74 protein-coding genes and 1 tRNA gene are annotated in these 86,762 nt (G+C 68.3%); 43 read left to right on the top strand and 32 right to left on the bottom strand.

The genetic code is table 11. From position 1 onward, the window contains the following. Positions 1–41: 41 nt before the first annotated feature. From OK17_RS12615 to OK17_RS12600, 4 genes are all read right to left on the bottom strand, one after another. A complete protein-coding gene (locus tag OK17_RS12615; protein WP_461417638.1) occupies positions 42–287 on the bottom strand; it encodes an acyl-CoA carboxylase subunit epsilon in 246 nt (81 codons plus the stop codon). Then, positions 284–1,912: an acyl-CoA carboxylase subunit beta gene (locus OK17_RS12610; RefSeq protein ID WP_006359257.1), complete on the bottom strand. Its 1,629-nt coding sequence runs from the start codon at positions 1,910–1,912 to the stop codon at positions 284–286. Before OK17_RS12610 ends, OK17_RS12615 begins: the two co-directional genes overlap by 4 nt. Before the next feature lie 201 nt (positions 1,913–2,113). Next, complete coding sequence (locus OK17_RS12605; RefSeq protein ID WP_461417637.1) at positions 2,114–3,211, bottom strand: LLM class flavin-dependent oxidoreductase; 1,098 nt, start codon at positions 3,209–3,211, stop codon at positions 2,114–2,116. 129 nt (positions 3,212–3,340) lie between these two features. Then, positions 3,341–4,054 (bottom strand): GntR family transcriptional regulator, encoded by a 714-nt coding sequence (locus OK17_RS12600; RefSeq protein WP_461417642.1) that lies wholly within the window; start codon positions 4,052–4,054, stop codon positions 3,341–3,343. 514 nt (positions 4,055–4,568) lie between these two features. Here OK17_RS12600 and OK17_RS12595 point away from each other — a divergent pair. The 7 genes from OK17_RS12595 to OK17_RS12565 all read left to right on the top strand — a co-directional run bounded on the left by OK17_RS12595 (position 4,569) and on the right by OK17_RS12565 (position 12,726). Continuing rightward, positions 4,569–5,711 (top strand): sugar ABC transporter substrate-binding protein, encoded by a 1,143-nt coding sequence (locus tag OK17_RS12595; protein WP_461417636.1) that lies wholly within the window; start codon positions 4,569–4,571, stop codon positions 5,709–5,711. Then, a complete protein-coding gene (locus tag OK17_RS12590; RefSeq protein ID WP_461417635.1) occupies positions 5,711–6,763 on the top strand; it encodes an ABC transporter permease in 1,053 nt (350 codons plus the stop codon). The genes OK17_RS12595 and OK17_RS12590 overlap by 1 nt, the downstream gene beginning before the upstream one ends. Beyond that, positions 6,760–8,286, top strand: coding sequence for a sugar ABC transporter ATP-binding protein (locus OK17_RS12585; protein ID WP_461417634.1), 1,527 nt, complete (start codon positions 6,760–6,762; stop codon positions 8,284–8,286). Before OK17_RS12590 ends, OK17_RS12585 begins: the two co-directional genes overlap by 4 nt. 63 nt (positions 8,287–8,349) lie before the next feature. Then, the gene (locus tag OK17_RS12580; RefSeq protein ID WP_461417633.1) at positions 8,350–9,663 is read left to right on the top strand and encodes an NtaA/DmoA family FMN-dependent monooxygenase; all 1,314 of its coding nucleotides are present in this window, start codon (positions 8,350–8,352) and stop codon (positions 9,661–9,663) included. Positions 9,664–9,699: 36 nt separating this feature from the next. Beyond that, positions 9,700–10,608 carry an LLM class flavin-dependent oxidoreductase gene (locus tag OK17_RS12575; RefSeq protein ID WP_461417632.1) on the top strand — a complete coding sequence of 303 codons (909 nt, stop codon included), beginning with the start codon at positions 9,700–9,702 and terminating at the stop codon, positions 10,606–10,608. An 8-nt stretch (positions 10,609–10,616) separates the two neighbouring features. Further along, entirely contained in the window at positions 10,617–11,867 is a 1,251-nt protein-coding gene (locus OK17_RS12570; protein ID WP_461417631.1) for an LLM class flavin-dependent oxidoreductase, read from the top strand. Positions 11,868–11,934: 67 nt separating this feature from the next. Continuing rightward, positions 11,935–12,726, top strand: a complete 792-nt coding sequence (locus OK17_RS12565; RefSeq protein ID WP_461417630.1) for a biotin--[acetyl-CoA-carboxylase] ligase — start codon at positions 11,935–11,937, stop codon at positions 12,724–12,726. Positions 12,727–12,784: 58 nt separating this feature from the next. Here OK17_RS12565 and OK17_RS12560 read toward each other — a convergent pair whose 3' ends face one another. Then, complete coding sequence (locus tag OK17_RS12560; protein WP_006865874.1) at positions 12,785–13,438, bottom strand: hypothetical protein; 654 nt, start codon at positions 13,436–13,438, stop codon at positions 12,785–12,787. A 101-nt stretch (positions 13,439–13,539) separates the two neighbouring features. On the opposite strand from OK17_RS12560, the gene OK17_RS12555 reads away from it, so the two are divergent. Genes OK17_RS12555 through OK17_RS12545 form a run of 3 tightly spaced genes read left to right on the top strand, consistent with a single transcriptional unit; the run spans position 13,540 to position 16,224 of the window. Then, positions 13,540–14,133 carry a PH domain-containing protein gene (locus OK17_RS12555; protein WP_461417629.1) on the top strand — a complete coding sequence of 198 codons (594 nt, stop codon included), beginning with the start codon at positions 13,540–13,542 and terminating at the stop codon, positions 14,131–14,133. Continuing rightward, positions 14,130–14,810 (top strand): response regulator transcription factor, encoded by a 681-nt coding sequence (locus tag OK17_RS12550; protein ID WP_232715705.1) that lies wholly within the window; start codon positions 14,130–14,132, stop codon positions 14,808–14,810. Before OK17_RS12555 ends, OK17_RS12550 begins: the two co-directional genes overlap by 4 nt. A 43-nt stretch (positions 14,811–14,853) precedes the next feature. Continuing rightward, the gene (locus OK17_RS12545) at positions 14,854–16,224 is read left to right on the top strand and encodes a sensor histidine kinase (protein ID WP_461417641.1); all 1,371 of its coding nucleotides are present in this window, start codon (positions 14,854–14,856) and stop codon (positions 16,222–16,224) included. Here OK17_RS12545 and OK17_RS12540 read toward each other — a convergent pair. Next, positions 16,196–16,756 (bottom strand): GtrA family protein, encoded by a 561-nt coding sequence (locus tag OK17_RS12540; RefSeq protein WP_040535547.1) that lies wholly within the window; start codon positions 16,754–16,756, stop codon positions 16,196–16,198. The two genes, OK17_RS12545 and OK17_RS12540, sit on opposite strands and share 29 nt — an antisense overlap. 78 nt (positions 16,757–16,834) lie before the next feature. On the opposite strand from OK17_RS12540, the gene OK17_RS12535 reads away from it, so the two are divergent. Both OK17_RS12535 and purE read left to right on the top strand, forming a co-directional pair. Further along, positions 16,835–18,148: a 5-(carboxyamino)imidazole ribonucleotide synthase gene (locus OK17_RS12535; RefSeq protein WP_461417628.1), complete on the top strand. Its 1,314-nt coding sequence runs from the start codon at positions 16,835–16,837 to the stop codon at positions 18,146–18,148. After that, positions 18,145–18,666 carry a 5-(carboxyamino)imidazole ribonucleotide mutase gene (purE, locus tag OK17_RS12530; protein WP_006360458.1) on the top strand — a complete coding sequence of 174 codons (522 nt, stop codon included), beginning with the start codon at positions 18,145–18,147 and terminating at the stop codon, positions 18,664–18,666. Before OK17_RS12535 ends, purE begins: the two co-directional genes overlap by 4 nt. On the opposite strand, the gene OK17_RS12525 is transcribed toward purE, so the two are convergent. From OK17_RS12525 to OK17_RS12510, 4 genes are all read right to left on the bottom strand, one after another. Next, positions 18,663–19,517 (bottom strand): dienelactone hydrolase family protein, encoded by an 855-nt coding sequence (locus OK17_RS12525; RefSeq protein ID WP_461417627.1) that lies wholly within the window; start codon positions 19,515–19,517, stop codon positions 18,663–18,665. The genes purE and OK17_RS12525 overlap by 4 nt on opposite strands. Positions 19,518–19,523: 6 nt before the next feature. Next, positions 19,524–19,898 (bottom strand): nitroreductase family deazaflavin-dependent oxidoreductase, encoded by a 375-nt coding sequence (locus OK17_RS12520; RefSeq protein WP_006865867.1) that lies wholly within the window; start codon positions 19,896–19,898, stop codon positions 19,524–19,526. 88 nt (positions 19,899–19,986) lie between these two features. After that, the gene (locus OK17_RS12515; RefSeq protein ID WP_461417626.1) at positions 19,987–20,727 is read right to left on the bottom strand and encodes a TIGR03089 family protein; all 741 of its coding nucleotides are present in this window, start codon (positions 20,725–20,727) and stop codon (positions 19,987–19,989) included. Further along, positions 20,715–22,709 (bottom strand): LCP family protein, encoded by a 1,995-nt coding sequence (locus OK17_RS12510; protein ID WP_461417640.1) that lies wholly within the window; start codon positions 22,707–22,709, stop codon positions 20,715–20,717. Before OK17_RS12510 ends, OK17_RS12515 begins: the two co-directional genes overlap by 13 nt. Before the next feature lie 516 nt (positions 22,710–23,225). Here OK17_RS12510 and rfbD point away from each other — a divergent pair. The 3 genes from rfbD to manB are packed head-to-tail and all read left to right on the top strand — an operon-like array spanning position 23,226 to position 26,240. Continuing rightward, entirely contained in the window at positions 23,226–24,161 is a 936-nt protein-coding gene (gene rfbD / locus OK17_RS12505; RefSeq protein WP_461417639.1) for a dTDP-4-dehydrorhamnose reductase, read from the top strand. Between the two features lie 4 nt (positions 24,162–24,165). Then, positions 24,166–25,062, top strand: a complete 897-nt coding sequence (locus OK17_RS12500; RefSeq protein WP_461417625.1) for a glycosyltransferase family 2 protein — start codon at positions 24,166–24,168, stop codon at positions 25,060–25,062. A gap of 44 nt (positions 25,063–25,106) precedes the next feature. After that, positions 25,107–26,240: a mannose-1-phosphate guanylyltransferase gene (gene manB / locus OK17_RS12495; RefSeq protein WP_154882873.1), complete on the top strand. Its 1,134-nt coding sequence runs from the start codon at positions 25,107–25,109 to the stop codon at positions 26,238–26,240. 114 nt (positions 26,241–26,354) lie between these two features. Here manB and OK17_RS12490 read toward each other — a convergent pair whose 3' ends face one another. Next, complete coding sequence (locus OK17_RS12490; RefSeq protein WP_232715710.1) at positions 26,355–27,002, bottom strand: O-methyltransferase; 648 nt, start codon at positions 27,000–27,002, stop codon at positions 26,355–26,357. A 277-nt stretch (positions 27,003–27,279) separates the two neighbouring features. Here OK17_RS12490 and sigE point away from each other — a divergent pair, with 277 nt between their 5' ends. From sigE to tatB, 4 genes are all read left to right on the top strand, one after another. Next, positions 27,280–27,900 carry an RNA polymerase sigma factor SigE gene (sigE, locus tag OK17_RS12485; RefSeq protein ID WP_232715711.1) on the top strand — a complete coding sequence of 207 codons (621 nt, stop codon included), beginning with the start codon at positions 27,280–27,282 and terminating at the stop codon, positions 27,898–27,900. A 231-nt stretch (positions 27,901–28,131) separates the two neighbouring features. Next, complete coding sequence (locus tag OK17_RS12480; RefSeq protein WP_232715712.1) at positions 28,132–28,653, top strand: hypothetical protein; 522 nt, start codon at positions 28,132–28,134, stop codon at positions 28,651–28,653. Beyond that, positions 28,650–30,188, top strand: coding sequence for a S1C family serine protease (locus tag OK17_RS12475; RefSeq protein WP_232715713.1), 1,539 nt, complete (start codon positions 28,650–28,652; stop codon positions 30,186–30,188). The genes OK17_RS12480 and OK17_RS12475 overlap by 4 nt, the downstream gene beginning before the upstream one ends. Before the next feature lie 16 nt (positions 30,189–30,204). Beyond that, entirely contained in the window at positions 30,205–30,672 is a 468-nt protein-coding gene (gene tatB, locus OK17_RS12470) for a Sec-independent protein translocase protein TatB (RefSeq protein WP_461417624.1), read from the top strand. An 11-nt stretch (positions 30,673–30,683) separates the two neighbouring features. Here the strand turns inward: tatB and OK17_RS12465 are convergent, their stop codons facing one another. The 4 genes from OK17_RS12465 to OK17_RS12450 all read right to left on the bottom strand — a co-directional run bounded on the left by OK17_RS12465 (position 30,684) and on the right by OK17_RS12450 (position 35,313). Further along, the gene (locus OK17_RS12465) at positions 30,684–31,829 is read right to left on the bottom strand and encodes an Mrp/NBP35 family ATP-binding protein (RefSeq protein WP_232715715.1); all 1,146 of its coding nucleotides are present in this window, start codon (positions 31,827–31,829) and stop codon (positions 30,684–30,686) included. 69 nt (positions 31,830–31,898) lie between these two features. Continuing rightward, the gene (locus OK17_RS12460) at positions 31,899–33,026 is read right to left on the bottom strand and encodes a lytic transglycosylase domain-containing protein (protein ID WP_232715716.1); all 1,128 of its coding nucleotides are present in this window, start codon (positions 33,024–33,026) and stop codon (positions 31,899–31,901) included. A gap of 452 nt (positions 33,027–33,478) precedes the next feature. Then, a complete protein-coding gene (locus tag OK17_RS12455) occupies positions 33,479–34,003 on the bottom strand; it encodes a DUF1003 domain-containing protein (protein ID WP_461417623.1) in 525 nt (174 codons plus the stop codon). Continuing rightward, positions 34,000–35,313, bottom strand: a complete 1,314-nt coding sequence (locus OK17_RS12450; RefSeq protein ID WP_232715718.1) for a magnesium transporter MgtE N-terminal domain-containing protein — start codon at positions 35,311–35,313, stop codon at positions 34,000–34,002. The genes OK17_RS12455 and OK17_RS12450 overlap by 4 nt, the downstream gene beginning before the upstream one ends. A gap of 98 nt (positions 35,314–35,411) precedes the next feature. Here OK17_RS12450 and OK17_RS12445 point away from each other — a divergent pair, with 98 nt between their 5' ends. From OK17_RS12445 to OK17_RS12425, 5 genes are all read left to right on the top strand, one after another. Then, entirely contained in the window at positions 35,412–35,900 is a 489-nt protein-coding gene (locus tag OK17_RS12445) for a YflT domain-containing protein (RefSeq protein ID WP_006865852.1), read from the top strand. Between the two features lie 320 nt (positions 35,901–36,220). After that, positions 36,221–37,582 (top strand): extracellular solute-binding protein, encoded by a 1,362-nt coding sequence (locus OK17_RS12440; protein WP_232715719.1) that lies wholly within the window; start codon positions 36,221–36,223, stop codon positions 37,580–37,582. Beyond that, positions 37,579–38,799, top strand: a complete 1,221-nt coding sequence (locus OK17_RS12435) for a carbohydrate ABC transporter permease (protein WP_461417622.1) — start codon at positions 37,579–37,581, stop codon at positions 38,797–38,799. The genes OK17_RS12440 and OK17_RS12435 overlap by 4 nt, the downstream gene beginning before the upstream one ends. Positions 38,800–38,803: 4 nt before the next feature. Next, the gene (locus OK17_RS12430; protein WP_232715720.1) at positions 38,804–39,634 is read left to right on the top strand and encodes a carbohydrate ABC transporter permease; all 831 of its coding nucleotides are present in this window, start codon (positions 38,804–38,806) and stop codon (positions 39,632–39,634) included. 3 nt (positions 39,635–39,637) lie between these two features. After that, entirely contained in the window at positions 39,638–40,819 is a 1,182-nt protein-coding gene (locus OK17_RS12425; protein ID WP_005196259.1) for an ABC transporter ATP-binding protein, read from the top strand. Positions 40,820–40,850: 31 nt separating this feature from the next. On the opposite strand, the gene OK17_RS12420 is transcribed toward OK17_RS12425, so the two are convergent. Beyond that, on the bottom strand, positions 40,851–41,708 hold the full coding sequence (locus tag OK17_RS12420; RefSeq protein WP_232715721.1) for a chromosome partitioning protein ParB: 858 nt from the start codon (positions 41,706–41,708) through the stop codon (positions 40,851–40,853). After that, positions 41,698–42,402, bottom strand: coding sequence for a metallophosphoesterase family protein (locus tag OK17_RS12415; protein WP_232715722.1), 705 nt, complete (start codon positions 42,400–42,402; stop codon positions 41,698–41,700). Before OK17_RS12415 ends, OK17_RS12420 begins: the two co-directional genes overlap by 11 nt. Positions 42,403–42,460: 58 nt before the next feature. Between OK17_RS12415 and OK17_RS12410 the strand changes: the two genes are divergently transcribed. From OK17_RS12410 to OK17_RS12400, 3 genes are read left to right on the top strand one after another with little or no spacing between them, the layout of a single operon-like run. Continuing rightward, positions 42,461–43,051: a suppressor of fused domain protein gene (locus OK17_RS12410; RefSeq protein ID WP_232715723.1), complete on the top strand. Its 591-nt coding sequence runs from the start codon at positions 42,461–42,463 to the stop codon at positions 43,049–43,051. Between the two features lie 36 nt (positions 43,052–43,087). Next, positions 43,088–43,852, top strand: a complete 765-nt coding sequence (locus OK17_RS12405; protein WP_461417621.1) for a HemK2/MTQ2 family protein methyltransferase — start codon at positions 43,088–43,090, stop codon at positions 43,850–43,852. Further along, positions 43,849–44,091, top strand: a complete 243-nt coding sequence (locus tag OK17_RS12400; RefSeq protein ID WP_232715725.1) for a CDGSH iron-sulfur domain-containing protein — start codon at positions 43,849–43,851, stop codon at positions 44,089–44,091. Before OK17_RS12405 ends, OK17_RS12400 begins: the two co-directional genes overlap by 4 nt. Before the next feature lie 9 nt (positions 44,092–44,100). Here OK17_RS12400 and OK17_RS12395 read toward each other — a convergent pair whose 3' ends face one another. From OK17_RS12395 to OK17_RS12380, 4 genes are all read right to left on the bottom strand, one after another. Next, positions 44,101–45,147: an iron-containing redox enzyme family protein gene (locus OK17_RS12395; RefSeq protein WP_461417620.1), complete on the bottom strand. Its 1,047-nt coding sequence runs from the start codon at positions 45,145–45,147 to the stop codon at positions 44,101–44,103. 107 nt (positions 45,148–45,254) lie between these two features. Beyond that, complete coding sequence (locus tag OK17_RS12390; protein WP_232715727.1) at positions 45,255–45,899, bottom strand: HhH-GDP family DNA glycosylase; 645 nt, start codon at positions 45,897–45,899, stop codon at positions 45,255–45,257. 87 nt (positions 45,900–45,986) lie between these two features. Further along, positions 45,987–46,784 (bottom strand): SDR family NAD(P)-dependent oxidoreductase, encoded by a 798-nt coding sequence (locus OK17_RS12385; protein WP_232715728.1) that lies wholly within the window; start codon positions 46,782–46,784, stop codon positions 45,987–45,989. Next, entirely contained in the window at positions 46,781–47,695 is a 915-nt protein-coding gene (locus tag OK17_RS12380; protein WP_232715729.1) for an alpha/beta hydrolase, read from the bottom strand. Before OK17_RS12380 ends, OK17_RS12385 begins: the two co-directional genes overlap by 4 nt. Before the next feature lie 94 nt (positions 47,696–47,789). On the opposite strand from OK17_RS12380, the gene OK17_RS12375 reads away from it, so the two are divergent. After that, a complete protein-coding gene (locus tag OK17_RS12375; protein ID WP_232715756.1) occupies positions 47,790–48,341 on the top strand; it encodes a TetR/AcrR family transcriptional regulator in 552 nt (183 codons plus the stop codon). A 40-nt stretch (positions 48,342–48,381) separates the two neighbouring features. On the opposite strand, the gene OK17_RS12370 is transcribed toward OK17_RS12375, so the two are convergent. Further along, complete coding sequence (locus tag OK17_RS12370) at positions 48,382–49,473, bottom strand: magnesium and cobalt transport protein CorA (RefSeq protein WP_232715730.1); 1,092 nt, start codon at positions 49,471–49,473, stop codon at positions 48,382–48,384. 54 nt (positions 49,474–49,527) lie between these two features. Here OK17_RS12370 and OK17_RS12365 point away from each other — a divergent pair, with 54 nt between their 5' ends. Next, positions 49,528–50,148, top strand: coding sequence for a MarC family protein (locus OK17_RS12365; protein WP_006865837.1), 621 nt, complete (start codon positions 49,528–49,530; stop codon positions 50,146–50,148). Positions 50,149–50,197: 49 nt separating this feature from the next. Further along, the gene (locus OK17_RS12360) at positions 50,198–51,166 is read left to right on the top strand and encodes a glycine betaine ABC transporter substrate-binding protein (protein ID WP_232715731.1); all 969 of its coding nucleotides are present in this window, start codon (positions 50,198–50,200) and stop codon (positions 51,164–51,166) included. A 3-nt stretch (positions 51,167–51,169) separates the two neighbouring features. On the opposite strand, the gene OK17_RS12355 is transcribed toward OK17_RS12360, so the two are convergent. Continuing rightward, a complete protein-coding gene (locus OK17_RS12355; RefSeq protein WP_006865835.1) occupies positions 51,170–52,000 on the bottom strand; it encodes an SDR family NAD(P)-dependent oxidoreductase in 831 nt (276 codons plus the stop codon). 49 nt (positions 52,001–52,049) lie between these two features. Next, a complete protein-coding gene (locus OK17_RS12350) occupies positions 52,050–53,606 on the bottom strand; it encodes a flavin-containing monooxygenase (protein ID WP_461417619.1) in 1,557 nt (518 codons plus the stop codon). Positions 53,607–53,681: 75 nt separating this feature from the next. Here OK17_RS12350 and OK17_RS12345 point away from each other — a divergent pair, with 75 nt between their 5' ends. Continuing rightward, on the top strand, positions 53,682–54,329 hold the full coding sequence (locus OK17_RS12345; protein WP_232715733.1) for a TetR/AcrR family transcriptional regulator: 648 nt from the start codon (positions 53,682–53,684) through the stop codon (positions 54,327–54,329). Between the two features lie 9 nt (positions 54,330–54,338). Here the strand turns inward: OK17_RS12345 and OK17_RS12340 are convergent, their stop codons facing one another. The 5 genes from OK17_RS12340 to OK17_RS12320 form a co-directional block, all read right to left on the bottom strand. Further along, positions 54,339–54,818, bottom strand: coding sequence for a DUF4383 domain-containing protein (locus OK17_RS12340; protein WP_232715734.1), 480 nt, complete (start codon positions 54,816–54,818; stop codon positions 54,339–54,341). 338 nt (positions 54,819–55,156) lie between these two features. After that, a complete protein-coding gene (locus OK17_RS12335) occupies positions 55,157–58,969 on the bottom strand; it encodes a multifunctional oxoglutarate decarboxylase/oxoglutarate dehydrogenase thiamine pyrophosphate-binding subunit/dihydrolipoyllysine-residue succinyltransferase subunit (RefSeq protein ID WP_461417618.1) in 3,813 nt (1,270 codons plus the stop codon). A gap of 138 nt (positions 58,970–59,107) precedes the next feature. Further along, positions 59,108–63,067 carry an ABC transporter ATP-binding protein gene (locus OK17_RS12330; protein ID WP_232715735.1) on the bottom strand — a complete coding sequence of 1,320 codons (3,960 nt, stop codon included), beginning with the start codon at positions 63,065–63,067 and terminating at the stop codon, positions 59,108–59,110. Next, positions 63,064–63,789 carry a hypothetical protein gene (locus tag OK17_RS12325; protein ID WP_232715736.1) on the bottom strand — a complete coding sequence of 242 codons (726 nt, stop codon included), beginning with the start codon at positions 63,787–63,789 and terminating at the stop codon, positions 63,064–63,066. Before OK17_RS12325 ends, OK17_RS12330 begins: the two co-directional genes overlap by 4 nt. Continuing rightward, a complete protein-coding gene (locus OK17_RS12320) occupies positions 63,786–64,862 on the bottom strand; it encodes a glutathione S-transferase family protein (protein WP_006865827.1) in 1,077 nt (358 codons plus the stop codon). The genes OK17_RS12325 and OK17_RS12320 overlap by 4 nt, the downstream gene beginning before the upstream one ends. A gap of 120 nt (positions 64,863–64,982) precedes the next feature. On the opposite strand from OK17_RS12320, the gene OK17_RS12315 reads away from it, so the two are divergent. The 6 genes from OK17_RS12315 to OK17_RS12290 all read left to right on the top strand — a co-directional run bounded on the left by OK17_RS12315 (position 64,983) and on the right by OK17_RS12290 (position 72,425). Then, on the top strand, positions 64,983–65,648 hold the full coding sequence (locus OK17_RS12315) for a helix-turn-helix transcriptional regulator (protein WP_461417617.1): 666 nt from the start codon (positions 64,983–64,985) through the stop codon (positions 65,646–65,648). A 2-nt stretch (positions 65,649–65,650) separates the two neighbouring features. After that, the gene (locus tag OK17_RS12310; RefSeq protein WP_461417616.1) at positions 65,651–67,204 is read left to right on the top strand and encodes a DHA2 family efflux MFS transporter permease subunit; all 1,554 of its coding nucleotides are present in this window, start codon (positions 65,651–65,653) and stop codon (positions 67,202–67,204) included. A gap of 47 nt (positions 67,205–67,251) precedes the next feature. Further along, positions 67,252–68,451: an exonuclease SbcCD subunit D gene (locus tag OK17_RS12305; protein WP_461417615.1), complete on the top strand. Its 1,200-nt coding sequence runs from the start codon at positions 67,252–67,254 to the stop codon at positions 68,449–68,451. A gap of 13 nt (positions 68,452–68,464) precedes the next feature. Continuing rightward, positions 68,465–71,440, top strand: a complete 2,976-nt coding sequence (locus OK17_RS12300) for an AAA family ATPase (RefSeq protein ID WP_461417614.1) — start codon at positions 68,465–68,467, stop codon at positions 71,438–71,440. A 55-nt stretch (positions 71,441–71,495) separates the two neighbouring features. After that, positions 71,496–71,571, top strand: a tRNA-Arg gene (locus OK17_RS12295). A 167-nt stretch (positions 71,572–71,738) separates the two neighbouring features. After that, entirely contained in the window at positions 71,739–72,425 is a 687-nt protein-coding gene (locus OK17_RS12290) for a hemerythrin domain-containing protein (RefSeq protein WP_461417613.1), read from the top strand. Here the strand turns inward: OK17_RS12290 and OK17_RS12285 are convergent. The 3 genes from OK17_RS12285 to OK17_RS12275 form a co-directional block, all read right to left on the bottom strand. Beyond that, on the bottom strand, positions 72,403–75,717 hold the full coding sequence (locus tag OK17_RS12285; RefSeq protein ID WP_461417612.1) for a BTAD domain-containing putative transcriptional regulator: 3,315 nt from the start codon (positions 75,715–75,717) through the stop codon (positions 72,403–72,405). The two genes, OK17_RS12290 and OK17_RS12285, sit on opposite strands and share 23 nt — an antisense overlap. A 121-nt stretch (positions 75,718–75,838) precedes the next feature. Next, positions 75,839–76,639, bottom strand: a complete 801-nt coding sequence (locus OK17_RS12280) for a DUF305 domain-containing protein (RefSeq protein WP_461417611.1) — start codon at positions 76,637–76,639, stop codon at positions 75,839–75,841. Between the two features lie 16 nt (positions 76,640–76,655). Further along, on the bottom strand, positions 76,656–77,480 hold the full coding sequence (locus OK17_RS12275; RefSeq protein ID WP_232715745.1) for a DUF3105 domain-containing protein: 825 nt from the start codon (positions 77,478–77,480) through the stop codon (positions 76,656–76,658). Positions 77,481–77,635: 155 nt separating this feature from the next. Here OK17_RS12275 and argS point away from each other — a divergent pair, with 155 nt between their 5' ends. The 6 genes from argS to rho all read left to right on the top strand — a co-directional run bounded on the left by argS (position 77,636) and on the right by rho (position 86,631). After that, a complete protein-coding gene (argS, locus tag OK17_RS12270; protein WP_232715746.1) occupies positions 77,636–79,288 on the top strand; it encodes an arginine--tRNA ligase in 1,653 nt (550 codons plus the stop codon). Next, entirely contained in the window at positions 79,285–80,706 is a 1,422-nt protein-coding gene (lysA, locus tag OK17_RS12265; protein WP_461417610.1) for a diaminopimelate decarboxylase, read from the top strand. Before argS ends, lysA begins: the two co-directional genes overlap by 4 nt. Further along, on the top strand, positions 80,703–82,046 hold the full coding sequence (locus OK17_RS12260) for a homoserine dehydrogenase (RefSeq protein WP_232715748.1): 1,344 nt from the start codon (positions 80,703–80,705) through the stop codon (positions 82,044–82,046). Before lysA ends, OK17_RS12260 begins: the two co-directional genes overlap by 4 nt. Further along, positions 82,039–83,124, top strand: a complete 1,086-nt coding sequence (gene thrC / locus OK17_RS12255) for a threonine synthase (RefSeq protein WP_006360510.1) — start codon at positions 82,039–82,041, stop codon at positions 83,122–83,124. The genes OK17_RS12260 and thrC overlap by 8 nt, the downstream gene beginning before the upstream one ends. Continuing rightward, positions 83,105–84,109: a homoserine kinase gene (gene thrB / locus OK17_RS12250; protein WP_461417609.1), complete on the top strand. Its 1,005-nt coding sequence runs from the start codon at positions 83,105–83,107 to the stop codon at positions 84,107–84,109. Before thrC ends, thrB begins: the two co-directional genes overlap by 20 nt. A gap of 443 nt (positions 84,110–84,552) precedes the next feature. Then, positions 84,553–86,631 (top strand): transcription termination factor Rho, encoded by a 2,079-nt coding sequence (gene rho, locus OK17_RS12245; protein ID WP_461417608.1) that lies wholly within the window; start codon positions 84,553–84,555, stop codon positions 86,629–86,631. Positions 86,632–86,762 lie beyond the last annotated feature (131 nt).

Genomic DNA, 86,762 nt, shown 5'->3' with positions numbered 1-86,762 from the left:
GTCTCGTGTGTGTTCGACCCGATCTGGGAGTCAGGCACGTGTCAGTAGCGCAGGTTGGTGAAGCTCGACGGTGCGCCCCACTGCGGACGCAGACGGTCGACGGGACGACCCCAGTCGTTGCGGATCTCCGGTTCCGGCTCGCCACCACCGGCACCCGCGCCGGCCAGGACACTCACCAGAACGGCGAGGTCCTCGTCGGTCGGGTTGCCGTTGACGACGGTCAGGAACGGCTTCTCGGCTGCCTTCTCGGCAGCGGCGTCATTCTCGTTCACGGCGCTCTCACTCACAGCGGGATGTTCCCGTGCTTCTTCGGCGGCAGATTGACCATCTTGCGCTCGAGCAGCTTGAGCGCGGTCGCGATCTGGCCGCGGGTGTGGCTCGGCGGGATGACCGCGTCGACGTATCCGCGGGCCGCGGCCACGTACGGATTGACGAGGGTGTCCTCGTACTCCTGCTGCAGCTCGAGGCGCAGTGCGTCGACGTCCTCGCCCTTCGCGGCAGCTTCCTTGAGCTGGTTGCGGTAGACGAAGCCGACGGCGCCGGAGGCACCCATGACGGCGATCTGTGCTGTCGGCCATGCGAGGTTGACGTCGGCGCCCATGTGCTTGGAGCCCATGACGTCGTACGCGCCACCGTAGGCCTTACGGGTGATGACGGTGATCTTGCCGACCGTCGCCTCGCCGTAGGCGTAGAGGAGCTTGGCGCCGCGGCGGATGATGCCGCGGTACTCCTGGTCGGTACCGGGCAGGAAGCCGGGGACGTCGACCAGGGTGACGATCGGGATGTTGAAGGCGTCGCAGGTGCGCACGAAGCGGGCGGCCTTCTCCGAGGCGTCGATGTCGAGGCAGCCGGCGAACTGCGTCGGCTGGTTGGCGACGATGCCGACGCTGCGTCCGTCGACGCGGCCGTAACCGACGATGATGTTCTTCGCGTAATCGGCCTGGATCTCGAGGAACTCGTCGTCGTCGAGGATGCGACGGATGACCTCGTGCATGTCGTACGGCTGGTTCGGCGAGTCCGGGATGAGCGTGTCGAGCTCGAGGTCCTCGTCGTTCAGGGTGTCCTCGATGGACCCGGCGGCCGGCTGCGCGACCGGCAGGCGCGGCGCGTCGGCGCGGTTGTTGCTCGGCAGGTAGCTCAGGAGCTCCTTGACGTATTCGAGCGCGTCCTCCTCGTCGGAGGCGACGTAATGTGCGGTTCCCGACTTCGCCATGTGGGTGGTCGCGCCGCCGAGTTCTTCCTGCGTGACCTCTTCACCGGTGACGGTCTTGATGACGTCGGGGCCGGTGATGAACATCTGGCTGGTCTTGTCGACCATGACCACGAAGTCGGTCAGTGCGGGCGAGTACACGTGGCCGCCGGCGGCGGCACCCATGATCAGCGAGATCTGGGGGATGACACCCGAGGCGCGAACGTTGCGGTGGAAGATCTCGCCGTACAGGCCGAGGGAGACCACGCCCTCCTGGATACGGGCGCCGGCGCCGTCGTTGATGCCGATCAGCGGGCGGCCGGTCTTGATGGCCAGATCCATGACCTTGACGATCTTTTCGCCGTAGACCTCACCGAGGCTGCCGCCGAAGACGGTGGCGTCCTGCGAGAAGATGCAGACCTCGCGGCCGTCGATCGTGCCGTAGCCGGTGACCACACCGTCTCCGACAGGTCGACGCTCGGCGAGACCGAAGTTGGTGCTGCGGTGCTTGGCGAGCGCGTCGAGTTCGACGAACGATCCCTCGTCGAGCAGATGGGTAATCCGCTCGCGGGCGGTCAGCTTGCCCTTCGCATGGGTCTTCTCGACGGCGGCCTCGCCCACGGGGTGCTTCGCCTCTTCGAGACGATTGCGCAGATCGGCGAGCTTCCCCGCTGTCGTGTGGATGTCGGGAGCGGCGGAATCGTCGCGTGAAGCTGTGGTCATGACTGTCGATGCTAACTACCCGAGTGTGAGCCACGTCAACCGGATCAACGTGAGATATCCCTCAGGTTTCCGAGCGATCGGTCGGTGGCGGTCCGTTTGTCCGTTTTCGGGTGCGTTCTGCTGCCTCTGAGCTGCACGAACGCGATCCCGCGCGGGGTCGGCGGGCGACGCCGACGACCCCGCGCGGAGCCGCGATCCGACTCACACCGCGGCGAGGGAACTGACGCGCGGCGCCACGTTCTGCATGAAGGCGGAGACGTCGGTCGTGTAGTCGGGGAACGACAACACACTGCGGTCCACGCCGATCTGGTCGAGATCGTTGAGGAATGCGGCGATGCGGTCGTATGAGCCGACGAGGTGCGGGTGGAACAAGCAGGAACCGGTGACGACCGCGGCGCGGGTCGGGTGGTCGAAGTCCACGTCGAGCACCTGGCGGCGCTCTTGGGTCTGGATCTTCGCCGACATGCCGGTCGGGTCACCGGCGGCTGCGGCACGGAGCCCGTCCGCGGCCTCGACGTCGGTGTCGGCGGCGAACGACTGCACCATCTCCACCGCCTCGGCGTCGGTGGGGGCAGTGATGATGCCGTACAGCGCAGCGGTCCCGACGTCGCGCCCCGCCCGCGAGGCGACGGAGACCAGATCGGCGCGTGCCTTGGCGATCTGATCGAAGTCACCCAGCACGAAGTTCACGTCGGCGCGATTGGCGGCGGCCTCGATCGACCGCGGGGACTGACCCGGGATGATCACCGTGACCCCATGACGCGGTGTCGGCTGCACGAGGCAGTCGTCGAGCCGGAAATGTTCGCTCTCGTATGTCATCCGTCCGGTCTCCCACAGGGTCCGCAAGATGTGGACGTACTCGTCGACGTAGCCGTAGCGCTTGCTCGGATAGTCCTCGCCGGGCCACAGCCCCATCTGCGCGTACTCGCTGCGGTTCCAGCCGGCGACGATGTTGATGCCGAACCGGCCGCTGCTGGCGTCGTCGTAGGTCGCGGCGATCCGGGCGGCCATCGCCGGGTGGACCGACGGTGCGCCGACCGAGCCCCAGATCTTGATGGTCGACGTCGCGCCGATGAGTGGTCCGACGACCGCGAGCGGATCCTGGGCGTAGTCCCAGAAGCCGCTGCCCTCGGCGCCGTAACCGCGGAACTTGGACATGGTCAACACGAATTCGTAACCGGCGGCCTCGGCGTCGACCGAGATCTGCTTGTTCAGTGCATAACTCGGCATGTACTGCGGGGAGGCCTTGGACAGGATGTAACCGTTGTTGACCGTCGGTAGAAAAACACCGTATTTCATCAGCACTCCTGGGTTCGTGGACGGAGGCGGCGCCTCCGATGCGGCGATCAGGAGATGACGTTAAGGACAATGTGTTTCAGGCCATGTCCTGCTCCGGTAACCGTAGTTTGCGCGGGTGGAGGCCCTCTTTCAGCTGGCCCGATGGACGATCCCGCCGGGCGGCAACGCAGCTGCCGGTTCCCGGACGACGCTCAACGGCTCGGTCACGAACGATGCACGGTCGGAGCGATAGTGGTCGAAGGACACCTGGACGGGTGCGCCGTCGGCGTCGGTGAAAACCTGTGTGCGACAAAGTACCGGTGAGTTCTCCGGTACTCCGAGCAGCGAGCTTGTGCGGCTGTCGGCTGCGGCGGCGGTGACTTCCGTGACCACTGCGGTGATCGGGGTGCCGAACGACGACGTGGCCATCGAGGCCATCCCGACCGGACCGGTGTAACTGCCGAAGTCGAAGGTGATCTGCTCGGAAAAGTACGCCGTCCGTACGCCGATCGGTTCGTCGCGGCGACGGAAGAGGACCTCGACGAGTCGGACCGTCTCGGCGTCGGTGCCGAGATGCGACCTCAGGAACTCCGTGGTGTTCACGGTCCGCTGGTCGACGATTTGCAGGGAGAGGTCCGAATCCGGTTCTGATCTGTCGATGGTGTCGGAGATCTCGAGCCGGGCGTGGCGCATTTGCACGATTGTCCCGACCCTCGGCCGGCGAACGAGCAGACCGTCGTCGGCAAGCGACCGCAGCGCCTCACGTACGGTTCCGCGACTCGCCCCGAGTTCCCGGACCAGTGCGTCCTCGGCGAGTTGGGCCGACTCGGGAAGGTGGCCGGCCCGAATGGATGCGGCGATCATGTCACGCACCCATCGAACGGTCGAGTGTCGGCCGTGGGCCGAACCGCCTTGACTGCGTGGATGATTCCGAAGGCCAACGCTGAGGTCCATGTCCGTACCCTAAGGCCGTTTTGCTACATGGACATTTCGGGCAATCGCATTCCTGTTGCGGCGTGGTCGACATCACTCCAGTGGCGGAGGACCCTGTGACGTAGGGACTCTCGTCCGGCGCGTCCGGGTCCCTCTCGGGCTCGCCGTGCCCGGGCGAAATCCAGCGTGTTGGTGGCGTAATCCCCACGGAGGGGCTCACGGAGTGGCACATTGCGTTCGCGCCCAGCTGGTGAGCTGCGGAGACCCGAAGTGACCGGAAGCGCATTTCGATCGTTACCTGGCGCAAACGATGCGCAATGCCGCGGTGAATGCGGTGTAATCGCCGCCCCGTTGCATTCAACCCATCAGACGGCATCCCGTGGAGCCCTGATTCACATCGGTTGGGTGGTGTGCGCCATCCACGCACGAAAGCACCGGAGAATCCATGAAATCGATCAATCGCAGGGCAGTCGGGGCGCTTCTTCTCGGTGTCGCGCTCAGCCTGTCCGCCTGCACGACGGCTACCTCGTCGGACAACTCCGCCTCGACGGACCGAACACTGTCCGCGGAGGCGGCGAAGTGCGTCGAGGGAGTCAGCACAAGCCTCGGAACAGCAATGGAGCCCACCGAACTCATCTCTCCGGCCGGGCCGTTGGACTTCTCGAGCCTTGAAGGTGACAGCATCTGGTTCATCTCGTCGTCGATGAATCAGTTCTCGACCGACATGTCCGCGGGCGCCGAGGAAGCTGCCAAGGCGGCGGGTATGAAGCTGGTTCGCTTCGACGGTCAGGGATCGTCCAACCGGTACAACGAGGGCATCGAACAGGCGGTCGCCCAGCAAGCCGCCGGAATTCTCCTCGTCGGTATCGACCCATCGCTCGTCTCCTCGGCGCTCGCCGTGGCTGGCGCGGCCGGCATTCCCGTGTTGAACGCCATCAACAGTGACCGGTCCGTGCCCGCTCCGGCCAACATGTACGGGAACCTCACCTCCGACTTCACGATGGACGGCGGCGCGGCCGCGGACTGGATGCTCACCGACAGCGGCTGCGATGTAAACGTCGCGATCATCTACGCCTCACAGCTGCCGATTTGGGACAACGCCGCTCAGGGTGCCAAGAAGCGAATCGAAGAGCAGTGCTCCGAATGCGACGTGACACTCCTCGACATCGACTTCGCCAACGTGGCCACCTCCATCGGCAGCGAACTGCAGTCCGCTCTGCAGCGCAACCCAGACATCAATTACGTGTTCCCGGTCTGGGACAGCGCCGTCACTTTCGTCGATCCCATTCTCGCCACGGCCAATTCGAAGGCCAAGGTGGTCAGCCGGGACGGACTGCAGCCCAACCTTGATTCGATCCGCGACGGCGGCCAGGCGATGACCGTTGCGATGCCGCCCACCGGCTGGATCGGGTGGATCGCGGTGGATGACCTCGCCCGCGCGATGCTTGGGAAACCGGCTCCGGGTTACTACATCCCGACTCGCGTCGTGGACTCCAGCAACATCGGCAAGGCGACGCCCGAGGACGTGTTCCCGAACTACGTAGACTACGCCGCCGAGTTCAAAGAGGCCTGGGGGCAGGCGAACTGATGACGACGACTCAGGACGGGGCCGGAGTGACCGCCCCCAAGGCAGAGGTGACGGTCGGCACGGCTGACATCGTCATTGCGCCCGAACCAAAGAAGACCTCGGCGAAGGGAGCGACCGGCCCGTTCGAGCGGTGGGCTCTCGTCGGTGCGCTGGGACTGCTGGTGGCGGTGTGTGTGATCGCACTGCCGCAGTTCCGCACCGGCTCGCTGTTCACCACGATGCTCAACGCGCAATCGTTAGTGCTCCTGCTCGCGCTCGCCGCCACGATCGTGCTGCGGATGGGTGACTTCGACCTGTCGATCTCTCAGACGATGGTGGCCACCGCGGCAGTAGTCGTGGTGATGACCAAGAACGGATATCCGACGATCCTGGCCATCGGTACCGCGTTGGTACTAGGCGCTGCGGTCGGATTGTTCAACGCGCTGATCGTGGTGCGGATCGGTGTCGACTCATTCGTGGCGACACTCGGTACCTACACCGCGCTGGCCGGCTTCGCCTACCTCATCACCGGCAGCCGGATCGTTGCCGGGGTGTCGGACGGCTTCGTCAACTTCTCGAGGTCGCAGTTGCTCGGTCTGCCGCTGATCACCTGGTACGCATGGGCCCTGGTGGTGATCCTCTGGTACATCTACCAACGGACCCCTCTCGGCCGGTACACCGTGTTCATCGGAGGCAACCGTGCTGCGGCCCGGCTGGCCGGCATCCGGGTTGACCGCATCCGTACCGGCGCATACGTCGTGTCCGGAATCCTGGCGGCCTTCGTCGGTATCTGCTTCGTCGGCTACTTCGGCTCGGTCGATCCAAGCGTGGGATCGCAATACATGTTGCAACCGTTCGCCGCGGCATTCCTCGGCGCGACGGCCATCACCGTCGGTCGATTCAACGCCTGGGGCACCGTCGCCGCGCTTTATCTGCTCACCGTCGGGATCACCGCGCTGCAGTTGCTGGGCGCACAGACCTGGGTGACGAACGTCTTCTACGGTCTGGCACTCATCATTTCGGTCTCGGCGGCGAGACTCGCCGGTCGTCGGCGGGCCGGAGCACGGACATGACAGCCCTGAACGTGTTGGGGCTGAGCAAGTCCTACGGTGGCGCGGTCGCGCTGGACGGGATGGACCTCCTTGTGCGCCCGGGGGAAGTGCACGCGCTTCTCGGTCAGAACGGCTGCGGAAAGAGCACCCTGGTCAAGTCCCTCACCGGAGTGGTGACCCCGGACGCCGGGACGATCGAGGTGTTCGGTCGGAATGTCAATGTCCCGGTGGACGATCCGCATGCACACGGGATCGCGGTCATCCACCAGGACATCGGCCTCGTCGACGACATGACGGTGCTCGAGAACCTCGGCGTCAACGCCCGCTACGGGACGAGGCTCCTTGCGCCGGTGCGGGTCGGTCGCGAGAAGGCGATCTATCGGGAGCTGATGAACCGGCTCGGCTTCGACTTCCCGCTCGACGCGATGGTTTCGACACTTAGTCCTGCGGAACGCGCACTGCTCGCGGTGGTCCGCGCACTTCGATTGATGGACATCGACAGTGACGAACAGTTGTTCATCCTCGACGAGCCGACGGCCGCGCTTCCTCGCCCGGAGGCGGCGCGTCTGCTCGAGCTGATGCGGCGGGTGGCCGACACCGGTGCCGGCGTGCTGTTCATCAGCCACCGGCTCGCCGAGGTCATGCAGGTCTGTGACCGTGCGACCGTCATGCGCGCCGGCAGGAACGTCCTGGAGGTGCCGATCGCAGACACATCCCGTACTGAGCTGGTGTCGCACATGCTCGGTCGACGCATGGACGATTTCTATCCGGCTCCGCCGTCGACGGAGATCGGTGCTCCACTGTTAAGGGTCCGGAACTTGACGGGGGAGCGGGTCGAGGACCTCGACCTCACTGTGCACGCCGGTGAGGTCGTCGGTGTGACGGGTCTGGCGGGCATGGGGCAGGACGAGCTGCCGATGCTGCTAGCCGGTGACGTGACCCCGGTGGCCGGCACCGTCGATGTCGACGGCGAGACGATGCGGCCGGGCGAACCGAATGACGCCATCCGATCGGGCATGGTGTTGGTGCCGGGAAACCGTCTCCGCGACGGCTGCTGGGCAGAAGGCACGGCCGAGGAGAACGTGATACTGCCCGTGGTCCGGCGGTACCGGGGATGGAAGGGTCTGGATCTCGGGCGGCTTCGAGACCGTGCTCAAGAGCTCATGACCTCCGTGCACGTCCATCCCAACCGTCCCGCCCTGCCGATGACCGCTTTCAGCGGTGGCAACCAGCAGAAGATCGTCTTCGCGAAGTGGCTCCAGCTGAAGCCGAAGGTTCTGTTGCTCGACGAGCCGACCCAAGGCGTCGACCCCGGTTCGGCAAAGGAGCTACTCGCCGACGCGCTGGAGGCGGCGGACGCCGGCTCGGCGGTCGTGCTGTTCTCCGGCGAGCACGAACTGCTCGCCGCGGTGTGTCACCGCGTCCTGGTTCTCCATCACGGACAGCTGATCGACGAGCTGAGCGGAGATCGACTGACTGAGCAGCTCCTCCTCGAGGCGTGCGAGTCGTCGCGCGTCGAGAACCTGCTCGACGCCTCCGCCTGAGTCCGCTGCCCCCACAGGGGCCATCCACCCAACAAGCCATTCACCACGAAGGACACCGACCAGATGACCGCAGATCCGTTTCGCCTCGGGTGGTTCGGCAACCTCGCCGCACCCGAATGGAAGAGTCCCTACGGCGGCAAAGACGCGACGACCGACTTCTTCAACGGCCGTTTCTATGTGGACATGGTGCGCAACCTCGAACGGGCGTGTTTCGACTTCCTGATGATCGAGGACTCGCTCATGGTTACCGACATCTACCAGGGCACCGCCGAGATCGAACTCAAGCACGCGCGATATGCGCCGAAGATGGATCCCGTGGCCGCGGCATCGATGCTGGCCGCCGCGACCGAACACATCGGCATTATCGCGACCGCGTCTACGACGTTCTATCACCCGTACCAATTGGCCCGGCAGTTCGCGACTCTGAACAACCTGACCAACGGTCGGATCGGCTGGAACATCGTGACCTCCAGCGAGGATCGTGCCGCGCAGAACTACGGGCTCGACGAGCTGCCCGAACACGACCTCCGCTATGAGATGGCCGAGGAATTCGTGGATGTCGCCATGAAGCTCTGGGGTTCGTGGGAGGACGGGGCGATCTTGGCCGACCCCGAGTCCGGGTACTACGCGGACCACACCAAGGTGCACCCGATCCATCACCAGGGCAAGTACTACCGATCCCGCGGACCGCTCAATGTTCCGCCCGGACCCGGTGGGCGTCCGGTGATTTGTCAGGCCGGCGGATCACCGCGTGGCCGGGACTTCGCGGCGAAACACGCAGACGTAATCCTCACCATCCCGCACGGGGTGGAGGGTGCGAAGGACTATCGTGCCGACATTCGCCGTCGTGCAGCGACATTCGGTCGCGATCCAGACGAGATCAAGGTCTTCCCGGTCATCTATCCGATCATCGGCGAGACAGAACAGGAGGCCAAGGAGAAGAACGCCGCCTGGTACGCACGCAAGCAGCACAACTTCGAGGTCCAGATGGCGCACTTTGCCGCCACCATGGAGATCGACTTCTCCCAGTTCGATCCGGATCGGCCGATCCCCGAGGATGTTTCGACGAACGGTCATCAGAGCACCCTGGAGATCTGGCGAAAGCAGCTCGCCGGCAAGACGATCCGCGAAGGGTTCTCGGGGATGCGTGTCCAGACGACCGAGATGGTCGGGACCCCCGATTCCGTTGCCGCGCAGATGGGCGAGTTCATGCAGGAGGTCGGCGGCGACGGCTTCCTCATCTACGGTCAGCCGATCAGCAGACAGTCGATCGCGGAGGTCACCGACGGCCTGTCTCCCGCGCTGCAGCGACGCGGGTTGTTGCGGACCGACTACGCGCACCCAACTCTCCGCGAGAACCTGACCTCCTTCATCTGACCGGCAGTTCAGCCTGCCCCAAACCCTGGGAGAACCATGACAGTCGCACCACCGGTGGTGTGGTTCCTGGAACACGCAAATGCGGCCGCGTTGTCGCGTGCCGTGGTCGAACTCGACCTGGCCGGTGTCGATGCCGTCGTCCTGCCGACCGAGGACACGGCGACCGGCGCCGCGGATCCCTTGCTGGTCGCCGCCTCCGTTGCGCGGAGGGCTCAGCACATCGGTCTGGTGTTGACGTTGTCGCCGTGGAGCCAACCACCGTTCCTGACCGCTCGCGCTCTCAACACGTTGGACGCGATGTCACACGGGCGTGCGGGGTGGTTCGTCTCGCCAAAGCGTCCGGAAACCCTGAGCACCGACGACTCAGGTCGTTGGACGGTGCACGGTTCCGAGAGCGGGGAGATCGAGTCCGCGCTGAGCGACTATCTCGGAGCGACTGCGGCCCTGTGGAATTCGTGGGAGCCGAATTCGGTGATTGCCGATGTTGAATCGGGCCGGTACGTCGACGCGGATCTTGTTCACGTGGTCGACTACCGCGGGCCGTACTACTCGACCCGTGGTCCGCTCAACGCCCCGCGGCCACCGCAGGGACGTCCGGTGACCTTCTCCGACATGAACAGCGGCACAGTGGATCCGGTCGAGACAGATGTCTTGGTGGTCGACAACGAGCACGACGTCGACGCCGGACGCCGTTCCGGCAAGCGAGTGCTGCTGCGGGTACGGGCAGAAGACGTATTGTCGATGCCGCCCAGCGAGGCCGACGGTTACGCGATCTCCGACGTCGGACTCGGCGGCTTGTTCGGCCAGGTTCTCCACGAAGTGTTTCCTGCACCGAGCACTCCGCCACACGGGCAACTGCTGAGAGATCGCCTTGGTCTCGATCCGGGCGACTTCGAGTTCCGTGCAGGTGGCGTCCGCGCTCGCGCCGAGGCGGTTGCGCGATGAGATCGCCGATGACGCTCGCCTGGTTCGTCAACTACACCCCGACCGGTTGGAACCGGCCGTGGTCGGGGACCAACCCGCAGGCTTGGCTCGACGGCTCCTTCCACATCGACATGGCGAAGGCCCTCGAACGGAGTTGCATCGACTTCATCATGCTCGAGGACTCGAGCGTGGTCCCGGAGAACTTCGGCGGCGACATGGTTGCCGAGTTCAAGGCGACCGTGAAGGCACCAAAACACGATCCGATCCCCCTGGCGGCCGCGATCGCACAGGAAACCGAGCACCTCGGGATCGTGACCACGATGAGCACGAGTCTCTACCCGCCGGACCGGTTGGCCCGGATCCAGTCGACCCTCGACGAACTCAGTGGCGGCCGCTGCGGTTGGAACATCGTCACCTCCTTCGAGGATCTGGCGGCGCAGAACGTCGGTCTGGAAAAACTGTGGGAGCACGACGACCGCTACAAACGATCCGACGAGTACCTCCGGGCCGTCAGCGCGATGTGGGAAAGCGGCGACCGCGTCGAACATCGAGGCGAACACTACGTGATCGACGGGCCGGCGGCGCGGCTTAGCCACCAGGACCGCCCCTTGCTGTGCCAGGCCGGCGGTTCATCTGCCGGGATGGACTTCGCCGCGACGTGGGCCGATGTCATCGTGTCGGTACCGGTCGGCCTCGAGGCGATGAAGGCGTACCGCGATGGAATCCGAGAGCGCATCGAACGCTCCGGCGGGGACCCCGACCGTTGCCGGGTCCTGTTCATGGTCGTCCCGATCCTCGGCGAGACCGACGCCGAGGCGCGGGCGAAACGCGATCGGTTCTACTCGCCGGACAGCGATCACTTTCTCCGTCGGATGGTCCAGCTGTCGAACATCTCCGAGATCGACTTCTCGCAGTATGACTTCGACAGCCCCGTCCCGGAAGACGCCACGACGAACGGAGCGCAGAGCATCCTCGACTCGATCAAGCGCCAGACGAGGGGATCGTCGTTGCGCAAGGTGCTGGGAAGCACTGGCGACTCCACCTCACTCGCCCTTGTGGGTACGCCGGCAATTGTCGCCGACCAGATGGAGGAGGCTATGGAGGTCGTCGGCGGCGACGGATTCCTCTTCCACCGGGGCGGCGCGGGGTTGATCACCAGGCACTATCTGGCCGAGGTCCTCGACGGCTTGCTCCCGGAACTGCAGCGTCGCGGTCTGGCTCGGTCCGCGTACGCGCCCGGCACACTCCGGGAGCGCACCGTCCCGGCGACAGTCGGCTGAGCGACGTGCCTCGCGGGTGGGGAGCATGCGGGTAGTCGGGTTCGGGCGAGCAGTAGGTTCTTCAGACATGACCCTCGACGCCGACCTGCTCCGCACCCGACTCGCCGACACGCGCTGGCACCGGATCGAGGTGGTCGACGCGACGGGGTCGACCAACGCCGATCTCGTGACACGCGCGGCCACCGAATCGATCGACGGGACGGTGCGCCTGACCACCGATCAGACCGCGGGCCGCGGGCGTCACGCGCGGACGTGGACGGCGCCGCGTGGGACCCAGCTGGCGATGTCGGCGGCGGTCGAGGTCGGCGAGCACACCGAGCATCTCGGTTGGCTGTCGCTGCTGGCCGGCCTCGCCGCGGTCCAGGGCATCGGTGAGGCCGCAGGCGTACGGCCGACTCTCAAGTGGCCCAACGACGTTCTCATCGAGGGGCGCAAGACCGCCGGAATCCTGTCGGAGTACACGCGCTCGCCCCACACCCGCGGCGGGGACGGGGGAGTGGCGGTCATCGGCACCGGGCTCAACACGACGATGACGCAGGAGCAGTTGCCGGTTCCCACCGCGACCTCGCTGCAGCTGGCGACCGGCAGAGACGTCCCGCTCACCGAGCTCGCGGCGTCGTACCTGCGGGCGTTGTCGGAGCTGCTCGACCTCTGGCCGCACGACGTCGACGGACTCGCGGCCCGCTACCGGGAGGACAGCGACACCATCGGGCGCCGCGTACGGCTGGTGCTGCCCGGCGACGAGGAGGTGGTCGGCACCGCGACCGGCGTCGACGCATCCGGGCGGATCGTCGTCGACGCCGACGGTCGGCAGGTGATCGCGGCCGCAGGCGACGTCACGCACCTCCGGCCGGTCTGACTTCGACGGGGCTCAGCCGGCGGAGAAAACGGGGCTCAGCCGGCGGAGAAAACGGGGTTCAGCCGGCAGGACGCTGCAGGCTCTTGATGCCCATCGCGGGGATGATCGTCAACGGCGGCAGGCCGATGACGAAGTGCAGGATCGCGGTCTCGATGCCGACCGAGGTCTGCTGGTAGGTGAGGATCGGAATCAGGACCGCGGCGACCAGCAGCAGGCCGACGATCCAGCGGTAGAACTGGTTGGGCGCCGGCGTGATCAGCTGGAGGACGTACCAGAGGGCGCCCGCGGCGAGCGCGCACAGGAAGCCCACGACGCCGAACCAGATCTCGCTGGCCGCCACCGGATTCCACACCCCGAGCTTGCCGGACTCGTTCACCTTCTCGACGAAGGCCGAGATGATCCACGCGACCAGCCAGGCCGCCAGGCCGGTGACCACACCGGTCATCACCACTCCACCGGCGAAGGTGACCGGGTTGACGTCCGGGCCGCGTCGCGGCGCCCGCGCCGGCCGCGGCTGCTCCGCATATCCGCCCGCGGCGCGGTAGGCGTCGCCGCCGCCGTAGGGCTCGGCGGGGTACTGGTCGCGGTACGGCTCCTCGTAGGGCGCGCCCTGCTGGCTGTAGGCACGCGAATCGGGGTTGTAGCCGGACTCGTAGCGGGCGGTCCGGGGATCGGGATCGCGGTGCGGGCCCCGCGGGTCCTGGTAGGTCATCACATCTCTCCTCGCCGACCGCCCCAACGTGCCCGGCAGTCGATCGGTACTGGTGCCTCGCAGTCTACTCAGCGTGCCCCCCGGGCACGCCCGTCCCGATTATGCTGAGAGGCATGGCTTACCCGCGGGAGAACCTGGCGCCCGGTGAACGTGTGGTTCTCCACCGGCACCCTCATTGGAAGTGTCTGCTCGGGCCGTTCCTGCTGTTCGGGATCATCACCGCGGCCGCAGGTGTCCTCGCCGGCGTGATCGCCGGGTCGTCGCTGAGCTCGACCCCGCGGACGGTCCTGCTGATCGTCGTCGGCGTGGTGTGGGCGCTCGGCCTCATCTGGTACTTCATCCGCCCGCTGCTGTCCTGGAAGACAACGCACTTCGTGCTGACCGACCGCCGGGTGATGTTCCGCAACGGAATCCTCACGCGGTCCGGGATCGACATCCCGATCCGGCGGATCAACACCGTCGAATTCCGCCACGGCGTGATCGACCGGATGCTGCGGACCGGCACGCTGGTCATCGAGTCGGCCTCCGACGAGCCGTTGTCCTTCGACGACATCCCGCAGGTGGAGAAGGTCCACTCCCTGCTCTATCACGAGGTGCTCGACATGTACGGCGACGACGACCACCCCGACTCCGGCTACGGCGACCCGGACGAACCCGCCGATCGTCCCGACAACAGCGGGGCGCGGGAACGTTGACCAACGTGCTGCTCGCCGAGGACGACGCCGCGATCGCCGAACCGCTCGCACGTGCGCTGACACGTGAGGGTTACGGGTGCGAGGTCGTGAGCACCGGCGCCGACGCGCTCGAGAAGGCGCTCGACAGCCATTACGAGCTGCTCATCCTCGACCTCGGGCTCCCGGTTCTCGACGGACTCGAGGTCTGTCGACGCGTGCGTGCCCAACGGCCCGCGCTTGCGGTCCTCATGCTCACCGCGCGCACCGACGAGGTGGACTTCGTCGTCGGGCTCGACGCCGGGGCGGACGACTACGTGGGCAAACCCTTCCGGCTCGCGGAACTGCTCGCCCGCGTGCGCGCCCTGCTGCGGCGCCGTCAGCCCGGCGACGGGGACGAGGTCCTCGAGGGCGGCGAGATCCGGCTCGACGCCCGGGCGCGTCGCGTCCTGGCCGACGGCCAGGACCTCACCCTGGCGAACCGTGAGTTCGATCTCCTGCGGTTCCTCATGGAGCGCGCCGGCGAGGTCGTGACGCGCGAGGAGATCCTGACCGAGGTCTGGGGGTCGGCGGATCTGCGGTCGTCGAAGACCCTGGACATGCACATCTCGTGGCTGCGCCGGAAGATCGGCGACGACCGGCACAGCCGCCCGCGGCACATCGTGACCGTGCGCGGCGTCGGCTTCCGGTTCGACCCCTGAGCCGATGCCCATGCGACCGGCCTCGATGCGCCGCCCGGCGTCCATGCGGCGACGCCTGCTCACGACCATGATCGGTGTCCTGATCGCGGTCGGCTGTCTGCTGGGCATCCCGCTGAGCGTGGTCGCCTGGTGGTGGGTCGCCGACAACGCCCACCAGGACCTCGACAACCGGCTCAAGATCATCGCCGATCAGCTCATCCGTCAGGAGGGCGCCGACGGGCGAATCCCGCGGGACTCGGTCAACCGGGAGTCCTTCGAACTGCTCCTGCCGCCGAACGGACGTCTGACGATCACCTATCCGGATCTCGAGGGGACGGCCCAGCGGTTGGTCGTGGGCGCCGACATCGGGGGTCCCCGGCTGTCGGAATCCATCGGCCTCGGCTCCGCGGGAATGCTGACCCTGTCCATCCCGCGCGACGAAGTCCGCGACGACCAGATGACCGCGACCGGGATCGTCCTGCTCGTCGTGCTCTCCTCGGTGATCGGCGGATCGGTGGTGGCCGCCGTGACCGCCGGCCGGATCGTCGACCCCCTGACCGATCTCGCCGACCGGGCGGCGACGCTCGGGCGCGCCGACTTCCGCACCGAATGGAAGATGTACGGCATCGCCGAGCTCGACCGGGTGTCCAGGGCGCTCGCCGACGCCAACACCGCGCAGGCGCTGCGGATCGAGCGGGAGCGTGAGATCGCCGGCGATGCATCGCATCAGCTGCGCAGCCGGCTGACCGCCATCCAGCTGCGACTCGAGGAGCTGACACTGCACGAGGATCCGGCCGTGGTCACCGAGGCCGAGGCCGCACTCGATCAGGTCGAACGACTGGCCACCGAACTCGACGAATTGGTGGAGGCCTCGCGCGCCGACGAACCCGCACCGCATTTCATCGACGTCGGGGAGATGCTCACCACGCTGGTCGAGGACTTCCGCCACGCCTTCGACGCCCAGGGCCGCGAGCTGACCGTGGAGGTCGACGGGGCGCCCCAGGCACTCACCTCGCAGTCCGGGCGCCTACGCGAGGCGGTCAGCGTGCTCGTCGACAACGCGCTACAGCACGGCCGCGGGATGTGCCGGATCGACGTGAGCACGCTGCAAGCCGGTGACCTGGTCCGCATCACGGTCGCCGACGAGGGCGAGGGAGTGGCTGACGAGATCTCCGCGCACATCTTCCGGCGCGGCTTCTCGGCCGGGAAACGGCCGGGTGCCGGTCGCAGCGGCGTCGGACTGTCCCTGGCACGGGCGCTCATCGAGGCCGACGGCGGACGACTGGAACTCACCGTGCGGCGTCCCCCGGTCTTCGCGATCGTCGTCCCGGCCCAGTATGCGAGCGGCTACGGCGAGGACCCGGACGAGCAGGAGGATCCGGGTCAGGACGACTCGGACACCGGCATCACGCGTGACCGAGTTCCTCATCGTTGAGTTCGGCGAGCGTCGGGTGCAGGTCGGTGGACCCGGCATCGCCGCCGCGCAGCAGCTCCTCGGGGAACGCGAACTTGCGCAACGCCCAGAACCGGAAGGCCATCTGCATCAGGTTGCCGATGATGTAGCCGAGGACGAAGTCGACGACGACGACCTCGGACACACTGAGGTTGGACCGCATGTCGAAGACGTTGTTGCCGATGAACAGCGGTGCGGCCTGCAGGATGACACCGATCCCGCTGATGATGAAGAACAGCAGCGCCTCGTGGTGCCGCTCCCGGCCCCCGCGGTTCTTGAAGGCCCACTCGCGGTTGAGGATGTAACTGAGGATCGTCGCCAGCACACCGGCGATGACCTTGGCGATCACCGGCTTGGTCTCGAGGATCGTGAGACTGAGGCTGTAGAAGATGGCGAGGTCGAAGACGAACGTCGTGCCGCCGACCATCGCGAACTTGATGAGTTCGTGGTGCCGCATGACGAGCCGTCGGACCGGCGCTGGGAGGCGAGCGATCAGCTCGTCGATCAATGGCACAAGATCCGAGTGTACGAAACAAATCGGTCGGGACAGTTCTCCGGGCGGTTGTGCGGATGACGGACCGGACATGGAACGATGGTTCGCGTGAATCCTCGCGTGCCGGATGAAGGGCCCGAAAACGGGCCGGTGACCTCGAATTCCACGGTGCCTCCCACTCCCGAAGCGGCACGGAGTGCCGGTGCAGCGTCGGGTATGCCGAAGGTCACGATGATCGGCGGCGGACAACTCGCCCGGATGACCCATCAGGCCGCGATCGCCCTCGGCCAGTGTCTGCGCGTCCTGGCCGCGTCCGAGTCCGATCCCGCCGCGCAGGTGAGCGCCGACATAGTCCTCGGTTCGCACGACGAACTCGACGATCTCCGCCGCGCCGCCGCAGGTGCCGCCGCACTGACCTTCGACCACGAGGGTGTGCCGCTGGCGCACCTGGAGGCGCTCGAAGCCGAAGGGGTGGCAGTCCTCCCGCCGTCGAAGGCGCTGCACTTCGCCCAGGACAAGCTGGCCATGCGCGTGCGGCTGGCCGAGCTGGGTCTGCCGGTACCGGCGTTCGCCGATCTCGCCGGCGACCGTGAGGCCGCCCGTGCGCGTCTCGGCGAGTTCGGCGAGGCCAACGAGTGGGAGATCGTCATCAAGGCGGTCCGCGGCGGATACGACGGCCGCGGGGTCTGGCTGGTCGACGGCGCCGACGAGGCGCTCGCGGTCTTCGACGAGTACCCGTCCGACGCACCGGCCCTGCTCGCCGAGCAGAAGGTTCCCATGCGCCGCGAACTGTCGGCGATGATCGCTCGGTCCCCGTTCGGGCAGGGCGCCGCGTGGCCGGTCGTGGAGACGATCCAGCGTCACGGCCAGTGCGCCGTCGTGCTCGCGCCCGCACCGGATCTCTCCGACGAGGTCGCCGAGCGGGCCCAGCAGATGGCGTTGCGTCTGGCCGATGAACTCGGCGTGGTCGGCGTCATGGCGATGGAACTCTTCGAGACCGTCGACGGGGAGCTCGTCGTCAACGAACTCGCGATGCGTCCGCACAACAGCGGTCACTGGACGATGGACGGCGCGGTCACCTCGCAGTTCGAGCAGCATCTGCGTGCCGTCCTCGACTACCCGCTGGGCAACACCGCGCCGACCTCGCCGCTGACCGTGATGGCCAACATCCTGGGCGCACCGGAAGCCCCGGAGATGTCCATGGACGAGCGTCTGCACCACCTGATGGCGCGCATGCCCGAGGCGAAGGTGCATCTGTACGGCAAGGGCGAGCGGCGCGACCGCAAGATCGGCCACGTGAATGTCGTCGGCCGCCAGGGTGAATCGATGGAATCGGTGCGTGAGCGCGCCGAGCGTGCCGCGCAGTGGATGTCGCACGCGACGTGGACCGACGGATGGGATGTGCATTCATGAGTGAGACCGCAGAGTTCCGGGGTCCCCGGGTGGGCCTGATCATGGGCAGCGACTCCGACTGGCCGACGATGAAGGCCGCCGCGGAGGCGCTCGCCGAGTTCGACGTACCGTTCCAGGTGGGCGTCGTCTCCGCACACCGCACCCCGCAGCGGATGCTCGACTATGCCGCCGGCGCCGCCGCCAACGGCATCGAGGTCATCATCGCGGGAGCCGGTGGGGCAGCGCATCTTCCGGGAATGGTCGCCTCGGCGACGCCGCTCCCGGTCATCGGTGTGCCGGTGCCGCTGCGTCACCTCGACGGCCTCGACTCGCTGCTGTCGATCGTCCAGATGCCCGCGGGTGTGCCCGTCGCGACCGTCTCGGTCGGCGGAGCGCGCAACGCCGGGCTGCTCGCCGTACGCATCCTCGCCTCGTCCGACCCCGCCCTGCAGGAACGGATGGTGTCGTTCCAGAAGGGCCTCGAGCAGATGGTCCTCGACAAGGATGCCGCGCTGCAGCAGGAGCTGCTCGGCGACTAGCCCTGTGCGGCAGGGGATTCCGGGGCGGTGGGCGGCAAGCCGAGTTTGTCGGTGAAGAAGTCCATCACCCGGTCGAAGGCCTCCCTGGTGGGTTGTCCGGGTTCGTCGTAGAGATCCTCGGTCAGCACCGAATGCGGCCGGGGGAACATCGAATCCGGGTTCGCCGCCTCGTCGGGGAGCTCGATCCCGATGAACGAATCGCCGAGAAGCTCTTGGAGATGGGTGAAGCGCGACCGCGGCGAGAGTTGGTCGCCGGCGAAGCGCAGACCCATCACCTCGAGACCGCGTGCGCACCGCGCCTGGACCTTGGCGAGGTCTGCGGCGTCGACGTCGATCGCGCGGGCGCGCCCGGGGAGCACCGCGAACGGCAACGACGGCTGGGAGAGCACCGGCGCCACCATTCGTTCGTCGGTGGCCATCGCCAGCGCGAACCCGCCGGTGAAACACATCCCGACTGCGCCGACGCCGGGACCGCCGCAGCGATCGTGCTCGAGGGCGGCGAGTTCGCGCAGCCACGCTGCGACCGGTGAGGTCTTTCCCGTTGCGAGAATGGTGAATTCCCGGGTGATGCAGGTCTTGGTGATGGTGCCCAGCATGTTGCGCACCGCTCCCATGCGACCGAGATTGTCCGGTCGCGGGTCCTGGCCGTCGACCCCGAACAGCGACGGCATGACGGCCGTCGCGCCCAGATCGGCGATGCGCCGGGCCACATTGGCGACCTTCGGGCTGATGCCCGGCATCTCGGCGATCACGATGACCGCGGGGCCAGTGCCCTTGCGGTAGACGCGACGGGTGTCGCCGCGCAGGGTCACGTCCTCCGCGGCGAAGTCGTCGAGCGGATCGTCGGCCATCGTCGGTCAGTCCTTGTGGAGGGTGCCGAGGAGCGCCGACTCGAACGGCATCGCAAAGATCTTCGCGCCGCCGGCGAGGTCGGGGGAGTCCGACGGTACGACGCGGGGTCCGGTCACCCGATAGCGCTTGTCCTTGCGGACGATGGTGAACGAACCCGCCGCCTGTACGTTGCGCACCCAGTCGGTGTGCCTGCCGTAGGTGAGGACGATCGTGAGCTTGTCACGGTCCACCCAGGCCAGTACCGGGTTCGAATAGGTCTTCCCGGACTTGCGGCCGACGTGCTCGACCATGGCGAACGGGGGCAGATGAGGCGCCCACATCCGCTGGATCGGATTGGTGACGATCTTGTTGAACCGGGCCAGTGCGTCAGGTAGTCGCATGTGCCCACTGTGCCTCAAAACCCGCGATCCCGCGGGGCCTTGGTGTCTGCTCCCGCGGGGTCGCGCGGCATTTGCGGCTATCGAGAACTCACTCGGCGAGGATGACGCCGGCCTTCTCGACCTCGGCGATCGCAGTCACCCGCTCCGCGTCCGCGTTGGCGACGTGCACGAGACTTCCGCCGGCGATCATCGGCGCGAGCAGGTGCGCGAGAACGTCGGATGCGCCGTGCCAGGGGCGCGTCGACACCACCCGGGTGCCGGCGCCGATGCCGTCCCGCTCGGCGACCGTGCGGGCCTCGGTGATCACCTCGGCCGTCGGGGCGCCGTCGAGCGCTTCGACCGCGGGGGACCGGGAGACGAACTGGTCGCCGTGCACCCGTACGACGCTGCCGTAGTCGCCGACCCCGGGCGGAAGGTCACGCAGCGGTAGGGCGAACGGATCGAGCGACGCCACCACGACCTCGTCGGCGTCGGGATGGTCGTCGAGCCGGTCGCGAGAGGTGAAGACCACCAGCGCTTCCGACGCGGCCTCCGTGGCGTCCGGTCCCGGGAGATGGACATCGGCGCCGGACCACAGTGCGCCGAGCACGATTCCGGCTGTCTGCCAGTGCTCGGGCAGGTCCACGACCACCACATCCCCGGCACCCACGCCGATCTCGTCGGTCAGATAGTTGGCGGTCTTCGCCGCCCAGTTGCCGAGGGTGGCCGCCGACAACTCGGTACGCTCGCCCGTCGCCTCGTCGTAGTAGGTCAGCAGCGGACGCGAATGATCGGTCACCGCACCGAAGATCGCGTCGGCGACGGTGTTCGGAGTGGTCAGTTCACGCACATCGGCCCCTTGGTCCCGGCGGTGATCGGCGGCCGCTTGTTGCCGACGCGCTCACTGGCCGGGGTGTTGTCGGTCTGGTCGCCGGTGTCGCCGAGCCCGCCCGGTCCGGCGTAGGTGTTGGTGAGGATCACCTTGAGCTGGTCGTCGGCGAGATTCGGGTCCTCGACGACCTTCACGCCGCCGAGGTCCTTCGCGAGCAGTCGGGCGGCGTCGCCGTTCTCCTTGGCGTAGACCACCGAGTCCTTGGTGTCGGCCTTGCCGCTCGAGGTGTCACCGGACTGATAACCCTTGTTGGTCAGGATGTTCGCGACATTCGAGCCGAGCCCATCGATCGTGCCGGCGTTGACGACGTCGACCTTGAAGTCGCCGCGCTGGGTGTCGCCCGCCGCCTGCTGCGGAGTGAGGAGATTGCTGGTGTAGGTCTTCACCGCCTGCGGATCGACCTCGACGACGGACTGCAGCCCGTCCTCGCTCCAGCCTTGCTCGGTCACGATCGGGATGGTCGCGAACTTCACGCGGCCACCGCTGAGATCCTTGAGCTGCTCGGCGAAGTTGATGATGTTCCAGCCGTCGTCGATCACGATGGAGCGCGCCACCGCGTTCTGCATCTCGGAGAGCTTGCCCGGATCGGTGAGAGTGCCTGCGGAGAGCACCTTCTGGGTCAGCGACGCCATGAAGGCCTGCTGGCGCGTGATGCGGTCGAGGTCGCCACGGGGGAGGCCGTGACGTTGACGCACGAAGCTCAGGGCGCGGGGACCGTCAAGCGTCTGGACACCCTTGCGGAACCGGGCGCCGCTGAACGGATCCCGGACCGGCGCGTTGAGGCAGACGTCGATGCCGCCGACCGCATTGGTCAGCAGGACGAAGCCGAGCAGACCGACCTCCGCGTAGTGGTCGACCTGGACGCCGGTGAGGTTGGCGACGGTGTCCACCAATGCCTTCCGGCCCGCGAGCGTGCCTTCCTTCTCCGCTTCCTCGGGTGACTGCCCGGCTTCGACGGCGCGGGCGCGCACGCCCTCGCGGGTGGTGCCGTAGGCGGCGTTGATCTTGCTCATGCCGATTCCCGGCACGTCGACGTAGGAGTCACGCGGGATCGAGATCGCGGTGGCCGACGAACCGTCTTCGGGGATACGCACCAGCAGGATGGTGTCGGTGTTGGTGGCGACCTCCTCGCCCGAACGGAGGAGCTTGATCTCCTCCGGCGAGAGCGGGTTGCCCTTCGCGTCGGTGCGGGAGTCGGTGCCCACCAACAGGATGTCGACGGCGCCGTCCTTCGCGCCGCCCAGGCCGAGGCCACCGAGCTGCGTGATGCGGGTCTCGAGATCGGACATCGTGTTCCAGGCGTAACCGGTACACAGCAGCACGGCGACCGATGCGATCGCGATCAGCGCACGACCCCACCCGGCTCCCGACGCCCAATGGGCGCGCGGGCGCGACGAGGTGCCGGGCGGCGCGGTCGGCGGCGTCGCGGATGCGGTGGATTCTGCACTCACCGCGAGTTTCTCGGTCACCGCGGCGGCGCCGGCGGTGGCTGCCGATCCGCGCTTCCTACGTCGAGGAGCGCCGGAGGCGGTCTTCGAGGGTGTCCCAGTCTTCGGTGCGCCCTTGCTGGGGACGGCGTTCTGGACCGAACCCTGGTCGGCAGTCGCCTTGGGAGCGGCCGACTTCGGGGCACCGGCCTTCGGGGCGGCGGCCTTCCGAGGTCCCGCCGCCTTTGCCGGTCCGGCCTTCTTCGCGGCGCTCTTCTTCTTCGGAGCCGGAGCCGGAGCCTGCTCGGCGTCGGGTCGGGGCCGGCGTTTACGGGCGGAATCCTGCGGCGCGGGACGCTGACGTTCGGCGGGCTTCGATCGCGTGTGGATCTCGCCGGACGAGCGTCGACCGAGAGGCTCGTCGGCACGACGCGGACGGCGGGGCGATGCCGGATCCTGCGGGGGCACGCGCCGTCGGGGATCACGCTCGGCGGCGGGGCGTCGTCGGGGCATCCCCTCGTCCCGGGCGGGGATCCGTTCCGGGGGCGGCTGGCGGCGCGCACGCTGCGCGGAGTCGGCTCGGTTGGGTTGCTCGGGAGCACGCCGAACCACGCGGCGTCGCGGACCGGCCGCCTCGGCGTCCACGGGACGCGGGCGGGCAGCCTGGGGAGGCCGTCCCGGTTCACCAGCGCGTTCGCCGCGCACGGGCCGTCGGCCGTTCTCGGCATCCGGAGTGCGCCGGTTACCCGGCTCCGGCGGTACCGCACGCCGGGGGCGCGGCCGCCCACGTGCGCCGTCGGATGGTGAATCCACTGGTCAGCGGTCCCTTTCGAGGTCATCATGCTGCTCGACGGTGGCGCCCGGTAGGTCCGCGCCCTGGGATTGTCGGTGCAGAAGTGAAAGTTGGTGTTGTGCTGTCGCCAGGCTACTGAAGTGATTCGGGAATTCGAGAACGCAACGCCGAGGAGTGGAGTAGCGGTCGTCACGTGGATGACGGCGGAGTCGTGGACCACCGTGGTCTGCGGCACGATGGAGCGCATGCGTGTCACGCCCAGCACCCCCACCGTGTACATCGTCGGCGCCGGCGGTCAGCTCGGCAGCGCACTCCAGGGGAGGTCGGCGCAGGCACCCGATTCCGTGGTGTGGCGCCCCCTGACCTCGGCCGACATCGACATCGCCGACGAGACGTCGGTGGCGGCCGCGCTCGGCGACCTCGGCCCCGACGACGTCGTCGTCAACTGTGCCGCCTACACCGACGTCGACGGTGCCGAGTCGGACCTCGCCGGTGCACGCCGCGTCAACGTCAGCGGTCCCGCCGTGCTCGCCGCCAACACCGCCGCCGCGGGGGCGTGGCTGATCCACGTCTCCACCGACTACGTGTTCCCGGGTGCCGCACCCGACACCGACCGCCCCGACGGCTACGAACCCGACGACGTGAGCGGCGAACCGGCCACCGTCTACGGGGCCACCAAACTGGCGGGCGAACGCGCCGTCCTCGAGGCGGACCCGCGCGCGACCGTCGTGCGCACCGCCTGGGTGTACACCGGCGGTCCCGAGAGCCGCGACTTCGTCGGGACGATGCGGCGCCTCGAGCAGTCCCGCGACACCGTGTCGGTCGTCGACGACCAGCTCGGATCGCCCACCTACTGCCTCGACCTCGCCGACGGGTTGTGGGAACTCGTCGCCGCCGGGCCCCGCCCCGAGGTCACCGGTGCCGTCCTGCACGCCACCAACGCGGGCCGCGCGACCTGGTTCGACGTGGCCGCGGCCGTCTTCGAGGAGGTCGGCGCCGAACGGTCACGCGTGCTGCCCACGACCACGGCGGAGTTTCCGCGCCCGGCACCGCGCCCGGCCTACTCGGTGCTCTCCGGGCGTTCCTGGGCCGCGGCAGGGTTGACCCCGCTGCGGGACTGGCGTGCCGCGCTGCACGCGTCGATCGCCGCGTCAGAGGGTTCGTTACCCTGAGCCGGTGCCCGCTCAGCTAGCCGTCGTCACGGTGACCTACTCCTCCGGTGATCACCTCGCGACATTCCTCCGCAGTCTCGACGCCGTGACCGACGTGATGCCGCAGGTCATCATCGCCGACAACGGCTCCGACGACGGCGCACCCGAGAAGGCCGAGCAGGACTACGAGTCCGTCACGCTGGTCCGTACCGGCGGCAACCTCGGCTACGGGCGCGCGATGAACCGCGGCGTCGCCGAACTCGATCCCGACATCGAGTTCGTGCTGATCGCCAACCCCGACGTCGAGTGGAAGCCCGGCTCGATCGACGAGCTGCTCGCCGCCGCCCGGCGCTGGCCGCGTGCCGGTTCGCTCGGACCGCTGATCCGCGAACCCGACGGCACGGTCTACCCGTCGGCGCGTCGCGTCCCGGACCTCGTCTCCGGTACCGGCCACGCCATCCTCGGCACGGTGTGGAAGTCCAACCCGTGGACCGCGGCCTACCGCGCCGACGACGAGGCCCCGTCGGAACGGGCCGTCGGCTGGTTGTCCGGCTCGTGCCTGCTGATGCGACGCGAGGCCTTCGACGCCGTCGGCGGCTTCGATCCGCGCTACTTCATGTACATGGAGGATGTCGACCTCGGCGACCGACTCGGCAAGGCCGGCTGGCAGAACGTCTACGTGCCCTCCGCCGAGATCGTGCACACCAAGGGACACAGTGCGGGCCGGCACCCGGAGAAGATGCTGCCCGCGCACCACGAGAGCGCGTACCGGTTCCAGGCCGACCGCAACCCCGGCGTCCTACGCGCACCGCTGCGGCTGGCGTTACGGGCCGGACTGGCCGTGCGCTCCCGGCTCGCGGTACGGGCCGCCCGCCGCGCGCTGTCGGCCCAGGACACCCCGACGAGCGAAACCAACGGATAGGTGCTGAAGTGAGTACCGATCATCACGAAGAAGGGACCGATCAAGTGGATCAGTACACCGTGCGCGACTCGGTGGGGAGTGAAGCCGTCGGGGGATCGGGTCCGGTCGCCGAGGACGTCCAGGCGGTCGTCCTCGTCGGCGGCAAGGGCACCCGGCTCCGCCCGCTCACCCTCTCGGCACCCAAGCCGATGCTGCCCACCGCGGGCCTGCCCTTCCTCACCCACCTGCTGTCGCGCATCCAGGCCGCCGGTATCCGCGATGTGGTCCTCAGCACCTCGTTCAAGGCCGAGACGTTCAGCGAGTACTACGGTGACGGCTCCAAGCTCGGACTCAGCATGCGCTACGTCACCGAGGAGGAGCCGCTCGGAACCGGTGGCGGTATCCGCAACGTCCTCGACGAGCTGACCGCCAAGACCATCGTCGTCTTCAACGGCGATGTGCTCGGCGGCACCGATGTCCGCGACGTCATCGACACCCACCGCAAGGCCGACGCCGACGTCACCATCCACCTGGTCCGGGTCAGCGATCCGCGCGCGTTCGGCTGCGTGCCGACCGACGCCGACGGTCGGGTCACCGCCTTCCTGGAGAAGACCCAGGACCCGCCGACCGACCAGATCAACGCCGGCACCTACGTCTTCGAGCGCGAGATCATCGAGTCGATCCCGTACGGCGTGCCCGTCTCGGTGGAGCGCGAGGTGTTCCCGCGTCTGCTCACCGAGGGCAAGCACGTCCACGCGCACGTCGACCACGCCTATTGGCGCGACATGGGCACCCCGGAGGACTTCGTCCGCGGTTCGGCCGACCTGGTTCGCGGCATCGCGCCGTCGCCGGCACTCGGTGACCGGCGCGGTGAGTCGCTGGTCCACGAGGGTGCGGGCGTCGGCCCGGGTGCGCTGCTCATCGGCGGCACCGTCGTCGGCCGCGGAGCCGAGGTCGGCCCCCGCGCCCGCCTCGACGGTGCGGTGGTCTTCGACGGTGCGGTCATCGAGGCCGGCGCGGTCGTCGAGCGCTCGATCATCGGGTTCGGCGCGCGGATCGGTCCGCGGGCACTGATCCGCGACACCGTCGTCGGCGACGGCGCGGACATCGGCGCGCGCTGCGAACTCCTGCGCGGCGCCCGGGTGTGGCCGGGAATCGAGATCCCCGACAACGGAATCCGTTTCTCGACGGACGTGTAGAGGCGCCTCACGAGCTCGGCGAGCGTGTAGAACCCGCAAACCCACCCTCTTTCGGCGAACCCAGCACCCCTCGAGGGGGTGGATATGCCGAAAAAGGGTGGGTTTGTGTTCGGGTCAGCGCGTCTTGACGGCGGCCAGCACACCGGGTCCGAGCGGGATGACGACCGGCAGCAGGCGCTCGTCGTCGGCGATCAGCAGGGCGGCCTCGCGAGCAGCGGCCGTCGGCGGGTCGGTGCGGGACGGGTCGCCCACGGTGCCGTCGGCGGTCGCGTTGTGCACCACCACGACGCCGCCGTCGCGCAGCATGCGCACCGCCTCGGTCACGAACCGCGGCAGGTCCAGCAACGGACCGTCGATGAAGACCAGGTCGTACGACGAGTCGGACAGGCGCGGCAGCACATCGGAGGGCGTGCCGTTGATCAGACGCGTACGGCCGGGGGAGATGTCGGCCCCGGCGAACGACGCCCGTGCGGCGCGATGGTGTTCGGGCTCGGGGTCGATGGTGGTCAGGACACCGTCGGCGGCCATGCCGTTGAGCAGCCACAGGCCGCTGACGCCGGTGCCGGTCCCGATCTCGGCGACCGCCTTGGCATCTGCGGTACGGGCCAGGAGCGCGAGCAGCGCACCGACCGCGGGGCTCACGGGCGTGGCGCCCAGCTCCTCGGCGCGAGCACGGGCGGCGATGACGGCATCGTCCTCGACGATCGCCGACTCGGCGTAGGCGATCAGATCGGGGCCGGCGGACGGGGTTGACTCGGTCACGCGTCGAGGTTAACCGCCGGTCGCTACAACCCGGACATGGCACGCCGACCTGCGCGAATCCGGGCCGCTCCACATCCTCAGGGAACACTCAGCCGACTCATACGGCGACCACACTCCGGTAGGAGAGGGTAAAGGCGTCCGGTTGACGGTATTTCCGTTCCTGGTTGGTGTGAACGCCCGCCGAACGGGGAATACCCGATCGGTGCGACGTTGTTCCACACGGTGAGTGCTCAGGGTCACCGGGCTGTGTTCACGAGAGAGGAACCGACCACCCACCATGACCGATTCCCGCGATTCCATCGACGACGCGTCCGCCGTTCCGGCGGGCACGGCAGGCTTCGACGCCACCGGCGACGAGATGCTGATGCCGTCATGGGACGAACTGGTGCGCGAGCACGCCGACCGCGTCTACCGCCTGGCCTACCGGCTGTCGGGAAATCAGCACGACGCCGAGGATCTCACCCAGGAGACCTTCATCCGGGTGTTCCGGTCGCTGTCGAACTACCGGCCCGGCACCTTCGAGGGTTGGCTGCACCGCATCACCACCAACCTGTTCCTCGACATGGTCCGCCGCCGCAGCAAGATCCGCATGGAGGCGCTGCCGGAGGAGTACGACCGGGTGCCGGCCGACACTCCCGACCCGCAGCAGATCTTCGACGCCACCAATCTCGATCCCGATCTGCAGCGCGCACTCGACTCGCTGGCGCCCGACTTCCGCGCCGCCGTCGTCCTGTGTGACATCGAGGGTCTGTCCTACGAGGAGATCGCCGCCACGCTGGGCGTCAAGCTCGGCACCGTCCGCAGCCGCATTCATCGCGGCCGGCAGAGCATCCGGGACGCGCTGGCGGCTCAGGGCCACACCAGCAGCCGTTCCGTCGCCATCGGCGCCCACAGCTGACGTGCCGTTCCGGCATCGGTCGATCGTCGGACACCTCACCTCCGCTGTCTGGTCGGCGAGGTCCGGGAACCACGAGACGACGAGCGTCGTTGTCTGACTCGGATAAGCTGAGACGTTGCGTGCACGCCACGCGCGGCGGCACAGTCCGCCGGCGGTGAGTACCGTGGCGAACAGACTCGGCAGGCTGAGATCGGATTGCGGCGGACACGTCGTGGAGAGGGGTGACCGACGATGATGGACGGCGATCGCGGGCGTCCGACCCGGGGCGGCGGTGTCGAGCCCCCGACCCCAAATCTTCGTCGCCGGCGGTCCTCCTGGAGTGCGGACTCCTGGACACCGGCCCCGTCGTCCTTCCTGCCCAACCGCGGCTATCGTGCGCCCGGCACCGCCGGCGGGCGCCGCTTCGCACCCACCGAACATCTCGCCCCCGAGGCGGTCGCCGCCTTCGTCGACGGTGAGCTCGGTATGTCGGCACACGCCCGCGCCTCCCACCACCTCGCGCTCTGCCCCGAATGTGTGGCAGCCGTCGACGCCCAGTCCCTGGCCCGCACCCGACTCCGCGAGTCCGGCCAGGTGTCGGTGCCCGCCTCGCTGCTCGGTGCGCTCTCCCAGATCCCGACCCGCGAGATCGATCTCGGCTCGGACGCCCCGACCGACGGCATCCCCGGCGCCCGCGACGCGATGCGCCCGCCCGCGAACCCGCTCACGCGTGAGACCGGCCGTGGCCGCAACTTCCGCCGTCGGGGTCGGTGAACGTGGCCGACGGAACCGGATCGCAGGACGAGGACACCTCGATTCCCGGTGGTGACGCGCAGTTCGCCCGCCGCGAAGATCCCCCGAACACCCAACGCCTGACGCCCGGACGGCCACGGCACTCCCCGGTGTCGCCGTCGACCGCGCAGGTCTTCGGCCGGCCCTCCGGGGTTCGCGGGTCCTTCGCGACCACGCCGAACAGTCAGTCCGCGCCGCAACCCCACGTCGCAGATCCGGATCCGGTGCTCGCCGAGGCCTTCGGCCGCCCGCCGGGTTCCGACGAGACCCTCCAGCGCGACCCGCTCGCCTCCTACGGCCAGACCGAGGAGGAGCCGCGAGGCAACGACCCCTGGCGTGACCCGGAGAGCCCGGCGCGGCTCGTCGACCCGGCACTGCGGACCTCGTCGGCGGCGCCGGCCACCGACCCCGGGCCCAAGCTCGGTGTTCGAGATGTGTTGCTGGGCAACCGGATCAGCTGGAGCGCGCTCGCAACGCTCGCGATCATCGCCCTGCTCATCGCTCTCGTCGGCGGCCTGATGGGGCGCTGGACCGCCGAGGTCGCGGCCCCGCTGACCACCGATTCGGTGGAGCTGTCCACCGACGACTCCGGTGACGGATCGGCACCGCGCTCGTCGATCGCCGAGGTCGCGCGGGCCGTCGAGAAGTCCGTCGTCGCCATCGACGTCCGCGCGTCCGGGGCCTACTCGACCGGTTCGGGCTTCGTCATCGACAAGTCGGGCTACATCCTCACCAACAACCACGTGATCGCGATGGCCGCGAACGACAAGGCCGCGAAGCTCGAGGTCATCTTCTTCGACCGTCAGCGGGTTGCCGCCCGCATCGTCGGTCGTGACCCCAAGACCGACCTCGCGGTGCTCAAGGTCGAGAACGTGAAAAATCCCACCGTCTCGGTCCTCGGTAGTTCCGCCGATCTGCAGATCGGCGAGGAGGTCGTCGCCTTCGGATCGCCACTCGGCCTCAACCGGACCGTGACGAGCGGCATCGTCAGCGCCACCAACCGTGCGGTGGCCCTCACACCCGACGCCGAGTCCGACACCGATGCGGTCATCGACGCGATCCAGACCGACGCCTCCATCAACCCCGGCAACTCCGGCGGCCCGCTGGTCAACGCCGACGCCAAGGTCGTCGGCATCAACACCGCAGGTCGGCTCGGTGCCGGCGGCGGTTCCATCGGCCTCGGCTTCGCCATCCCGATCGACGAGGCCAAGCCCATCGCCGAGGCCCTCATCCGCGACGGCAAGGTCAACCACGCCCAGATCGGAATCAACGCCAGCTCGGTCCGCAACGAGCGGGTCCTGGGCGCGCAGGTGCGCAACGTGGTGTCCGGCGGACCGGCCGAACGTGCGGGTGTCCGCGAGAACGACGTCGTCACCTCGTTCAACGGACGGCCCATCGAAAGCGCCGACGAGTTGAATGTCGCGGTCCGGACCGCGAAGATCGGTGAGGAGATCCCGTTCCAGTACTGGCGGGACGGGCGCACGTTCAACGGCAAGATCACGCCGCAGAGCGACTGACACCGGGACGAGGTAGATGTTCAGCAGTATCGGATGGGGCGAGATCGCGATCCTGATCGTGGCGGCCCTCGTCATCCTCGGGCCCGAACGACTCCCCGGCGCGGTGTCGTGGTCGATGCAGTCGCTGCGCAAGGTGCGCGATTACGCGACCGGCGCGACCAACCAGCTCAAGGACGAATTGGGTCCGGAGTTCGAGGACCTGCGCAAACCGCTCGCCGACCTCAACGAGCTACGCGGCATGACACCGCGCTCGATCGTCACCAAGCATCTGCTGGACGGTGACGACTCGCTGTTCCGTCTCGGAGAAGACGCCACGACCGTCGATCGCAGCACCACGCCGGCGCCGCCGATCAAACCGGTGTCAGCGCCGATGTCGCTCGACAAGAACACCGGCACACCGTCGGCCGAGCCGTCCTCGGGTGGTGCTCCGGTCGAACGCCGGCCCGGTCGTCGTCCCGCCGTCACCGACTGGGACGCGACCTGACCTGACTCCTCTCAGGAGTGGCGGATGGTGTCGAGCCCGAGGCTCATGCCGGCCAGTCCGCGCTTGCGCACGGCGAGCTTCGCGGCGATCGCCCGCAGGGCGGATCCGGCGGGGGAGTCGGGGGCCGACAGGACCACCGGGACACCCGCGTCGCCGCCCTCACGCAGGGCGGTCTCCAGCGGCACCTGACCCAGGAGTTCGACGGGAGCGCCGACCGCGCGGGTGAGTCGCTCCGCGACCTTCTCGCCGCCACCCGAACCGAACGGTTCCATGCGGGTGCCGTCGGGCAGTTCGAGCCAGGACATGTTCTCCACGACGCCCAGGATCTTCTGGCGGGTCTGCAGGGCGATCGCGCCGGCGCGCTCGGCGACCTCGGCGGCGGCCTGCTGCGGGGTGGTGACCACGAGGATCTCCGCACCCGGGATCAGCTGTGCGATCGAGATCGCGACGTCGCCGGTACCCGGCGGCAGGTCGAGCAGGAGGACGTCGAGGTCGCCCCAGTAGACGTCGGCGAGGAACTGCTGCAGCGCGCGGTGCAGCATCGGCCCGCGCCAGGTGACCGGGGTGTTCCCGTCGGTGAACTGGCCGATGGAGATGAACCGCACGCCGTGGTTCATCGGCGGCATGATCATCCGCTCCACCTGGGTGGGCTTGGCGTCGCTGCCGAGCATCCGCGGCACGGAGTGGCCGTAGATGTCGGCGTCGAGAACGCCGACGGTGAGTCCGCGCTCGGCCAGTGCGGTCGCGAGATTGACCGTGACACTGGACTTTCCGACGCCGCCCTTGCCGGAGGCGACGGCGTAGACGCGGGTCAGGGACCCGGGCTGGGCGAAGGGGATGACCGGTTCGGCCTTGTCCCCGCGCAGCTTCTTGCGCAATTCGGTGCGCTGTTCGTCGTCCATCACGTCGAGTTCGACGCGAACCGCGCCGACACCGGCGACATCGGCGACGGATTTCTCCACGCGCTGGGTGATCTCGGTCCGCAGAGGGCACCCCGACGTCGTCAGGTAGATCCCGACGTCGACGCTCGCGTCGTCGTTGATCGTGACCGACTTGACCATCCCGATGTCGGTGATGGGCTTGCCGATCTCCGGATCCTTCACCTTGCCCAGAGCGGCGCGAACTGCCGATTCCGTGGGCGCAACTCCTGTAGTCATCTGCTCCAGCGTACCGGCGTCACCGGGTGACCCCGGTGGTGGTCCCGGGGTCGGTTGCACGAGGCCGGATCAGCGGACGGGCACCGGAGTCGTCGCGGGTCCGGGCACCCCGACCCTGGGGTTCGGCTGCGGCGCCTTCTTGGTGATCGGTGCCTGCTTCTTGGTCGGCGGCGGGGCCTGTCCCGGCAGGGTGATCGTCGGCAGACAGACGATGAAGCAATTCTGCGGCGGCGGTGCCGGCGTGCGCACCGACGGCGACGAGGAGGACGGACCCGACGGCGGCGTCGACGAGGACGACGACGAACTCGACTTGCTCTTGCTGCTCTTGGAGCTCGACGCCTTGCGCTTGGCCTCCGGGATCGGGTTGGTGGGCATCACGCCGGTGGCGTAGGCGGTCGCCCAGCCGATCACGTTGGACACGTACTCCATCGAGCGGTTGTATCGCAGCACGGCAGCGACGCGGGTGCCCTCGGCCATGATGTCGCTGACGCCGGCGCACAGGTAGCGACCCGCCGAGTAGGTGGCGTCGAAGACGTTGTTGGGATCGGCCTTGCCGTCGCCGTTGGCGTCGGAGCCCCACGCGGCCCAGGTGCTGGGGATGAACTGCATCGGACCCATGGCGCGGTCGTGCCTGGGGTCACCGTCGATACGGCCGCCGTCGGTGTCCTTGATGACGGCGTTACCGGCCAGCGATCCGTCGAGCACGGGACCGGCGATCGGGTTGATCGTGGTGCCGTACTGGTCGACCGAGCCGTTGCTCGCGTGGTTGGACTCGATGCGGCCGATGCCGGCGAGCAGGAACCAGGGCAGCTTGCACTGCGGGCTCTCGGCGCCGACCCGGTTGGCGGCGAGCTTGTAGGCCTGCAGGACCACGCCGGGGATGCCGAGCGGACCCGAGGGGAGATCGTTCGCGATCCGGAACTGTGCAGCGGGCAGCGCGGCGGCCGCGGGCTTCTCCGGCGGCGGTGCGAAACCGAGCAGGGCGACCGGCGAACCCGGCACGACGTCGGCCACGACGACCGGGGCCTCGGGTTCGGGGTTCGTCGCGGCGAGCACGCCATGGGCGCTCGACGAGGCGGTGCCCAGGACCATGGTGCCGACGAGGGCGCCACCGACGACGATGGTCGCGGCCCGGCGGGGGAAGTGCAGGGGACGCTGCGGCCCACGACGGCGCCGCACCAAATCGAGCGGGCTCACCGACGGCCACCGTCGTGTGCTGTGCGCCCGTACGCCGGGCGGCCCGCCGCTGTGTGCACTCGGCGGTTCACCGCCGATCCCCGCGGATGGCTCGCCATCCGATTCTTCGTTCCCGACTGCACGATCACATGTACTCCGTTGTCAAAACACCACACGTCTGCCCCCGAGGACGCAGTGATTGCCCGCTCCTGGCCGCACGGCCTGGAGCCGAGAGCGAATGCGCCCGACCGGTTCTGGTGTCATGTGACCGACACCCCGCCCCGGCCGAACTGTGACCCACCATACATATCGGGTCTGATGACCCAATGGCGAACTCCACATTTGCTCGTCGTCACTCACTTCGTCGCTGCGATGCGAAAAGTTACGGCGGCAAACTCATGGGAGAGAAGTTACTGGAGTGACATAACGGAGTGATGTCGAGCGGTCATCGGACGAGGCCGGGGGACGGTTCGCTAGTGGGATCGGTCGTCGCCGTCCGCTTCGTCGGAGCTCTCCGCGTCGCGAGCCGCGAGCCGTTCGGTCAATCCGTCGAGCAGGTCGTCGAGTTCCTTGCGCAGGTAGTCGCGCGTGACGGTGTCGCCGACGGCCAGGCGGACGGCGGCCAGTTCGCGGGCGAGGAACTCGGTGTCGGCCTTGGTCTGCGCCGACCGCATCCGGTCCTCCTCGAGCGCGACCCGGTCCCGGTTCTCCTGGCGGTTCTGCGCGAGCAGGATCAGCGGGGCGGCGTAGGCCGCCTGCGTGGAGAACGCCAGATTCAGCAGGATGAACGGATACGGGTCCCAGCGGATCGTCACCGCGACCAGGTTCAGCGCGATCCACACGATCACGACCACGGTCTGGATGGCCAGGTACCGGCCGGTCCCGAGGAACCGCGCGACCCGTTCGCTGTACATCCCGACCACGTCGGAGTCGAGATTGAACGAGATGGTGCGCCGCGTGCTCGGGGTGTCGAGTTTGCGTCCGCCCTGTTCGCTCATCGGATCCTCACCTGGGCGCCGGCGCCGGACGGCCTGTCGATGTCCTCGGGTTCGGTCTCACGCCAGTCGCGCGGCAGGATCTCGTCGAGGAGGTCGTCGACGCTGACGGCGCCGAGTAGGTGGCCTGCCTCGTCGACCACCGGGCCGCAGACGAGGTTGTAGGTGGCGAAGTAGCGGGTCATCGTCTCCAGGGAGTCCTCGGGGTGCAGCTGGGCGAGGTCGGTGTCCAGGATGCCGCCGACGAGGTGGGCGGGCGGCTCCCGCAGCAGCGCCTGCAGATGGACGCAGCCGAGGTACTTGCCGGTCGGCGTCGACGTCGGAGGGCGCACGACGAAGACGATGCTCGCCGCGGCAGGGGTGAGGTCGGGGTTGCGGACGCGGGCGAGCGCCTCGGCGATCGTCGTCGACGGGGTGACGATGATCGGCTCGGAGGTCATCACACCACCGGCGGTGTCGGGGGAGTGCAACAGGAGTCGGCGGACCGGTTCGGATTCCTCCGGGTCCATCTCCTCGAGCAGGGCCTCGGCCTCGGTGTCGGGCAGCTCGCCGAGGAGGTCCGCGGCGTCGTCGGGGTCCATCTCCTCGAGGATCGTGACCGCCCGGTCGCGGCCGAGCGCGGTGAGCATCGCCTTCTGGTCGTCGGGCGGCAACTCCTGGAGGACATCGGCGAGCCGTTCGTCGTCGAGTGCGGCGGCGATCTCGCCACGTCGCTTCGGCGGCAGCTCGCGCAGGGCGTTGGCCACGTCGGCCGGACGCATCCCCTCGAACTGCATCAGCGCCTGGGCGACGCCCTGTCCCGGCAGATCGAGGGAGGACTGCGTGATCCCCTGGACGCTGGACCATTCCACGACGTGGGTCTCGTGACGCCGGCGCAGCCCACGGCGGCCCGCACGGACGGCCACCCGCGACACGACCCAGTCCCGGGTGCGGGTGCGCTCGATACCGAGATCGACCACGGTCACGTCGGCGTCGGCGAGCTCGGGGAGATCGGGATCGGTGACACGGACCCGCGTGTCGAGGATCTGGCCGATCGCCAGGGCCTCGCCGGGACGCAGGTGCAGCTTCCGGAGGCTCACCGTTCCGGTGTTGAGGGTGACCGCGCGCGGCTCGATGCCGGTCACGCGCAGCATCGGGACGAAAATCCTTCGGCGGGTGGTCAATTCGACGGCGAGGCCGAGTGCGCGCGGTTGTTGACCCGACAATCGGATCGAGATCACCACGTCCCGGACCCGGCCGATGGATTCACCATCGGGACCAAGGACGGCCAACCCGACTAATCTGGCCACGAACACCTTGCTCACCGACGACATGGGAGTAAGGGTAGTGCCAACGGTTCGGCGAACGTCGTCGGCGAGTATGGATCAGCCGCGATGTCCGTCGACTCACTTCCACAAGGGAGGTCCCGAAAATGACGAATCCCATGCGCCCGAGCCGGGAGACGCCGGGCCTGCCGACCCCGCCCAAGGGCTGGCCGATCGGCTCCTACAGCACCTACGCCGAGGCCCAGCGTGCGGTGGACTACCTGTCCGACGAGAACTTCACGGTCCAGGACGTCACGATCGTCGGCGTCGACCTCATGCAGGTCGAGCGTGTCATCGGGCGCCTCACGTGGGGCAAGGTGATCGGCGGCGGTCTGGTGTCCGGCGCCTGGCTCGGGTTCTTCTTCGGATGCCTCGTCGCCCTCGTCTTCACCGGCTCGCCGCTCGGGCCGATCATCGCCGGCATCGTGGGCGGCATGGTCTTCGGTGTGATCTCGGCGACGATTCCGTACGCGGCGACCCGCGGACAGCGCGATTTCGCGTCGACGATGCAACTGGTCGCCGGACGCTACGACGTCCTCTGCGACCCGAAAAGCGCAGAGAAAGCGCGCGACATGCTCGCCCGCCTGACGATGTGAGACTCCTGTCCTAGAGGGACACGGGGCGATCACAATCAGAAGGGGAGTGGCACGCCCATCCCGGATGTGTTGCATGTCACGAATCGCGCCGTATAGCGTTGCACCTCGGACGCTCACGGCGGAGCACCTCGGGTGTTCGCCGCGTACGACATCGAGGAGGCTGCGTGCGGAGCAGGGTCAGCACTGATGATGGAACGGGCCGCACTGGCCGATCGGGGGTTTCCCGGCGATCGGAGGGCGGCCCGCCCGGCTCTCGGACCACAAGTCGCGTAAGGCGAAAGGTTCTCGCGGCAGCGGTTGCCGCGGCCGCGGCGCTCCCCGTGCTGTCGGCGTGTGGCTCGGGATATGAAGCGGGCGTACTGAATTTCTATCCGCCGGCCGACGGTGCCGACACCTTCGCCGCGATCGGCGACAAGTGTTCGGCCGACTCCAACGGTGCCTACAAGGTCGTCACGACGCCGCTGCCCAAGGGTGCCGACGATCAGCGACTGCAGCTGGCCCGTCGCCTCGCGGGCAACGACTCCGGGCTCGACCTCATGGGCATGGACGTGGTGTGGACCGCCGAGTTCGCCGACGCCGGTTGGATGGTCCCGGTGCCGGACGCGATGGCCGCGGAGGTCTCCGCGCGCTCGCTCGGCGGCCCCCTCGACACCGCGGTGTGGAAGACGGATGAGGATGAGCGCGAACGCCTCTACGCGATCCCGTTCTCCACCAACACCCAGTTGCTCTGGTACCGCAAGGATGTCCTCGAGGACAAGGTCGACCGCCGACGCCCCGCCTCGACGTGGGACGGGATGCTCGAGGACGCTCTGGTCAGCGGCCGCAACGGCGGACCGACCTACATCATGGTGCAGGGCAGGCAGTATGAGGGCCTGATGGTCTGGTTCAACTCGGTGCTCGTCAGCGCCGGCGGCCAGGTCGTCGACCCCGACAACCCCGACCAGGTCACCCTCAACGACACCCCGGAACATCGCGCCGCCACGGTCCGTGCACTCCGCACGCTCAAGGCGGTGGCCACCGCACCGGGCGCCGACCCGTCGCTGACCAACTCCGACGAGGGGGCGGCCCGACTGGGCATGGAGAGCGGTAAGGCCTTGTATGAGGTCAACTGGCCCTTCGTGTTCCCCGGCATGCGCGAGAACGCGGTCTCCGGCGCAGTGCCGTTCCTCGACCTGACGCAGTACGCGAACCTGTACGCCGACAGCGCGAATCCGCCGTCCGACCGCGACGTCATCCCGCTCAACCGCGAGATGCAGAAGGTCTTCGACTTCGCGCCGTACCCGGGCTTCGAGGGCTTGCCGACCAAGACGACCCTCGGCGGCATCAACATCGCCGTCGCGAGCACCTCCGAGCAGCAGGAACTGGCCTGGCAGGCCGCCGAGTGCATCACCAGCGAGGCCTCGCAGAAGAGCTTCTCGCTCAATGCGGGCCCGCCTCCGGTGATCGAATCCATCTATGACGACGCCGATTTCCGGCTCGCCTACCCGATGGCGGAGGAGATCAAGCGCCAGCTCCAGCCCGAGCATGCCGCGGTCCGACCGAAGTCGCCCGAGTACCAGGCGATCTCGACCCTGCTGCAGGCGAAGCTGAGCCCGGTCGGGGCGTGGGATCCGGAGACACTGGTGGACGAACTCGCCGAGGCCGTCCAGAAGGCAATCGACGGGGAAGGGTTGGTTCCGTGACCGACGACAACACACCCGGGCGCAGGCCGAACGAGGACGACTCCGCGGACGAGTCCACGTTCCGCGCCGGCCGTCACGCGCTGCCCGACGATGCACCGGCGCAGACCGGTCCGATCCCGATCGTGGGCGACAACCCGCCGGTCCACTCCGAAGAGCTGTGGAAGGCTCCTCCGGGAGGCCGCCACGAGGCACCCTCCGGTTCGACCCCGTCGGCGTCGTCGGGGGTGAACCCGGTGGGATCGAGTCCCGGATCCGTCGGCGTCGCACCGTCATCGGGGGCTGCCACCGCAGTCGCCGAACGACCCCGCGCCGAGGCCGCTCCGAAGCCCCGAAAGCGCAGTGAGGGCAAGACCGCCGAGCGGCGACTCGCACTCTGGCTCGTCGCCCCGGCGGCGCTGATGATGCTGCTGGTGACCGGTTATCCGATCATCTACGCGGTCTGGCTCTCGCTGAACAAGATGAGCCTGTCGGCGCCCGGCGAGCGCGAGTTCGTCTGGTTCTCGAACTACGCGACGGTGCTGACCGACAACTACTGGTGGACGGCATTCGGTGTCACCGTGGGCATCACGGTCGTGTCGGTGCTCATCGAGCTCATCCTGGGCATGGCCATCGCCCTGGTCATGCACCGCACCATCTTCGGACGCGGCACGATCCGCACGGTGGTCCTGATCCCTTACGGCATCGTGACCGTGGCCGCGGCGTTCTCCTGGTACTACGCGTGGACGCCGGGCACCGGCTACCTGGCGAACCTGCTGCCCGACGGCAGCGCGCCGCTCACCGAGCAGTGGCCGTCGCTGGCGATCATCATCCTCGCCGAGGTCTGGAAGACCACGCCGTTCATGGCACTGCTGCTGCTGGCGGGTCTGGCGCTGGTGCCCGACGATCTGCTGAAGGCCGCACAGGTCGACGGCGCGGGAGCGTGGACGCGCCTGTGGCGCATCATCCTTCCGCTGATGAAGCCCGCCATCCTCGTCGCGCTGCTGTTCCGCACGCTCGACGCGTTCCGCGTGTTCGACAACATCTACGTGCTCACCAGCGGTTCCAACAACACCTATTCGGTGTCGATGCTGGGCTATGACAACCTGTTCGGCGCATTCAATCTGGGCGTCGGGTCGGCGATCTCGATCCTGATCTTCGTCTGCGTGGCGATCATCGCGTTCGTGTTCATCAAGGGGTTCGGCACCGCCGCACCGGGTTCCGACGACGAGGGGAGGTAATCCGGTGAATTCGAGCGGAAAATCCAAGGCGTGGTGGTCGATCGCCAACATCCTGGTGATCCTGTATGCACTCATCCCGCTGCTGTGGATCATCAGCCTGTCGTTCAAGCCGGCGTCGAGCGTGACCGACGGGAAGTTCATCCCGACCGAGTTCACCCTCGACAACTACAAGTCGATCTTCGACACCAGCGCCTTCACCTCGGCGCTGATCAACTCGATCGGCGTCGGACTCATCACCACGGTCATCGCGGTGGTCCTGGGCACGATGGCCGCGTACGCGGTGGCGCGCCTGGACTTCCCGGGTAAGAAGCTGCTGATCGGCGCGGCGCTGCTGATCGCGATGTTCCCGCAGATCTCGCTGGTCACACCGCTGTTCAACATCGAGCGTCGACTGGGTCTCTTCGACACCTGGCCGGGCCTGATCCTGCCGTACATCACCTTCGCGCTGCCGCTGGCGATCTACACGCTGTCGGCCTTCTTCCGAGAGATCCCCTGGGAGCTGGAGAAGGCGGCGAAGATGGACGGCGCCACCCCGTGGCAGGCGTTCCGCAAGGTGATCGCGCCGCTGGCCGCGCCGGGTGTGGTGACCGCCGCGATCCTGGTGTTCATCTTCGCCTGGAACGACCTGCTCCTCGCCCTGTCGCTGACCTCGACCGAACGAGCGATCACCGCCCCGGTGGCCATCGCGAACTTCACCGGCAGCTCGCAGTTCGAGGAACCGACCGGTTCGATCTCGGCCGCCGCGGTCGTCATCACCATCCCCATCATCATCTTCGTGCTGTTCTTCCAACGTCGAATCGTGGCCGGTCTGACTTCCGGCGCCGTGAAGGGATAACCCATGGCAGACATCGTTCTGGACAAGGTCACCAAGCAGTACCCGGACGGCTCCACCGCGGTCCACGGGGTCGACATCGAGATCGGCGACGGCGAGTTCGTCATCCTCGTCGGACCGTCGGGATGCGGAAAGTCGACGACGCTCAACATGATCGCGGGACTCGAGGACATCTCCTCGGGCGAGCTGCGGATCGGCGGGGAGCGCGTCAACGAGCGCGCCCCCAAGGACCGCGACATCGCGATGGTGTTCCAGAGCTACGCGCTCTACCCGCACATGACGGTGCGCGACAACATCGCCTTCCCGCTGACGCTGCAGAAGCTGTCGAAGGATCAGATCGCCGCCAAGGTCGACGAGGCCGCGCGCATCCTCGATCTCGGGCAGTACCTGGACCGCAAGCCGGCCAACCTGTCCGGCGGTCAACGTCAGCGTGTGGCGATGGGTCGCGCGATCGTGCGCTCGCCCAAGGCATTCCTCATGGACGAGCCGCTGTCGAACCTCGACGCCAAGCTGCGTGTGCAGATGCGCACCGAGATCGCCCAGCTGCAGCAGCGACTCGGGACCACCACCGTCTACGTGACGCACGATCAGACCGAGGCGATGACCCTCGGCGACCGTGTCGTCGTGCTGCGCGGCGGACACGTCCAGCAGATCGGCTCGCCCCAAGAGCTGTACAACAACCCGACCAATGTGTTCGTCGCCGGTTTCATCGGATCGCCCGCGATGAACTTCCTGTCCGGTCGCCTGGGCACGGACGGCATCGAGACCGCGATCGGCACGATCGCCCTCGACGACCACCGCGCCGTGGTCTCGCGCGCCGGCGACGTCGGAAGCAGCGGTGAGGTTCTCATCGGCATCCGCCCCGAGCACCTCGAGGACGCCTCCCTCGTCGACGACACCACTCGCCGCCAGGGTGCGACGTTCACCGCGAACATCGACGTCCTGGAGTCGATGGGGTCGGACATCTACGCCTACTTCGGTATCGGCAACGGGTCGAACCGGGCGTCGAGCGATGCGCTCGCCGAACTGTCCGCCGACTCGGGCGCCGATCTCGGTGGTAACCAGCTCATCGCCCGGTTGTCGCCGGACTCGAAGGTCACCCGCGGTTCGACCGCCGAGCTGTTCTACGACGCCTCGAAGGTGGCGGTCTTCGACCAGAGCTCGGGAGAATCGCTGCGCCGCCGCTGATCCGGGCCCGCGTCACGTCGCTGCGCGACCACTACCGCCGTTTACGGTCGGAGTGGTCGCGCAGTTCGTCGAAGACCTTCTCGTCCCAGACGTGCCTGCGCACCAGGCGATAGCGTTCGCAGGCCACCCACATGTAGAGCTCGGCGTCGCTGGTCAGATCGTCGCGGATGCCCGCCCGACGGGCCATGCGGACGACGGGCAGGAACTCCTCGCCGAACCAGCGTCGGGCGACCTCGGTACGACTCAGGAACTCGCCGAGTTCCTGGGAGAGCCGAAAACCCCACGCCTCAACGTTCTCCGCGAGTTCGGCGTAGTCGAAGGCGTCGGTCAGTTTGATCGCCTCGGCCTGTGCACCCTCGAGCGGGACCCGTGACAGGAACAACCGCCGGTGGTCCTTGAGGATCAGGTCCGACGGTGCGTTGATGCCCTCCGGTGAGATACGCGTGTGAATCTCGGTGACGTAGGCGTCGATCGTGGTCAGGTTGCGCGCGATGGCGATCGACACGCGGTGGTGCCCATCGATGACGAAATGCATCGACCCGACCCGGTAGAGCTGCACCGGCGGCACCGACTCGCCGCGGCGCTGGGCGGCGGCGATCCGCTGCCACCGTTCCCGCATGTGCGACGAGGTGGGACGGAAGTACCGGTCGAAATCCTTGGTGCGGTCGACGCTTCCGACGATCGAGGACACCTCGACGACCTGGAGTCCGATCACGGTCTTGCCCGTGGCGCCGAGCGCCGCGACGACCTCGTCGAACGGCAGGATGGTGTTGACGTCGGCCGGCTGCCGCATGAACCACTGTGCGAGACGGGCACGTTCGGCCTGACGTCGTAACCGGGCGAAGTCGTAGCCGGCGTCGGCCTCGGGGAATCCGGTGTCACGCGCCATGTCTGCGCCTCACGATCTCCACCTTCCGCGTCGCGGGATCGATGTCGAACTGGCAGAAGCCCACGACGTTCATCGACGTCGTCGTCTCGCCGATCGGTAGGTCGCGCGGGCGGCTGCCGTAGGGGTGGACGTGCCCGTGCACGAGCAGCGTCGGGCGCAGTGCGCGCACGAGCGGGTGATAGCAGTCGAAACCCTGGTGCGGGGTGTCGTCCCCGTCGCCGACGCCGCGCGCGGGACTGTGGGTGAGCAGGATGTCGGTGCCGCCCGAGTTCGCCTGCGCGGGTTTCGACAAGACGTTGCCGCAGCGCAGCCGCATCGACCGTAGACGTTGCTGGATATCGGTGTACTGATTGGTCCCGCCGTTGTAGCAGCGGCTACCGCCGAGTCCGCTGATGCGCAATCCGGCGACCGTCACGGTGCGGCCGTCGGCGTTGATGCCGCCGCACGGACCCGGGTCCTCGGTGGGGAGGCCCGCGCGGGTCCACCCGGTACGCCCGCGACGGTAACCCCGTAGTTCCCGGTCATGGTTGCCGGGGACGTAGACGCACGGGGCATCGCACAGCGTGGACAGGATCTCGAGATAGTCGAACGGGAGGTCGCCGGCGCCCAGGATGAGGTCGGGGCGCCCCTCGATACCGACGCCGTAGGTGAGAGAGTCCACCACCTCGTCGGCGACCGCCAGAACCCGGACCATTGCTCCAGGCTAGACGAGGGCTCAAATCGGTCGCAGACTTCTCGGTAGCCTGTCGGACGTGACTGAAGCGGTGACCGACCTCGTCGGGAAACATCTCCGGGATCGGCTGGGCGCCGAACCACAGCGGGCGTCGGTGACGTTCCTCGGCGTCGAACCGATCGATGTACTGCGATTCGTGCTGGACGACCCGGCTCCCGGCGAGCTGGTCTACGTGACATCGGGATGTGCACGCCATCCGATGTCGGATCCGACCGATCTCCACGCCGATCCCGTGAAGGGGCCACGCGCGGAACTGGTCGTCCGAATGCGTGCGGGTACGCCGCTCCCGGGCCTGCACAAGCGCCTGGCGACGCTGGCGGCCGCACCGGCCGTCGAGGGATTGATCCTCGACTCCGACGCGCTCGTCGATCTGGGCGAACCGTTGTGGGACGGCGCCACCTGCACGGCGGTGCTGCTGTCCGCTGATGAGCTCGGCGAGGTCGAGCTGCCCGATCGGATGGACCCCGTCCGTCTGCTCCGGGCGGTGCCGATCACCGCGAACGAGGCGGCCTGGGTGCGGCTCAAGGGCGCGGACGCTCTCCGGGACGCGTGGCGGGAGGCCGGTATCGACGTCACGGAGCCGAATCGTGCCTCGGCCACGCCGGGCTGAGGTTTCACCACCGTCCCGAACGGGAACGATGCACTGGTGACGCTCACCTCCGCATCGCCCGCAACGCCGCGGGCAACCACCGCCATTTCCGGGATCGCCACGGTCGGCGAGGTCTATCTGCCCCAGCAGGACACCGAACTGCTCATCGACATGGTGCGTTCGCTGGGCGTGGACGGCAAGAACGTCCTCGACCTGTGTACCGGTAGCGGTGCGATCGCGATCGCCGCCGCCCGCCGGGGCGCAGCCGAGGTCACCGCCGTCGACGCCTCCGCCGACGCGGTCGCCTACGCTCGCCGGGCCTCGGTGACGGCCGGGGTGTCCATCACCGTCGAGCACGGTGATCTGACCCGCCACGTGGGGCAGTACGACGTCGTGACCTGCAATCCGCCCTACGTGCCGACGCCCCCGGTCGACGATCCCCGGTACCACCCGGCGGGACCTTCGCACGCCTGGGATGCGGGTCTCGACGGTCGGGCGGTGTTGGACCTCCTGTGTGCGCACGTCCCGGCGCTGCTGCGTCCCGGCGGAGCGTTCCTGCTGGTGCATTCGGAGTTCGCCGACGAGGAGGCATCGCTGCGTGCTCTTCGAGACGGCGGTCTGCACGCCGAGGTCGTCTCGGAGCGATTCATCCCGTTCGGCCCCGTCATGACCGCGCGGGCCGAGTGGCTCGAGGAACGCGGACTGCTCGAGCGGGGATGCCGCGTCGAGCGCCTGGTCGGCATCGCGGCCGTCGCACCGAGCGGCAAGAAGGTCGACGGGAAGCCGGCCGAGGGTCACACTGCTGACACGGAACAGTCATGACCCTGGAGGACGTCACCGTGGCGCGAACCGAGAACGGCGCGGGCGCCGAGCGCACCGCGGTGCGGGTGGTACGTGGGGGACCGGTGCTCGTCGAGGGCCCGGTCGACATCGAACTACCGGATGGCTGCCGGGTGCAGTCCGACCGCTTCATGGTGGCCATCTGTGCATGCGGGCGAAGCAAGAACTATCCGCTGTGCGACACGAGTCATCGCAAGCGGCGTCGGCGCTCGGCCGACTAGTCCGTCCGCCTAAATCCCGGGGAAGGCGCTCTCGCCGCGTTCCCACGCACCCATCACGTGCGCTTCGAGTGCGTCCTCCACGAACAGGAACGTGCGGATTCCGAAGATGACGTCGGCCTCGGCACCCGGATCCGTTCGGACGAGGTCGCCGACCACGTCGGTGCGCAGAATCTGCTCATGGACCGCGTCGGCCTCGACGTGTTCACGGTAGAAATGCCGGCACGCCTCGGGTGCGTCGAGACGTTCGAGTCCGGCGAGCAGCCGCTGCGACCCCGGCGACGAGGTGATCTCGGTGGCGGCGAGATGACCGACGGCCGCGCCGCGGAAGCGTCGGTGCAGCCCGAACAGCGACATCAGGTTCACCGGCGTGAGAGCGGCGGCGGGGACGGTGTCGAGGTAGCCGAGATAGTCGGCGGACAGGTCCGACGCGCGGAGCAGGTCGGCGAAGAGTTCCTGGTGGACGGCACGTCCGCGACCGCCGCCGAACTCATCGAATTCGACTGCTACGAAAGACGCCTTGGCCTGCCCGCGGAGTCGCGGGATCGCCCAGGCGTGCGGATCGGCCTCCTTGAGGTGATACAGCGACCGCAGTGCGAACATCTGCCGGTACTGCTCCCAGGTTCCGTTGTCGCGGAGGAAGTACGACGCGCCGTCGCCGTCGAGGTTCTCGATGCACAGGTCGTCCATCTCGGCCTGCACCGACTCGTCCTCGGCAGCGGCGGGTACGTCGCGGTGGAGGGCGTCCAGGAACCGCCGCTCGAGACCGGCGCGTAGCGACAGGAGCGCCGGCTGCCACTCCCAGTCGACATCGGCATCGGCGAAACCGACGTAGTGCATCTCGTAGCAGAGGTACAGCGCCAGCTGCAGGTCGTCGCCGTACGGGTCGGCATCGTGTAGCGCAACCGGTACCTCGACGGTCGTCGTGGCGTCGGGATCGCTGCGCAGGAGGTCGATCACGGCTCGGGACAGCGGACCGCGGGCGCGGGGCAGCGTCGGGACACGAAAGACCCCATCCGTCGTCGGATCGGTTGCAATCGCCTCAGCTGACACCAGCACTCCTCACGTTCGTTGTCCGCAGTGGACGCGAATGGGTCCTCGAATGCCCGAAGAGCGCAGCACTCAAACCTGGATGTCCGCGGCCGCCCTCCCAGGATATGCCCGCGTCAGCCGGCCCTGAGGTCGTCGATCATGTCTTTGTCCAGCGACGCCCGCACCAGGGCGGCGGCGAGCACCTCGGGCCTGCCGCCGGCGAGATCCGCGAGACGGTCGGGATCGTCGGGCAGGCCGAGCTCCTTCGCGGCGGCGAGGGCTCGCTTGTCGAAATGCGGTGCGACCCAATCCCACACCGACTGCACCTCGCGCAGGAAGATGTCAGCGCCCACCGGGCCGATTCCGGTGAACTCCTGCAACAACGTCGCGGCGGAATCCGGGTCGGAGTCGGCCTTCGCGGCGAGTTCACGGAGATCCCCGTGGTAGTCGTCGACGACCTTGTGGCCGGCCTCTTGCAGGCGGGTGGCGGTGCTCTCGTCGTAGCGCTTGTAATGTCCGCGACCCAGTGCGTCGACGAGGCTCTGCCACGACGCCCGGGCCATCTTCTCCGGCGTGCGGTAACCGGCGACGAACACCTCGCGAGCTGCGGCGACTGCGATGTCGGCGGAGATCCGAGTGCTCAGCAGGAGTGACAGGACCAGGAGTTCGAACAGCGGCGACGGGGTGTCCTTCAGCGGAATCCCCGCGTCGTCGGCGTAGGTCCGTCCGGCGCGCTCCATCAGGGCCTCGACAGTGGCATCGGTGTCGGTGGTGCTCATGCCGTGTCGTCTACCCGGTGCGGTCACCGGACAATCGCGTTCGCGGCGGGTCCGTTCGCGCCCGGTCGTCGACCATGACGACGGCCATCACTTGAAGGGGTTGAGTGTGCGACCCAGGAAATAGCCGATGCGTCCGGGGATGGGACGCATGGCTGCCGCGGACACCTTGTTGACGACTCCGGGAATGCAGACGGGTTTCCCTGCGGTGACCGCGGCCCAACCTTCGCGGACGACGTCCTCGGGCTGCTGCCAGAGGATTCCGGGCAGCCGGTCCGCGGCGTCACGGGTGCCCATGACGTCATGGAATTCGCTACGTGTGAAGCCCGGGCACAGTGCTGTCACGTGGATTCCGAACGGTTTGAGCTCCATGTCGAGCGATTGCGACATGTTCAGCACGTAGCTCTTGATCCCGGTGTAGAGCAGGCCTTCTCCCGGAGGCGACACCGCCGCGAGGGACGACAGATTCACGATGCGTCCCCAGCGCTGCGCCTTCATGGCGGGTACGACCCGATGGATGAGCTCGGTCACCGCGGTCACCATCAACTGCAGTTCGGCGGCCACCGAGTCCCAGGGGGTGTCGGAGAACTTCGTGGCGGAGGACAAGCCGGCGTTGTTGACGAGGACGTCGATCGGCATGCCCAGCTCGGCAGCGCGATCGACGATCGCGGCGGGAGCCGCCGGGTCGCCGAGGTCGGCCGCGATGATCTCGGCGCGTATCCCGTGTTGCCGATGGAGGTCGCCTGCCAGCTCCGCGAGCCGGTCCGCGCGTCGCGCCACGAGGATCAGATCGTGATCCGCGGCGGCGAGATGTCGGGCGAAGGCGGTTCCGATCCCCGCGGAGGCGCCGGTGACGAGCGCGGTGCGTCGACGATCGGTCGCGGTCATCGACGGTCACCCACGTGGCGGTCGAGAAAGTCGATCTGGTGCTCGATGATGGTGTCGAAGTACGGATCGAGATACGGCTCGAAGTGGGCGCAGTCGTAGGTGTGGACTTCACCCTTCGGTATACGACGCGCGATGGCCTGGGCTTTGTCGATGGGTGTGACGTCGTCCCTCGTGGCGAGTTGGACCAGCACCGGGACATCGATGTCGGCTGCGTGGCGTCCGGGCGAGTAGAAGGGCACCCGCAACGCGATTCGTGCGGCCACATCGTTCTCGGCGAGGAGCTCCTCGCGCATGTCTCCCATGTGTTCGACCTGCTCGTAGGCGCCGGGCGAGGTCATCATGGCGATCTCGCCGGGTCGCCCGACGGCGGCCATGCGGTAGGGCGGCCGCCCCGTCCATGCCCGCACCTGGTCACGTATTCCGGCGAGGATCAGGCGGCTCACCAGTGCCGGGGACTGGGAGAACGCAGACGCGGGCCCGCTCACGTGCGGCACCTGGACGATCGCGGCGGCCAGGTCGCGGTCGTGGGCGGCCAGTCGCAGGACGTGGCCGCCGGCGAAGGACGTCCCCCACGCCACCACTCGACTCGTGTCGACGCCGTCGAGACCGCGGACGTAGGCGATCGCGGCATCCCAGTCGGCGTGCTGCTTGGCGATGTCGAGGACGCGACGCGGCGAGCCCTCGCTGGCGCCCCAGTGGCGGTAGTCGAAGACGAGTGCGGCATAACCGGCCTGGGCGAACCGTGCCGCGTAGGCGTCGAGGCGCAGTTCCCGGAATGCCGCGAAGCCGTGGGCGAGGACGACGATCGGAGGGTTCTCGACGCCATCCGGTCGGTAGAGCCAGGCGGCGCACCGGGCGTCGCCCGACCGGAACGTGACATCGGAGCGGACGTAACTGAACTGAGGTGACATGGGTAAAACCTTCGCCGGGTATCTTGAATGGTGTTCAACAAGGTAGCAGCGTCTTGAACGGCATTCAAGAGAATCTGTGGAGGTGACTTCTTCAGTGGCGCGGAACAAGAGGCCGCAAGCCGCCGACGAGAAGCGTGAGGAGATAGTCGCCGCCGCGCGGAGGCTGTTCATCGAAGGCGGATACGAGGCGACGTCGATGAACAGGTTGGCCAAGGAAGCCGGTGTCGCGGCCAACACCATCTATTGGTACTTCGACGACAAGGACGACGTGCTCGTCGCGGTTCTGTCGGCCGTGATGGCCGATGTATGGCCCATGTATCAGGCGGTGTCGGGTGAGCCGATCGCCGCGCGGGTGCTGTGGATCGTGCAGCGATTGACCGAGATGCGCGGTCTGGTGACGACGGTGCATGCCCGCGTACCGCACTCACCTGCGGTGGCAGAGTGGCACAACAACTTCCACCTGCTCACGGGCAGCCTGTTCCGTGCCGAGCTGGAGACGGCGGGGGTCTCGCCGGAGACCGTCGACGCCGAGGTGATGATCGCCGTGTTCACCGTCGAGGGATTGTTGATGCACGCACGGGACGAGAGCGAGCAGCGTTCCGTGTGCGACACGTTGGCCTCCCGGTGGCCGTCGACCACCGACTAGGTCACGGCACTCACCGGCCATCGGTGTCCGGGGACGCCCGTCAGAGCCAGTGGCTGCGACGGAACACGACGAACAGGGCGACGCACGTCGCGACCAGCACACCGAGGACGAGCGGATAACCCCACGGTTGGTGCAGTTCGGGCATGTGGTCGAAGTTCATCCCGTAGATGCCGGCGACCATCGTCGGCACCGCGGCGATCGCGACCCACGCCGAGATCTTGCGCATGTCGGTGGTCTGCTGGATACCCACCTTCGCGGCGCCGGCCTGCAGCATGGAGTTCAACAGCTCGTCGTACTCCAGGACCCGTTCGATGACGGTCGTGAGGTGATCGGCGACGTCGCGCAGGTGTCGTCGAACCTCCTTGGGCACCAACGGGTTACCGCTCGCGGTGAGGGTCTGGAGCGGCGTCGAGAGCGGGGTGACCGCGCGCCGGAGTTCGAGCACCTCGCGTCGCAGCAGATAGACCGGGTCGATGTCGAGCCAGCGGTTCTGCCGGCTGAAGACCGACTCCTCGATGGCGGCGACATCGACGTCCATACGGTCGGTCACCGCGAGATAGCTGTCGACGACCTTGTCGGCAACGGCGTGCAGGACGGCGGTCGGTCCGAGGGCGAGTCGTTCGGGGCGGCCCTCGAGATGCCGTCGCATGCCCGACAACTCGGTGTGTTCACCGTGGCGCACCGTGATCACGAAGTCGGGCCCGGCGAACACCATGATCTCGCCGGTCTCCACGACCTCGCTGGCCATCGCCATCGACTCGTGTTCGACGTACTGCACGGTCCTCAGCACAAGGAACTGCGTGTCGTCGTACACCTCGAGCTTCGGCCGCTGGTGCGCGTGCACGGCATCCTCGACGACGAGTTCGTGCAGGCCGAAGGTCGTGCCCACATCGGTCATCTGGGAGTCGTCGGGGGAGTGCAGGCCCACCCACACGAAACCCTCGCCGGATTCGCGGACCTGCGACAGCGCGTCGCGATAGGAGATGTCACCCGGCTGACGGTGGCCGTTGATGTAGACCGCGCAGTCGACGACGGCGCGCGACACCCGCGCCGGCTTCTCGGAGGCGGGCGCCGGGTGGTGTTCTCCGCGCGGCGGGAGGCCGCGCGGACCGGAACGGGGGATCGTCGCCACGCCTGCCGATGGTACCCGCGGGGCCCGGGCACGCCTCCCCAGTAAGATTCGGCCGTGCCCTTCGACGTCACCGTGTACACGACCACGTTGATCACGCTGATCGTCATCATGGACCCGCCCGGACAGATTCCGTTGTTCCTCAGCCTCGTCGGCCAGCGGTCGCCCGAATACCGGCGACGCGCGGCCTGGCAGGCGCCCCTGGTGAGCCTCCTGGTGATCAGCGTCTTCGCGATCGGCGGCAAGGCGATCCTGAACTATCTGCACATCGGCATCCCCGCACTCCAGGGTGCGGGTGGCCTGCTACTGCTCCTGGTGGCACTCCAGCTGCTCACCGGACTGGGCAACGCGGGCAACCCGAAGGCGTCCGACGACGTCAACGTGGCGCTCGTGCCGCTCGGCACCCCGCTGCTCGCCGGACCGGGCGCCATCGCCGCGGTCATCGTCCAGGTCAGCAGCGTCGACGGTCAGACCGCCGGTTATCTCGCCATCGCGGCCGCGATCATCAGCGTGCACATCGTGGTGATGCTGGTACTCCGGTATTCGACGGTCCTGATCCGCGTACTCGGCGTCGGCGGTATCACCCTGCTGGCCAAGATCGCCGGCCTCCTGCTCGCCGCGATCGCCGTCCAGCTCATCGCGAGCTCGATCATGGGCTTCATCGCCGAGGGCGTCTGAAGCCGGTGGGGCAGAACAGATGGCGGCCCACAACAGATACGGTGACAACGTGCGTAAACGTCTCGTCCGCAAGCGTCTCGTGGTGGTCACCGGGCTGATCGCAGCCCTCGCCGTCGTCCTCGCCGGATGCGGGGACGAAGCCGGCTCGCCGCCGCGGGGCATCGTGATCGGCTCGTCGGAAGAGCCCGCCATGCGGGTGATGGCCGAGGTGTACGCGGGCGCCCTGCGGAACGCGGGTTCGGTCGTGTCCGCCGATCAACTGCGCGGAGACGACGCGGAGCTGCTCGACGAGATGGACCGCGCCGACCTCGACCTCTTCCCGGCCTTCACCGGGGACCTCCTGACGATGCTCGCCCCGTCGTCGACCGCAGTCGGTGCCGAGGACGTCTACGTCGAACTGAACCGCTCGCTGCCGCAGGGGGTCTCGGTGGGCGACGAGACACCGGTGTCCGGTGCACCGCAGATCTTCGTGTCGACGACCCTCGCGGGCAGCGTCGGCGCTAGTGGACTCGACGACTGCGCACTCCTCCCGCCGGGACTGCCGGTGGTCGCCACCTCCGACCCCGACCCGGCGACGCTCGATGCGTTCGCCTCCGCGGGTTGCCGTCTGGGGCCGGTGCAGACGGCCGGAACCACCGACGAGGTGCTCCGGCGAGCATCGGAGGGCAATGCGGTCGGCCTCCTCACCCCGCTCGACATCGCGGGAGAGGACGCCGAGAACGCGTCGTCGGATGTTCAGGCGCTACGCGGTTCGGCCGGTGGCGGTGACACCGCCGACAACCCGCCCGCCGACGAGCCGAGCACCGAGGCAGCTCCGGACGAACAGTCCGGGCCGCGCGCCGAGGTGCTCGTGCCCGTCTTCCGGTCGGCCGCGCTCAACCGTGATCAGGTCAAGACCATGAACAAGGTCGCCGGCGAGATCACCACCGCCGACCTCGCCACGATGGCGGGCGAGGTCGAGACGGGCAGCGATCCGCGGGAGGTCGCGCTCGAGTGGCTGGCCGAGCACGGCCTGTAGGCGTTACTGGGCCTTCGACAGCGCCCAGCTGGTGGCCTTCGCCGAAACCCACTGGTACTTCGACGCGACGATGCGCACCGCGATGTCGAGGATCTTGGCGTCGGCGCCGACGAGGATGCGCGCCTTGTCCTTCCGCACGCCCGCGATGATGACGTCGGCGGCGTCCTCGGACGACATCCGCGCGAGGTAACGGTCGAAGAAGGCGGCGGTGGCCTTCTGATCGTGGTCGCCGGACACGGTCGCGTTGCGGGCGATCGCGGTCTTGATACCGCCCGGGTGTACGCAGGACACCTTCACCGGGTGCTTGGCGATGATCATCTCCTGGCGCAGCGCCTCGGTGAAGCCGCGGACGGCGAACTTCGCCGAGTTGTACGCGGCCTGACCGGGTTCGGCGAGCAGACCGAACAGCGACGACGTGTTGACGATGTGGCCGTCGCCGGAGGCGATCAGGTGCGGCAGGAACGCCTTGGTGCCGTTGACGACTCCCCAGTAGTCGACGTCCATGACGCGCTCGATGTCCTTGAACTCGGTGCGTTCGACTTCACCGTGATGCGCGATGCCCGCGTTGTTGAAGACCACGTTGACCACGCCGAAATGGTCCTTGACGGTGTCGGCGTAGGTCAGCACGGCCTCGCGCTCGGCGACGTTGAGAAGCTGCGAATGCACCTCTGCGCCGGCCGCTTTCACCAGACGCTCGGTCTCCGCCAGCCCGTCGGGTGTGACGTCGGAGATGGCGAGGCGGGCGCCCTGTGCGGCCAGTTTGACGGCGATGTCGCGGCCCATGCCCGAACCGGCACCGGTGATCACCACGACCTTGTCGCGAAAGTCCTTCATGAGTTGTCTCTCCTCGAGATGGTGTCGAAATCTGTGGGCGTGGAAACGCTCAGGCGTTCACGGCCGCCGGCTGATCCGACGTCGACTCGTCGCCCCGGCCCGGGGCGGAGGTCAGTGGACGACGCGCACCGCGGGTGACATCGTATGCGGCGATGTCGAAGCGGCGGGTGGTGTTGCGGAAGGCGAAGGTGAATCCCGGCCACAGCGTGGTGATGTTGCCGTTGGCGTCCTTGTACCAGGAGGCGCAGCCGCCGTTGACCCACACGCTGTTGCGCAGCTTGTGCTGGATGCCCGCGTTGTACTCCTGCTGGGCCGACAGTCGCACCTCGGTCCGGGTGATTCCCTGTGCCCGAGCGGTTTTCAGGTAGTCCACGAGGTAGTTGAGCTGCGACTCGATCATGTACACCATCGAGGTGTGGCCGAGGCCGGTCGACGGTCCGACCATCAGCATCATGTTCGGGAAGCCGTGGACGAACGAGCCCTTGTAGCCTTGCATGCCGATCTCGGACCAGACGTCGGCGAGGCTGCGCTGGTCCTTGCCCACGATCTTCTCGAACACGGGGGAGTCGGTGACGTGGAAGCCGGTGGCGACGACGATGACGTCGACCTCACGCTTCGTGCCGTCCTTGGCGACGACACCGTTCGCGGTGATGCGGTCGATCCCGTCGGTGACGAGGTCGACGTTGGGTCGAGCTAGGGCGGGGTACCAGTCGTTGGACCGCAGGATGCGCTTGCAGCCGACCTGGAAGGCGGGGGTGGCCTTGCGGCGGAGCTCGGCGTCACGACCGATGCCGCGCAGGATGTTCGCCCGGCACAGCAGCTCGACGGGCTTGAGCGCGGTAGGCGAGTAGGTCAGGCCGAACGCGACGACCTCGTTGGCGGCGTAGATCCCGCCGCGGACGGCCGACTGGTAGCCCGGGACGTTCTTGTAGGCCCAGTGCTCGAGCTTGGTGTAGGCGCGCTCGGTGCGGGGGACGATCCACGGTGCGGTGCGCTGGTAGACGTCGAGGCGTGAGGTCACCTCGGCGAGCTCCGGGACCAACTGGATGGCCGATGCGCCGGTGCCGATGACCGCGACACGCTGCCCGGTGAAGTCGTGGTCGTTGTCCCAGCGGGCCGAGTGGACGATCTTGCCCTCGAAGGACTCGATGCCCTCGATGTCGGGGAGGTTCGGCTCGCAGAGCGGTCCGACGCCGCCGATCATCACGCGGGCGCGGATCTGCTCGGTCTTGCCGTCGCGTGCGGTGTCGATGATCCAGCGGCCCTCGTCCTCGTCCCAGGCTGCGTTGGTGACCTCGGTGTTGAAGCGGGACCGGGCGGCGATGTCGTGGCGGGCCGCGACGTCGTTGATGTACGCGTGGATCTCCGGCTGGTGCGAGTACGACCGCGACCAGGTCGGGTTCTTCGCGAACGAGTAGGAGTACAGCTGCGACGGCACGTCGCAGGCGGCGCCGGGGTAGGTGTTGTCGCGCCAGGTCCCGCCGAAGTCGCTACCGCGATCGAGCAGGACGAAGTCGTCGAATCCGTGTTGCCTCATCCGGATGGCGGCACCCAGCCCCGAGAAGCCGGCCCCGATGATGGCGATCTCTACATCGTTCGTTGTCATGATGCCACCATAGGGGTGATACTGAACACGTGTCAATAGTTATTGAACAACACTCAATAGGAGTAGTCTGGCCGAGTGACCAGTAGAGGAACGGCTGCCGGGCCGGTGATCGAGGACAAGCGAACCGCATCCAAGCGCACCCGGATGAGTCCGGAGGCGCGTCGTGACCAGCTGCTGGAGTTCGGTCTGGAGATGGTGCGGGACCGCCCCCTGGAAGAGATCACCATCGACGCCATCGCCGACGCGGCCGGGGTGTCGCGAGCGCTGCTGTTCCACTATTTCGCCTCCAAGCAGGACTATCACGTAGCGATCGCGCAGGCCCAGGCCGACCGGATGCTCGCGTGCACCGAGCCCGACGAGTCCCTGGGTGATCCGATCGCCATCCTCACCGCCTCGATGGCGGCGTTCGTCGACTTCGTCAGCGAGAACCGCTCCGCCTACACCGCGCTCATCCGCGGGGCGTCGAGTTCGGACCCCGCGATGCGCGACGTCTTCGACCGCACCCGTGAGGTGATGGTCGGCCGGGTTCTCGATCACGCACCGGCATTCGGCGTCGAGGTCACCCCGACCGTCGTGCTGAGCGTCCACGGCTGGGTTGCCTTCGTCGAGGAGACGACGATCGGCTGGCTGACCTCGCCGACGGTCACGCGTGACGAACTCCTCGGCCTGATCACCGCCGCCCTTCCGGCGCTGGCCGGTGCCGCCGGGCAGGCAGCCGGGTAGCGACGGACCTCAGACCGCCGGACCGCCCGCGGGATTGACGTCTGCCGTCGTGGGTCGGTCCCGGCGGCCACGCAGTAGGAGACCGAGCGCGACCATGCCGGCTCCGAGCACGAAGTGCAGCCAGTTGTCGGCGGTGTTCACCGGCACGAAGTTGGCGCCGCTGTCGTGGTCGATGACCAGGCCGTAGACCCACAGCACGAGATAGACGGCACCGCCGACGACGAGATACAGAAACGCAGCCGACGCCGCGCGTGCCATCAGGATGCCCGCGATGCCGAACAGCAGGTGGACGATGTTGTGGAGAATCGACACCTGGAAGGTGCCGAGAAGTGCGGCCTCCGAATGGTGGCCGGCGAAGGTCAACGTGTCGTAGTCGGTGGTGATCCCCGGAATGAAGCCCAGGATTCCGACCAGGAGAAAGACCGCGCCCACGACGAGCGCTGCGGTCCGGATGGGTGAACGGGTGGCCCGTACGTTCGCGGCTGACATGAGGGATCGACCTCCGGTTGTCGGCGGACGGCGCCGCGGCACGGGCTCGGCCACGGCGAACTCTGTACCGGAGGAATAACCACCGTGCTGCGGATGAAACCCGGGGTGCGCCGATCGTCTAGAAGGAGAGGATCTCGTGCGTGGGAAGCACGGGACGCGGCAATCCGGGCGGCCGGTCGGCCGCGATCGTGCGGATGGCCGAAGGACGCCGCGCCCCCCGCACATCCATCTGCATCGAAAGCTGATCTCACGCACTACGGCCGGTGAACCCCTGAACAGCAGGAGGCCCCTGCCGGATGATTCCGGCAGGGGCCTCCTTGAGCGTCTGTGAGGGTTCGCTACTCGCCGAACGCCTCGTCGAGGATCTCCTGCTGCTCGACCGCATGGACCTTGCTCGAACCCGAGGACGGGGCCGACATCGGGCGACGCGAGACGCGGCGCAGGCCACCGAGGAGATCGGGTAGCACCTCGGGCAGCCACAGGCCGAGGAACGGCCACGGACCCTGGTTGGCCGGCTCCTCCTGGACCCAGCGGAACTCGCTGGCGTTGCCGTACTGCTCCAGCGTCTTGCGCAGGCGACGGTGCGGCACCGGGTAGAGCTGCTCGATGCGGACGATCGCGATGTCGTCGCGATCCTCCTTGTCACGACGCGCCGCGAGCTCGTAGTAGAGCTTGCCGCTCACCAGCAGAACGCGCTTGACCTTGCTGCGGTCGGCGTCGCCCTTGGCGAACTTCGGATCGTCGATGACCGAACGGAACTTGTCGTCGGTGAAGTCCGACAGCGGGCTGACGGCAGCCTTGTTGCGCAGCATCGACTTCGGGGTGAAGACGATGAGCGGGCGGCTGATGCCGTCGAGCACGTGACGACGCAGCAGGTGGAAGTAGCTCGCCGGGGTCGACGGCAGTGCCACCGTCATCGAGCCCTCGGCACACAGCTGCAGGAAGCGCTCGATGCGGCCCGAGGTGTGGTCGGGGCCCTGGCCCTCATGACCGTGCGGCAGCAGCAGCACGACGTCGGAGAGCTGGCCCCACTTGGCCTCACCGGACGAGATGAACTCGTCGATGATCGACTGTGCGCCGTTGACGAAGTCGCCGAACTGCGCCTCCCACAGGACGAGTGCGTCCGGGTTGCCCACGGAGTAGCCGTATTCGAAGCCGACGACCCCGAACTCGGAGAGCGGCGAGTCGTACACCATGAAGCGGCCGCCGTTGTCCTCGGCGTCGGCGGGCAGCAGGTGGTTCAGCGGGGTGTACTCCGAACCGTTCTCCCGGTCGATGAGCACCGAGTGACGCTGGGTGAACGTGCCGCGGCGCGAGTCCTGACCGGACAGGCGGACGGTGCGTCCTTCCATGACCAGCGAACCGAATGCGAGGAGCTCGGCGAAGGCCCAGTCGATGCCGCCGTTGCGGGCGGCCTCGGCGCGACGCTCGAGGACCGGCTTCACGCGCGCATGCGGGTTGAAGCCCTCCGGGACGTTGACGAAGGCGTCGCCGATGGTCTGCAGGACTTCCTTGTCGACCGCGGTCACCAGTTTGGTCGGCAGGGTCTGGTCGGACTCCACCGACGGCGATGGCTCGGCGTGGTACTTCTCGAGTTCCTTGACCTCGTTGAAGACCCGTTCGAGCTGTCCCTGGTAGTCACGCAGGGCGTCCTCGGCCTCCTTGGTCGAGATGTCACCACGACCGATCAGGGCCTCGGTGTAGCTCTTGCGGACCCCGCGCTTGGTGTCGATGACCTCGTACATCGCCGGCTGCGTCATCGAGGGGTCGTCACCCTCGTTGTGGCCGCGGCGGCGGAAGCAGACGAGGTCGATGACGACGTCCTTGTGATACGTCTGGCGGTAGTCGACGGCGAGCTTCGCGACCCAGACACAGGCCTCGGGATCGTCGCTGTTCACGTGGAAGATCGGCGCGCCGATCATCTTCGCGACATCGGTGCAGTACTCGGTGGAACGCGAGTGCTCCGGGGCGGTGGTGAAGCCGACCTGGTTGTTCACGACGATGTGCACGGTGCCGCCGGTGCGGTAACCGGGCAGCATCGCCATGTTGAGCGTCTCGGCGACCACACCCTGACCGGCGAATGCGGCGTCGCCGTGCAGCATGAGCGGCAGGATCGGGAAGCTTTCGTCGTCTACGTCGGCGATGAGATCCTGCTTGGCGCGGACCAGGCCCTCGAGGACCGGGTCGACCGCCTCGAGGTGGCTCGGGTTGGCGGTCAGCGAGACGTTGATCTCGTTGTCGCCGAACATCTGGTAGTACTTGCCCTCGGCTCCGAGGTGGTACTTCACGTCACCCGAACCGTGCGCCTGCGACGGGTTCAGGTTGCCCTCGAACTCGGAGAAGATCTTCGAGTACGGCTTGCCGACGATGTTGGCGAGCACGTTGAGGCGGCCGCGGTGCGGCATACCGATCACGACCTCGGTGAGGTTGTGCTCGGCACTCTGGTCGATGACCGCGTCCATCATCGGGATGACCGACTCGGCACCCTCGAGCGAGAAGCGCTTCTGACCGACGTACTTGGTCTGCAGGAAGGTCTCGAAGGCCTCCGCCGCGTTCAGTTTGCTCAGGATGTACTTCTGCTCGCCGACCGGCGGCTTCACGTGCTTGACCTCGACACGTTCCTGCAGCCACTTCTGCTGCTCCGGCTCGAGGATGTGGGTGTACTCCACACCGACGTGGCGGCAGTAGGCGTCGCGCAGGATCGACAGCACGTCGCGGAGCTTCATCTTCTCCTGGCCGTGGAAACCGCCGACCTTGAAGGTGCGGTCGAGATCCCAGAGGGTCAGGCCGTAGGTCGCGATGTCGAGATCAGGATGGCTGCTGCGCGCGTCGCTGTTCATCATCAGCGGATCGATGTCGGCCATCAGGTGGCCGCGGCTGCGGTAGGCCGCGATCAGCTCGAGGACGCGGGTGCTCTTGTCGACGAGGCCGGCCGGGATGTCACGACGCCAGCGGACCGGCTCGTAGGGCACGTGGAACGCGGTGAAGATCTCGTCGTAGAACGCGTCGTCGATCAGCAGCTCGTGGATGGTGCGCAGGAAGTCGCCCGACTCCGCACCCTGGATGATGCGGTGATCGTAGGTCGAGGTCAGCGTCATCAGTTTGCCGACGCCGAGCTCGGCGATCTGCTCGTCGCTGGCGCCCTGGAACTCGGCCGGGTACTCCATCGCACCGGCGCCGATGATCGCGCCCTGACCCTTCATCAGGCGCGGCACGGAGTGCACGGTGCCGATGGTGCCGGGGTTGGTCAGCGAGATGGTGACGCCGGAGAAGTCGTCGGCGCCGAGCTTGCCGTCACGCGCACGACGGACGATGTCCTGGTACGCGTTGTAGAACTCGGCGAAGCCCATCGTCTCGCACTCTTTGATGGCCGCGACGACGAGCGTGCGGTTGCCGTCCTTGCCGACCAGATCGATGGCCAGACCGAGGTTGGTGTGCGCAGGGGTGACGACGTTGGGCTTGCCGTCGATCTCGGCGTAGTGCCGATTCATGTTCGGGAAGGCCTTGATGGCCTGGACGATCGCGTAACCCAGGATGTGGGTGAAGCTGATCTTGCCGCCGCGGGTACGGGCGAGGTGGTTGTTGACGACGATGCGGTTGTCGATCATCGCCTTCGCGGGAACCGCGCGGACACTGGTGGCCGTCGGGATCTGCAGCGACAGCGCCATGTTCTTGGCGATGGCCGCGGCGGGGCCGCGGAGCACCTTGTTGCCGTCTGCGGAATCCTTCTTGGACTCGGCGGCTGCAGGCTTGGCGGCAGCGGGCTTGGCAGCGGCAGAAGGCTTCGGCTGGGAACGGGCGGAACCGTCACGGCTCGCGACGCTGTGGCCGGAGGCGGCCTTGGTCGCGGTCGACTCCTTGGCAGGGGAGGGCTTGCGGGCAGAGGTGGTCCGCGTCGGCTCCTGGTCGAGTGTCACCTGCTTGCGCGGTGCCGACTCGGCCGCGGGCTTCGCCGGTGCGCTGCCGTTGGAGGAGGGGGTGGAGGAGGCCGGTGCGGCGGACGCGGAACCACCGTTGTCTCCGGGCTTGTAACTCTTCAAGAGTTCATGCCAACTCGGGTCCACCGAGCTCGGGTCCTCTTTGAATTGCTGGTACATTTCCTCGACCAGCCAGGTGTTCTGTCCGAAGTCAGAAATCGAACTGCTGCTCACAGCGGTATCTCGCCTCAATTCCCTTAAGGTGCCGGGTTCTCTGCCACGCTGACGTCCCTTGTGGAGACTATCGGTGAACCATCTGCCGATGCTACGCGTCGTCTGGTGCGTCACACCCACCGACCTGCTACTACGAAGTCAGATCGTCATCTCGGGTGATCCGGCGCGGATGGTCTGGTTGTCGGTTGCGGACGCGCCACGTCGAGCGTCCTGTTTCGAGCCCGCTCGGGAGTCGGCATCCACTGCGTCTGTACGCGCAGCGGGCACCATTCCACCGGGCTCCGTCACCGCGGCCTCGTCGGGATCCACACCGGCCTCCCAGAAGCCGCGATACAAACTGTGCAACGCCAGGAGTTCGTCGTGTGTTCCGAGTTCGACTATTCGGCCGCCGTCGACCACGGCGATCATATCGGCGCGGGCCGCGGTGGCCAGCCGGTGCGCGACGATGACGGAGGTCCGGCGCCGCGTCATCGCCCGTCCGGCGGCCAGGACCTGCGCCTCGGTGGCCTGGTCGAGCGTGGCGGTCGCCTCGTCGAGCAGGAGGAGGTCGGGGTCGACGAGTTCGGCGCGGGCCAGGGCGATCAGCTGGCGCTGACCGGAGCTGAGGCCTTGGCCGCGTTCGCCGATGGGATGGTTCATGCGCCCCGGTAGGCCGGCGATCATCGGTAGGGCGCCCACCGCGGCCGCGGCCTCGACGATCGCGGCGCGGTCGGCATCCGGCCGGCCGTAGGCGATGTTGTCCGCGACGGTCCCGGTGAAGAGGTGTGGCTCCTGCGGGACGAGTCCCAGGCGGCTGCGGTATCCGGAGAGGACGAGGTCGCCGATGTCGGTGCCGTCCACGAGGACACGTCCGGTGGTCGGGTCGTAGAAGCGGGCCAGCAATTTCACGATCGTCGACTTGCCCGCGCCGGTCCGGCCGACGAGGGCGAGCGAGGACCCGGCGGGGATGTTCAGGTCGACGTCGTGCAGGGCGTCGGACTCCGCGCCCTGATACCGGAAGCCGACCCCGTCGAACTCGACCTCGCCGTCGAAGCCGGTGGCCGGCGGCGTCGTGGCGTCCGGGTTGACCCGCAGCGAACTCGGGGTCCGCAGCAGATCGCCGATACGCCGGAGTCCGACCGCCGCCTGCTGGTAGCCGTCGAAGACCTGGGAGAGCTGCTGGACGGGACCGAACAGCATCGTGAGATAGAGGACGAAGGCCACCAGGGTGCCCGCGGTGAGCGAGCCGTCGGCCACCTGGCCGGCGCCGACGCCGAGTGCGATCGCGGTGGCGATGTCCGACATCAACATGATCAACGGGAAGTACGAGGCGATCGCCCGCTGCGACACCATCCGGGCCGCAACCCACGCCGCCGAACGCAGGCCGAAACGCTTCTGCGCGTCGTCGGTGCGGAGGTAGGTCTGGGTGGTCTTGATCCCGGCGATGTTCTCCTGGAAGTCGGCGTTCACCGTGCTGATCAGCTCGCGGGACCGCGTGTAGGCGGCGCTCGCGACGCGCCGGAAGACCACCGTGGCGACGATGAGCAGCGGGAAGACCGGGAGCACCAGCAGCGCGAGCAACGGCCCGGTGACCAGCAATGCGACCGTGACACCCACCAGGGTCAGGAGCGCGACGATCGCCGACGTCAGACCTGTCTGCAGAAACGTCGACAGCGCGTCGATGTCGGTGGTCATGCGCGTCATGATCCGGCCCGACAGCTCGCGCTCGTAGTAGTCCAGGCCGAGGCGCTGGATGTGGGCGTAGCTGCGGATGCGCAGTCCGAACAGGACGCGTTCACCGGCTCGGGTGGAGGTCATCGTCAGCAGGGACGCGGCGACCCACCCGACGCCGACGAGTGCCACGCCGCCGATCGCCGCCCACCACAGGGTGTGCTGGTCGTGATCGCCGGCCGCGTCGATGACCGCGCGGGCGATGCTGGGGAAGGCCAGGCCGACGAGGGTGTCGACGGCGATGGCCACGAGTGCGAAGGCGAGCAGCCAGCGGACCGGTCTGAGCAGTCCGCGGAGGGTGAAGCGCGGGTTCTCGCGGCGGGCGTCGGTGACATCCACGGCGGGGTCCTCGACGGCCGGTGGCAGGGCGTCGACCCGTGCCTGGAGTTCGGGGGTCGCCGGCATCGAACCCAGTGCGCTCGCGACGCCTCCACCCCGTTGCCCGGCCCGCGGTCCGGCGCCGACCGGCGCACCGGTCCGGGCGTAGGCCTGCTCCTCCGGGAGATGCGTTGTGGGCCAGAGGCTCTCGATGAGGTCGTCGGAGACGCTCGACGGGTTGGGTGCGGCTCCGTCGTTGTGCGGCTCCACGGAGGCGTTCGACATCAGCTCGCGGAACCGCGCCGAGGAGGCCTCGAGGTCGGCGGGCGTGCCGATCGCGGTGATCCGGCCCTCGTCGAGCACGGCCACCCGATCGGCGAGCACGAGCGTCGACCGCCGGTGGGCGAGGACCAGCATGGTCCGTTTCTGGTCGCGCAGGCGGCCGAGGATGCGGGCCTCGGTGGTGGCGTCGACCGCCGACGTCGCGTCGTCGAGCACCAGGACGCGCGGGTCGGCGAAGAGGGCGCGGGCCAGTGCGATCCGCTGGCGCTGTCCGCCCGAGAGGGTCAGGCCGCGTTCGCCGACGACGGTGTCGTAGCCGTCGGGGAGTGCCTCGATGAACTCGGTGGCCTCGGCTGCGGCTGCTGCGGCTCGTACCCGGTCGGCGAGGGAAGCGGGGTCGGCGGTGGCGCCCGGGCCCATGGCGATGTTCGCGGTGATGGTGTCGGAGAAGAGGAACGGCTCGTCGAAGACGGTGGCGAGGGCTTCGTGCAGCGCGGTCGGCGTCAGCGAGTCCACCGGGTGCGGGCCGTCGGCGCCGACCAGGGAGATCGTGCCGGCATCGGGTCGCTCGAAGCGGCTGACCAGGTCGGCGATGGTCGATTTCCCGGAGCCGGGTGGCCCGACGATCGCCACGCACTCGCCGGGTTCGATACGCAGGTCGATCCCGGTCAGCACGGCGGGCGGATCGTCGGCCTCATGGGTGTGGTGGGCGAAGGAGACGTTCTCCAGTTCGACCCCGAGTGGGCCGTCGGGAAGCGTGCCGGTGGCGGTCTCGCCGGGATCGCGCGGGTGATCGATGACGTCGTAGACGCGTTCCACCGCGGCGCGGGCGAGCTGGGCGTTGACGATGAGATTGGTGAGCAGGCGGGCGATGCCGGTCATCGCGGTGACGTAGGTGGTGAACGCGAGGAACGTGCCGGCGGTGATCGCGTCCGTCATCGTCAGATAGCCGCCGACGACGATCACGCCGACCATGCCGAGTTGGGGGATGGCGCTCAGGGTGGGCCCGAACCGGGCGTTGATGCGTGCCGCGCGCAGACGCCGGGCGAACAGGGTGCGGCAGCGCGTCACCAGTCCGTCGACGGCGCGGTCCTCCTGGCCGAAGCCCTTGACGACACGGACGCCGGTGACGGTCTCCTCGACGTGCTGGGCCACGTCGGCCGCGGACTGCTGCGCGGACCACGTCGCCGCGAAGAGCTTCCGGCGGGTCCGGAACACCTCCAGGGCGATCAGCGGCGCGATCACGAGCGCAACCGCGGTGAGCAACGGGGACAGATAGGCCATGACACCGAGCGCGACGACCATCTGCACCGCCGCGCCCATCGAAAGCGGCGCCATGGCCAGCAATCCCTGGACCACCTGGATGTCGGAGATGGAGCGGGAGACGATCTGCCCCGTCCGGATCTGGTGCTGACTGCGGCCGTCGAGATGCAGCAGGGTGTCGAGCAGGCGCCGGCGCAGGTTGTTCTGCACGTTGATCGCGAGACGGCCGGCGTACACGCGCCGTCCGAAGTGGCAGGCGTAGCGCACGAACGCGAGGGCGATAAGGCCGGTGATGATGGTGGACAGGGCGAGGTCGTCGTCGATGACGCCGGTGGCCCGGTCGATCGCGGCCTTGGCCAGCAGGGGCATCACGACGTCGACGCCCACCGCGATCATCGTGACGGTCAGGGTCACGATGACGATGCGACGGTAACGCCACGCCTCGTCGAGCAGCTTCCGGATCCAGCCCGGTGACGTGGTGGGGGTGCTCCCGGTGGCGGGAGGCGCGGTGGACTCCGGGATCACCGGGAACCGGGCGGCAGCGGGCTCGTCTCGTTCACCACCTCGGCGTCGAGAACCCAGAAGGCGGGAGCGGGCCCGAACGCCTCACGCGCGTTGTGCACCACCTTGCGGCCGAGCGCGCGGCTACCCGCGCCACCGATGACCGCACCGATGCCGGCCGGCATCAACTTGCCGAAGATCAACGGCGCGCGCCGGATCGCGTACTTGCGCACGAGCTTGTTGATCAGGGTCTTGTTCAATTTGGTGATCGCGCCCGACGGCAGAGCGGCACCGCCGAGGCGACGCAGGGGACCGCCACGCGTGCCGACGACCCGGCCGAGGGCGAGCACTCCCTCTTCACCGAGCGCGACAGCCAGGACGAGCGACTTGCGTCGGTCGGTCTCGTGGACGCCGATGCCGTGGACCTCGGCGATCGACAGGGCGAGCAGCGCCGAGGCCTCGAGGAAGAAGGCGGTGTCACCGGTCATCGCGCCGAAGGCCGTCATCGTCCCGACCCCGGGCACGGCCGCTGCCGCGCCGACAGCGCTCCCCGAACCCGTGACCGCGTTCAGGTAGCGCTTCTCGAGTCGCTCGATGATCTGGGCGGGGGAGTCGTCGGGGTACTTGCGGCGTAGCGAGTCGACGTACTTCTTGACCGCGGGGCCCTGCAGGCGCTGTGCACGGTCGAGGATGCCGCCGGTGACCTCGACGGCCTTGCCGGGGGGCTTTCGAGTGGTGTCGGTCATGATTTGGGTACCCAATTCTCCTCGGGGACGACCTCGTCGGGTCGTGGGGGACCGGGCGGCGTGCCGTCGCCGAAGGGACGCCCGCCGAGTTCCTCGCGGTGATGCGGGGTCAGCCATCCCCGCAGGTCGGGACCCTTGGGCACGATCTGCGTGGGGTTCACATCGGTGTGCACGATGTAGTAGTGCTGCTTGATCTGGGTGAAATCGGTGGTGTCGCCGAAGCCGGGGGTCTGGAACAGGTCGCGGGCGTAGGCCCACAGCACCGGCATCTCGCTCAGCTTGCTGCGATTGCACTTGAAGTGGCCGTGGTAGACGGGGTCGAAACGGGCGAGGGTCGTGAACAGCCGGACGTCGGCCTCGGTGATGGTGTCGCCGACCAGGTATCGCTGCGTCGACAGCCGCTCGGACAGTTCGTCGAGCTTGGTGAACAGGCGGTCGTAGGCGGCCTCGTAGGCCTCCTGGCTGCCGGCGAACCCGCACCGGTAGACGCCGTTGTTGACCTCGGTGTAGATCCCGTGGCTCACCTCGTCGATCTCGTCGCGCAGGCGCTCGGGGTAGAGCTCGGGCGCGCCGTCGCGGTGGAACGCGGTCCACTCCAACGAGAAGTCGATGGTGATCTGGGGGAAGTCGTTGGTCACGACCTCGCCGGTGGGGACGTCGACGATCGCCGGCACGGTGATCCCCTTGGGGTAACCCGGGATCCGCTTCTCGTAGGCGTCCTTGAGGCGCGGGATCTGCAGGACGGGGTCGAGGCCTCCGGGGTCGAGGTCGAAGGTCCACGAGTTCTTGTCGTGGGTGGGTCCGCACAATCCGAGTGAGATGGCGTCCTCGAGTCCGAGGAGCCGGCGGACGATGAGCGTCCGGTTGGCCCACGGGCAGGCGCGCGCGGCGACGAGACGATAGCGCCCGGCCTCGACGGGATAGCCGTCCCGCCCGTCGGCGGTGATGCGGGTCTCGATGTACTTGGTGTCCCGCACGAACTCCTGGCCGGACATCACATAGCTGCCCTGCTCCCCGGAATCGGTCGTCCCGGTGGGGTCGCTCTGGGTGGATTCCTCCTGCGCACGAGTCATGCCGTCCACAGTAATGATGGCCGGCGACACTTGGCAGCGACCGGACACGTGCGTATATTCCGACTGGAATATTCGACGCCGATCAGCGACCTCCGGGGCGCCGGACCAAGGGGGGCACGTATGGCGTGTTCCACGCCGCTCGGACCGGTGGCGATCCTGGTGCTCGGTCTTCTCCTCGAACGTCCGATGCACCCGTACGAGATGGTGCAGACGACCGTCGCACGTCGTGAGGACCGGCTGGCCAAATTCCGCGCCGGCACGCTGTACCACGCGGTGGACCGGCTCGCCGAGAACGGATCGATCGAGGTCCAAGAGGTTCGGCGGGAGGGCAACCGACCCGAACGGACCGTGTACGCCATCACCGAGGCGGGTCGGGGAGCGCTGACTGAGAACCTCGAACGCATCCTCGAGACGCGACCCGAGGAGTACCCGGAGCTCTACCTCGCCCTGTCCGAGGCGCACGGTCTGCCGAGGGACCGGGTCGTCGAACTCCTCGAACGGCGGGTCGCGACCATGCGGGCCGATCTCGCCGACGTCGAGGCCGCCGTCGCGGAGTTCCGGTCCCGGGGGAAACCGGAGATGTTCTTCCTCGACGGGGGTTGTCGGATCGCCACACTCACCGCCCAGATCGCCTGGCTCGACGACCTCGTCGAGCGGCTCCGCACCCACCGCATCGAATGGCTCGACGATCCGGAGTCGCCGTATCGCCCGCCGACCCAGCCGGACTCCACCCCGGCACCGAATCCCGGCGCAGACGCCGAACACCTCGCACAGAAGGTCGAGTAGAGATGACCCGTTCCACCCCTGACACCGGGGTCACCGGCTCCGAGGTGACGACGAGACCCTGGGCCGCGCTGATGGCGCTGTGCGTGGGCTTCTTCATGATCCTCGTCGACATGACGATCGTGGCGGTCGCGCAGCCGCGCATCCAGGCCGACCTGAACACCGACGTCAACGGCGTCGTGTGGGTCACCAGCGCCTACCTGCTGACGTACGCGGTGCCGCTGCTCATCACCGGGCGACTCGGTGACAAGTACGGGCCCAAGTCGATGTACCAGATCGGCCTGATCGTCTTCACGATCGCCAGCGTGTGGTGCGGACTGTCGGATTCGATCGGCGAGCTCATCGCCGCGCGCGCCCTGCAGGGCGTCGGCGCCGCGCTCATCACCCCGCAGACGATGTCGTTGATCACCCGCATCTTCCCGCCCGAGAAACGCGGTGCGGCGATGGGGATCTGGGGCACGGTCGCCGGTGTGGCGACCCTGGTGGGACCGCTGCTCGGCGGTGTCCTCACCGACTCGTTCGGCTGGGAGTGGATCTTCTTCATCAACCTGCCCGTCGGCATCGCCGGCCTCGCACTGGCCGCGATCCTGGTCCCGCAGGTCGAGACCAACGACCACCAGTTCGACTGGATCGGCGTGGCACTGTCGGCGATCGGCCTGTCCGCCCTCGTGTTCGGCATCCAGGAGGGCGAGAGCTTCGACTGGGCCGCCTGGGTGTGGGTTCTGATCGTCGGCGGGGTGATCTTCCTCGGCGTCTTCGTCTGGTGGCAGTCGCGCATCCGCACCGAACCGCTGCTCCCGCTCGGGCTGTTCCGCGACCGGAACTTCTCACTGGCGACCGTCGGCATCGCGTCGATGGGCTTCGCGATGTCGGCCATGATGATCCCGCTGAGCTTCTTCCTGCAGCTCGTCGGCGGCATGACACCCACCCAGTCGGCGGTCGTGATGGTCCCGATGGCGGTGCTGACCGGAATCCTGGCACCCATCGTGGGGCGCGTCGTCGACCGTGTGCACCCGCGCGCCATCGTCTCCACCGCCCTCCTCCTGAGCGCGATCGCCGTCGGATGGCTGGGTGTCGTCACCCGACCGGACACCCCGGTGTGGATGATCATCCTGCCGCTGTGCCTGATGGGTGTCGCGTCGGCGGGTGTCTGGGCACCCCTGGCGGCCACCGCCACCCGAAACCTGCCGTGGCATCAGGCCGGGGCGGGCGCCGGCGTGTACAACACTCTGCGCGTGATCGGTTCGGTGCTGGGGTCGGCGATGATCGGCGCCCTTCTGCAGTCCCGTCTCGCAGCCGAACTGCCCGGGATCGACGCCGGCGCCGCACAGGACGCCAGTGGCGCGAACCAGCTGCCGGAGTTCCTCCGCGAGGGTTTCGCCACCGCGATGGGTCAGTCGCTGTACCTGCCCGCGGCCGCGTTGCTGGTCGGCGTGGTGGCGACGTTCTTCTTCGTGCGACCGGCGCATCAGATGCCCACGGCCGCGGCCGCACCCGGCGGGCCGACGGATGCCGCGGCGGGTAGTGCGCCTCACAATGCGCCGATGACCGGGGCCTGAGCGCGCGTCCCACGATCTGTCGGGCCCCGACCGTATGGTTTGTCTCCATGCGGATCGTGCACACCTCCGACTGGCACCTGGGCCGGACGTTCCACGGTGTCGACCTGCTCGCCGACCAGCGTCGCGCTCTGAGTCACCTCGCCGAGCTGGTCGCCGCCGAGTCGGCCGACGCCGTGATCGTCGCCGGTGACGTCTACGACCGGTCGGTGCCGTCGGCCGACGCGGTGCGCGTCTACGACGAGGGCCTGGCCGAGATCGCCGCTGCCGGTGCGCGCCTCATCGTCACCTCGGGCAACCACGACTCGCCCACCCGCCTCGGCGCAGGGTCGGCGTTCGCGGCGGCCGGAGGGTTGTACCTGCGGACCTCGATCGACGCGATCGCCGAGCCCGTCGTGCTGACCGACGAGCACGGCGAGGTCGCGGTGTACGGCATCCCGTACCTCGAACCCGACACCGCCCGACGCCATCTCGGGGTCGAGGAGGTGTGCGGCCACACCGCGGTCCTCGACGCCGCCATGACGCGCATCCGTACCGATCTCGCGACCCGGCAGTCCCGATCGGTCGTCGTCGCCCACGCCTTCGTCAGCGGTGCCGCCGCGTCCGGGTCCGAGCGGTCGATCAGCGTCGGGGGAGTGGAAACCGTGCCCGCCGAGACCTTTTCCGGAGCCGACTACGTCGCGCTCGGACATCTGCACTCTCCGCAGCGTGTCACCGACACCGTTCGCTACAGCGGATCGCTGCTCCCGTACTCGTTCGGCGAACGCACCCATCGCAAGGCGGTGTGGGTCGTCGACCTCGATGCCGACGGGGTCGGCGGGATCCGCAAGCACGAACTGCCGGTCGTCCGCGAATTGAGTTCTCTGCGCGGAACTCTCGACGAGCTGCTGACCTCCGGGCAATTCGCCGACGCCGAAGACCACTACGTCGAGGTGACCTTGACCGACGCGGTTCGCCCGCTCGACGCGATGCGTCGCCTGCGGGAGCGGTTCCCGCACGCGGTCCACGTGCAATGGGACCGCCCGCACACCGGTTCGGGGGTCGACTACCGCTCGCGGGTCCGCGGCCGCAGCGACGCCGAGATCATCAACTCCTTCATCGAGGACGTCCGCGACACCCCGACCAAGGGGGAGCGGGTGCTGATCGAACGCGCACTGCGCGCCGTCGTCGGCGAGCCCGAGGCCGACGCCGGTGCCAACGGAGAGCTCGCGCTGTTCGCCCTCGACGCGTTCGTCGCCGAGACCGCGTGAGCGCTGACGCCGTATGAGACTGCACCACATCCGGATTCGGGCGTTCGGTCCGTTCGCCGACGAGGTCACCGTCGACTTCGACGAGCTGGGCGCCGACGGCCTGTTCCTCCTGCACGGCCAGACCGGTGCCGGCAAGACCACCGTGCTCGACGCGGTGGCGTTCGCGTTGTTCGGCCGGGTCCCCGGCGCTCGCGACACCAACCGCCGACTCCACTCGGATCACGCTGCGCCCGAGACGGTTCCGGAGGTCGAGCTCGAGGCCACCATCGGTTCCCGGCGGTTGCGCATCACGCGTTCGCCCGAACACGAACGTCCCAAGAAGCGCGGCGACGGCAAGCGGAAGATCAACGCGTGCGCGTCGCTGGTCTGGGTGGACGGTTCAGGCCCCGACCTCACGCGTATCCCCGAGATCGGCGAGGCGGTCGTCCGCCTGCTCGGCATGAGCGCCGAGCAGTTCTTCCAGGTGGTCCTGTTGCCGCAGGGCGACTTCGCCCGGTTCCTCCGCGCGCACTCCGACGAGCGGGAGGAGCTGCTGGAACGCCTCTTCGACACCGAGCGTTTCGGCGACCTCGAGGACTGGCTCCGCGATCGCGCCCGCGAGAGCGCATCCAAGCTGGCCGAGCAGACCGGCACCCTCGACCGCATCGCCGGGCAGATCGTCGCGATCAGCGGCACCCAGGCGCCGGCCGAACCCGATTTCGACTGGGCCCAGGGGTGTCTCGACTCCGCCCGGCAGGCCGCCGAGTCCGCGCTGGCGGAATCGACCGCCGCGCAGGCCGCCGTCGAACAGGCCGAAGCCGCGTACGAACACGGCCGGCGCGTCGACGATCAGCGTCGCCGCGGACTGCAGGCTCGCGAACGGCTCGCCCGGCTCGTCGAAGGCGAGGCGACGCTGACGGCGGCCGAGCAATTCCGCCGGCTCGCCCTCCGGGCGGCACCCATCGTGCCGCTCGCCGATGATCACGAGCGCGTGGACGCCGACGTGACCGCGGCATCCGACGCCGCCGATCGTGCGCGGGCGGCCCTCACCGAACTCGCCGAGGGCGCGACCCTGTGCGAATCCCACTGCGACGATGCCGCTCTCGTCGCGGCCGTCGACAGATGGACCGAGGAATCGGGCCGCTGGGAGCCACTGGCGAAGCGTGTCGCCGAGAGACCCCGGCTCGTCGCCGACCTCGATCGGCTGGTGAAGACGATCGCCGCTACGGAACAACAGGCCACGGACATGCGGACGTGGCTCGAGGCGGCACCTGCTCGCCGCGACGAGGCGGTCGCCGCACTCCGGGCGGCCGACGAACTGCGTGTCCAGGCACCCAAGCTGCGTGCCGAACGGGACCACGCCCGCCGCGTCCTCCAGGCCTTCACCGATCGCGACGAGGTACTCGCGCAGCTCGCCGACGCCGAACAGGACCTACTCGACGCGCGGGAAAAGCACTCCGCCGCACGGGAACACCAGCTCGATCTCCGCGAACGGCGCCTCACCGGCATGGCCGTCGAACTCGCCGGTGCCCTCGTCGACGGGGAACCGTGCGTGGTCTGCGGCTCGGTCGGTCATCCCGCGCCGGCGACCGGCGACGCCGGCACCTCGGTGGGTGAGGCCGAAGAGAAGGAGGCCGCGGCCGCCGAAGAACGTGCGAGCGTGATCAAGGCCATCGCCCAGTCCGCGGTCGCCGCACTGCAGGAGCGCCGGGCCAATCTCGACGCCGTCATCGCCGGCGCCGACCGCGCCGCCACCCAGGCCGATCACGACCGCCTGGTCGCCGACCTCGCCGCGGCCGAACGGGCGGCCGCCGGCACACCGTCGCTGCAGGACGCGGTCGACCGCATCGACGCCGAGATCGCCGACCGGCGTCGGACTCTGGCCGATCACGACACCGCGCAGGCCGGACGAAGCGAACGACTCACCGCCCTGCGTGAGAATCTGAACGCCCTCGACGCCGAGGTTCACGAGGCGACGGGCGGACGGATCGGGATCGCGGAGCGGCGCCGTGAACTCGCCGAGCTCTGCCGCCGCACACGGGATCTCCGCGAAGCCCGGCGTGAGCTCGACCGGACCCGCCGACGGCAGGCGGAGATCGCCGAGCGCCTCGCGACAGCCTGTGCCGACGCCGGGTTCACCGGCGCTGACGAGGTCCGGTCGGCCGCCGCGTCGCAGGGACAGATCCGCCAGTGGGAGAAGCTCCTCGAGGAGGCGGCGGCCATCCGTGCCGGCGCCGAGGAGACCCTCGCCGACCCCGAAGTGTGCGCGGCGTTGGAGGCGCCCGAGGTCGACGTCGCGGGTCTGACGGCGGATCTGGTGGCCGCACGCGCCCGACGCGACGATGCCGCCCGCGTGAATGCGGTGGCCGCGCAACGCCGTACCGACCTCGAGGAGTACGTCTCCGGCTTCTGGGCGGCTCTCGACGCACTCGCACCGCTGAAGGCCCGACACGAAGAGCTGCAGGGACTCGCCGAACTGGTGAGCGGGCGCGGACAGAACTCGCGACGCATGTCGCTGCGGTCGTATGTGCTCGCCGCCCGGCTCGACGAGGTGCTCGTCGCCGCATCCGGACGCCTTCGCCAGATGTCGTCGGGGCGTTACGAATTCGTCCACTCCGACGCCGCCGGCGTACGCGGTCGGCGCGGCGGCCTGGGCATCGAGGTCCGCGACGAGTACACCGGCGTGCTGCGCGCCACCACGACGCTGTCGGGCGGGGAGACCTTCTTCGCCTCGCTGGCCCTCGCGCTGGGTCTGGCCGATGTCGTCTCGGCCGAATCGGGCGGTCGGGTCCTCGACACGATCTTCATCGACGAGGGTTTCGGCACCCTCGACCCCGAAGCCCTCGATCTCGTGATGGGTGTCCTCGACGACCTCCGCTCCGGCGGTCGCGTCGTCGGTGTCGTCAGCCACGTCGACGAGTTGCGGGCCCGGATTCCGGCTCAGCTGCACGTCCTCCGCGGCGAACACGGCTCGACGCTGCGGGTGCAGAGCCCGCTCGGCGTGTCGTGAGCAGCCCGATTGTGATGTGCCGGTGAGCGTGCGCTAGTCTGGGTTCGCCCGATGAGCCCCCGTAGCTCAGGGGATAGAGCGTCTGCCTCCGGAGCAGAAGGTCGCAGGTTCGAATCCTGCCGGGGGCACCACAACTGCACAAACCCACCACTCTTGCGTAAACCCACTGCCTCCACGGCGGTGGGTTTACGCATTTGTGGTGGGTTTGTGCGGCGTCGCAAGGCGACTACAAGTCCCGGGTAAGCAGCCGAGCGCACAGTGACGGCAGTCAACAGACACCAGCCGTCAGGAGAGACCCGTGACCAGCCGTTCTTCCAGTCAGTCCACCGCCAACGCGACACCGGACCTCACCGGCATGAAGATCGCCCACCGCGCCATGCTCGACGACACGCGTCGCTTCGCCGAGATCCTGGGCCGCATCGGTGCCGGTGAACCGTGCGACGACCGCCGCCGGCGAGCCATCGGCGACTATCTCACCCAGCTGTGTGCCTCGATCCACCATCACCACACCATCGAGGACGACATCGTGTGGCCGATCCTCACCGCCTCGGCCGGTGCCGCCGTCGACGTGCGCGAGCTGCAGGACGATCACACCGAACTCGAAGCGTTGCTGGCCGTCCTGGGCACCCATGTCGGCGGGTTCGCCCATGCGCGATCCGGCGACGACACCCGGGCGGCCGGGGATCTGGCCGAGACCCTCCGGCAGACCCACGAGCTGCTCGCCGAGCACATCGCGGACGAGGAGAAGGTGGTGTTCCCGATCGTCGACCGCTACGTGAGCGTGACCGACTGGGATCGGGTGGAGAAGGCGGCGCGCACCGGCGGAAAGATGAGTTTCGAGGCGCCCCGCATGTTCCGGCACGCCGACGAACGCGAGCTCGCCAAGATGAGAAAAGAAGCCGGACCGATCATCCGTGCCGTGCTCGGCCTGCTGATCCGCAGCTACGACAGGCGGGAGGCGATCATCGCCGGCCCAGCGCGGTGAGGCCCGACTCGACCACGGCCCGGACTTTCGCCTCGGTTCGACGGTGGTCGGCCGCAGCACTGTGGTCGCCCAGCAGATCGGCGAGCTCGGCGAGCACGACATCCATCGGCCCGAACACCACGGATCCCGAGTTCAACCCGGCGACCGTCCCCGACCAGCGTCGTAGTTCGTCGTAGAGTCCGGCAGCCGCCTCGACCATCCGCAATCGGACCAGGGCCCGCGCGTGGAACACCGACATCGCGGTCCAGTAGAAGTCACGGCTGACCGGCGGGGCGGTCTCGGCGACGCGGCGCGCCTCGTCCGGGCGTCCCGCATCGAGCAACGCGATCACGTACGGCCACGAGACCATCTGCGGTGCGACGCCGACGACCACCCCGAGCGGCTCGACGAGGTGGGCCAGCGAACCGCGGAACCACCCGATGACCATCTCGCCGACCAGGCCGATCTCGGCGGCGTTGACTGCTCCGGCCGCTTCGAGTCGAGCGGTGAGGTCGCGGTACTCGCCTTCGGCCCGGTCGATGTCACCGCCGAGGGCCTCGAGCACGGCCGAGAAGGCGGAGAGCACGACGACGAGCTCGCCGGCCCGGCCGGCCGAGGCGGACCGAAGCCCTTGCTGTACCTCCGACGCAGCGCCGGGCAGGTCGGTCTGCGCGGCCCGTGCCAGGAACGAGAAGAAGTGCGCGGCAGCCTGATACGCGAGAATGCCCGACTCGCGGGCGACCCGTGCGAACTCGTCGGTGAAGTCGGGCAGACCGGCGGAGGCGTCGGGACCCAGCGCGGTGTACACCCGTGCATTCCACGCGGCGCACAGCGCTTCGGGGTCGTCGTGCTGATTCGCCGTCTTCACCGCCTGCTCGGCCAGTTCGATCGCGCGCCGGTCGTCGATGCCCTCGAGCTCGAAGACCGCGGACACCAGCAGGTACACCCGCTGCACATCGGTGGCCCGGGGGAGTGCGTCCGTCATCGCCGCGATCAGCTCGGTGTCGGCGACCCGCTGGCGACGGATGGTCCAGATGACCGGCGCCCGCCAGCAGGTCAGCGCCGACATCACCAGATCGTCGTCGCCCAGGCCGCGCGCCAACTCGAGGGCCTGGCGTCGGCGTCCTCGGGCCTCGATGGTGTCGTCGCCCCGGAAGGCCAGGGCCGTCACCAGATGGGTCAACGCATCGACGAGAGCCCTACGGTCGGCCGCCTCGGCATCGGCGCCCGCATGCCCGGCCGTTTCGTGGAGGAGTACGACCGACCGCCACGACTCCGCCGAATCGGCCTTGAACTCGGTTCGGAAGCGGGCCCGGGCCGCGCGCGTCACCAGCTCGATGGCGTGGTCGAGGGTGTCGGTGGCGGCGCCCAGCGCAGCGTGGTGGGCCAGCTCGTCCGGGTCGACGCCCGGGACCCGTTCGAGGAACTTCACGATCTGCCAGTGCGACCGGCGTTTGCGCAGCGCGGGCACGCTGTCGTAGACGGTGTCGCGGACCAGTACGTGATTGAAGTGGACACTGTCGATGTCGGCGGTCAGCAGGCCGGCCGCAACAGCGGTGTCGACGGCGTCGAGAACCTCTTCCTCGGCCGCGGCACCGCCGTCCGACCGGGTCCACAGTGCGAGCACGCCGTCGATCGGTGCGGTGCGCCCGAAGAGGGCGACGAGACGCAACACCGTGGCCACTTCCGCGGGCAGGCGCTGAATACGTTGCAGCAGCACATTTCTGACGCCATCGGGAATGGCGTCGACGGCTTCGGACGGCCCACGGGAGGCGATCAGTTTCGCGAGTTCGCGGGTGAACAGTGGGTTGCCGTCGGTTCTGGACCGCAGCAGATCAAGGAGGGCCGTATCCACGTCGCCCAGTCCGACCGATCGGGCGAGCTCTCGTATGCCGTTGTCCGACAAGCCTTTGAGGTCGATGTGGTCTGCGGTGACCCCGGCGAGGGACGCCGTCGTCGCGAGCAGGTCGACCCCGGCCTCGGAGGCACGGTAGGTGACCATGACCAGGATCGGTGACCGCGCCATCCACGTCACGAGCTGCCGAAGCACCTGCAACGTGGCGCCGTCGGCCCGATGCGCGTCGTCGAGCACCAGTATCGTTCCCGGCGCGGTGGAGCGGGCAGCGCAGGCGTCGACCATCCGGCGCGCGATGTCGAACGTGGAGTCCAGGCCCTCCGAAGTGGTCGAGTCACGCTGAACTGTCAGCTGTTGCAGCATCTCCCGCCACGCCCACGCCGTCGGCGCACCGTCGACCTCCGGGCAGTGGCCGGTGGCCCCGATCCAGCCGCCGGATTCCAGCCGCCCCACCAACGTCTGTGCGAGAGTGCTCTTGCCGCCACCGGCCTCGGCGCTGACCCACACCACGCGCAATCCGTCGGCGGCCGCGGTCTCGGCGTGACCGCTCAGCACGACCAGCTCGTCCTCGCGCCCGGCCGGTTCGCGGCGCTCTGCCGCGGCTTTCGTCGACGGACCGGGCGAGCTCACCGCTGGAGCCGGCGTCGGCGGCACCGCGGGAGTGTCCAGCGAGGACGACTGTTGCAGGATGTCGCGTTCGAGTTGCTGGATCGCGGGTGCCGGGTCCACTCCGAGTTCGTCTGCGAGATATGACCGCAACCGTCGGAGCGCGGCGAGGGCGTCTGCCTGCCGGCCCAGTCGGTACAGGGCGAGTGCGAACAGGCGGAAGAACTCCTCCCGGGCGGGTTGGTCGTCGCACTCCGCGGCCAGGACCTGGGCCACCTGGGTCGCCCGCCCCTGGTCGACGGCCAGTGCCGCCCACTGTTCGATCGCCGATCGGCGAAGATCGTGGAGTCGGGTGACTTCGGGTTGGGCCCAGCTGTCACCCGCAAAGCCGCCGTAGGGATCGCCGCGCCACAGCCACAATGCGGCATCCAGCTCGTCGAGTCGTCGTGCGGGGGAGTCGGAGTCGGCCCCGGTGACGGCGGCTTCGAACTCCCACGCATCCACAGCGGCGTCGGGCAACCGCAGCGCGTACCCGGGTTGCTCGCTGACGAGGACGGTGGCGGGTGCTCGGGGCGGACGAGACGGTTCGATGACGCGCCGCAGATTGGACACCTGTACCTGGAGTCCGGCCAGGGCCTTGGGCGGCGGCTCGCCGTTCCACAGGTCGTCGATCAATCGGTCGGTGGACACCACTCGACCGCGTCCCGCGACCAACCGCGCCAGGACCGCCCGCTGCCGACGCGGGCCCAGGTCGAGTGCCTCGGAGTCGAGTTCGCAGGAGAGCGAGCCGAGCACGGTGATCCGCAGCCTCGAACCGGCATCACCGGTCGGACCCGCGCCCCGAACCGCCATGACCAACCCGATCCTCTCGTCGACGTGGCCAGACTAACCCGCCGACGAAATCGCCACCTCCGCTACGGAAATCGCGGCCTGGTGGCGGCGTCCCGAACGGAGGTGGCGATGGTGGCGATCGTCAGTTCATCGGCAGCGGCTGGGCATTGCGCTCGGCCAGCATCGCCTTGATGATCCCGATCTCCTTGTCCTGCGTGCGTTCCATCGCCGATGCGAGGTCGCGGACGTAGGGCTGCGAGACGTTGTCGGGGTTCGCGGCGTACTCCATCATGTGGAGCCCGCCCTCGTGGTGGCGCAGCATGAGCTGCAGGAAGGTCGTGTCGACCTCCGGTCCGCGCATCGCGCGGAACCGTTCCATCTCGGCCGACGTCGCCATGCCCGGCATGGCCGGCTGCTCGGCGTCGGCGGCCGGAGTGGCCCCGTGATCCCCGTGGCCCATGTCGCCGTGGTCCATGTCGCCGTTGTCCATGTCCCCGTGGTCACCGTGATCGTCACCGGAGGCCTCCGTCGACGATCCGTGGCCCATCCAGCCCATCGTCTCGCCGGGATTGGTGACGGGCCGGCCCCAGCGGGTCAGCCACGACTGCATCTGGCCGATCTCGTTGCTCTGTGCGGTGAGGATGTCGAAGGCCATGCTGCGCACCTCGGGATCGGTGCCGTGTTCGAGTTCGATCGCGGCCATCTCGACGCCCTGCTCGTGATGACGCGTCATGTCCTGCGCGAAACCGACCGCGGCCGAGTTCGCGCCGGGGGAGTCCTCGCCGGAGGAGTCGTCGGTGAGGCTCGCTTGGATCAGCAGGCCGAGGCCGACGCCGACGAGGAGCACCGCCACCGCGGCGAGCGCGAGAAGGGCAGGGCTCCGACGCGTCGGGGCGGTCTCGGTGCCCTCGGGGGTCGTCGTGCCCTCGGGTGTCTCGCTCATGTTCGTCCCCGCCCGATCAGCCCGCGGGCATCGGGTTGTTGCCGCCGCCGTCCATGGGCACGGCGTCGGGGCCGGGCTCGCCCTCGTCGGCCGGCGGGGGATTCGACGGGTCGAAGCCCGGGATGGCGGTACAGGTGGCCTGGGTCTCCGGGTAGGCCGCGGTCTGCGGGTTCTCCTGGTAGACGCCGGGCATCATGTTGCGGCGCAGGGAGGTGATGAACTGGTCGATCCGCGGGTCGTTCGCCGAGTCGAGCTTCAGCTGGTGGCCCCAGCTCTGCAGCGAGATGGGCTTGTCCAGGCCGGGGTAGGGCGACAGGAACAGGTACTGCTCGCCACGCACGAGCCGCTTGAGGTAGTCGAGATCCTCCGGCGAGACGGTGTCGGGGTTGTAGGTGATCCAGACGGCGCCGTGTTCGAGGGCGTGCACGGCGTTCTCCGACCGCAGCGGGTTCGGGTAGACGACGCCGGTACAGGTCGCCCAGATCTCGTCGTGCGGCCCGCCGAACGGCGGCGACTGGTCGTAGGCGACGCGCTGCGACGCGTTCACGTGCTTGCCGGCCTCGTAGTAGATCTTCGTCACGCCGTCGATGCCCTGCGACGGGTCCGGGGTCTGCGGCGACGGGACGAACCCCTCGGCGGACTGGACTGCCACGTCGTCCTTTTCGTTGGCGCGCTTCTCGTTGAGCTTGGGGAGCAGATAGATCGCGAGTCCGGCCACGAGGCCGATGACCACGACGACGGCGCCGATCAGCATCCAGTCGACCTGCCGGCCGGTCGCAGTGGGTACGGACCCGGACTTCTTACGAGCCTTGGGGACGTTGGCCCCTGGTTTGCGCGCCATTGACTTCTTTCCTCGTACGACGGGGGTCGCCGTGCGCACGGGCGGTCGTACCCCCCGACGCGCGCTCGGCGCACACGAGTCTACTGGTGGGCTGCACCCGCTCTGGGAGGGTGCGATTATCGATGAGTAGCCCTCGGCCAATAGGATGGTGTCCCGTGACTCCCGCCGACCTGGCCGCGCTGCTGCGCGCCGTGACCCTGACCGTGGTCCGCGACCGCGGACTGGACGAGAACCTGGTGCCCGACTCCATCGTCGTCGAGCGCCCCCGTCACGCTGACCACGGCGATTACTCCACCAATGTCGCCCTGCAGCTCGGCAAGCGACTCGGTGTGGCGCCCCGTGAGCTCGCCGGCTGGCTCGCCGAGGCCTTCGCCGGCGCCGAGGGCATCGCGAAGTCGGAGATCGCCGGTCCCGGGTTCGTCAACATCTGGCTCGGCGCGGCCGCCCAGAACACCGTCGTGGCGACGGTGCTGGAGCAGGGGGACAGCTACGGCCGCGGCAAAGAGCTGGCCGGCTCGATCATCAACCTCGAGTTCGTCTCGGCCAACCCGACCGGACCCATCCACCTCGGCGGCACCCGCTGGGCAGCCGTCGGTGACGCCCTGGGGCGTGTCCTGGCCGCTCGCGGCGCGGACGTGACGCGCGAGTACTACTTCAACGACCACGGCGCCCAGATCGACCGCTTCGCGCGGTCGCTGGAGGCCGCGGCGCTGGGCAACCCGACCCCGGAGGACGGCTACGCCGGCGACTACATCGGCGACATCGCCGCCCAGGTCGTCGCGAAGGTGCCCGACGTGCTGTCGCAGCCCGAGGCCGACCGGGTCGAGACCTTCCGCGCCGTCGGCGTGGACCTGATGTTCGACCACATCAAGAAGAGCCTGCACGATTTCGGCACCGACTTCGACGTCTACACCCACGAGGACAAGATGTTCGCGACGGGCCTCGTCGACGAGTGCATCGAGCAGCTCAAGGGCAACGGCAACCTGTACGAGAACGACGGTGCGTGGTGGCTGAAGTCCACCGACTTCGGTGACGACAAGGACCGCGTCGTCATCAAGAGCGACGGCAACGCCGCCTACATCGCCGGCGACATCGCCTACTACCGCGACAAGCGCAATCGCGGCTTCAACCTGTGCATCTACATGCTCGGTGCCGACCACCACGGCTACATCAGCCGCCTCAAGGCCGCCGCGGCCGCGCTCGGCGACGACCCGGCCACCGTCGAGGTCCTCATCGGCCAGATGGTGAACCTGGTCAAGGACGGCAAGCCGGTGCGCATGTCGAAGCGTGCGGGAACGGTCATCACCCTCGACGACCTCGTCGACGCCGTGGGCGTCGACGGCGCGCGGTACTCGCTGATCCGTTCGTCGGTGGACGTGAACATCGACATCGACCTGGACCTGCTGACCAAGCAGTCCAACGACAACCCGGTCTACTACGTGCAGTACGCGCACGCCCGGATGTCGGCGCTGGCACGCAACGCCGCCGACCTGGGCGTGGTGTCCTCGCTCGATCACCTCGACCTGCTCGACGACCCGGCCGAGGGCGAATTGATCCGCACCATCGGCGATTTCGACGAAGTCGTGGCCACTGCGGCCACCCTGCGCGAGCCGCACCGCGTCTGCCGCTACCTCGAGGTCCTGGCCGGCACCTACCACCGCTTCTACGCTAAGTGCCGCGTCCTGCCCCAGGGCGACGAAGAGGTGGCCGACATCCACCGCGCCCGGCTCGCCCTGTGTGAGGCCACCCGCCAGGTCCTGGCGAACGGTCTCGGACTGGTCGGTGTCAGCGCTCCGGAGCAGATGTGAGCGCGCATCCGGCCGGCCCGCGGCACGCCGAACTTCTGGCCGCACCGCACCTCGCGCAGCGCCCGAACGATCCGGCCGTGCTCGCCGCCCTCCCGCCCCAGGTGTGGCCGCGCAACGCCGCCCGCGACGAGTCGGGTGAGCTGCGTATCGCCGGTGTGCCGGTGAGCGAGCTGGCCGCCGAGTTCGGCACCCCGGCGTTCATCGTCGACGAGGCCGACTTCCGGTCCCGGTGCCGCGACATGATGGCGGCCTTCGGCCCCTACGGCCGGGTTCACTACGCGTCGAAGGCCTTCCTGTGCACCGAGGTCGCGCGCTGGGTGAACGACGAGGGTCTCTCCCTCGACGTGTGCAGCGGCGGCGAGCTCGCCATCGCGCTGCGCGCCGGTTTCCCGGCCGAGCGAATCGCGTTGCACGGCAACAACAAGAGCCCCGAGGAGCTGGCCGCGGCGGTTGACGCCGGCATCGGGCACGTGGTCCTCGACTCGATGATCGAGATCGACCGGCTCGACGCGATCTCGGGTGAGCGGGGAGTCGTCACCGACGTACTCGTCCGCGTCACGGTCGGCGTGGAGGCCCACACCCACGAGTTCATCTCGACCGCCCATGAGGACCAGAAGTTCGGCTTCGCCCTCGCCGGCGGCGTCGCGATGGACGCGATCCGCCGGGTCTTCGCGACCGACAACCTCCGCCTCGTCGGTCTGCACAGCCACATCGGCTCGCAGATCTTCGACATGGACGGCTTCGAGCTCGCCGCCCACCGCGTCCTCGGCCTGCTCCACGATGTCGTCGACGAGTTCGGCGTCGAGAAGACCTCGCAGATGTCGATCGTGGATCTCGGTGGCGGACTGGGTATCTCGTACCTCGAAGAAGAGCGCCCGCTGCCGGTGGACAAGGTCGCCGAAACCCTCGCCGACATCGTCCGCCGCGAATCCGAAGCCGTCGGTCTGCCGATGCCGATCATCGCCGTCGAGCCCGGCCGCGCGATCGCCGGTCCCGGCACGGTCACGCTCTATCGTGTGGGCACCGTCAAGGACGTGGCGCTCGGCGGCGGTGCCACCCGCCGCTACATCTCCGTCGACGGCGGGATGAGCGACAACATCCGCACGGTCCTGTACCAGGCCGAATACGACGTCCGGTTGGTCTCGCGGGTGTCCGACGCACGTGCGGTCGTCTGCCGCGTCGTCGGGAAGCACTGCGAGAGCGGCGACATCGTCATCAAGGACTGTTGGCTGCCCGAGGATCTGGGTCCCGGCGACCTGATCGCGGTCGCCGCCACCGGCGCCTACTGCTACTCGATGTCGAGCCGGTACAACATGACCATGCGGCCGCCGGTCGTGGCCGTGGCCGATGGGACAGCACGCCTGATGCTGCGGCGCGAGACCATCGACGACTTCCTCAGCCTGGAGGTGGGCTCGTGACCGGATCTGTTCAGAACGCAAGCGACACAAGCGAGGTGAATGCCGTGCGACCCATCGGGGTGGCGGTACTCGGGATGGGCAACGTCGGTGCCGAGGTGGTGCGCATCATCACCGACAACGCCGCCGACCTGCGAGCGCGTGTGGGCGCACCGGTGGAGATCCGGGGCGTCGCCGTGCGAGATCTCAGCCGGCCGCGCAAGATCGGCCAGGAACTGCTGACCGACGATCCCGCGTCGCTGATCGCACGCGACGACGTCGACATCGTCGTCGAGCTCATGGGCGGCATCGACCCGGCCCGTGCGCTGATCCGCACCGCGCTCGAGAGCGGCAAGTCGGTCGTCACCGCCAACAAGGCGTTGCTGGCCGAGTACACCGGTGAACTCGCGAGTGCGGCCGCCGAGGCGAAGGTGGACCTCTACTTCGAGGCCGCGGTCGCCGGTGCGATCCCGGTCATCCGCCCGCTGATGCAGTCGCTCGCCGGCGACACCGTCGAGCGCGTCGCCGGAATCGTCAACGGCACCACCAACTTCATCCTGTCGGAGATGGACGAGACCGGCGCCGACTACGCCGACACGCTCGCCGAGGCGGGCCGTCTCGGATACGCCGAGGCCGATCCGACCGCCGACGTCGAGGGTTACGACGCGGCGGCCAAGGCCGCGATCCTCGCGTCGATCGCCTTCCATTCGCGGGTCACCGCCGCCGACGTCCACCGCGAGGGCATCTCCTCGGTGACCGCGGCCGACCTGGTCGCGGCGAAGAAGTTCGACTGCACGATCAAGCTGCTCTCGATCTGTGAGCGTGTCCGCGATGTCGACGGCTCCCAGCGGGTCTCGGCGCGCGTGTACCCGGCGCTGATCCCCCTGACCCACCCGCTCGCCACCGTCAACGGGGCATTCAACGCGGTGGTCGTCGAGGCGGAGAACGCGGGCCGGCTGATGTTCTACGGCCAGGGTGCCGGCGGATCGCCCACCGCGTCGGCCGTACTCGGCGACATGGTGATGGCCGCGCGCAACCGTGTCCACGGTGGACGCGGTCCGCTGGAGTCGACCTATGCGTCGCTGCCGATCGCCCCGATCGACGACGTGTTCACCCGCTACTACATCTCGATGCGCGTGGCCGACCGCCCGGGCGTCCTCGCCCAGGTCGCCGGTGAGTTCACCAAGCGTTCGGTGAGCATCGCCGCGGTGCGCCAGGAAGGTGCGGGCGACGACGCGCGCCTGATCGTGGTGACCCATCGGGCCCCGGACCGCGCGCAGTCGGATTGCGTTGCGGCGCTAGAAGACATGGACGCCGTCATCAAGGTGTCGAGTGTGTTGCGATTGGAAGGTACCGATGACTGAGACGACTCCTGCGCCCGTGCACCGCGCGTGGCCCGGCCTGATCGAGGCATACCGTTCGCGGCTGCCCGTCGCCGACGACTGGAAGGTCGTCACCCTGCTCGAGGGTGGCACCCCCCTGATCAGCGCCCCGCATCTGTCGTCGCTGACCGGGTGCGAGGTCTACCTCAAGGTCGAGGGCCTCAACCCGACCGGCTCGTTCAAGGACCGTGGCATGACCATGGCCGTGAGCAACGCGGTCAACAACGGCAAGACCGCCGTGTTGTGTGCCTCGACGGGCAACACCTCCGCGTCGGCGGCCGCCTACGCCACCCGCGCCGGGATCACCTGTGCGGTGCTCATCCCGCAGGGCAAGATCGCGATGGGCAAGCTCGCCCAGGCGGTCATGCACGGCGCCAAGATCATCCAGGTCCAGGGCAACTTCGACGACTGCCTCGAGCTCGCCCGCAAGGCGACTGCCGAGTTCAGTGAGATCGAGCTCGTGAACTCGGTCAACCCGGCCCGTATCGAGGGCCAGAAGACGGCTGCCTTCGAGATCGTCGACGTCCTCGGTCGCGCCCCCGACGTGCACGCGCTGCCCGTCGGCAACGCCGGCAACATCACGGCCTACTGGAAGGGTTACACCGAGTACCACGCCGACGGTGTGTCCTCCTCGGTGCCGCGGATGCTCGGTGTGCAGGCCGCCGGAGCGGCCCCGCTGGTCAACGGCGCCCCGGTCAAGGAGCCCGAGACCATCGCGACCGCGATCCGTATCGGCTCGCCCGCCAGCTGGAACCAGGCCGTCGCCGCCAAGGAGGAGTCGAACGGTCAGTTCCGCGCGGCCACCGACGAGAAGCTGCTCGAGGCCTACCGCCTGATCGCGGGCAAGGAAGGCGTCTTCGTGGAGCCGGCGTCCGCCGCGAGCGTGGCGGGACTCCTCGCCGCGCGTGCCGACGGTTGGATCGAGGCCGGTTCGACGGTGGTCTGCACCGTGACCGGCAACGGTCTCAAGGACCCCGACACCGCGCTGGCAGGCATTCCCGAGGTCGAGGCGATCCCGGTCGATCCGGTGGCGGTGGCGAATGCCCTCGGTGTCGGCTGAGTCCGCCGGGGTCGAGGAGATGACGCAGAACGGCGAGATGACCGAACCCGGGGTGGCGACACGTCAGCTACCCGTGGGTGTCTCGGCGCGCGTCCGGGTGCCGGCGTCGAGCGCGAACCTCGGACCGGGATTCGACTGTCTGGGCATCGCTTTGGGCATCTACGACGAGGTGATCGTCGAAACCGTCGCCGACGGCATCGTGCTGGACATCGAGGGGGAGGGGTCGGCCGACGTCCCGCGCGACGGGTCCCACCTCGTCGTGCGTGCCCTCAATCGCGGTCTCACCCACGCCGGCGTGTCCGCGCCCGGCCTGAAGTTGCGCTGCGTCAACCAGATCCCGCATTCGCGGGGCCTCGGTTCCTCGGCCGCGGCCGCGGTCTCCGGCCTCGCCGCCGCCTCCGGTCTGATCTCGGCCGCGGGGTTCGGCGCGGGGCTGTCCACCGACGAACTGGTCCAGTTGTCCAGTGAGTTCGAGGGACACCCCGACAACGCCGCCGCGAGTGTCCTCGGTTCGGTCGTCGTCACCTGGACGGAGACCACCGACGACGTGAACTCGTATCACGCCCACCGGCTGTCGGTTCACCCCGACGTGTGCGCGACCGTCTTCGTCCCCGACACCGAGTCGTCGACGTCGTTCACCCGTGGGCTCCTGCCGGACGAGGTGCCGCGCGCCGATGCGGTCTTCAACCTGAGCCGGGCTGCGCTCGCCGTCGTGGCGCTGACCTCCGACCCGCGCAATCTCATGGCCGCCTCGGCGGACCGGTTGCACCAGCCCTATCGTGCGTCGGCGATGGTGCCGACCAGCGAACTCGTCGCCGAACTGCGTGCGCGCGGACATGCCGCGACGGTCTCCGGCGCCGGACCCACGGTGCTCGTGCTGGGTACCGCGCCGATCCCGGCCGACATCCGGGTGCTCGCGCAGGGACTCGGTTTCACCACGCATTCGGTGGCCATCGCCGGCGGCGTGGACATCAGCGCGGGCTGAGTTCGACACTCCTCGCGGTCGAGGCGTTTCGTCACGGGGCGCCCCGGGAATACCCGACGTGCAACGCACGTTGGGAACGAGGTGTTCAGCGGTGTCCAGCCGAGGATCACAGCCTCCGATCGATGTCTCCATTTGGCACTTTCGGCGTGTTGCCCCTATCATGCGAACGGGGTTAACATATTCTGGTCTAGCCGCGCGGGCTTGTCCCGCCGTGCTTCTCATCCATCACCGATCGGGGCCACCGATCGTATCCGGCCGGGGTCGTGGGTCTCTGTCGACGGTGCCGAAGCACGGGTGGCTCCCGAGCACGCTCGTAGCGGGACCGAACATCTCTCTGACCGTTCACCCCCTACCGTCCAACGCGGACGGACTCCCTCGCGTACACAGCAGGGAAACGTAGACCTCACGCAGCTTCCGTCTGCGGGAGGAACGAAAGGACTTCCGTGACAGATACGGACCTGATCACCGCACCTGCCGAGCAGGAATCCGCGGGTTCGGCCGGCCCTGACTCGGGGCAACCGGCCAAGACACGCGCTCGTGCAGCACGTACCGGCCTGTCCGGCATGGTGCTCAGCGAGCTGCGGACCGTTGCCGGTGAACTCGGCATCAAGGGCACCTCCGGGATGCGCAAGGGCGATCTGATCGCCGCCATCAAGGAGCGCCAGGGCGGCGGTGCCGCCAAGACCGCAGACGCCAAGGCCGAGGCCAAGAGCCCCGACGCCAAGAACGCCGACGCCAAGACCGCCGAGGTGAAGAACACCGAGGCAAAGGCCACCGAGGGTGCCTCCGCCGAGGCCAAGGCCGACACCAAGACCTCCGAGACCCGGCGCCGGAGCGCCAAGGCCTCGTCCGAGGACGGGCAGCTTTCGATCGTCGAGTCCGCCGAAGACGGCGATTCCGGTCAGGCGTCCCGCTCGGGCAAGAAGAACGCCAACCCGGAGGGCGGCGAGCAGAACGCCGACCAGTCCTCCAAGGGCGGCGAGTCGAAGGGCGACGCCAAGACGGATTCGCCGAAGGCCGGCGACGCCGACGCCGGTGAGCAGCGCAATCGCCGCAACCGGAACCAGAACCGCGACAACCAGAACCGCGAGGGTGGCCAGAACCGCGAGGGCGGCCAGAACCGCGACAACCAGAATCGCGATGGGGGCCAGAACCGCGACAACCAGAACCGCGAGGGCGGCCAGAACCGCGACAACCAGAATCGCGATGGGGGCCAGAACCGCGGCGGCGGCCAGAACCGGGACAACCGTGACGACCGGGACGACGACGGCGAAGGCGGCGGTCGTCGCCGGGGACGCCGTTTCCGCGAGCGTCGTCGTGGGCGCGATCGCGACGGCGGCAGCCAGAACGAGCCGCAGGTCTCCGAAGACGACGTGTTGCAGCCCGTCGCCGGCATCCTCGACGTGCTCGACAACTACGCCTTCGTCCGCACCTCCGGCTACCTCGCCGGTTCCAACGACGTCTACGTGTCGATGAACATGGTGCGCAAGAACGGACTTCGACGCGGCGACGCGATCACCGGTGCGGTCAAGGTGCCGCGCGAAGGTGACCAGCAGAACCAGCGCCAGAAGTTCAACCCGCTCGTGCGCCTCGACACCGTCAACGGCGGTGACGTGGAGGCGGCGAAGAAGCGCCCCGAGTTCAACAAGCTCACCCCGCTGTACCCGAATCAGCGACTGCGCCTGGAAACCACGCCGGACCGTCTGTCCACCCGCGTGATCGACCTGATCATGCCCATCGGCAAGGGGCAGCGTGCACTGATCGTCTCGCCGCCGAAGGCCGGTAAGACGACGATCCTGCAGGACATCGCCAACGCGATCACGATCAACAACCCGGAATGCCACCTCATGGTGGTGCTCGTCGACGAGCGTCCGGAAGAGGTCACCGACATGCAGCGCTCGGTCAAGGGTGAGGTCATCGCCTCGACCTTCGACCGGCCGCCGTCAGACCACACCTCGGTCGCCGAGCTCGCCATCGAACGTGCCAAGCGTCTCGTCGAGAGCGGCAAAGACGTTGTGGTGCTTCTGGACTCGATCACCCGTCTGGGTCGTGCGTACAACAACGCGTCGCCGGCGTCGGGCCGAATCCTCTCCGGTGGTGTCGATTCGACCGCCCTGTACCCGCCGAAGCGATTCCTCGGTGCGGCGCGCAACATCGAGAACGGCGGATCGCTGACCATCATCGCCACCGCGATGGTCGAGACCGGTTCGACCGGTGACACGGTCATCTTCGAGGAGTTCAAGGGCACCGGCAACGCCGAGCTCAAGCTCGATCGCAAGATCTCTGAGCGTCGCGTGTTCCCCGCGGTCGACGTCAACCCGTCGGGCACCCGCAAGGACGAGCTCCTGCTCTCGCCCGACGAGTTCGCGATCGTCCACAAGCTGCGTCGTCTCCTGTCCGGTCTCGACTCGCAGCAGGCGATCGACCTCCTGATCAGCCAGCTGAAGAAGACCAAGACGAACATCGAGTTCCTGATGTCGGTTCAGAAGACCGCTCCGGGAGCCGGTGGCAACGACGACTGACAGTCGCCGAACCTACCGACGGCCCTGTCCCGCATCATGCGGGGCAGGGCCGTCGGTCTTGGTGTCTCTGCTCCCTGAGTAGCGAGCGTGCGAGCGTATCCGCTCCCTGAGTAGCGAGCTTGCGAGCGTAT

The organism is Gordonia sp. GN26, assembly GCF_054823965.1.
The sequence above is the reverse complement of the archived record's forward strand: the minus strand, read 5'-3'. Positions and strand labels throughout refer to the sequence as shown.

Excerpts from the sequence above, each read along its gene's own strand:
- OK17_RS12570 (WP_461417631.1), top strand. The coding sequence starts at position 10,617 with ATGACGCTCGCCTGGTTCGTCAACTACACCCCGACCGGTTGGAACCGG.
- OK17_RS12465 (WP_232715715.1), bottom strand. The coding sequence starts at position 31,829 with ATGACTACAGGAGTTGCGCCCACGGAATCGGCAGTTCGCGCCGCTCTG.
- OK17_RS12280 (WP_461417611.1), bottom strand. The coding sequence starts at position 76,639 with ATGAGCGAGACACCCGAGGGCACGACGACCCCCGAGGGCACCGAGACC.
- OK17_RS12420 (WP_232715721.1), bottom strand. The coding sequence starts at position 41,708 with ATGGCGCGTGACACCGGATTCCCCGAGGCCGACGCCGGCTACGACTTC.
- OK17_RS12455 (WP_461417623.1), bottom strand. The coding sequence starts at position 34,003 with ATGAGCGAACAGGGCGGACGCAAACTCGACACCCCGAGCACGCGGCGC.
- tatB (WP_461417624.1), top strand. The coding sequence starts at position 30,205 with ATGTTCAGCAGTATCGGATGGGGCGAGATCGCGATCCTGATCGTGGCG.
- OK17_RS12445 (WP_006865852.1), top strand. The coding sequence starts at position 35,412 with ATGACGAATCCCATGCGCCCGAGCCGGGAGACGCCGGGCCTGCCGACC.
- OK17_RS12575 (WP_461417632.1), top strand. The coding sequence starts at position 9,700 with ATGACAGTCGCACCACCGGTGGTGTGGTTCCTGGAACACGCAAATGCG.
- OK17_RS12595 (WP_461417636.1), top strand. The coding sequence starts at position 4,569 with ATGAAATCGATCAATCGCAGGGCAGTCGGGGCGCTTCTTCTCGGTGTC.
- OK17_RS12300 (WP_461417614.1), top strand. The coding sequence starts at position 68,465 with ATGAGACTGCACCACATCCGGATTCGGGCGTTCGGTCCGTTCGCCGAC.
- OK17_RS12350 (WP_461417619.1), bottom strand. The coding sequence starts at position 53,606 with ATGACAACGAACGATGTAGAGATCGCCATCATCGGGGCCGGCTTCTCG.
- OK17_RS12285 (WP_461417612.1), bottom strand. The coding sequence starts at position 75,717 with ATGGCGGTTCGGGGCGCGGGTCCGACCGGTGATGCCGGTTCGAGGCTG.
- OK17_RS12510 (WP_461417640.1), bottom strand. The coding sequence starts at position 22,709 with ATGCCCCGACGACGCCCCGCCGCCGAGCGTGATCCCCGACGGCGCGTG.
- sigE (WP_232715711.1), top strand. The coding sequence starts at position 27,280 with ATGACCGATTCCCGCGATTCCATCGACGACGCGTCCGCCGTTCCGGCG.
- OK17_RS12450 (WP_232715718.1), bottom strand. The coding sequence starts at position 35,313 with ATGTCGTCGGTGAGCAAGGTGTTCGTGGCCAGATTAGTCGGGTTGGCC.
- OK17_RS12400 (WP_232715725.1), top strand. The coding sequence starts at position 43,849 with ATGACCCTGGAGGACGTCACCGTGGCGCGAACCGAGAACGGCGCGGGC.
- purE (WP_006360458.1), top strand. The coding sequence starts at position 18,145 with ATGAGTGAGACCGCAGAGTTCCGGGGTCCCCGGGTGGGCCTGATCATG.
- OK17_RS12555 (WP_461417629.1), top strand. The coding sequence starts at position 13,540 with ATGCTGAGAGGCATGGCTTACCCGCGGGAGAACCTGGCGCCCGGTGAA.
- OK17_RS12545 (WP_461417641.1), top strand. The coding sequence starts at position 14,854 with ATGCGGCGACGCCTGCTCACGACCATGATCGGTGTCCTGATCGCGGTC.
- OK17_RS12580 (WP_461417633.1), top strand. The coding sequence starts at position 8,350 with ATGACCGCAGATCCGTTTCGCCTCGGGTGGTTCGGCAACCTCGCCGCA.
- OK17_RS12355 (WP_006865835.1), bottom strand. The coding sequence starts at position 52,000 with ATGAAGGACTTTCGCGACAAGGTCGTGGTGATCACCGGTGCCGGTTCG.
- OK17_RS12425 (WP_005196259.1), top strand. The coding sequence starts at position 39,638 with ATGGCAGACATCGTTCTGGACAAGGTCACCAAGCAGTACCCGGACGGC.
- OK17_RS12605 (WP_461417637.1), bottom strand. The coding sequence starts at position 3,211 with ATGAAATACGGTGTTTTTCTACCGACGGTCAACAACGGTTACATCCTG.
- thrB (WP_461417609.1), top strand. The coding sequence starts at position 83,105 with ATGCCCTCGGTGTCGGCTGAGTCCGCCGGGGTCGAGGAGATGACGCAG.
- thrC (WP_006360510.1), top strand. The coding sequence starts at position 82,039 with ATGACTGAGACGACTCCTGCGCCCGTGCACCGCGCGTGGCCCGGCCTG.
- OK17_RS12610 (WP_006359257.1), bottom strand. The coding sequence starts at position 1,912 with ATGACCACAGCTTCACGCGACGATTCCGCCGCTCCCGACATCCACACG.
- OK17_RS12415 (WP_232715722.1), bottom strand. The coding sequence starts at position 42,402 with ATGGTCCGGGTTCTGGCGGTCGCCGACGAGGTGGTGGACTCTCTCACC.
- OK17_RS12590 (WP_461417635.1), top strand. The coding sequence starts at position 5,711 with ATGACGACGACTCAGGACGGGGCCGGAGTGACCGCCCCCAAGGCAGAG.
- OK17_RS12585 (WP_461417634.1), top strand. The coding sequence starts at position 6,760 with ATGACAGCCCTGAACGTGTTGGGGCTGAGCAAGTCCTACGGTGGCGCG.
- OK17_RS12390 (WP_232715727.1), bottom strand. The coding sequence starts at position 45,899 with ATGAGCACCACCGACACCGATGCCACTGTCGAGGCCCTGATGGAGCGC.
- OK17_RS12310 (WP_461417616.1), top strand. The coding sequence starts at position 65,651 with ATGACCCGTTCCACCCCTGACACCGGGGTCACCGGCTCCGAGGTGACG.
- OK17_RS12520 (WP_006865867.1), bottom strand. The coding sequence starts at position 19,898 with ATGCGACTACCTGACGCACTGGCCCGGTTCAACAAGATCGTCACCAAT.
- OK17_RS12600 (WP_461417642.1), bottom strand. The coding sequence starts at position 4,054 with ATGATCGCCGCATCCATTCGGGCCGGCCACCTTCCCGAGTCGGCCCAA.
- OK17_RS12305 (WP_461417615.1), top strand. The coding sequence starts at position 67,252 with ATGCGGATCGTGCACACCTCCGACTGGCACCTGGGCCGGACGTTCCAC.
- OK17_RS12320 (WP_006865827.1), bottom strand. The coding sequence starts at position 64,862 with ATGACTCGTGCGCAGGAGGAATCCACCCAGAGCGACCCCACCGGGACG.
- OK17_RS12565 (WP_461417630.1), top strand. The coding sequence starts at position 11,935 with ATGACCCTCGACGCCGACCTGCTCCGCACCCGACTCGCCGACACGCGC.
- OK17_RS12315 (WP_461417617.1), top strand. The coding sequence starts at position 64,983 with ATGGCGTGTTCCACGCCGCTCGGACCGGTGGCGATCCTGGTGCTCGGT.
- OK17_RS12275 (WP_232715745.1), bottom strand. The coding sequence starts at position 77,480 with ATGGCGCGCAAACCAGGGGCCAACGTCCCCAAGGCTCGTAAGAAGTCC.
- OK17_RS12380 (WP_232715729.1), bottom strand. The coding sequence starts at position 47,695 with ATGTCACCTCAGTTCAGTTACGTCCGCTCCGATGTCACGTTCCGGTCG.
- OK17_RS12535 (WP_461417628.1), top strand. The coding sequence starts at position 16,835 with ATGGTTCGCGTGAATCCTCGCGTGCCGGATGAAGGGCCCGAAAACGGG.
- OK17_RS12325 (WP_232715736.1), bottom strand. The coding sequence starts at position 63,789 with ATGACCGACACCACTCGAAAGCCCCCCGGCAAGGCCGTCGAGGTCACC.
- OK17_RS12385 (WP_232715728.1), bottom strand. The coding sequence starts at position 46,784 with ATGACCGCGACCGATCGTCGACGCACCGCGCTCGTCACCGGCGCCTCC.
- OK17_RS12560 (WP_006865874.1), bottom strand. The coding sequence starts at position 13,438 with ATGACCTACCAGGACCCGCGGGGCCCGCACCGCGATCCCGATCCCCGG.
- OK17_RS12340 (WP_232715734.1), bottom strand. The coding sequence starts at position 54,818 with ATGTCAGCCGCGAACGTACGGGCCACCCGTTCACCCATCCGGACCGCA.
- OK17_RS12480 (WP_232715712.1), top strand. The coding sequence starts at position 28,132 with ATGATGGACGGCGATCGCGGGCGTCCGACCCGGGGCGGCGGTGTCGAG.
- OK17_RS12525 (WP_461417627.1), bottom strand. The coding sequence starts at position 19,517 with ATGGCCGACGATCCGCTCGACGACTTCGCCGCGGAGGACGTGACCCTG.
- rfbD (WP_461417639.1), top strand. The coding sequence starts at position 23,226 with ATGGAGCGCATGCGTGTCACGCCCAGCACCCCCACCGTGTACATCGTC.